The 114,799-nt window shown below is 65.7% G+C and carries 102 protein-coding genes and 14 pseudogenes (2 of these 116 running past the window's edge); 62 read left to right on the top strand and 54 right to left on the bottom strand.

The features are described 5' to 3' along the window. A pseudogene (locus QP181_RS18470) lies at window positions 1-686 on the top strand (UDP-glucose dehydrogenase family protein); it begins 615 nt to the left of the window's first position. 78 nt (window positions 687-764) lie between these two features. Here QP181_RS18470 and QP181_RS18465 read toward each other — a convergent pair. Next, window positions 765-2,672, bottom strand: coding sequence for a gamma-glutamyltransferase family protein (locus tag QP181_RS18465; protein ID WP_333929427.1), 1,908 nt, complete (start codon window positions 2,670-2,672; stop codon window positions 765-767). A gap of 143 nt (window positions 2,673-2,815) precedes the next feature. On the opposite strand from QP181_RS18465, the gene QP181_RS18460 reads away from it, so the two are divergent. From QP181_RS18460 to QP181_RS18440, 5 genes are all read left to right on the top strand, one after another. Then, window positions 2,816-3,430 carry a TetR/AcrR family transcriptional regulator gene (locus QP181_RS18460; protein WP_333929426.1) on the top strand — a complete coding sequence of 205 codons (615 nt, stop codon included), beginning with the start codon at window positions 2,816-2,818 and terminating at the stop codon, window positions 3,428-3,430. A 308-nt stretch (window positions 3,431-3,738) separates the two neighbouring features. Continuing rightward, the gene (locus tag QP181_RS18455) at window positions 3,739-4,137 is read left to right on the top strand and encodes a hypothetical protein (RefSeq protein ID WP_333929425.1); all 399 of its coding nucleotides are present in this window, start codon (window positions 3,739-3,741) and stop codon (window positions 4,135-4,137) included. After that, window positions 4,134-5,411, top strand: a complete 1,278-nt coding sequence (locus tag QP181_RS18450; protein ID WP_443027567.1) for an efflux RND transporter periplasmic adaptor subunit — start codon at window positions 4,134-4,136, stop codon at window positions 5,409-5,411. Before QP181_RS18455 ends, QP181_RS18450 begins: the two co-directional genes overlap by 4 nt. A 144-nt stretch (window positions 5,412-5,555) precedes the next feature. Further along, window positions 5,556-8,732, top strand: a complete 3,177-nt coding sequence (locus QP181_RS18445; protein ID WP_333929424.1) for an efflux RND transporter permease subunit — start codon at window positions 5,556-5,558, stop codon at window positions 8,730-8,732. Between the two features lie 10 nt (window positions 8,733-8,742). Then, window positions 8,743-10,143: an efflux transporter outer membrane subunit gene (locus QP181_RS18440; RefSeq protein WP_207901149.1), complete on the top strand. Its 1,401-nt coding sequence runs from the start codon at window positions 8,743-8,745 to the stop codon at window positions 10,141-10,143. Between the two features lie 110 nt (window positions 10,144-10,253). On the opposite strand, the gene QP181_RS18435 is transcribed toward QP181_RS18440, so the two are convergent. After that, the gene (locus QP181_RS18435; protein WP_333929423.1) at window positions 10,254-13,460 is read right to left on the bottom strand and encodes an autotransporter outer membrane beta-barrel domain-containing protein; all 3,207 of its coding nucleotides are present in this window, start codon (window positions 13,458-13,460) and stop codon (window positions 10,254-10,256) included. Window positions 13,461-13,596: 136 nt separating this feature from the next. Between QP181_RS18435 and QP181_RS18430 the strand changes: the two genes are divergently transcribed. After that, window positions 13,597-14,082: a hypothetical protein gene (locus tag QP181_RS18430; protein WP_333929422.1), complete on the top strand. Its 486-nt coding sequence runs from the start codon at window positions 13,597-13,599 to the stop codon at window positions 14,080-14,082. Between the two features lie 41 nt (window positions 14,083-14,123). Here QP181_RS18430 and QP181_RS18425 read toward each other — a convergent pair whose 3' ends face one another. The 5 genes from QP181_RS18425 to QP181_RS18405 form a co-directional block, all read right to left on the bottom strand. After that, window positions 14,124-14,912, bottom strand: a complete 789-nt coding sequence (locus QP181_RS18425; RefSeq protein WP_333929421.1) for a TonB-dependent receptor domain-containing protein — start codon at window positions 14,910-14,912, stop codon at window positions 14,124-14,126. A 49-nt stretch (window positions 14,913-14,961) separates the two neighbouring features. Then, window positions 14,962-16,554, bottom strand: a complete 1,593-nt coding sequence (locus tag QP181_RS18420; protein WP_333929420.1) for a TonB-dependent receptor plug domain-containing protein — start codon at window positions 16,552-16,554, stop codon at window positions 14,962-14,964. A gap of 2 nt (window positions 16,555-16,556) precedes the next feature. Beyond that, window positions 16,557-17,489 carry a FecR family protein gene (locus QP181_RS18415; protein WP_333929418.1) on the bottom strand — a complete coding sequence of 311 codons (933 nt, stop codon included), beginning with the start codon at window positions 17,487-17,489 and terminating at the stop codon, window positions 16,557-16,559. 51 nt (window positions 17,490-17,540) lie between these two features. Further along, window positions 17,541-18,053: a sigma-70 family RNA polymerase sigma factor gene (locus QP181_RS18410; protein WP_333929417.1), complete on the bottom strand. Its 513-nt coding sequence runs from the start codon at window positions 18,051-18,053 to the stop codon at window positions 17,541-17,543. Between the two features lie 150 nt (window positions 18,054-18,203). Then, window positions 18,204-19,010 carry a hypothetical protein gene (locus QP181_RS18405; protein ID WP_333929416.1) on the bottom strand — a complete coding sequence of 269 codons (807 nt, stop codon included), beginning with the start codon at window positions 19,008-19,010 and terminating at the stop codon, window positions 18,204-18,206. Between the two features lie 179 nt (window positions 19,011-19,189). Between QP181_RS18405 and QP181_RS18400 the strand changes: the two genes are divergently transcribed. From QP181_RS18400 to QP181_RS18385, 4 genes are all read left to right on the top strand, one after another. Then, entirely contained in the window at window positions 19,190-20,866 is a 1,677-nt protein-coding gene (locus tag QP181_RS18400) for an ATP-binding protein (RefSeq protein ID WP_333929415.1), read from the top strand. After that, window positions 20,863-21,453, top strand: a complete 591-nt coding sequence (locus QP181_RS18395) for a response regulator transcription factor (RefSeq protein WP_332755511.1) — start codon at window positions 20,863-20,865, stop codon at window positions 21,451-21,453. Before QP181_RS18400 ends, QP181_RS18395 begins: the two co-directional genes overlap by 4 nt. Window positions 21,454-21,652: 199 nt before the next feature. After that, window positions 21,653-22,510 carry a helix-turn-helix domain-containing protein gene (locus QP181_RS18390; protein ID WP_333929414.1) on the top strand — a complete coding sequence of 286 codons (858 nt, stop codon included), beginning with the start codon at window positions 21,653-21,655 and terminating at the stop codon, window positions 22,508-22,510. A gap of 54 nt (window positions 22,511-22,564) precedes the next feature. Further along, the gene (locus tag QP181_RS18385; RefSeq protein WP_132737707.1) at window positions 22,565-22,834 is read left to right on the top strand and encodes a hypothetical protein; all 270 of its coding nucleotides are present in this window, start codon (window positions 22,565-22,567) and stop codon (window positions 22,832-22,834) included. Here the strand turns inward: QP181_RS18385 and QP181_RS18380 are convergent. Further along, window positions 22,831-23,112, bottom strand: a complete 282-nt coding sequence (locus QP181_RS18380; protein WP_333929413.1) for a hypothetical protein — start codon at window positions 23,110-23,112, stop codon at window positions 22,831-22,833. The genes QP181_RS18385 and QP181_RS18380 overlap by 4 nt on opposite strands. A gap of 162 nt (window positions 23,113-23,274) precedes the next feature. Between QP181_RS18380 and trmB the strand changes: the two genes are divergently transcribed. Then, window positions 23,275-23,955 carry a tRNA (guanine(46)-N(7))-methyltransferase TrmB gene (trmB, locus tag QP181_RS18375; RefSeq protein ID WP_333929412.1) on the top strand — a complete coding sequence of 227 codons (681 nt, stop codon included), beginning with the start codon at window positions 23,275-23,277 and terminating at the stop codon, window positions 23,953-23,955. A gap of 134 nt (window positions 23,956-24,089) precedes the next feature. Continuing rightward, a pseudogene (locus tag QP181_RS18370) lies at window positions 24,090-25,873 on the top strand (AMP-dependent synthetase/ligase). A 157-nt stretch (window positions 25,874-26,030) separates the two neighbouring features. Here the strand turns inward: QP181_RS18370 and QP181_RS18365 are convergent. After that, on the bottom strand, window positions 26,031-28,937 hold the full coding sequence (locus QP181_RS18365; protein WP_333929411.1) for a M16 family metallopeptidase: 2,907 nt from the start codon (window positions 28,935-28,937) through the stop codon (window positions 26,031-26,033). 148 nt (window positions 28,938-29,085) lie between these two features. Between QP181_RS18365 and QP181_RS18360 the strand changes: the two genes are divergently transcribed. The 16 genes from QP181_RS18360 (at window position 29,086) to QP181_RS18285 (ending at window position 41,473) form a co-directional block, all read left to right on the top strand. Further along, window positions 29,086-29,973, top strand: coding sequence for an aspartyl/asparaginyl beta-hydroxylase domain-containing protein (locus tag QP181_RS18360; protein WP_333929410.1), 888 nt, complete (start codon window positions 29,086-29,088; stop codon window positions 29,971-29,973). 283 nt (window positions 29,974-30,256) lie between these two features. After that, a complete protein-coding gene (locus QP181_RS18355; RefSeq protein WP_056050182.1) occupies window positions 30,257-30,829 on the top strand; it encodes a NifU family protein in 573 nt (190 codons plus the stop codon). Then, on the top strand, window positions 30,829-31,422 hold the full coding sequence (locus QP181_RS18350) for a malonic semialdehyde reductase (RefSeq protein ID WP_333929409.1): 594 nt from the start codon (window positions 30,829-30,831) through the stop codon (window positions 31,420-31,422). Before QP181_RS18355 ends, QP181_RS18350 begins: the two co-directional genes overlap by 1 nt. Before the next feature lie 148 nt (window positions 31,423-31,570). Then, a complete protein-coding gene (gene tsaB, locus QP181_RS18345) occupies window positions 31,571-32,200 on the top strand; it encodes a tRNA (adenosine(37)-N6)-threonylcarbamoyltransferase complex dimerization subunit type 1 TsaB (RefSeq protein ID WP_333929407.1) in 630 nt (209 codons plus the stop codon). Beyond that, window positions 32,200-32,409, top strand: coding sequence for a hypothetical protein (locus tag QP181_RS18340; RefSeq protein ID WP_333929406.1), 210 nt, complete (start codon window positions 32,200-32,202; stop codon window positions 32,407-32,409). Before tsaB ends, QP181_RS18340 begins: the two co-directional genes overlap by 1 nt. Next, a complete protein-coding gene (locus tag QP181_RS18335) occupies window positions 32,406-32,687 on the top strand; it encodes a GNAT family N-acetyltransferase (RefSeq protein ID WP_333929405.1) in 282 nt (93 codons plus the stop codon). Before QP181_RS18340 ends, QP181_RS18335 begins: the two co-directional genes overlap by 4 nt. Before the next feature lie 74 nt (window positions 32,688-32,761). Beyond that, on the top strand, window positions 32,762-33,184 hold the full coding sequence (locus tag QP181_RS18330) for a Fur family transcriptional regulator (protein WP_055873135.1): 423 nt from the start codon (window positions 32,762-32,764) through the stop codon (window positions 33,182-33,184). A 43-nt stretch (window positions 33,185-33,227) separates the two neighbouring features. Continuing rightward, window positions 33,228-33,902 (top strand): lysophospholipid acyltransferase family protein, encoded by a 675-nt coding sequence (locus QP181_RS18325; protein ID WP_333929404.1) that lies wholly within the window; start codon window positions 33,228-33,230, stop codon window positions 33,900-33,902. 299 nt (window positions 33,903-34,201) lie between these two features. Further along, the gene (gene miaB, locus QP181_RS18320) at window positions 34,202-35,518 is read left to right on the top strand and encodes a tRNA (N6-isopentenyl adenosine(37)-C2)-methylthiotransferase MiaB (RefSeq protein WP_333929403.1); all 1,317 of its coding nucleotides are present in this window, start codon (window positions 34,202-34,204) and stop codon (window positions 35,516-35,518) included. Window positions 35,519-35,898: 380 nt separating this feature from the next. Continuing rightward, entirely contained in the window at window positions 35,899-36,903 is a 1,005-nt protein-coding gene (locus QP181_RS18315; protein ID WP_132737677.1) for a PhoH family protein, read from the top strand. A 50-nt stretch (window positions 36,904-36,953) separates the two neighbouring features. Continuing rightward, window positions 36,954-37,202, top strand: coding sequence for a type II toxin-antitoxin system VapB family antitoxin (locus QP181_RS18310; protein ID WP_333929402.1), 249 nt, complete (start codon window positions 36,954-36,956; stop codon window positions 37,200-37,202). A 3-nt stretch (window positions 37,203-37,205) separates the two neighbouring features. Beyond that, window positions 37,206-37,601 (top strand): type II toxin-antitoxin system VapC family toxin, encoded by a 396-nt coding sequence (locus QP181_RS18305; protein ID WP_333929401.1) that lies wholly within the window; start codon window positions 37,206-37,208, stop codon window positions 37,599-37,601. A gap of 19 nt (window positions 37,602-37,620) precedes the next feature. Next, entirely contained in the window at window positions 37,621-38,130 is a 510-nt protein-coding gene (gene ybeY / locus QP181_RS18300) for an rRNA maturation RNase YbeY (RefSeq protein WP_333929400.1), read from the top strand. An 8-nt stretch (window positions 38,131-38,138) separates the two neighbouring features. Beyond that, a complete protein-coding gene (locus QP181_RS18295) occupies window positions 38,139-39,035 on the top strand; it encodes a hemolysin family protein (RefSeq protein ID WP_132737665.1) in 897 nt (298 codons plus the stop codon). 75 nt (window positions 39,036-39,110) lie between these two features. Next, on the top strand, window positions 39,111-39,704 hold the full coding sequence (locus tag QP181_RS18290; protein ID WP_333929399.1) for an outer membrane protein: 594 nt from the start codon (window positions 39,111-39,113) through the stop codon (window positions 39,702-39,704). A 287-nt stretch (window positions 39,705-39,991) separates the two neighbouring features. Next, the gene (locus tag QP181_RS18285; protein ID WP_333929398.1) at window positions 39,992-41,473 is read left to right on the top strand and encodes a PQQ-dependent sugar dehydrogenase; all 1,482 of its coding nucleotides are present in this window, start codon (window positions 39,992-39,994) and stop codon (window positions 41,471-41,473) included. A gap of 49 nt (window positions 41,474-41,522) precedes the next feature. Here QP181_RS18285 and QP181_RS18280 read toward each other — a convergent pair whose 3' ends face one another. Together QP181_RS18280 and QP181_RS18275 are read right to left on the bottom strand one after the other, a co-directional pair. Further along, window positions 41,523-41,720 carry a putative signal transducing protein gene (locus QP181_RS18280; protein ID WP_333929397.1) on the bottom strand — a complete coding sequence of 66 codons (198 nt, stop codon included), beginning with the start codon at window positions 41,718-41,720 and terminating at the stop codon, window positions 41,523-41,525. Next, the gene (locus QP181_RS18275; RefSeq protein ID WP_333929396.1) at window positions 41,717-42,277 is read right to left on the bottom strand and encodes a pyridoxamine 5'-phosphate oxidase family protein; all 561 of its coding nucleotides are present in this window, start codon (window positions 42,275-42,277) and stop codon (window positions 41,717-41,719) included. The genes QP181_RS18280 and QP181_RS18275 overlap by 4 nt, the downstream gene beginning before the upstream one ends. 49 nt (window positions 42,278-42,326) lie before the next feature. Between QP181_RS18275 and QP181_RS18270 the strand changes: the two genes are divergently transcribed. Both QP181_RS18270 and QP181_RS18265 read left to right on the top strand, forming a co-directional pair. Continuing rightward, entirely contained in the window at window positions 42,327-42,572 is a 246-nt protein-coding gene (locus tag QP181_RS18270) for a type II toxin-antitoxin system CcdA family antitoxin (protein WP_333929395.1), read from the top strand. Beyond that, a complete protein-coding gene (locus QP181_RS18265; protein WP_333929393.1) occupies window positions 42,573-42,869 on the top strand; it encodes a CcdB family protein in 297 nt (98 codons plus the stop codon). It begins immediately after the preceding gene. Here QP181_RS18265 and tldD read toward each other — a convergent pair. Both tldD and QP181_RS18255 read right to left on the bottom strand, forming a co-directional pair. Then, window positions 42,866-44,293: a metalloprotease TldD gene (gene tldD / locus QP181_RS18260; RefSeq protein WP_120299871.1), complete on the bottom strand. Its 1,428-nt coding sequence runs from the start codon at window positions 44,291-44,293 to the stop codon at window positions 42,866-42,868. The two genes, QP181_RS18265 and tldD, sit on opposite strands and share 4 nt — an antisense overlap. 18 nt (window positions 44,294-44,311) lie before the next feature. After that, the gene (locus QP181_RS18255; RefSeq protein WP_031393477.1) at window positions 44,312-44,545 is read right to left on the bottom strand and encodes a zinc-finger domain-containing protein; all 234 of its coding nucleotides are present in this window, start codon (window positions 44,543-44,545) and stop codon (window positions 44,312-44,314) included. Between the two features lie 273 nt (window positions 44,546-44,818). Here QP181_RS18255 and QP181_RS18250 point away from each other — a divergent pair. The 3 genes and pseudogenes from QP181_RS18250 to QP181_RS18240 all read left to right on the top strand — a co-directional run bounded on the left by QP181_RS18250 (window position 44,819) and on the right by QP181_RS18240 (window position 48,559). Continuing rightward, window positions 44,819-45,756: pseudogene (locus QP181_RS18250) on the top strand (ABC transporter ATP-binding protein). Beyond that, a pseudogene (gene nadB, locus QP181_RS18245) lies at window positions 45,753-47,328 on the top strand (L-aspartate oxidase). Before QP181_RS18250 ends, nadB begins: the two co-directional pseudogenes overlap by 4 nt. 118 nt (window positions 47,329-47,446) lie before the next feature. Beyond that, a complete protein-coding gene (locus tag QP181_RS18240) occupies window positions 47,447-48,559 on the top strand; it encodes a serine hydrolase (RefSeq protein WP_243693217.1) in 1,113 nt (370 codons plus the stop codon). A 151-nt stretch (window positions 48,560-48,710) separates the two neighbouring features. On the opposite strand, the gene QP181_RS18235 is transcribed toward QP181_RS18240, so the two are convergent. The 5 genes and pseudogenes from QP181_RS18235 to hflK all read right to left on the bottom strand — a co-directional run. Further along, the gene (locus tag QP181_RS18235) at window positions 48,711-49,955 is read right to left on the bottom strand and encodes a M20 metallopeptidase family protein (RefSeq protein WP_333929392.1); all 1,245 of its coding nucleotides are present in this window, start codon (window positions 49,953-49,955) and stop codon (window positions 48,711-48,713) included. 172 nt (window positions 49,956-50,127) lie between these two features. Then, the gene (locus tag QP181_RS18230) at window positions 50,128-51,771 is read right to left on the bottom strand and encodes a helicase HerA-like domain-containing protein (protein ID WP_333929391.1); all 1,644 of its coding nucleotides are present in this window, start codon (window positions 51,769-51,771) and stop codon (window positions 50,128-50,130) included. Between the two features lie 110 nt (window positions 51,772-51,881). Further along, window positions 51,882-53,438: a Do family serine endopeptidase gene (locus tag QP181_RS18225; protein WP_132737640.1), complete on the bottom strand. Its 1,557-nt coding sequence runs from the start codon at window positions 53,436-53,438 to the stop codon at window positions 51,882-51,884. A gap of 102 nt (window positions 53,439-53,540) precedes the next feature. After that, complete coding sequence (gene hflC, locus QP181_RS18220) at window positions 53,541-54,407, bottom strand: protease modulator HflC (RefSeq protein ID WP_243693216.1); 867 nt, start codon at window positions 54,405-54,407, stop codon at window positions 53,541-53,543. Between the two features lie 25 nt (window positions 54,408-54,432). Then, window positions 54,433-55,539, bottom strand: a pseudogene (hflK, locus tag QP181_RS18215) (protease modulator HflK); the annotation flags it as partial. Window positions 55,540-55,609: 70 nt separating this feature from the next. Between hflK and QP181_RS18210 the strand changes: the two are divergent. From QP181_RS18210 to QP181_RS18185, 6 genes and pseudogenes are all read left to right on the top strand, one after another. Continuing rightward, window positions 55,610-56,558: pseudogene (locus QP181_RS18210) on the top strand (Mrp/NBP35 family ATP-binding protein). A 98-nt stretch (window positions 56,559-56,656) separates the two neighbouring features. After that, a complete protein-coding gene (locus QP181_RS18205) occupies window positions 56,657-57,088 on the top strand; it encodes a CoA-binding protein (protein ID WP_333929390.1) in 432 nt (143 codons plus the stop codon). Window positions 57,089-57,143: 55 nt separating this feature from the next. Continuing rightward, the gene (locus tag QP181_RS18200) at window positions 57,144-57,479 is read left to right on the top strand and encodes a hypothetical protein (RefSeq protein ID WP_333929389.1); all 336 of its coding nucleotides are present in this window, start codon (window positions 57,144-57,146) and stop codon (window positions 57,477-57,479) included. Window positions 57,480-57,507: 28 nt separating this feature from the next. Further along, window positions 57,508-57,927, top strand: a complete 420-nt coding sequence (locus QP181_RS18195) for a hypothetical protein (RefSeq protein WP_333924049.1) — start codon at window positions 57,508-57,510, stop codon at window positions 57,925-57,927. A 26-nt stretch (window positions 57,928-57,953) separates the two neighbouring features. After that, entirely contained in the window at window positions 57,954-58,199 is a 246-nt protein-coding gene (locus tag QP181_RS18190; protein ID WP_333929388.1) for a hypothetical protein, read from the top strand. 7 nt (window positions 58,200-58,206) lie between these two features. Further along, entirely contained in the window at window positions 58,207-58,422 is a 216-nt protein-coding gene (locus tag QP181_RS18185; RefSeq protein ID WP_333929387.1) for a hypothetical protein, read from the top strand. Window positions 58,423-58,632: 210 nt separating this feature from the next. Here QP181_RS18185 and QP181_RS18180 read toward each other — a convergent pair. Next, window positions 58,633-59,918 (bottom strand): annotated as a pseudogene (locus tag QP181_RS18180) (homoserine dehydrogenase). A 91-nt stretch (window positions 59,919-60,009) separates the two neighbouring features. Here QP181_RS18180 and QP181_RS18175 point away from each other — a divergent pair. Then, a pseudogene (locus QP181_RS18175) lies at window positions 60,010-62,755 on the top strand ([protein-PII] uridylyltransferase). 96 nt (window positions 62,756-62,851) lie between these two features. Here QP181_RS18175 and QP181_RS18170 read toward each other — a convergent pair. The 11 genes and pseudogenes from QP181_RS18170 to QP181_RS18120 all read right to left on the bottom strand — a co-directional run bounded on the left by QP181_RS18170 (window position 62,852) and on the right by QP181_RS18120 (window position 73,556). Continuing rightward, window positions 62,852-65,668, bottom strand: a complete 2,817-nt coding sequence (locus QP181_RS18170; RefSeq protein WP_333929386.1) for a TonB-dependent receptor — start codon at window positions 65,666-65,668, stop codon at window positions 62,852-62,854. Between the two features lie 440 nt (window positions 65,669-66,108). Continuing rightward, window positions 66,109-66,429, bottom strand: a complete 321-nt coding sequence (locus tag QP181_RS18165; protein WP_093399741.1) for a DMT family transporter — start codon at window positions 66,427-66,429, stop codon at window positions 66,109-66,111. 202 nt (window positions 66,430-66,631) lie between these two features. After that, a pseudogene (locus QP181_RS18160) lies at window positions 66,632-67,202 on the bottom strand (F0F1 ATP synthase subunit B family protein). Window positions 67,203-67,239: 37 nt separating this feature from the next. Then, entirely contained in the window at window positions 67,240-67,518 is a 279-nt protein-coding gene (locus QP181_RS18155; protein ID WP_333929696.1) for a hypothetical protein, read from the bottom strand. Window positions 67,519-67,651: 133 nt separating this feature from the next. After that, a pseudogene (locus tag QP181_RS18150) lies at window positions 67,652-67,735 on the bottom strand (F0F1 ATP synthase subunit B family protein); the annotation flags it as partial. 57 nt (window positions 67,736-67,792) lie between these two features. Further along, on the bottom strand, window positions 67,793-68,020 hold the full coding sequence (locus QP181_RS18145) for a F0F1 ATP synthase subunit C (protein WP_031394300.1): 228 nt from the start codon (window positions 68,018-68,020) through the stop codon (window positions 67,793-67,795). 39 nt (window positions 68,021-68,059) lie between these two features. Further along, entirely contained in the window at window positions 68,060-68,818 is a 759-nt protein-coding gene (locus tag QP181_RS18140) for a F0F1 ATP synthase subunit A (protein ID WP_056056028.1), read from the bottom strand. Between the two features lie 70 nt (window positions 68,819-68,888). Beyond that, window positions 68,889-69,209, bottom strand: a complete 321-nt coding sequence (locus QP181_RS18135) for an AtpZ/AtpI family protein (RefSeq protein ID WP_056488546.1) — start codon at window positions 69,207-69,209, stop codon at window positions 68,889-68,891. A gap of 573 nt (window positions 69,210-69,782) precedes the next feature. After that, complete coding sequence (locus QP181_RS18130) at window positions 69,783-70,163, bottom strand: YdbL family probable chaperone protein (RefSeq protein WP_333929385.1); 381 nt, start codon at window positions 70,161-70,163, stop codon at window positions 69,783-69,785. Between the two features lies 1 nt (window position 70,164). Further along, the gene (locus tag QP181_RS18125; RefSeq protein ID WP_431358313.1) at window positions 70,165-70,392 is read right to left on the bottom strand and encodes a YnbE family lipoprotein; all 228 of its coding nucleotides are present in this window, start codon (window positions 70,390-70,392) and stop codon (window positions 70,165-70,167) included. Continuing rightward, a complete protein-coding gene (locus tag QP181_RS18120; protein ID WP_333929384.1) occupies window positions 70,389-73,556 on the bottom strand; it encodes an intermembrane phospholipid transport YdbH family protein in 3,168 nt (1,055 codons plus the stop codon). The genes QP181_RS18125 and QP181_RS18120 overlap by 4 nt, the downstream gene beginning before the upstream one ends. Before the next feature lie 85 nt (window positions 73,557-73,641). On the opposite strand from QP181_RS18120, the gene radC reads away from it, so the two are divergent. The 3 genes from radC (at window position 73,642) to QP181_RS18105 (ending at window position 74,894) form a co-directional block, all read left to right on the top strand. Next, on the top strand, window positions 73,642-74,334 hold the full coding sequence (gene radC, locus QP181_RS18115) for a RadC family protein (protein ID WP_333929383.1): 693 nt from the start codon (window positions 73,642-73,644) through the stop codon (window positions 74,332-74,334). Between the two features lie 72 nt (window positions 74,335-74,406). Continuing rightward, window positions 74,407-74,619, top strand: coding sequence for a hypothetical protein (locus QP181_RS18110; protein WP_333929382.1), 213 nt, complete (start codon window positions 74,407-74,409; stop codon window positions 74,617-74,619). Window positions 74,620-74,768: 149 nt separating this feature from the next. Further along, entirely contained in the window at window positions 74,769-74,894 is a 126-nt protein-coding gene (locus QP181_RS18105; RefSeq protein WP_333929381.1) for a hypothetical protein, read from the top strand. Between the two features lie 65 nt (window positions 74,895-74,959). On the opposite strand, the gene QP181_RS18100 is transcribed toward QP181_RS18105, so the two are convergent. Continuing rightward, entirely contained in the window at window positions 74,960-75,400 is a 441-nt protein-coding gene (locus QP181_RS18100; protein WP_333929380.1) for an EF-hand domain-containing protein, read from the bottom strand. A gap of 219 nt (window positions 75,401-75,619) precedes the next feature. On the opposite strand from QP181_RS18100, the gene purB reads away from it, so the two are divergent. The 3 genes from purB to QP181_RS18085 all read left to right on the top strand — a co-directional run bounded on the left by purB (window position 75,620) and on the right by QP181_RS18085 (window position 77,745). Then, window positions 75,620-76,918, top strand: a complete 1,299-nt coding sequence (gene purB, locus QP181_RS18095; RefSeq protein WP_333929379.1) for an adenylosuccinate lyase — start codon at window positions 75,620-75,622, stop codon at window positions 76,916-76,918. 168 nt (window positions 76,919-77,086) lie between these two features. Next, on the top strand, window positions 77,087-77,254 hold the full coding sequence (locus QP181_RS18090) for a hypothetical protein (RefSeq protein ID WP_333929378.1): 168 nt from the start codon (window positions 77,087-77,089) through the stop codon (window positions 77,252-77,254). A 227-nt stretch (window positions 77,255-77,481) separates the two neighbouring features. Continuing rightward, a complete protein-coding gene (locus QP181_RS18085) occupies window positions 77,482-77,745 on the top strand; it encodes a hypothetical protein (RefSeq protein WP_333929377.1) in 264 nt (87 codons plus the stop codon). Between the two features lie 171 nt (window positions 77,746-77,916). On the opposite strand, the gene QP181_RS18080 is transcribed toward QP181_RS18085, so the two are convergent. The 3 genes and pseudogenes from QP181_RS18080 to dnaK all read right to left on the bottom strand — a co-directional run bounded on the left by QP181_RS18080 (window position 77,917) and on the right by dnaK (window position 81,842). Continuing rightward, the gene (locus tag QP181_RS18080; protein ID WP_333924041.1) at window positions 77,917-78,372 is read right to left on the bottom strand and encodes a TM2 domain-containing protein; all 456 of its coding nucleotides are present in this window, start codon (window positions 78,370-78,372) and stop codon (window positions 77,917-77,919) included. Window positions 78,373-78,704: 332 nt separating this feature from the next. After that, window positions 78,705-79,835, bottom strand: a pseudogene (gene dnaJ / locus QP181_RS18075) (molecular chaperone DnaJ). A gap of 155 nt (window positions 79,836-79,990) precedes the next feature. Next, window positions 79,991-81,842, bottom strand: a pseudogene (dnaK, locus tag QP181_RS18070) (molecular chaperone DnaK). Window positions 81,843-82,064: 222 nt separating this feature from the next. Between dnaK and QP181_RS18065 the strand changes: the two are divergent. Beyond that, window positions 82,065-82,388: pseudogene (locus QP181_RS18065) on the top strand (copper chaperone PCu(A)C); the annotation flags it as partial. Window positions 82,389-82,499: 111 nt separating this feature from the next. After that, window positions 82,500-83,003, top strand: coding sequence for a vgr related protein (locus tag QP181_RS18060; RefSeq protein WP_333929680.1), 504 nt, complete (start codon window positions 82,500-82,502; stop codon window positions 83,001-83,003). Between the two features lie 73 nt (window positions 83,004-83,076). Here the strand turns inward: QP181_RS18060 and QP181_RS18055 are convergent, their stop codons facing one another. From QP181_RS18055 to hrcA, 4 genes are all read right to left on the bottom strand, one after another. Further along, window positions 83,077-83,316 (bottom strand): hypothetical protein, encoded by a 240-nt coding sequence (locus QP181_RS18055; protein ID WP_333929376.1) that lies wholly within the window; start codon window positions 83,314-83,316, stop codon window positions 83,077-83,079. A 107-nt stretch (window positions 83,317-83,423) separates the two neighbouring features. Next, window positions 83,424-84,647, bottom strand: coding sequence for a threonine synthase (locus QP181_RS18050; protein ID WP_333929375.1), 1,224 nt, complete (start codon window positions 84,645-84,647; stop codon window positions 83,424-83,426). 174 nt (window positions 84,648-84,821) lie between these two features. Next, a complete protein-coding gene (gene grpE, locus QP181_RS18045) occupies window positions 84,822-85,361 on the bottom strand; it encodes a nucleotide exchange factor GrpE (protein ID WP_333929374.1) in 540 nt (179 codons plus the stop codon). 25 nt (window positions 85,362-85,386) lie between these two features. Further along, window positions 85,387-86,430, bottom strand: a complete 1,044-nt coding sequence (hrcA, locus tag QP181_RS18040; protein WP_333929373.1) for a heat-inducible transcriptional repressor HrcA — start codon at window positions 86,428-86,430, stop codon at window positions 85,387-85,389. Window positions 86,431-86,644: 214 nt separating this feature from the next. Between hrcA and rph the strand changes: the two genes are divergently transcribed. Together rph and rdgB are read left to right on the top strand one after the other, a co-directional pair. Further along, on the top strand, window positions 86,645-87,361 hold the full coding sequence (rph, locus tag QP181_RS18035; RefSeq protein WP_056055360.1) for a ribonuclease PH: 717 nt from the start codon (window positions 86,645-86,647) through the stop codon (window positions 87,359-87,361). After that, window positions 87,358-87,993, top strand: a complete 636-nt coding sequence (gene rdgB, locus QP181_RS18030) for an RdgB/HAM1 family non-canonical purine NTP pyrophosphatase (RefSeq protein ID WP_333929372.1) — start codon at window positions 87,358-87,360, stop codon at window positions 87,991-87,993. Before rph ends, rdgB begins: the two co-directional genes overlap by 4 nt. Before the next feature lie 129 nt (window positions 87,994-88,122). On the opposite strand, the gene QP181_RS18025 is transcribed toward rdgB, so the two are convergent. Beyond that, on the bottom strand, window positions 88,123-88,917 hold the full coding sequence (locus QP181_RS18025; RefSeq protein WP_443027566.1) for an EAL domain-containing protein: 795 nt from the start codon (window positions 88,915-88,917) through the stop codon (window positions 88,123-88,125). 66 nt (window positions 88,918-88,983) lie between these two features. Continuing rightward, complete coding sequence (locus tag QP181_RS18020; RefSeq protein WP_132737574.1) at window positions 88,984-89,541, bottom strand: CAP domain-containing protein; 558 nt, start codon at window positions 89,539-89,541, stop codon at window positions 88,984-88,986. A gap of 43 nt (window positions 89,542-89,584) precedes the next feature. Between QP181_RS18020 and hemW the strand changes: the two genes are divergently transcribed. From hemW to QP181_RS20160, 8 genes and pseudogenes are all read left to right on the top strand, one after another. Continuing rightward, window positions 89,585-90,757, top strand: a complete 1,173-nt coding sequence (gene hemW, locus QP181_RS18015; protein ID WP_333929371.1) for a radical SAM family heme chaperone HemW — start codon at window positions 89,585-89,587, stop codon at window positions 90,755-90,757. Window positions 90,758-90,902: 145 nt separating this feature from the next. Continuing rightward, a complete protein-coding gene (locus tag QP181_RS18010; RefSeq protein WP_132737569.1) occupies window positions 90,903-91,643 on the top strand; it encodes a peptidylprolyl isomerase in 741 nt (246 codons plus the stop codon). 7 nt (window positions 91,644-91,650) lie between these two features. After that, window positions 91,651-92,676: a tRNA preQ1(34) S-adenosylmethionine ribosyltransferase-isomerase QueA gene (gene queA / locus QP181_RS18005; RefSeq protein ID WP_333929370.1), complete on the top strand. Its 1,026-nt coding sequence runs from the start codon at window positions 91,651-91,653 to the stop codon at window positions 92,674-92,676. Between the two features lie 8 nt (window positions 92,677-92,684). Next, window positions 92,685-93,140 carry an EF-hand domain-containing protein gene (locus QP181_RS18000; protein WP_333929369.1) on the top strand — a complete coding sequence of 152 codons (456 nt, stop codon included), beginning with the start codon at window positions 92,685-92,687 and terminating at the stop codon, window positions 93,138-93,140. 4 nt (window positions 93,141-93,144) lie between these two features. Beyond that, a pseudogene (gene tgt, locus QP181_RS17995) lies at window positions 93,145-94,292 on the top strand (tRNA guanosine(34) transglycosylase Tgt). Further along, window positions 94,289-94,486, top strand: coding sequence for a hypothetical protein (locus QP181_RS17990; protein ID WP_197978314.1), 198 nt, complete (start codon window positions 94,289-94,291; stop codon window positions 94,484-94,486). The pseudogene tgt and the gene QP181_RS17990 overlap by 4 nt, the downstream one beginning before the upstream one ends. An 8-nt stretch (window positions 94,487-94,494) precedes the next feature. Next, on the top strand, window positions 94,495-97,326 hold the full coding sequence (locus QP181_RS17985) for a M16 family metallopeptidase (protein WP_333929368.1): 2,832 nt from the start codon (window positions 94,495-94,497) through the stop codon (window positions 97,324-97,326). 635 nt (window positions 97,327-97,961) lie between these two features. Beyond that, window positions 97,962-98,498 (top strand): cell wall hydrolase, encoded by a 537-nt coding sequence (locus tag QP181_RS20160; RefSeq protein WP_443027565.1) that lies wholly within the window; start codon window positions 97,962-97,964, stop codon window positions 98,496-98,498. A gap of 385 nt (window positions 98,499-98,883) precedes the next feature. On the opposite strand, the gene QP181_RS17975 is transcribed toward QP181_RS20160, so the two are convergent. From QP181_RS17975 to uvrA, 11 genes are all read right to left on the bottom strand, one after another. Beyond that, on the bottom strand, window positions 98,884-99,108 hold the full coding sequence (locus tag QP181_RS17975) for a hypothetical protein (protein ID WP_333929367.1): 225 nt from the start codon (window positions 99,106-99,108) through the stop codon (window positions 98,884-98,886). Between the two features lie 104 nt (window positions 99,109-99,212). Further along, window positions 99,213-99,425, bottom strand: coding sequence for a cold-shock protein (locus QP181_RS17970; protein ID WP_031394996.1), 213 nt, complete (start codon window positions 99,423-99,425; stop codon window positions 99,213-99,215). Window positions 99,426-99,704: 279 nt separating this feature from the next. Continuing rightward, window positions 99,705-100,118, bottom strand: a complete 414-nt coding sequence (locus QP181_RS17965; protein ID WP_333929366.1) for a glycine zipper 2TM domain-containing protein — start codon at window positions 100,116-100,118, stop codon at window positions 99,705-99,707. 77 nt (window positions 100,119-100,195) lie between these two features. Next, window positions 100,196-100,645, bottom strand: coding sequence for a DUF3597 domain-containing protein (locus QP181_RS17960; RefSeq protein WP_333929365.1), 450 nt, complete (start codon window positions 100,643-100,645; stop codon window positions 100,196-100,198). Beyond that, entirely contained in the window at window positions 100,642-101,217 is a 576-nt protein-coding gene (locus QP181_RS17955) for a hypothetical protein (protein WP_333929364.1), read from the bottom strand. Before QP181_RS17955 ends, QP181_RS17960 begins: the two co-directional genes overlap by 4 nt. Continuing rightward, window positions 101,199-102,104: a hypothetical protein gene (locus QP181_RS17950; protein WP_333929363.1), complete on the bottom strand. Its 906-nt coding sequence runs from the start codon at window positions 102,102-102,104 to the stop codon at window positions 101,199-101,201. The genes QP181_RS17955 and QP181_RS17950 overlap by 19 nt, the downstream gene beginning before the upstream one ends. Beyond that, window positions 102,101-102,307 (bottom strand): hypothetical protein, encoded by a 207-nt coding sequence (locus tag QP181_RS17945; RefSeq protein ID WP_333929362.1) that lies wholly within the window; start codon window positions 102,305-102,307, stop codon window positions 102,101-102,103. Before QP181_RS17945 ends, QP181_RS17950 begins: the two co-directional genes overlap by 4 nt. A gap of 571 nt (window positions 102,308-102,878) precedes the next feature. Next, entirely contained in the window at window positions 102,879-103,097 is a 219-nt protein-coding gene (locus tag QP181_RS17940) for a hypothetical protein (protein WP_333929361.1), read from the bottom strand. 443 nt (window positions 103,098-103,540) lie between these two features. Beyond that, window positions 103,541-104,218 (bottom strand): hypothetical protein, encoded by a 678-nt coding sequence (locus tag QP181_RS17935; protein WP_333929360.1) that lies wholly within the window; start codon window positions 104,216-104,218, stop codon window positions 103,541-103,543. Then, window positions 104,208-105,482: an AAA family ATPase gene (locus tag QP181_RS17930; protein WP_333929359.1), complete on the bottom strand. Its 1,275-nt coding sequence runs from the start codon at window positions 105,480-105,482 to the stop codon at window positions 104,208-104,210. The genes QP181_RS17935 and QP181_RS17930 overlap by 11 nt, the downstream gene beginning before the upstream one ends. Before the next feature lie 68 nt (window positions 105,483-105,550). Next, complete coding sequence (gene uvrA / locus QP181_RS17925) at window positions 105,551-108,463, bottom strand: excinuclease ABC subunit UvrA (protein WP_333929358.1); 2,913 nt, start codon at window positions 108,461-108,463, stop codon at window positions 105,551-105,553. A 281-nt stretch (window positions 108,464-108,744) separates the two neighbouring features. Here uvrA and QP181_RS17920 point away from each other — a divergent pair, with 281 nt between their 5' ends. The 3 genes from QP181_RS17920 to QP181_RS17910 are packed head-to-tail and all read left to right on the top strand — an operon-like array spanning window position 108,745 to window position 110,484. Then, window positions 108,745-109,035: a hypothetical protein gene (locus QP181_RS17920; RefSeq protein ID WP_132737531.1), complete on the top strand. Its 291-nt coding sequence runs from the start codon at window positions 108,745-108,747 to the stop codon at window positions 109,033-109,035. Continuing rightward, window positions 109,035-109,853 carry a hypothetical protein gene (locus QP181_RS17915; RefSeq protein ID WP_333929357.1) on the top strand — a complete coding sequence of 273 codons (819 nt, stop codon included), beginning with the start codon at window positions 109,035-109,037 and terminating at the stop codon, window positions 109,851-109,853. The genes QP181_RS17920 and QP181_RS17915 overlap by 1 nt, the downstream gene beginning before the upstream one ends. Then, window positions 109,828-110,484 carry a hypothetical protein gene (locus QP181_RS17910; RefSeq protein ID WP_333929356.1) on the top strand — a complete coding sequence of 219 codons (657 nt, stop codon included), beginning with the start codon at window positions 109,828-109,830 and terminating at the stop codon, window positions 110,482-110,484. The genes QP181_RS17915 and QP181_RS17910 overlap by 26 nt, the downstream gene beginning before the upstream one ends. An 853-nt stretch (window positions 110,485-111,337) precedes the next feature. On the opposite strand, the gene QP181_RS17905 is transcribed toward QP181_RS17910, so the two are convergent. From QP181_RS17905 to QP181_RS17895, 3 genes are all read right to left on the bottom strand, one after another. Then, window positions 111,338-112,483 carry a GGDEF domain-containing protein gene (locus QP181_RS17905; protein ID WP_333929355.1) on the bottom strand — a complete coding sequence of 382 codons (1,146 nt, stop codon included), beginning with the start codon at window positions 112,481-112,483 and terminating at the stop codon, window positions 111,338-111,340. Between the two features lie 763 nt (window positions 112,484-113,246). After that, entirely contained in the window at window positions 113,247-114,641 is a 1,395-nt protein-coding gene (gene lpdA, locus QP181_RS17900) for a dihydrolipoyl dehydrogenase (protein ID WP_333929354.1), read from the bottom strand. Window positions 114,642-114,736: 95 nt separating this feature from the next. Beyond that, window positions 114,737-114,799 carry the 3' end of a GIY-YIG nuclease family protein gene (locus QP181_RS17895; protein WP_333929353.1) on the bottom strand. Its footprint extends 225 nt past the window's final position, so the window shows 63 of its 288 coding nt (coding positions 226-288); its start codon lies beyond the right edge, outside the window; its stop codon occupies window positions 114,737-114,739.

Raw genomic sequence — 114,799 nt, 5'->3', positions numbered from 1 at the left:
ATCAAATATGCGGCCAACGCGTTTCTCGCGACCAAGATCACCTTCATCAACGAGATCGCGGACCTTTGCGAAGCGGTCGGCGCCGACGTCCAGGACGTCTCGCGCGGGATCGGGCTCGACAACCGGATCGGCAAGAAATTCCTGCATGCAGGACCAGGCTATGGCGGTTCGTGCTTCCCCAAGGACACGCTGGCGCTGCTCAAGACCGCGGAAGACTACCAGACTCCGGTGCACATCGTCGAAGCAGTGGTGAAGGTGAACGACAGCCGCAAGCGCGCGATGGGACGCAAAGTGCTGGCGACGCTCGGCGACAGCCCGCGCGGCAAGACGGTCGCGCTGCTGGGTCTGACCTTCAAGCCGAACACGGACGACATGCGCGACGCCCCGAGCCTGGCGATCGCGACCGCACTGGCAGATGCGGGCGTGACGGTACGTGCGCATGATCCCGAAGGCATGGAGCAGGCCAAGGCGATGCTGCCCGATCTGGTATACTGCACCGACGCCTATGATGCGGCCGACGGCGCCGACGCGGTGGTGATCGTGACCGAGTGGGACGCGTATCGCGCGCTCGATCTCCCCGGTTGAAGGGGCTGCTTGCAGCGCCGGTAATGGTCGATCTCCGCAACGTGTATCAGCGCACCGACGTCGAACAGGCCGGCTTCGCGTATACCGCCGTGGGGCGCTAAGTCGCTAAACCTGAATTGTTCTCCCGCGAAGGCGGGAGCCCAGTCTGTGTCCCCGCCTTCGCGGGGACACAAGCTGCCTCAATACGCCAGTGCACACCCATCCGCGCGCATCTCGCTCGCCGCCGCATAGACTCGCGTAGGTCCATCCATGCGGTGCTCGACGCATTCGTAGCGGCCGAACCCGCCATCGGCATCGCCGATCGTCCAGCCGATCTCTGCGAGCCGTTTCCGCGTCGCCAGCGGCACGCCGCTTTCCAGCCTGAGCAACCCGGTCGGCCCTAGCCCCGCGGCATCCTCGCCCATCGACTGCGACGATCCCTCGTGATGCCAGCGCGGCGAATCCCCCGCCGACTGGATCTCCAGCCCGTAATCGACGCGGTTGACGATGATCTGCGTCTGGCCCTGCGGCTGCATGTCGCCGCCCATCACGCCGAAGCTCATCCACGGATCGCCCCCGCGCGTCGCGAACCCCGGAATGATCGTCTGGAACGGCCGCTTGCCCGGCGCATAGATGTTGGGATGGCCGTCCTTCAGGCTGAACAGCTGCCCGCGATCCTGGAACATGAAGCCCAACGTCCGTCCATCCGGCCCGTCCGCCACCAGCCCCGATCCCATGCCGCGGAAATTCGACTGGATCATCGACACCATCAGTCCGTCCTTGTCGGCACAGCTGAAATAGGTGGTGTCACCACGGCTTGGTGCCTGCCCCGGATAGACCGGGGTCAGTATCCGGTCGGGCCGGATCAGCTTCGCGCGTTCGGCCGCATACTCCTTCGAGATCAGCCACTCGACCGGCTGCTTGGCGAAATGCGGGTCCGCGTAATAGCGAGCGCGGTCCTCGTACGCCAAACGCTTGGCCTCCGCCTGGAGGTGGATCGACAGCGCCGACTGGAACCCCGCCTTCTTCAGATCGAAGCGTTCGAGGATGTTGAGCATCTGCAACGTCGCCAGCCCCTGCGTGTTCGCGCCGAGCGCATGGACCGTCGTCCCGCGATAATCGGTCTGATTGGGCTCGATCCACTCCGAGCGATGCGCGGCAAGATCCTCATACCGCAGCCACCCGCCGATCCGCTTGAAATACCGGTCGGCCGCCCGCGCCAGATCGCCCTGATAGAACGCATCGCGGCCACCCGCGGCGATCGCGCGATAGGTGCGCGCAAGATCCGCGTTGCGGAACACCTGCCCCAGCGCCGGCCCCTTGCCGTCCGCCAGGCCATAGGTGCGCAGCGCGTTGGCGACCTCCTCGAGCCCGTTGCCGGGCCGCTGGAACGCAACCAGGCTGCGGCGGATATAATAAGCGATGATATCGGGAACCGGCGCGCCCGCCTCGGCATGCGCGATCGCCGGCTGGAACAGGTCGGCCCAGGGCAGCTTGCCGTAGCGCTGGTGCATCTGCCACCACGCATCGACCGCGCCCGGCACCGATACGCTGAGCGCACCCAGCGCCGGCAGCGCACCGTTCTTCGCCCGCGCGCGGACCGTCTCCAGGCTCAGGCCGCGCGGGCTCTTGCCCGAGCCCGCCAGCCCGACGACCTTCTTCAGCTTCGGATCCCAGATCATCGCATAGGCATCGCCGCCGATCCCGCTCGACGTCGGCTCGAGAAACCCGAGGCACGCATTGATCGCGATCGCCGCATCGACCGCCGAGCCGCCGCGCTTGAGGATGTCGATCCCCGCCTGCGTCGCCAGCGGATGCGCGGTCCCCGCCGCACCGTTCAGGCCGTAAGCCGCGGTCCGCGACGCGAAACTCGCGCCGACCGGGCGATCGCCGGCATGCACGTCCGGCCGGATAAAGCGGTCCTGCCCGGCCTCCCACACCGGCGGCAATGGGGCTTCAGCGGCAGTTGCGAATTGCGGCGCACCGCCCTGCCCCGGCCCTTGCGCACCCTGACTACCCGGCGTGCCTCGCGTGCCGGTCTGCGCTCCCGACATCGCCGGCAACAGCGCGGCGGCGGGCAAAGCCGCGATGAAAGTCCGACGTTGCATGATCTACTCCCCTGACAGGCGCGTATCCTCGCCTGCGGTGATCGGAACGGCAACCCCGTGCCTGCTCCCCCGCTGAGCAGAGCCGAGCCCAAAGCGTTCTACTCGCTGGACGTTTCGCCGTGCGTCCCTATATACCGACCGGTATGAATAGGCTTTGCACGCTCACCGCCCCCAAGGGCCGCCCCCGCGAGTTCGATCTCGACGAAGCGCTGGCGGGTGCGTTGCGCGTGTTCTGGCGCAATGGCTATGAGGGCGCGTCGATGGCCGAACTGACCGCGGAGATGGGCATTACCAAGCCCAGTCTCTATGCGGCGTTCGGCAACAAGGAGGCGCTGTTCCACAAGGCGCTCGACCTCTACGAGCGCGAGAAGCTGGCGTATATGACGTCTGCGCTGGCCGCACCGACCGCGCGTGCCGTAGCGGAAAACCTGCTTCGGGGCGCGCTGCAGATGCAGATGAGCACGTGCGACCCCAAGGGCTGCCTCAGCGTCATCAGCAGCGTCGCATGCAGCGCCGAAGCCGAGCCTATCAAGGCCGAAGTCGCGAAGCGCCGCGCGTCGTCCGAGTCCGCGCTTATGAAGCGGTTCGACGAAGCCAAGGCGGCGGGCGAGTTCCCTGAAGGCCTCGAGTCGCACGCGCTGATGCGCTACCTCTTCGCGATCATGCAGGGGCTCTCGATCCAGGCTGGATCGGGCGCGACCTGCGTCGAGCTGAAACAGCTCGTCGAGACCAGCATGCTGATGTGGCCGACCAAATAGACACGGTTTCTACCGCGCTGCGGGAAAAATACCGGCCGGTACAAAAGTCTGTTGACTAGATGAACGCCAGGTTTATATACCGACTGGTATCGAAGCTCTCTCCTACTTCGGATGGGGCAACCGGGGACACCAACCCATGACCACGGTTAAAACCTAGGCTTCGGCCGAACTTTCGAAAATTCCAAGCGGGCAAGCGCGGCACGGTGATGTGCCGGCAACGACCGCGCACGCCCTGCGACCAGCTGACGTCGGTGGACCGTCCACCGACGACGGCCAGCGCTTGCCCAAGATCAAAGGGGGACAATCCCATGGCTTATCTCGACCTCGACAACATGTTCGCTTCGCCCGTCACCAGCCGCACGCAGACGATCGCCGCCCCTGCCCCGACCGGCTTCTCCGCGCTGGAATGGAGCGTCATCGCCCTAGCCAAGCGCGATACGCTGCGCAGCCTGTCCGGCCCGAGCCGCATGTCGCGCGCAATGGGCAGCCTGTTCGGCCTGAGCACCGCGTCGCGGCTCGCCGACCCCCGGCTCGAGGCGCTGCGGCGGATGGCCGTGTACGCCTGGCGCCGCGGCTTCGCGCTGCCGATGGCCGAGATCCAGGGCTTCCTCGCCGCCGGCTTTGCCGAGGCACAGATCGAAACGCTCGTCGAGAGCGTGACCGGCATGCGCGTCGGCATCCAGCAGAAGCGGAGCATCGCAGCGTGAACCAACTTACCACGATCACGGCCGCGAACGACGCCGACGTCATCGCGTCGCCGCCCGCGGACCGTCACCGACGGCCGGCCTGGCAGCGCGGCGCGATGGTGCTCGTGCCGATCGCGTTGCTCGGGGCGGTCGGCGTGAAGATGTTCGATCATCCCGACGCGGCGATGGCGGCACCGCCGCCGGCGTCCGTTACGGTCGCATCGCCGCTGGTGCGGCAGGTCAGCGAATGGGACGATTATGTCGGCCGCTTCGCACCGAGCCGGACGGTCGAGATCCGTCCGCGCGTCGCGGGTGAAGTCACCGGCATCCATTTCCGCGACGGCGAGATCGTCAGCAAAGGGCAATTGCTCTTCACGATCGATTCCCGTCCGTTCGCCGCTGCTCTGGCTGAGGCGCATGCCAACGTTGCCAGTGCCAAGAGCGCTCTATCGCTGGCCCGCACCGATCTTGGTCGCGCACAACGTTTGGTCGCCGATGAGGCAGTCTCCGCTGGCGAGGTCGACGCCCTTCGCGGCAAGCTTGAAGCGGCCCAGGCCGCACTCGCCGCAGCCCAGGCCCGCGAACGCGCCCGCGCCCTCGATGTCGGTTTCACCCAGGTTCGCGCGCCGATCGGTGGTCGCATCTCCGATCGCCGCGTCGATGCGGGCAACCAGGTCGCGGGCGGCGAAGGCACCGGCGGCACGGTGCTGACGACGATCAACGCGCTCGACCCGATCTACTTCACGTTCGATGGCTCCGAGGCGCTGTACCTCAAGACACAGCGCGCGCGTCAGCCGGGTGCGACCCCGGCGCCGGTCGAGATCCAGTTGCAGGACGAGACCGAGCATCGCTGGAAGGGCAAGCTCGACTTCACCGACAACGGCCTCGACCAGCGCTCGGGCACGATCCGCGGCCGCGCGGTGCTCGCCAACCCGGGGTATTTCCTGACGCCGGGGATGTTCGGCAACATGCGCCTCGCCAGTGCGGGGACGCGGCAGGCTCTGCTGGTGCCCGACGATGCGGTGCAGACCGATCAGGCGCGCAAGGTTCTGCTGACGATCGATGCGAAGAACGTCGTGAGCCAGAAGCCGGTCGAACTCGGCCCGGTGGTCGATGGGCTGCGGATCGTGCGTTCGGGGATCGGGCCGAACGACCGGATCATTATCCAGGGTACGCAGATGGCGATGCCGGGTGCCACGGTTGCGCCGAAGGTCGGCCGGATCGTGGTAGCGTCGGGTACGACTGCGCCGGCATCGGTCCAGCCTATCTCGGGTGAAGCCACGCTCGCGAAGTAACGTCGTTACCCGACCAATTCCGTCATCCTGACGAAAGTCAGGACCCAGAGTTCGACACGTCCCGCTGAGTAATCCTGGGGCCTGACTTTCGTCAGGATGACGGGGCGTGCGCGGACGGATCGCCCCTCTACCGAGGAAATTCCCATGCGCTTCTCGCGCTTCTTCATCACCCGGCCGATCTTCGCGGGCGTGATCGCGGTGATCATCACGATCGTCGGTGCGATCGCCTACATGACGCTGCCGGTGTCGCAATATCCCGACATCGTCCCCCCCACCGTCACCGTCAGCGCGACCTATCCCGGCGCCTCCGCCGAGACGGTCGCCGAAACCGTCGCCGCGCCGATCGAGCAGGAGATCAACGGCGTCGACAACATGCTGTACCAGTCGTCGCAATCGACCGGGGACGGCAAGGTCACGATCACCGTCACCTTCAAGATCGGCACAAATTTGGACGCGGCGCAGGTGCTGGTCCAGAACCGTGTTGCGGTCGCCGTTCCGCGCCTGCCCGAAGACGTCCAGCGTCTCGGCGTGGTGACGCGCAAGACGTCGCCCGACTTCCTGATGGTGGTGAACCTCGTCTCGCCCGACAACTCGCTCGATCGCGGCTACATCTCCAACTACGCGCTGACGCAGGTCCGCGATCGCCTCAGCCGCATCGACGGCGTCGGCGACGTGCAGCTGTTCGGCGCACGCGACTATTCGATGCGCGTCTGGATCGACCCCGGCCGCGCCGCCGCGCTCGACCTCACCGCCGGCGAGATCGTCGCGGCGTTGCGCGCGCAGAACGTCCAGGTCGCCGCGGGCACGCTCGGCCAGCCGCCTTATGACAAGGGCAACAGCGCGTTCCAGCTCAACGTCGAGACGCAGGGCCGCCTGACCGATCCCAAACAGTTCGCCGACGTCGTCATCCGCACCGACGCGCAAGGCCGTCAGGTCCGCGTCTCGGACGTCGCCCGCGTCGAGCTCGGCGCACAGGATTACGGCGCCAACACCTATCTCAGCGGCAAGCCCACGGTCATCGCCGCAGTCTTCCAGCGTCCCGGCTCGAACGCGCTCGGCGCGGCACAAGCCGTTACCGCCGAGATGGAAAGCATGTCGAAGCGCTTCCCCAAGGGCCTCGAATACAAGGTCATCTACAACCCGACCGAATTCATCGCGCAGTCGATCGACGCGGTGAAGCACACGTTGTTCGAAGCCATGGTCCTCGTGGTCCTGGTGATTCTCGTCTTCCTGCAGAAGTGGCGTGCGGCGATCATCCCGATTGTGGCGATCCCGGTCTCGCTGATCGGTACCTTCGCGGTGCTCGCCGCCGCCGGGTACAGCCTCAACAACCTGTCGCTGTTCGGCCTCGTCCTCGCGATCGGCATCGTCGTCGATGATGCGATCGTTGTGGTCGAGAATGTCGAGCGCAACCTCGAACACGGGCTCTCCCCATTGGAGGCGGCGCGGACGTCGATGGACGAAGTGTCGGGCGCGCTTGTCGCGATCGTGCTCGTGCTGTGCGCGGTGTTCATCCCGACCGTGTTCCTCACCGGCCTCTCCGGCGCGTTCTACCGACAGTTCGCGGTGACGATCTCGACCGCGACGATCATCTCGCTGCTCATCTCGCTGACGCTGTCGCCGGCACTCGCCGCGATGCTGCTCAAGCCGACCGCCCCCGCCGATTCCGGCAACCGCCTGACCCGCACCGTTCGCCGCGCCGGCGATGCCTTCAACCGCGGGTTCGAGCGGATGAGCGAAAGCTATGCCCGCCTCACCGCGCGCCTAGTCACCGCACCGAAGCGCATGATGATCGCCTATGCCGCACTGATCGCGGTCACCGTAGGCGTGTTCACGATCACGCCGTCGGGCTTCGTTCCCGCACAGGATCAGGGCTACTTCCTGACCGTCATCCAGCTTCCGCCCGGCTCGTCCGTCGAGCGCACCGACGCAGTCATGCAGAAGGTCGCCAAGCGCATCCTGCCGCTCGCCGGCGTCAAGGGCGCGGTCATGCTCGCGGGCTTCGACGGCCCGTCGCAAACGCTCGCCCCCAACTCGGCCGCCGCCTACATCCCGCTCAAGAGCTTCGAGGAACGCAAGAAACTCGGCGTCACGCTCGCGAGCATCATGGCGGAATCGCAGAAGGCGACCGGCGACATCACCGAAGCGCGCCTGCTGATCGTCCCGCCGCCGCTCATCCAGGGCATCGGCTCCGCCGGCGGCTATCGCCTGATGGTGCAGGACCAGGGCGGCCACGGATACGCCGATCTCGGCAAGACGAGCTACGCGCTGATCGGCCAGGCGAACCAGACCAAGGGTCTCGCCCAGATCTACACGTTCTTCGACACCGCCACGCCGCGCATCTTCGCCGACGTCGATCGCGCCAAGGCCAACCTCCTCGGCGTCCCACCGGAGCGCGTGTTCGAGGCATTGCAGGTCTACCTCGGCTCGGCGTTCGTCAACGACTTCAACCTGTTGGGCCGTACCTACCGCGTTACCGCCCAGGCTGACGCACCGTTCCGCAACACCACCGCGGACATCGCCAACCTCAAGACACGCTCCAACTCGGGCCAGATGGTCCCGGTCGGTTCGGTCTCGACGTTCAAGGATAAGACCGGCCCGTACCGAGTGGTCCGCTACAACCTGTTCCCCGCGGTCGAGGTCGATGGCGACACCGCCAAGGGCTATTCGTCCGGCCAGTCGCTCGTCGCGATGGAGAAGCTCGCCGATGCGTCGCTCCCTGCCGGCTACGCGCACGAATGGACCGGCATCGCCTACCAGCAGAAGGCGGCAGGCAGCACCGCCGCGCTCGTCTTCGGTATGGCGGTGGTGTTCGTCTTCCTTGTGCTCGCCGCCCAGTACGAGAGCCTGACGTTGCCGCTCGCGATCATCCTGATCGTGCCGATGTGCCTGTTGGCTGCAATGACCGGCGTGAACCTGCGAGGTATGGACAACAACGTCCTCACGCAGATCGGCCTGGTCGTGCTGATTGCCTTGGCGGCGAAGAACGCGATCCTCGTGGTCGAGTTCGCCAAGCAGGCCGAGGAACAGGACGGGCTCACCCCGGTCGAGGCGGCGGTACGCGCAGCGAAGGACCGGTTGCGGCCGATCCTGATGACGAGCTTCGCGTTCATCCTCGGCGCGGTGCCGCTAGTGATTGCGACCGGTGCCGGTGCGGAACTCCGCCAAGCGCTCGGGACGGCGGTGTTCTTCGGGATGATCGGCGTGACCGGGTTCGGGCTGCTCTTCACCCCCACCTTCTATGTCGTCGCACGGGCGCTGGCGCTGCGGTTCGAACGCCGCCGTCCCGCCCCCGCCGCGACCCTTCAGCCAGCCGAATAGGACCAGCATCATGAAGTCCGTCCTCCTCGCGAGCCTCTCGGCGCTGACGCTCGCCGCCTGCGCCGCCGGCCCCGACTATGTCGCGCCGATCACCCCACCCAAGGCGGCGGCATCGTTCGTCACCGCGAATGCCGCCACCGTAACCACGGCGCCCGACAACGACTGGTGGCGGATGTACCGCGACCCGGTCCTCGACGGCCTCGTTGCGGATGCGCTCGCAGCGAACACCGACCTGCGTGTCGCCGTCGCCCGGCTCGACAGCGCCCGCGCATCCCTGCGCGGCGCGAAGACTGACCGCGAGCCACAGGTGAACGCGGGCGCGAGCGGCAATTACGCGCGCACCTCGCAACTCCAGAACCTGCCCGGTCTCGATCGTGAGCGCGCCACCTACGACGTAGGCCTGGACGTCAGCTACGAAGTCGATCTCGCCGGCCGAGTCCGCCGCAACGTCGAAGCAGCCCGCGGTGACGTCGGCGCCGCGCAGGCCGATGCGGACGCCGTGCGCGTCTCGATCGTCGCCGCCACCACCCGCGCCTATGTCGATGCAGCCTCGTCCGCCGAACGCCTGGCGGTCGCCCGGCGGATCGTCGACCTGCTCGACAAGTCGAATACGCTGACCGGCAAGCGCGTCGACGCCGGTCGCGCAGCTCGCCTGGACCAAGTCCGGATCGCAGCCTTGCGTGACCAGCGCGCCGCCAACATCCCGCAGATCGAGGCCGAGCGCCAGGCCGCTCTCTTCCGCCTCGCCACGCTCACCGGCCGCACCCCGCAGGACCTGCCCGCCACCGCCGGCGCCCGCACCACCACGCCGCGCCTCGACCAGCCGATCCCGATCGGCGACGGTGCCGCGTTGCTAGCCCGCCGCCCCGACGTCCACGCCGCCGAACGCCGTCTCGCGGCGGCGACCGCACGGATCGGCGTGCAGACCTCGCAGCTCTATCCGCAGATCTCGCTCGGCGGGTCGATCGGCTCGACCGCACTCAGTATCGGCGACATCTTCACCGGTGGCCCGATCCGCTGGCTGCTCGGCCCCCTGCTGAACTGGTCGCTCAACCAGTCCGCCGCCCGCGCGCGCATCGCCGGTGCCGAGGCGGACTCGCGCGGCGCGCTCGCCAATTTCGACGGCAGCGTGCTCACGGCACTCGAGGAAACCGAGACCGCGCTGTCGAACTACGCCCGCGAACTCGATCGCCGCACGCAGTTGCAATCCGCGCACGACAACGCCGCCACCGCCGCCCGCATCACCCGCGCCCGCCAGCGCGAAGGCCAGATCGACTTCCTCGACGTGCTCGATGCGGAACGGACGCTGGCGGATACCGATACGGACCTGGCTGCAGCGGATGCCCGGATCGCCGGCGCCCAAGTCGACCTGTTCCGTGCGCTAGGCGGTGGCTGGCAGACGCGCGCGTAAAACTCCCTCCCCTTCAGGGGAGGGTTGGGGTGGGGCGTCACCACGGGCGGCTCATGCGGGAAACTGCCCCACCCCCAACCCTCCCCTGAAGGGGAGGGGAGCAGAAACCCCTACAACCCGATCTGCAAGCTCGCCCGCAACGACAGCGCCACACGGCCCTGTTGCTGCTCGGCGCCGAACTCGCCGCCCATCCGGAACGCCGAGCTGCCGCCGACCGCGCGCAGCTTGCCGACCCAGCCGCTGGTCCGCTCTTCCGGCGTCAGCGTGAACGACTGCCCGCCCTCGAACGACGCCGTCGTCGCCCCGAGCCCGCCACCGACCAGTTCGCGCCGACCGCCCTCGGCCTCGACGCGGAACCATCCCTGGTCCGGGCTCAATCCGCCGAAGTTCAGCCCCAGCGCCGTGCTCGCCGTCACCGCCAGTTCGTCGCTCGTACGCGAGCGCACCACGAGGTCGATCGCCTTGCCGCCACCGGTCTCGCTGTAACCGTCCTCCTGGAGCTTGTAATAGTCGATCGCGAGCACCGGGCGGAACACGAAGATACCCTTGCCGCCGTCCCACGACATGCCACCCGACGCGGAGTATAGCGTGCCGTTCCAGTCGCCCTTGGACGTCCGATCGACCGCCTCGCTGCCGATCGCGCCGCTGAACTGGCGGGTGCCGTCGAACGCTATCCGTGCCCCGGAAACGCGCGCATTGGTCTGAAGATCGCCCCAGTGGCCGCGCCAATATCCGGCCAGCTCATATTGGTTCGACCGCACTTCATTGTCGGTGCCGTCATCGGCATCCTGGCCGTTGAGATACGCGAGCGAAGTACCGAAATTGCCCACCCCGGTCTTGTACTCCGCGCCTGCCGAAACGCCCCAGCCGGTGATGTCATAGCCCGCGGTGTCGGCGATGCTCTTCGACGTGCCCCACGCGACCTGCGTCACCCAATAGCCCCATTTGCCTTCGTCCTTGAACGGGCCGTGCGGGTCGGCAAGCACGCGGGCGGTCGCGCGCGAGCCCATCGTGACCGCCTCGAACGTGCCGCCGGCATGCTCGGGCAGCATCTGGCGGACCGAGCCCCGGAATGCGTCGCCATCGGTGATGGTGAGGAACGCGCCGCCGACCTTCGCGTCGTTGCCGAGCGCCTTGTAGACCGCATCATAGGCCGACGCCTGCGAGCGATTGAAACCGAGTTCGGTCGACGATTTGCGCAGCACGTCTACGGTCAGGTCGTTGCCCGTATTGGTCGCGATGCTGCCCTTGTAGAGGAACGGCAAGGCGGTCGTCGTCGCGGTCAGATTGGCCGCCCCCGTCAGCGTGCCGGCGCGCAGCACGACGTAACGCCCCTCCGCATCGACAACGCTTGTGAGCTTCAGCGCGAGCTTCGAGTCCTTGTCGAACGACGCGGTGCCGGCGACCTGGATCATCGTGCCGGTGCCCCCGGTCTTGTCGAGCGTTACCGCCAGCACGCCGCCGCCGGTCACCGCCAGCGAGGCGATCGACGCAGCCTTGGTGATGTCCAGCGTGCCACCATTGACCGCAACCGCAAGCCCTTGCGCATTGGCGAGCGTGCCGGCGAAGCGCGCGGTGCCGCCGAGCGTCAGCGTATCGCTACCCCCGCCAAAGTCCGCCGCGCCGCTGAAGACCGACGTACCGGCGAGCGTCAGCGCGTCGTTGCCCGCGCCGAACACCGCGGCGCCGGTGAAGGTCGCGTCGCCCGACAACGCCAGTCGGTCGTTCCCGGTGCCGAACCGTGCGGTGCCAGCGACGGTGCCGTCCGCAACGTCGAACAGGTCGTTGCCGCTGCCGAAGCGCACGTCGCTGACGATCGCGGGGGCAGCGATGCCGGTCGCGACCGCCGTCTGGCGGACGATCGTGCCGGTGGTGTTCGCCGAGAGATCGATCGCGACGTTGCGCTCGGATGTGGCGAGCGCACCCGACGCGCCGATCCCGCCGCTATTCTCCACCAGCGTCACCGTTCCCGACCGGTCGAGGATGCCGATCGCGGTACCGTCGGCGGCTTGCGCGGTGGCCTTGATCGTGCCGCTGTTGCGGATCGTCGCGACCGAGGCGCCGGTATCGACGAGGACCGCGGTCGAGCGCGATGCCGCCGTGCCGCCCCCCGCCGCCGAGATCGTGCCAGCGTTGCGGATCTCAGCGGTCGACGCACCGCTGCCGAGCTTCAACGCGGTCGCGCTCGCGCCGTTCGCCGCCGCCGCCACGGTCCCGTTGATGCCGATCCCGCCCGCGATCGTCACCGTGCCGCCGAGCCCGCCGATCGCGAGACCGGTGCCTTCGATGCCGCCATAGACACCGCTCCCCACGATCCCGCCGTCGATGATCAGCCCGAAACCGGTGCCAGAGCCCGCCACCGCACCGATCGCGACCGCACGCGTGGCCGAGCCGATCTGCACCGCGGGCGCCGCGCCATAGGAGGTGATCGCCGCCGAACCTTCGGCGCTGTCGAGCAGCCCGTCCTTGTCCTCGTCGGTATCGGTGGTGCTCGCATCCTTTGGCGGGACCGCGAAGATGATCCCGCCCGAGACGTTGCCGGCGACGATCAGGGCCGAGCCGCCCTGCAACAGGTCGTCGGCATCGAGCTTGCTGGTATCGGCGGGCGCGGTGACCGACCGATAGCCGGTCGACCCCAATGCGCCCTGAACGACGAGCGCGCCTGCAATGTCGCCATCGATACGCGCGGCGACCGCGCCCTGCCCGATCGCCGCGATCGTGCCGGCGAGCCGGACGTTGCCGGTGACGTCGGCGATCCGCACGCCGGTCGATCCGTCGCCGGTGACCGAGGTCTGGCCATCGTGCGTGAACGCACCGGTCAGCGGTCCGCCGAGCCAGATGCCGGCGGAGTTGTTGCCCTCGATCGTGATCGCGCCGCTGTTGACGATCGCGCCAGCATACGCGCCCGCGGTGCGGATCCCGGTGCGCCCGGTGCCTGCTGCGAACGGGCCGTCGAGATCGCCGTCCTTGTCGGTGTCGGTGGCCGTATAGCTTTCGTCGATGATGATCTTGCCGGCGGTCGCGTTGGTGATGCCGCCGCCAGTGCCTGCGTTGGCGACGATGCCGGTCGAGCCATCGGCGTTGGTGACCTGGATCGTGCCTTCGTTCACGACCGAATTGACGCTGTCGACGGTCACCGCGGTGCCGCTGGTCGGCGTGACCGACCCGGCCGCGACGATCTTGAGGTTGTCGGCTGCGCCTGCCTTGATCGTCGAGGTCCGCACCGCATCGGTCCGCTTGGTGTCGATGACGGTCTGCGCATGGAGCGGCGACGTGACCGCGAACAGGCAGGTGGTGGTCAGCAGGAGACGACGCATACGGAACCCTTTTCGATGTGTTTTCGAAGAGAGGACGGAGGCGTGACCCGCTAACCTTGAACTGCGGTGCATTATCGCGCGGCACCAGGATCGCGGCGGCGCGTTATCGGCTCGATAATTTCAGGGAATTGCCAGCATGATCACCACTATCGCCGAACTCGACCGCATCCGCGACGACAGCAAGCGTCTCGTCACGACGCGCTCGATGATGTCGGCGGGCGCGGCGGTCGTGCCGATCCCCGGCGCGGATATCGTCGCGGACATCGGCCTGCTCACCAAGCTGCTGCCCAAGATCAGCAAGCGCTTCGGCCTCGATCACGACCAGGTTAAGACAATGGAGCCGCAACTCGCGCAGCAGGCGCTGGTGATGGCGTCGAGTCTCGGCAACACGATGATCGGCCGGATGGTGACCAAGCGTATCGTCGCCGCCCTGCTGCGTCGCGTCGGCGCCCGCGTGGCGGTCGGATCGATGGCGAAGTTCATCCCGTTTGCGGGCTCGGCGGTGGCTGCGACGATCAGCTTCGGCGCGATGAAGCTGGTCGGCAACTCGCACGTCGAAGACTGCTACAAGACCGCGCTGGCGCTGCTCCCCGCCGACCAGCGCGCACTGGCGAACGTGTGAAAGCTGGATCCTCCCCGCCAGGGGGAGGATCGAACGGTTAGCTAGAACGCAGCGTCCAGCCCGATCCGCACCGTCCGCGGACGCTGTGGCGTAATCTGGCCACTCCCCACTTGGAACGGCGTCCCCAGCGCGAACCGGTTGCCGACGCTATCCGTTAAATTCGTCACTCCGAACGTCACCCCCAACGACGCGCGCCCGACCCGCGCGGTCAGCGCCGTGTCGAGATAATCCCCCTGCTCCTCACCGAGTACGGGGCCCACGCCCAGCCGCGATCGACCGACATAGCGCGCCCAACCATACACTCGCAGTTCCAGATCGCGGCCGACATCGCGCCGGTAATCCGCCCCCAGCCGCCCGGCATAGCGCGCGATGTTCGGCACCTGGCTCATCCGCGCGAGCGCCACGAACAGATTGGCGCTGGGTTCGGTCACGCGGCTGTCATTGTAGGTGAAGCCCGCGTCGAGCGTCAGCCCTGCGACCGGCTTCCACCCGCCGGTCGCGCTGAACGTCCAGATCCGCCCGTCACCGATATTGGCGGTACTCGGCAGGCCCGTCGCGTCGATGAAGTCCGCCTGGATATCCTGCCAGATCGTGTGCGACACACTCGCCGACAGATACGCGCTGTCGACCCCCGCCAGCCCATAGCGCACGCCGCTCTCCAGCGTCCGCACGCGATCATTCTCGAACCGCCGCACGAAATCGCTCTCGATCGCGAGACCTCCAGGACGGAAGCCCTGCTGATATCGTCCGTACAACGATAATTTCGGGAGTACCGCGGCGATCAGCGAGGCGGACGGCAGCACGCTCGTCTCGATCCGGTCCGCGGTCACGCGCGCACGGGCCAGCGCAACCGTCTCCAGCCGCGCCGGCGCGATGTCCTCACCAGTCCCGGCCAGCGATGCCCGCGTGACGCGCGCCCGCCGTCGCGGTCAGCCCGCGGACCAGTTGCACGCTACCCTCGCCGTACAGCGTCGCCTCGTCGATGCTGTTGGTCACGCCCGTCACCGGCGCAGGCGCATCGACCGGGCCGAGCGAGCGCGACAATCTCGTGCGATTATGCGTGAAGCTGCCGCCGACGACCCAGCCGAAGCCGTTCCGCATCGGCCGCCATACCCGCGTCTCGTTCGCGATCATGTCGGTCGCATTGCGCTGGGCGAACACACGCGGGCTGCCCGCAGCTGTCGTCAGGGGACTGCCGAATGCAGGCCCGTTGGTAACCGGTAGCGTCGGATCGACTACTGGCAGGGTCGCATCGTACCGTTCGGTCAGCGTCTGGCGGACGATCCCGGTCGAGGATCTGACCTTTAGCCCGCCGATCGCGCCCGATACGACGACCTGCCCCATCATGTAATCCGCGGAGAAGCCCTGCACGATCGCGCTCGACCGTGTCAGAGCAGGCGCATCGCGATCGGCATATTGGCTGTCGTCGCCCTTGGTCCATTGCCCGATCCCGCCGAGATCGACGGTCCAGCCGCTCCCCGCATCGAGCCGGAGCATCGCGCGTCCGCCACCGATCCGAGTCCGGTTGACGTCGCGCCGGTCGAGCACCGGATTGTCGATATAGCCGCCCTCGCTCACGCCGTAGCCGACGACGCGCAGTGCGACGCGCTCGCCGAGCGGCACGTTCAGCGTCGCCCCCAGATCTGTGCCCGGATCGCCGTGCCACGTCGCCGAGAGACCGCCCGAGATCGACGCGGAGACCGCGCCCAGCTCCGGCGCGTTCGGCACGGTGCGGATGATCCCGCCGAGCGAGCCCGCGCCGTATAGCGTGCCCTGCGGCCCTTCGAGCACCTCGACCGAGGCGATATCGTACAGCCGCAGATCAGGATCGGGCGCGTTATAGCTCAGCCGCAGGTCGCCAAAATATTGCCCCACCGTGGTCTGGGTCGGCCCGGTGAAGCTCGAATCGGCGATGCCGCGGATGAACAGCTTGTTGCGGCCGGCACCGAGATGCGTCGACGACACGCTCGCGAGCCGCGCCAGGATCGCCTCGGTCCCGCCCGCGCCGCCAAGTGCGAGGTCGACGCCATCGAGCAACGCCACTTGCCCCGCAAAATCGCGCAACCTGACGTCGCGCTTGCTGCCGGTCACGACGATATCCGCGCCTTCCGCCACAGGTGCGGCAACCGGAATGACTTTAGGCCTCTTCGCCCGGACCGACACGACACGCGGCGCGCGCGTCACGAGCCGCCACCCGACTGGACCCGCCGCGACGACATCCGCATTCACCGCAGACGCCAACCGGTCCAGTGCCTCGCGCGCGCTCATTCGCCCACGCACCGCCGGCACGCGCCGCCCCCACAGCGCCGGATCGCCGACGACGATGCTCGTCCCCGACTGCCGCCCAAGCGCCAGCACCGCGTCGCCGAGACGCCCCGCCGGCAAGTCGACCGCCGGCGCTCTGGTAGTCAGAGGACCCGCCTGCGCAGGAGCGGCGACGGCGAGCGCCGCGACGACCAGACATCCGCGCATCCTCACGAGCGCGTGGACATCACCCAGTGATCGCCGGTCTTGCGGATCGCGACACCCAGCAGCGGCGCGGCGAGCCGGGGATCGCCCGCCAGCTTGGCGGTCGCGATGCTGCCACTGAACGGCCGCTTCGCCACGGTCGGATCGGCGCGCAGGTCGACGTCCAGCGCACGCGACAGGTCGTCCGCCACCTCCGCCAGCGTCGCGCCCTCATAGGCCAGCACGCTGTCGCGCCATGATCCGACGCTGGCGACATCGACGGCCGTAACGGTCGCCGTGCCGTCGCGCACAAGCAGCCCCTGCCCCTTTACGAGCCGGATGCCTTCGCGCCCCGGATTATAATCGACCGCGCCCTCCGACACGGCGATGCGCGTCTCACCTAGCGCGAACTTCACGTCGAACGCGGTACCGACGTCGACCAGCCGCGCGCCGCCGACGCTTACCTCGAACGGATCGCTATCGTCGTGCCGGACCACGAACATCGCCTCGCCGCGCTCCAGCGTCGCGATCCGCGGGTCGTCGCGATCGAGCATCAGCCGCGTCGCACCGCCCATCGCGATGCTGCTGCCGTCGGCGAGGCGAACCGTCCGCATCGCCCCCGCCGCCGTCTCGACGGCATAGGGATGCGGCCTCGTCTGGGTCGCTTCATAGCCGACGAAGAGCGCCAAAGACGCCGCGATCGCCCCGCCGGCCCAGACCGGCCAGCGGCGGCGCGCGGCCGTCACGACGACCGGCGCTGCCTGCACGGGCGGTACGGCGGCCGCCATATCCTCAAGATCCGCCGATATCGCATGATACGCTGCCGCATGACGCGGGTCCGCCTCCAGCCACGCCTGGAACGCGGGCCAGTCGTCGAACGCATCGCCGCCGGTCCGGACGACCCAGTCCAGGGCCGCCAAGTCCAGCGCGCGTGCGTCGATATCGTCATGCTCCGCCATCATGGCCTCCTATAGCCGAAGACGGAGGCGATCGCGTACGCCCTTGAAGATTCACGTATCATAGCGGCGCTTTGCATCGATCATCGCGCGATACGCTTTCCGGAGGTCGCCCTCGACGGTGCTGAGGCTCACGCCGAACTCCGCGGCGACCGCGCGTTGCTCGACCCCGTCGATCCGGTGGCGCCTGAATATCTGTGCCGCGCGGATCCCGACCGATTGCAACGCCGCCTCCGCCAGCGCCGCCTGCTCGCGCGCAATCAGCACGCGTTCGGCGGACGGCTCCTCGGACCGATCGAGCGAAGGCCCGCCCGTCGCCTCCGCCCACGCCCGATCGCGCTTCTCCGCCTGCCGCGCCGCGCGGTGGCGATCGAGCATCAGATTGTTCGCCATCCGGTACAGATACGACAGCGGCGATGCGATCGGCCCGCTCGGCGCCGTCTGGATCCGCACCCACAGTTCGTGCAGCAGATCCTCGGCCGCATCGGCCGCGCCGAGCGAGCGGATAAACCGCAGCAGCGCATCGCGGTTTGCGAGAAAAACGGCCTCAAGGCCCGAGGAATCCATGTTTCGCCCGTGTCGTTAGGCCGCCGATCGGCGCTCGACGGCACCGTGTTCCCGGCGGGACGTACCGCGCTTGCCCCGGACGTACAATGAGCACGACCTATCGCACCTGCACGGCGAGGTACCGAGATCCGCCCAAATCCGGTTAAGCGGCTAGATCCTACGCGATCCGCGCGGCATCAACCGATATTCCGGATGATCGCTCTGCACCGCGGCCAGGTGCGCATCCATGACCTGTCGCATTGCCTCTGCGGTGTTGGCGATACCGGGGCCAGGCGCGCCGTCCTGATTTAGCGATCCACAATTGCACGGCGGATCGAGCAACGCGACGATCCCTCGCTCCATCGCGCGGAGGTGCGGATCGAGCGTGGCCTTGTCCATCCCCGCCAGCCGACCATGCAGCGATGGTCGCAAATACACGAAGGCGAACCGCGCCAGCATCGCTTCGTCGAGTAGCGCGAAGTCGTCCCAGTGCCGCGCCGCGAACCGAAACTTTTCATAGTGCATTTGCAGTGCGCCGGCCGTCTTCGATAGGCGCGCGCGATCCGCCGCCAACAGCAGGTCGCCGAGGCGGGACGGCGCGTCGTCGCCAATCTGGTTGAGCGCCCGTTCGCCGATCGTGACGCCGTGACCGCGAAAGCTCATTCCCGCGATATGCTTGGTCCAGCGTTCACGGGCGACGTTGCCATTGGTCGGCCGGCCGATACCCGCAAACGTGCCGATATAGAAAAGCTCCCGGTCCCAGAAACAGGCATAGATCCCCGGCCCGCTATGCCCGTCGCGCGCGATCGCCCGCTGGCCGGCGTCGGTGGGCCGGTAGTCGACGCGCAGGTTTGCCAGCGCATGCGTGCCGGGCGCGTTCACGGTCCGCAGTCCAAGCAGGTCGTCGCCGCGGATCGAGATCGTCGGCAGGACCATCGGGCTGATCTGTTCACCCTCGATATTATGATAATAGTTCATCGTGCGTGGGCCGACATCGCATTTCCCGGACACTGGATGGGACCCCGTCGGTAAGCGCGGCGACCCAGCGGCGTCAGTCCGGGAAATACCCCGGTACACAGCCTCCGGTCATGCCGGCGGCCTCCTGTCCGGGTATTTCCCTACTTCTGCCCGGCGTGGTTCGCGGTATCGAGGCGGGGATGGCTTCCGTTCCCCTTTCCGCCGCCGATCGTGACGCCGAGCGCGCCGCCGAACGTGCCGATGCTGCCGAGCTCGCAGCACTGGCGCCATCGCGCGACGGCCAGGCACGCTGGTTGCCGCGCGAGCGCGAATGGCTGGTGCTGGCAGGATACGGCGTCATCTTCGTCGCGCTGCACCGGCTGGCGGTCCTGTGGGGCGGGGTTGGCTATTATTCGCTCTGGTTTCCGGCTGCCGGGGTTCGCCTCGCCTTGTTCTGGCGGTTCGGCGCGCGTCTCGCACCGGCCGCGGCGATCACCGAGATCATCGTCCAGTGCCTGACCGGGGTCGTCGTGTTCACGCAACCCGAATGGCCACGCGGTATAATCGGTGTCGCCAGCCCCGTTCTCGCATACGGCATCGCGGTCGCGGTGGTGCGCCGGGTTGCCGATGGCGCCACCGGTAGCCTGGCGACCGCGCCGATGCCGCTCGGGCTCGCCTCCGTTCTGGCGCCGCTGGCCGCCGTCGCGTTCGCGCTGCCCTGGTCGATCATGCGGCCCGACATCACGAACGTCGCCAATGTCCGCGACGTGATCGCGTCGTTGACCGGATTTGCGGTCGGCGACATGCTCGGCGTCCTGCTGATCGCGCCGCCGCTGCTCTGGATCGCCGATCTGTCGAGCGGCAGGACCGCGATGCCCGCGATGTTTCCGTCGCACCGGCATATTGCGGAAGCCGTGCTGGTGCTCGGCGTGTCGCTCGGGCTGGTCGGAACGCTGGCGACGATCGGCCTCGGCATCCCGGCGACGCCGGTATTGCTGGCGATCGCCTGGATCGGGCTGCGGTTCGGCCGCGCCGCGGCGTGGGCCGCGATCGTCGTCACCGCGATTCTCGTCCTGCCCGAAACGACTGGCGCGATGGCCGTCGACCAACGGCTCGCGCTCCATATGAGCCTCGCCGCGGTAGCCGTGGTCGGGTATCTCGCAGGCAGCTTCGCCGATGCCGAAGCGCGTGCGCTTGCCGCGGTGGCTCGGCGCGACCGGATGCTGTTCCAGGCCGAACGACTCAAGACGCTGCGGGCGATGTCGGTCGCGGTCATCCACGAGATCAGCCAACCGCTGTCCACGCTCGCGATCGAGGCGCGTCATCTGGTCGAGATCAGCGGCAACGCCGATCCCGATATCGCCGAGACGGCGCGGCTCATCGAACGCAAGACCGCGACGCTGTCGACGTTGGTCCGCCGACTGCGCCGGTTCGGCGGTCGCGCGGTCGACGAGCCGTCGCTGTTGCCGATCGGGACCCTGCTCGACACCGTCACGGCGCTGACCCGTCCCGAGGCAAGCGTCGCCGGTGTCGCGATCCGGGTCGCACCCGTCGATCCCGAGTGGACCGTGCTGGCGCAGGAGATCGAAATTGCGCAGGCGCTCGTCAATCTGGTTCGCAACGCCGTGCAGGCTACCGACGACGGCGTGGTCGAGATCGCCGTGACCCGTCGTGACGAACGGATCGCGATCGCCGTGGTCAATCATTGTGCCGATCACCCCCTCGTCCATGAGGGCATGGGCGTCGGCTCGCTCGTGGCGAAGGCGATCGTCGAGGCGCATGGCGGCACGCTGTCTCGCGCCGATCGTGGACTGGCGCGGATCGCGCATGTCGTCACCCTCCCGCTGGTCGGCACGCTCGTCGGAGACGCCGCATGACCTCGATCGCTTCCAGACCGACGGCGGTGTACGTGCTCGACGATGACGCCGATCTGGGGGCCAGCGTCGCGCGGCTGCTCGCCCGGCATGGCCACGCCGCCCGCGCGTTCGTCGAGCCGATCGCGTTGCTGCACGATTATCCCCGCGACCCTGCCGCCTGCATCATCTCCGACGTGATGATGGGCGACATGGATGGTTTCACCTTTGCCGATGCGGTCCGCGAGCTCGATCCGGATGTCGCGTTGGTGTTCATGACGGCGTGGCCGACCACCGCCAACGCGGTCGACAGCGTCCGCCGCTATGGTGGGCTCGACTATCTCGAAAAGCCGATCGACGAGGATCGCCTGCTGACCGCGGTTGCCGAAGGCGTGGCATGGTCGAACAGCCGCCGCCTGCTGTCACGCCGTACCGCGTTGCTGACGGCGCGCGAACGCCAGGTCTTCGACATGCTCGTACGCGGCCATAGCAACAAGGCTATCGCGGGGGCGCTGGGCCTCAGCATCAAGACGATCGAGAACCACCGCGCTGCGATCGTCACCAAGACCGGCACCAACGGATTGGCGCAATTGATCGCGCTCGTTTCGTGAGCGCTGGGATGGCCCCGTTCGACAGCGGGTCGCTGCGCCAAACGCCCGAAAACTCTGGATTTACGATGACCCGATCATGTCTCCCCGTCTCACATTTGAGACCCGTGGACATTTCGCCATTGTACAATCTCGATCAAGTGTTGGCCTTGGCAGGGAGTGGTCGACGCTGGTCGTGCACACCCGAGAATGGGATGTGACGATGCTGGTTTTTCCGATGCGCTCGACGACGGCCGTCGACGGGGTGATGATGACAACACGCTCGGTGGAGGGCGAATTGCGGTCGCGGATCGATGCGCTCGGCAACGTGCGGCACCGCCCGACGGGTGCGTTCGATGTCTCGCGCCTGCCCGGAACCGCGCGGATCCTGGTGATCCCGGAAGGGACGCGGGTCTCGGCACGGATCCGCAACCGGTATTATGATCGGCTGCCCGATGTCGCCATCGTCGGTCCGTCGAGTCGTCCGGTCGCGTTGCAGATCGATGGCAAGGCGCCGGTCGAAATTCCGCTGAGCCCGCTCGACTGGTCGCGGCTGACGCCCGTTGTCGCCGCAACGGTGGCCGATCGGATCCTCGGCGCGGCCGACCTGGGGATCACGTGCCTCGACGACGTCGCCGATACGAACAAGGGCGATCTCGCTGGCAGGACGATTGCGCGGCTTGCCGATGCGGTGGTCGCACGCGGCATCGCGCCGCTCGATGGCACGACCGTCGCACTGATCGCGCAGCTGACGGCGTTGATCGACGCAGGGGACGTCGACGATGCAGCGACGGCCGCCGATCATCTGTCGACCTCGCCGCATAATCTTCGCCGGATTGCGCTGCGCTGGTTTGGCTTCCCCAAGACGCTGTTGATGCGGCGTCGCTTTATCGCCGCGCTGGAGCGGTTTCAGGAGGCCGGAATGGACTTCGCGACGATCACGAATTTTGGGTATTTCGATGCATCGCACTTCCTCCGGGATGCCAACCGGTTTTTGGGGACCACGCCGCGGCGCTATCTTCGCCGCATCGATGCCTCGGCTCATGGCAAGTCGGCATCCGACCGCCCGGATTACCGGTAGCGCGAAGGCTGGGATTGATGATCCAGATCAACGTCCAACGACGAGGACACGAGCATGACCAGTGAACGGTCGGACCCTCCGACCACGGCCGAAGCGTGGCAGGATCGGGTCGCCTACCACCGCGACCGCGCGGTTCAGGAGAAGCTGCTTGCGCAGCGCTCGAAGACCGAGGCGGCGCGCGCAGCACATCTCCTACTCGCCGATCAGCATCTCCAGATGATGGCGTCGGCAGAGTTTGTCGTGGCGATGACCGACCCGGAGATGCCCCAAAGCTCGTCGCTGCAGGTCACGGGGTGGCTCATGCGGCAAAGTTACAGCAATTAACTCGAAAGATGGTCCGACGTCGCGTCGGCATCGATCTTTCCGAGATTGATTCCGTCGTACAGCGCTAGCAACGCGGTCACTTCCTCGACCACGGCCTCCTGCTCGGCCCGCCATCGCGCCGTGGCATCGTGCTGCGGCATGCCGCCATGCCCATCGTGCAGAGTAAAACCCTGATCTATCAACCAGATCGCATCTGCCGCCCGCGCACGCTGGCGACGCAGATGATAGACCCATTGTTCGATGATTCCCGATGGAACCAGCCTATCCAGATCGCCCATCCGTCATCCGGTACGGCAAGCATCGCGGCAACGCCAGAGTCCGGTCGCGCAAATTCCGCAGCGTCGAAACCGCAACCTCGCGCAGGGCGGCAGGCGCTATCCGAGCGGAAACACGCGTACGGCGCTTTGCGCGCGGCACGCAGATCGCTAGAGCGCGCGGCGATGACCGATCCTTCCATTATCCGCCGCCTGTACGGGCGACGCCAAGGCCATAAGCTCCGCCTCGGCCAGGCCGCGCTCGTCGAGGAAACGCTCGCCGACCTGTCGGTGCCCGAAGAGGGCCCGATCACCGCTGCGATGTTGTTCGGCGAAGACCGTCCGCTGCATGTCGAAATCGGCTTCGGCGCAGGCGAGCATCTTGCCGGCCAAGCCGCGGCGGACCCTGGCGTTGGGTTCATCGGCTGCGAGCCGTTCCTCAATGGCGTGGTCGGTGCGCTCTCGCACATCCGCGATGGCGAATTGACCAATGTGCGGCTGTACATGGGCGATGCGCTCGAAGTGATCGAGCGGCTGCCCGATGCCAGCCTCGACCGGCTGTACCTGCTCCATCCCGATCCGTGGCGGAAGGCGCGCCACGCCAAGCGTCGCATGGTCAATCACGGTCCGCTCGACACGATCGCCGCCAAGCTGAAGCCGGGTGCCGAATTCCGGCTCGGCACCGATGATCCGACCTATTGCCGCTGGTCGATGATGATCATGAATGCGCGGCGCGATTTCGTCTGGCAGGCAGAGACGCCGCACGATTTCCTGACGCGTCCCGACGACTGGCCCGAGACGCGGTACGAGCGGAAGGCGCGGCGCCAGGGCCACGAGGTCTGGTATTTCCGGTACGTCCGGGTCTGACCGCGCACGGGGCCTAGCGGGACTCTGAAGCGCCGGACGGGATCGACGGTGTCGGTGATTGTCCGGCGCGAAGCTTCTCGCCTACAAGGGGCGCAACGAGGCGCGTCGGCTCCCGCTGCGCCCAGGGAGAGATCATGGCCCGTCAGCTCGAACGATTCCCGAACCTCGTCGCGATGTTCTTCGCGCGTGCTGCGGAGAAGGGCGATGCGCCGTTCCTGTGGACCAAGACGAGCGGCGCATGGGTCTCCACCAGTTGGGCCGACGCCGCGCGGCAGGTCGCTGCCCTTGCCACCGCACTCACCGAAATCGGCTTGAAGCGCGGCGACCGTGTCATGCTGGTCAGCGAGAACCGGCCGGAATGGTGCCTCAGCGACCTCGCGATCATGGCGGCAGGGTGCATTACCGTGCCGACCTACGTCACCAACACCGAGCGCGATCACCTTCACATCATCGAGAACGCCGGCGCCTGCGCGATCATCGTCTCGACCGCCAAGCTCGCGAAGACGCTCCTCCCCGCGGTCATCCGATCGAACCAAGCGCAGACCGTCATCGGCCTGGAGGACATGAAGGTCCCCGCCGGAATCGACTTCCATAACTGGCACGCACTGATCGCCGCGCATCAGACCGCCCCCGAGACCGCCGCCGCCCGCGCCGACTTCGAACGCGAAGACCTCGCCTGCATTATCTACACGAGCGGTACCGGCGGCGCGCCACGCGGCGTCATGCAGCACCACGGCGCGATCCTCCATAACTGCGCGGGTTGCGCGTCGGTCATTTCGGAGGATTTCGGCTGGGACGACGAGGTCTTCCTGTCGTTCCTGCCGCTCAGCCACGCCTACGAGCACACCGGCGGCCAGCATTTCCCGATCTCGCTTGGCGGCCAGATCTACTACGCCGAGGGTCTCGAAAAGCTCGCCGCGAACATCGAGGAAACGCGGCCGACGATCATGTTCGTCGTCCCCCGCCTGTTCGAAGTCCTCCGCACGCGCATCTCGAAGACGATCGAGAAACAGGGCGGCGCGTCGGCGTATCTCCTGCGCCAAGCGCTCGACATCGGCGGCAAGCGCTATGCCGGTCGTCTCCGTTTGATCGACCGGCCGATGCAGGCCGCGGTCGCGACGCTGTTCAAGCCGAAGATTTCGAAAAATTCGGTGGGCGGCTAAAGGCGATGATCTCGGGCGGCGCACCGCTCAATCCCGAAGTCGGCCTGTTCTTCGAAGCACTCGGCCTCACCTTCCTGCAAGGTTACGGCCAGACCGAAGCCGCCCCCGTCATCTCCTGCAACCGCCCCAAGGCCGGCGTCCGGATGGACTCGGTCGGACCGGCGTTGAAAGACACCGAAGTTCGGATCGCCGAGGACGGCGAGATCCTGGTGCGCGGCGAACTCGTCATGCACGGCTATTGGCGCAACGACGCCGAGACCGCCAAGGTGCTGAAGGACGGCTGGCTCCACACCGGCGACATCGGCGAGATCGACGACCGCGGCCGTATCCGCATTACCGATCGCAAGAAGGACCTGATCATCAACGACAAGGGCGAGAACGTCGCCCCGCAAAAGGTCGAGGGTATGCTGACGCTCCAGCCCGAAATCGCGCAGGCGATGATCGCCGGCGACAAGCGCCCGTACATGGTCGCACTGGTCGTGCCCGATCCGGAATGGACGCAGGAATGGTGCGCAGGGAACGGCGACGCGTGCAGCTTCGCACGTCTGGCGGAGAACAGCGAGTTCCGCACCGCGATCGGCCATGCGGTCGAGCGGGTGAACGCGGACCTGACCGTAACGGAGCGGGTGCGCAGGTTCGTACTGGCCGACGGCCCGTTCACGATCGAGAACGAGCAGCTCACGCCGAGTTTGAAGATCCGGCGGCATGTGTTGAAGCAGGCCTACGGCGAGAGGCTGGACGCGCTCTACAAATAACCCTCTCCCCCACGGGGAGAGGGAGGGGCCCGCGCGCCCTTGCGCGTGGGAGGGAGAGGGGCGTGAGGCTCGCAACGCCTCCGACCAAAGCCCCTCACACTTCCGTCGCCAAGTGGCTCCTCCCTCCCTCTCCCCGACGGGGAGAGGGATTAAGCGGTCACTTCTTCGCCGCAGCCGGCACCACGGCCATCGTCCAGTCCTTCTCCGGCCGCAGATACTTCGCCGCCGTCGCCTGCAACTCCACCGGCGTGGTCGCCACCAGATCGCTCGCGATCCGCTGCGTCGCCGCGATCCGCCGCGGGTCGAACGTCGCGCCGCCAAGCTGCTGCAACCAGAACTGGTTTCCGGTCGAGGCGCGCAGGATGTACTGCCCCATCGGCTTCTTGATCCGGTCCAGCTCGTCCGCCGCGATCGGCGTCGACACCAGTTCCGCCGCGATCTGGCGGGCGATCTGGAAGAAGAACGACACCTTGTCCGGCGCGACCTGCCCGATCGCGACCATCCGCCCGCCGCTGTTCATACCCACTGGCCACTGGCTCGACACGTTGGGGCTGTAGCTCGCCCCTGCCGCCTGCCGGAGACGCTCGAACAGCCGGTCGCTGAACACCTGCGCCAGCACATCGAGACGCCGCGCCTCGACGATGTTGTCGATCCCGCCACCCGTCGGCCACGCGATCACCGCCGCCGCCTGGTTCTCAGGCCCGGTATGCGCACGCATCACCGGCGTCGCGTTGTGCGCGGGGAAGCCGACCGGCGCGCCGACCGTCGACACCGCCGTCCGCGGCTTCATCGCCCCGAACGACTTCGCCACCGCCGCGATCGCATCCTCGGTCTTCACGTCGCCGAAGATCGAGACCTCGATCGGCCCGGTCTTGAGGATCGGCTCCCAGAATGCGCGGAAGTCTTTCGCATTCAGCGCCTCGACGGTCGGCTTCGACGGCGTCCCCCAACGCGGATCGCCCGCGCGCAGCAGGCCCTCAAGGTCACGCGACAACACGCCGTCGGGCGACGAATCATAGCCCGCAAACCCCGCCAGCGCCGCGACCCGCGCACGCGCTACAGGCGCCGGGTCCCACGCCGGGAACGCCAACTTGGCCGCCATCAGCCGCAACTGATCGGCATAATCCGTCGGCGACGTAATCGCGCTCAGCGTGAACGCATCGTCGTCGATTCCGAAGTCGAGCCCGATCCGCCGACCCGCAGTCAGCTGGTCGAGATCGCCCTGATCGAGCTTGCCGATACCGCCTGCAACCAGCGCAAGATCGCCCGCCCATGCCGGAGTCGGCCGGTTCGACGGGATCGCGGTATAGCCGCCACCGAACCGCACGCGGACATACACGCGCCCGGTCTCGCCCGCGTTCGGGAACAGCAGCACGCGCGTGCCGTTGGCGAAGTTCACCTGCTCCATGTCGAACGCGGCAATCTTCTCGCGGCTCGCAACGACGCCCGGCTTGCCGAGCGACGGCAGCTTCGAGAAATCGACCGCCGCTTGTGCGCGACGCTTGCCGGCGAGACCCGACACGTCAGCCTTCAACGCGGTCGCCAGCTTGGCCGCAGCGCCCGCATCAGGCGTCTGCGTATTGACAAGGGCGCGCGTTGCCGTGCCCTCGAAGATCGCCTTGCTCGACGCGAGCAGCGTGGCGGGCGTGAACATGCCCTTCGCCTTGGCGTCCTGCAAAATCTTGTACGAGGTTTCCGGCCCAGCCACCGTCTCGCGGATGTCGAGCGCGCCGACCATGTCGTCCGCCTGCTTCGAGCCCGCCTCGACCTTGGCCGTCTCGACGCTGGTCCGCATGATCGTGTCGAAATCGGCATACTCGCGGTCGACTTCGGCCTGGCTCGGCGCGTTGGTCTGCGCGTCGGCGATCACCGCGCGCACGTCCTTCAACGCCGCTTCCCAATCGGTCCCGATCGGCACGATGTTGACGCTGGTCAGGTTCGCCGAGCGCGAGACGTCGTCGATCGACACGCCCGCCTGAAGGAAGCTGCCGCCCGCCCGCGCCCGCGTTTCCAGACGACGACTGATGAGCCGCGTCGCGAGCACGTCGACCAGCCGCTTCTGGTTCATGATCGCGGTGTCGTCCTTATACTCCCACGGCCGCACCACGCCGAGCGTCACCACCGCCGGGATCGCCGGCTCGGCGATCGTCGCGGAGACCGGCGCCTTCGGGTCGGGCTTGCCGAAATCGGGCGCGGGCGTGACCGGGTCGGTGCGCTTCCAGTCGGCGAAGTTCTTGACGATCAACCGCCCGAACAGCGCCGGATCCATGTCGCCCGAGATGATGACGACGGTGTTCTCCGGCCGGTACCAGCGATCGTGGAACGCCTTGACCGTAGCGCCAGTGGCGGCCTCTAGCGTCTTGATGTTGCCGATCGGCGAGCGATCCGCGAGCGGCTGGCCCGCGAAGAACGTCGCGCGGATCGCATCGCCGAACCGCACCTGCGGCCCCGGCTGCTCGCGCTGTTCGGCGAGCACGATCGGGCGCTCGGCAGCGACCGACGCGTCGGTGATCGTCGGCTTCTCCATCATGCCGGACATGATCTTCAGGCTCTCGTCGAGCCCCGCCTCGGTTGCCGAGGGCAGGTCGAGCTTGAACGTGGTCGAGGTCGGCGTCGTCTGCGCGTTAGTGTCCGACCCGAAGGTCGCCCCGAACCGCTGCCACACGCGCTTCGCCTCACCGTCGGGGACGTACTCGGACCCGCGGAACGAGAGATGCTCGATGAAATGCGCAAAGCCCCGCTCGCTGTCCGTCTCGTTCAGCGACCCGGCATCGATCCGCACGCGCACCGACACCTGGCCCGGTGGCACGCCGTTCTTCCGCACCGCAAAGCGCATGCCGTTGGGCAGCGTGCCGAACTTCCACTCCGGATCCCGCGTGAGATCGCTGCCCTTGTAGAGCCACGCGGTCGTATCGATCCCCGGCAGCTCGGGAAGCGTCGGCGCTTCCCTAGTCGGGGTAGAGGCAGCCTGTTGCGTCGCCATCTGGCCGCTTGCCGGAATGGCCAGCCCGAGCACGAGGGGGAGCAGGACGGGAGCGCGATACAAGCGCGAGAAAGACACCATGGTGCATCTGTAGCGGTCGCAGGCGTCGCTCGCCAGTGCCCTGCCTCCGCACCCGGCGTGCGGATGCCATCATTTCGTCCAACACTGCCGGTATATCGTGTTCTAACAACGGGATCGGCCGCGCGACGCGCCGGGATACAGGGTAGAGATGACGGTCGAAGCCGAACTGAGCCACGAACTGGGCCATGAACTGAGACAGTCTTCATTGTGGCGGGAATCGGGCGGGCCGGCAGTACGCCGCGGCGCCCGAATGCCCGATCTGAACGTGATCTCGGGCGCACCCAAACCCGGCGCCCCCATGGTCGCCGAAGCCAACCGCCCGCTGATCATCCGCGTCGGCAAGCATTTGCGCGGCGTGTTCGACCGCATGATCGCCTCGTCCTCGCTGGTCGCCAACGATCCCGTCCTCGACGTCCGCGATTTCGCCTGGACCGCAGGCCTGCGCGAGAACTGGGCCGCAATCCGCGACGAAGCCGTCCACGTCGCGCTGCAAGGCGAAGCATCCCCCAGCCTCGCGACGATCTCGCCCGATCACCGCTCGATCGCGGAAGTCGACAAATGGCGCTCGTTCTTCCTCTACGGCTACGGCTATCCGATCGAGGAGAGCCTCGCGCGCTGCCCGCACACGGCGGCCGCCGTCGCGCGCATCCCCGGTCTCAACAGCGCGTTCTTCTCGATCCTCGCGCCGGGCACGCACATCCCCGAGCATCGCGGCGTGACCAAGGGCCTGATCACCTGCCACCTCGGCCTTATCGTCCCGCGCGACGGCGACGTCCGCATGCGCGTCCACGACCGCGTCGTGCGCTGGGCGGAAGGCGAGACGCTGGTGTTCGACGACACCTATCAGCACGAGGTCTGGAACGACACGACCGGCACCCGCGTCGTCTTGCTGATCCAGTTCGAACGCCCGTTGCGCAACCCCGGCAAGTGGATCGCCGACCTGTTCCTGGGCGTCGTCCGCCGCTCCGCCTTCGTCCAGGACGCGGTCCGCAACATCGGCAGCTGGAACGCCGCGGTGAAGGCGATGGACGTCTGAGTTCACCCCAGCCGCCAACCCGTCGCTAATACAAACTCTGTCGCCACTACAAACTCCGTCACCCCAGCGCAAGCTGGGGTATCTCGGTTCGAGCCACACGCTTCCCAACGGGGATACCCCAGCTTTCGCTGGGGGTGACGGACTTGAAAGATTACGAATTTGGGGGAGGCCCGGTCCGTCCAAAGCATGTTCTCCCGCGCAACGTCCCCCCTCCTCACCCCCGAAAGAAACCGTTTCCCGTTCCGCGCTTGATCCACCGCGCCCGTCGGGCCACATGCGGTGCATGCTCATCGAAACGGAATCCACCCCGAACCCCTCGACGCTGAAGTTCCTGCCGGGACGCACCGTAATGGACGCTGGCACGCGCGACTTCGCCACGCCGGAGGAGGCCGAGACCAGTCCGCTGGCCGAGGCGATCTTCAATCTCGGCGACGTGACCGGCGTGTTCTTCGGCCGCGATTTCGTGTCGGTGACCGCGGGCCCGGGCGTCGCCTGGTCGGACCTCAAGCCCGACGTGCTGGCGATCCTGCTCGATCACTTCTCCGCCGCGATGCCGCTGTTCAAGCCCGCGCGCGCCGGTTTCTCGGTGCCATCGGACGAGCCCGCGCTGTCAGACGATCCCGCCGACGCCGACATCGTCGCGCAGATCCGCGAACTCATAGACACCCGCGTCCGGCCCGCAGTGGCGAACGACGGCGGCGACATCGTCTATCGCGGCTTCGACAAGGGCAAGGTGTTCCTCCAGCTCCAGGGCGCCTGCGCCGGCTGCCCGTCGTCGAGCGCCACGCTCAAGAACGGCATCGAGCAACTGCTCAAATACTACGTCCCCGAAGTCACCGAAGTGCGAGCCGTCTGATGCGCGAGAAATTGGACGACGCCGTCCTCGATACGATCTTCCGCGAAGCGCGCAGCTACAACGGCTACACCGACCAGCCGGTCGCCGAGTCCGAACTGCACGCGATCTGGGACCTGATGAAGTGGGGCCCGACCTCCGCCAACCAGCTCCCCGCGCGGCTGATCTGGGTGGTCAGCGACGAGGCGAAGCAGAAGCTCGCCGACGCGTGCAGCGCGCAGAACCAGCCGAAAATCCTCAACGCGCCGGTCTCTGTGATCATCGGCATGGACACCAATTTCCACGAGCACCTCCCCGAGCTCTTCCCGCACGCAGACGCGAAGTCCTGGTTCGACGGCAACGCCGAACTGCGCGAGGCGTCCGCCTTCCGCAACTCGACGCTCCAGGGCGCCTATTTCATCATCGCCGCGCGGATGCTCGGGCTCGATACCGGGCCGATGTCTGGCTTCGACGCGGGCAAGGTCGATGCGGCGTTCTTCCACGACACGCCTGCGGTGCGGACCAACTTCATCTCGACGCTCGGCCACGGCGATCCCGCGACGATCTACGCCCGCTCGCCCCGCCCCGATTTCGCGAAGTTCAACACTATAGCCTGACCGCGCTAGCCAACGGCGCTAGCCAAAGGCCGTCACCCCAGCGAAAGCTGGGGTCTTCCCGTTAATGGCCACGGCTTCGCCAACCGGGAGACCCCAGCCTGCGCTGGGGTGACGGACGTTGGGACGTTGGGATGTGACGGAATAAACAATGCGCACGCTAGTAATCGAAACATCCACCACCGCCTGCTCGGTCGCGCTCATCGAGGACGGCGTTGTCCTCGCCCGTGCGCACGAAGTCGTCGGCCGCGGCCATGCCGAACGGCTCATCCCGATGATCGCCGAGCTCCCCAACGGCGGCCGCGCCGACCGCATCCTCGTCGATTGCGGCCCCGGCAGCTTTACCGGCGTCCGCGTCGGCATCGCCGCAGCCCGCGGGCTAGCACTCGGTTGGGATGCGGAAATCGCCGGCTTCTCCTCGCTCCCGCTCATCGCCGCCGCCGGTTTTGCCGACCGCTTAACCGACGATATTGCGGTCGTCATGGAAGGCGGGCATGGCGAGGTCTTCATGCAGGCCTTTGCCGCCGATCTGTCGCCGCGATCCGACATGGTATCGCTGAAGCCCGCCGCCGCGCTCGCCGCGCTGGCGGGGCGGCGTGCGGTCGGCAACGGCGTCCGCTGGCTTGCTGCACTAGATGCCCAGTTCGAAGGGAGCCTCGACCTCACCGAAGCGCTACCCGACGCAGCCTCCGCGATCCTGCTCCCAGCATCGCTGACCGCCCTTTCACCAAGCCCGATCTACGGCCGTGCCCCCGACGCCAAGCCGTCGGTTCCGAAATAATGGCCAGCCGCCAAGTCGCCACCCGCACCGTCACGCTCCGCACCGGCGACGCACGCGATCTTGCGATCGTCGACGCACTGATGACCGACGCGTTCGACCCGCGCTACGGCGAAGCGTGGACGCGCAGCCAGTGCCTCGGCGTGCTAGCGCTCACCGGCGTCCACCTCACGCTCGCGTTCGTCGACGACTTCCCGCAGGGTTCACGATGACCCGGTTGGTCGCCGACGAAGCCGAACTCCTGCTGATCGCAGTCGCCCCCGATTATCGTCGTCGCGGCGTCGGCACCGCCTTGATCCGCGCAGCCATCGCCGAATGCTCGGTCGGCAGCATCGCCAAACTCCATCTCGAAGTCCGCGCCGGTAACGACGCGGTCAAGATGTATGCTACACACGGCTTCGCGAAGGTCGGTGAGCGCCGCGCCTATTACCGCGGCAAGACCGGCGTCGCGTATGACGCACACACCTATTCGAAAGATATCAACAGCTAAGGCTTATTGCGAGTCACTATCCCTTTTCGCAACAGCGCGGACGTCCTACATGGGGTGCAACGAGGGAATGACACATGCCGCGCAAGATCGATCTGGAAGCACTCTGCAACGAGAAGGGCCTGCGCATCACCGAGCAGCGCCGCGTCATCGCACGCGTGCTGTCCGAGGCGGACGACCATCCCGACGTCGAGAAGGTCTATGAGCGCGCATCGCAGATCGACCCCGGCATCTCGATCGCGACGGTGTACCGCACCGTCCGGTTGTTCGAGGAAGCCGGCATCCTCGACCGCCACGATTTCGGCGACGGCCGCGCCCGGTACGAGCCTGCGCCCGAAGCGCATCACGATCACCTGATCGACGTCGAGAGCGGCAAGGTGATCGAATTCGTCGATCCCGAACTCGAGCAGTTGCAGAAGGCTATCGCCGAGAAGCTGGGCTTCCGGCTGGTCGATCACCGCATGGAACTCTACGGCGTCGCGCTCGCCCGCAAGGACTGAGCCGATCGGCCGGGTGCGATTTGGGGCGCGGCTGGCGGCGCTGTTGCTCGCGCTGATTCTGGCGCTTCCGTTACATGGCGCATGGCGACTGTTCGGTCGGAAGTCGCCTTGGCCGCCGCGGTTCCTGGGACTGGTCGCGCGGATCGTCGGCGCTCGGGTGCGAGTGGTCGGCACCCCGCTCCGCCACGACGTCGTGTTCGTCTCGAACCACCTGAGCTGGATCGATATCCTGCTGCTCTCCGGCGCAACCGGCAGCGCCTTCGTGGCGAAATCCGAACTGCGCGGCGCCCCGCTGGTCGGCTGGCTCTGCACGCTGAACCACACCATCTTCGTGTCGCGGGCCGACCGCATGGCGGTAACCGCCCAGATCGCCCAGGTCCGCGACGCGCTTGCGGCAGACTGGCCCGTAACCTTGTTCCCCGAAGGCACGACGGGAGACGGCACGACGCTCCTCCCTTTCAAGGCGGCATTGCTGGCGGCCCTGGACCCGCCCCCGCCGGGCGTCCGCGTGCAACCGGTCCGCATCGATTATGGCGCGGCGACCGATGAACTCGCGTGGGTCGGCGACGAGCCCGGCCAACACCACGCCGCCCGCGTTCTCAAGCGTAAGGGCACATTCGTGGCGACGCTGAACTTCGCAGAACCGTTCGATCCCGCGGAATATGGCGACCGAAAAGCCATAGCCGCCGAAGCAAGGCGCCGCATGGAAGCGCTGTAGCCCGAACAAAGAGTGTTCCCCCGCGAAGGCGGGGGCCCAGTCTGGACTCCCGCCTTCGCGGGAGAACAAGCGAGGGAAGCGCCCACCATCCCCAACACCGAAACACCACCCCGGCGAAGGCCGGGGCCCAATTGGGGGACATTGCTAACGGAAGACGGCGCTCCGTTACTGCAACCTTTCTAATTGGCCCCCGGCCTCCGCCGGGGCGGTGCTCCAGCGGGGCCTCCCTGACGGTGCTCGAAAAGACGCTCTAGCAACGCCCCCTCCCCCCACGCCCACAAATTTGGTACGCCCCCCGCATGTCCCCTCCCAAAACCTTCCACGTAAAATCCTTCGGCTGCCAAATGAACGTCTACGACGGCGAGCGGATGGCCGAACTAATGGCCGCCCAGGGCCTCACCCACGCCGACGCGGTCGACGCCGACGTCGTCGTCCTCAACACCTGCCACATCCGCGAACGCGCCACCGAAAAAGTCTATTCGGACATCGGCCGCCTCCGGAAGGATCAGCGCCGCAAGTCCGGCAAGACGCCAATGATTGCTGTCGCCGGCTGCGTCGCGCAGGCCGAAGGCGAGGAGATCTTCACGCGCGCCAAGGTCGACATCGTCGTCGGCCCGCAAGCCTATCACAACCTGCCCGAGCTGGTCGCGAAGGCCGCCGCCGGCACACCCTCGCTCGACACCGACATGCCGCTCCTGTCGAAGTTCGGCGCACTCCCCGCCCGCCGGAAGGTCGCGCCCTCGGCGTTCCTCACCGTGCAGGAAGGGTGCGACAAGTTCTGCACCTATTGCGTCGTCCCCTACACGCGGGGCGCGGAGATCAGCCGGCCGTTCGCGGCGATCGTCGACGAGGCAAAGGCGCTGGTCGATGCCGGTGCGCGCGAGATCACGCTGCTCGGTCAGAACGTCAACGCGTGGTCGGAAAACGAGCGCGGCCTCCACGACCTGATCCGCGACCTCGACCGCATTCCCGGCCTCGCGCGGATCCGCTACACCACGAGCCACCCCAACGACATGACTCAAGGCCTGATCGACGCGCACCGCGACATCGAGAGCCTGATGCCGTTCCTCCACCTTCCCGTGCAGGCCGGCAGCGACCGCGTCCTCAAGGCGATGAACCGCAGCCACACCCGCGACTCCTATCTCCGCCTGCTCGACCGCGTCCGCGCCGTCCGCCCTGACATCGCGCTGTCCGGCGACTTCATCGTCGGCTTCCCCGGCGAGACCGACGCCGAGTTCGAGGACACGCTAAGCCTCGTCGACGCGGTCGGCTATGCGCAGGCCTACAGCTTCAAATACAGCCCCCGCCCCGGCACACCGGCCGCGTCGATCGTCGAGCAGGTCCCCGAAGCCGTCATGGACGAGCGCCTCCAACGCCTCCAGGCCGCACTCAACCGCGACCAACACGCCTTCAATGCAGCCACGGTAGGCCGCACCTGCATGGTCCTGCTCGAACGCACGGGCAAACTCCCCGGACAGCTGATCGGCAAGTCCCCGTGGCTGCAATCGGTCCACTTGATCGGTAACCACGCGATCGGTGACCTGGTCGAGGTAACGCTAGCCGCCGCCGGCCCGAATTCCCTGACCGGCATCGAACGCGTGCGCGAAGCCGCCTGAAACCTATCCTCCCCTGATAGGGGAGGTGGCAGCCCGAAGGGCTGACGGAGGGGTGACCGCGCTATCGAGAGGGCGTCATCCCTCCGCCTGGCAAGCGCCAGACACCTCCCCTTACCGGGGAGGATCAGTGAGGACCTCTCGCTGCCGAGGCGCCAAGGCACCGATTTCGAGCCTTCGCGCGGACCTACACGATTCCCCTGTCCTCGACCCCAATCGCCTGTCACACTCCTCGGCGATGCAGTTGCGCCCGCGCGATCCGATGCTCTTCCGACCCGCCGTCATGGCGCGGGTTGAAGGTCGGCGCCCCGCTCCTCATCTTCCTTCCAGAGGTTACGGTTCGACGCTTCCAAGCGTAGCCTTTGACATCTCGAAAGGACCGTATGAGCCGTAAACCCGTTCCCGCCCAGTCCGGTGACCGCGCCCGTGTCGAGCTGCTGTTCGACAAGCCCCAATTGCTCGTCCGGCTGTTCGGCCAGTACGACCAGAATCTGGTAGCGCTCGAGAACCGCCTCGGCGTCTACATCACTGCACGCGGGAACAAGATCGGCTTGGAGGGCACCGCCGAACAGGTCGCAAAGGCGCGTGACGTGCTCCACGACCTCTACGCCCGCATCCAGCGCGGCGAGGACGTCGACACCGGCTTGGTCGACGCGTCGATCGCGATGGCGGACGAGCCCGTGCTCGAAGGCATCATCCGTGCCGATGCCGGTGGCGGCGGCGCGCCCCCGATCATGATCCGTACGCGCAAGAAGACGATCGTCCCGCGCACGCCCGCGCAGGCGCACTACATGCGCGAGCTCGCCAACAACGACATGATCTTCGCACTCGGGCCGGCAGGTACGGGCAAGACCTATGTTGCCGTCGCGCAGGCGGTGCAGCAACTCATCACTGGCAGCGTCCAGCGGCTGATCCTCTCGCGCCCCGCGGTCGAAGCCGGCGAACGCCTCGGCTTCCTCCCCGGCGACATGAAGGAGAAGGTCGATCCGTACCTTCGCCCGCTGTACGATGCGCTCTACGACTGCCTCCCCGCCGAGCAGGTCGAACGCCGCATCGCCAGCGGCGAGATCGAAGTCGCCCCGATCGCCTTCATGCGCGGCCGCACGCTGGCCGACGCGTTCGTGATCCTCGACGAGGCGCAGAACACCACGCCTGCGCAGATGAAGATGTTCCTCACCCGCTTCGGCCAGAACAGCCGCATGGTGATCTGCGGCGATCCCAAGCAGGTCGACATTCCCGGCGGCGTGGCGGCCTCGGGTTTGGCGGATGCCGTCACCCGGTTGGAGGGCGTGGAGAGCATCTCGATGTGCCGCTTCACCGTCGGCGACGTCGTCCGCCACCCGATCGTTGGTCGGGTCGTCGCGGCCTATGAAGGCACGGATGCTTGATGCCTGGGATATCCTGGAGTACATCTTCAGGATATCCCCGGAGTCGGACGATGGCATCGCTCTATATCAAGAACGCGGATACCGCCGATCTCGCACGTGAGGTGGCGGGCTTGCTCGGCACCAGCAAGACCGCAGCGGTCCACGACGCCCTCCTGCACCGCAAGCGTATGCTGGAAACGGAGAAGCATGGGAGTATCCATGACCGGTTCGCGGCTTGGCGAGCGGCTCATCCGCTAGGCGAACCGACGGGGTTGGAAGCGGACAAGGCCTTCTACGATCTCGCTCAACGACGAAGATGACGATTGATCGCATTCCTGGACGCATCCGCAATGGTTGCGATCATGACGGGCGAGCCCGAAGCCTTCTCCCTCGAGAAGCGATACGGTCAGGCTGACGCGGTGCTGTGCTCGGCAATGTCGCTATGGGAAACGGTCCGCGCCGTAGCACGCAAGCGCAAGGTTCCCGTCGCCGTCGCGCACGCCGAAGTCGAGACGTTCATGGTCGACTTTGCACTCCGCCTCGTACCGATCGGCGAGACCGAGACCCGGGAGGCCATCATGGCTCACGAACGCTACGGCAAAGGGAACCACCCCGCGAAGCTCAACATGGGCGATTGCTTCGCCTATGCCTGCGCGAAAACCCATGGTGCGGAACTTCTCTACAAGGGTAATGATTTCGCCCAAACCGATCTCGCCTGATCTCGCCTGAAGGACCTGCATGCTCGAAATCGCGCTCTCTTCCGACGCCCCCTGGCCGGACCACGACTGGGACGCGCTCGCCCTCCGCGCGGCGACGGCAGCGATCGAGCGAACTCCGCATGGCGAGTTGCTGACCAGCGCCGCGACGGTCGAGATTTCGGTCCGGCTCGCGTCGGACGACGAAGTGCATACGCTCAACAAGCAATATCGCCAGAAGGACAAGCCGACCAACGTCCTGTCCTTCCCGATGGTCCAGCCCGACCTGTTGGAGACGATCACGCAGAACTCCGACGACGGCGAGGTGCTGCTCGGCGACATCATCCTCGCGCACGGCGTCTGCGTCGCGGAAGCCGCCGAGCGCAATATCTCGGTCGAGGATCATGCGATGCATCTGATGGTGCACGGCACGCTGCATCTGCTAGGCTATGACCATATCGACGACGACGAGGCCGAGGGCATGGAGCAGATCGAGCGCGACGCGCTCGCCGCGCTCGGACTCCACGACCCCTATTTGATAACAGAGGACTGACGACCACGATGGCCGATGGCCCCAATGCCGGAAACGGCGATAGTAGCGACAGTATCTGGCGCGGGCTCAAGGGCCTGATCTTCGGTGCTCAAGACGAGTCTCTCCGCGATCAGCTCGAGGATGCGATCGACCGGCACGAGGGCGATCCCGCCCCCGATGCGAAGGGCGACCTCACCCCGCTCGAGCGCCAGATGGTCCGCAACCTGCTCCACTTCAGCGAGCGCGACGCCGGCGATGTCGGCGTGCCGCGCGCAGACATCATCGCGGTCGAGGAAGACACGCCGTTCGCCGATCTCGTCAAGCTGTTCGCCGAGGCCGGGCACAGCCGCCTGCCGGTGTACCGCGACAACCTCGATACGATCATCGGCATGGTCCACATCAAGGACGTCTTCAACATCCTCGCGACCGGTGCCGAGCATCCCACGTCGATCACGGGGCTGATCCGCGAGCCGCTGTACGCGCCGATGTCGCGCGGTGCGCTCGATCTGCTCGCCGACATGCGGCAGAAGCACGTCCACCTGACGATCGTGCTCGACGAATATTCGGGCACTGAAGGCCTCGTCACGTTCGAGGACCTGATCGAGGAGATCGTCGGCGAGGTCGAGGACGAGCATGACGAGGCGCCGCAGGTGCTGATGACGCCAATCGAGGGCGGTGCGTGGGATGCCGACGCACGCGCCGAACTCGAAGATGCAGCCGAGTTGATCGATCCGCGTCTGGCGGAAGTCGACGGCGATATCGACACGCTCGGCGGTCTGGCGGCGTTGCTTGCGGGCCACGTGCCCCAGATCGGCGAGTGCGTCGATCATCCAAGCGGGTGGAAGCTGGAGATCACCGATGCCGACGAGCGCCGCATCAACCGGCTGCGCCTGCATCCACCGGTGATCGAATTGGTCGAAGACTGATCAGTCTCGCTATCCTGTAAACGGCGGTTCATTGCGGCTGGCCAATGATCTCCTTCTCGAAAAAGGGGATCAGCGATGAAGTTTGCAGGCGTTATGGCAGCGATGATGGTAGCGAGCCCAGTGTCGGCCCAGGAAGTGGAGCTTCCCTTCACCGGTCCGTCGGTGGGTGTCGAGGCCGGACTACTCGAACACCATTTCGTGCTTCAGTTCGAAAACTACGAGAACGACACGCTCGTCGCCAGCTATGATCGTTATTACAGGGCCAGCAGCTTTGGTGGCGGCGTGTTCGCCGGCTATGACATCGCCGCATCCCGCAACTGGCGGCTCGGCCTCGAGATTGCCGGTACCACAGGAGGCCGGGACAACAGGGCGACGTTCGAGACGCTGGTCTACGAACAACGGCCCCAGTTCGGTGTTCGGGGCACGGCGCGTGCCGGCTACGTCCTGACACCGCGCGTCATGGCGTACGGATCGGTCGGCTATGGCGGCAACAGATACCGTATTCGCGACGCGCTCGGTATCGGCGACACGAATAAGTGGGGCAGCAGCTTCGTCGTCGGCGGTGGTGCGGAATACCGTCTCGGTCGCCGTTACGGGGTCCGCTTCGACGTCAAGCACGTCGACAACCAGACGTGGCAAGCGTTCGTGGGCATGCCGATCCGGTTCTGATCTCCGTCCTGTTCGAGATGCCGGCGGCCTTTTACTCCTCCCCGGCACGGGGAGGGGGACCGCGACGCACAGCGGCGGGGTGGAGGGGGCTCACTGTGAGCGCATCGTCAGTGGAAGCCCCCCTCACCCGTCATTCCAGCCAAAGCTGGGATCTCCCGGTTCAAGCCACCGTACCTCCCTCATGAATATCCCAGCTTTCGCCGGGATGACGGACGCGGCGAGCGTTGGGGCGACGGGGAGTTTGCCGTAACCATTGCCCCAACCCCCTCGCCCCCTAATCTCCCCGTATGCGCAAACACATCCTCATCGTCCTTGGCCTGATCCTGCTAGTGATCGCCGCGGGCGTCACCTATGTCGCCTGGCCTGACACAGCGGAACTGTCGGTCGACCAGGTCGCCGGCAAGCTGCCCAAGATCACCGATCCGCGCATCCAGACGATCCCGACCGTGAAGGTCGCCAAGGTCGTCGGCTGGCAGAACGGCGCGATGCCAACGCCCGCCGCGGGCCTGAAGGTCCAGCCGTTCGCGACCGGGCTCGATCACCCGCGCTGGATGTACCGCCTGCCCAATGGCGACGTGCTGGTAGCGGAAACCAACTCGCCGCCGCGCGAGGGCGGCGGGATCACCGGTTGGGTGATGAAGGTCCTGATGGGCCGCGCCGGCGCCGGCGTGCCGTCCGCGAACCGCATCACGTTGCTCCGCGACGCGAATGGCGACGGCGTGGCGGAAACGAAGTCGGTGTTCATGACCGGCCTCAACTCGCCGTTCGGCATGACGCTGCTCGATGGCCAGCTCTATATCGGCAATACCGACGCGCTGGTCCGCGTCCCCTACACCGACGGCGCCACCAAGATTACCGCCAAGCCCGAGCTCGTCATCAAGCTCAATCCCGGCGGCAATCACTGGGCGCGCAACGTCATCGCGGCCGCCGACGGCAAGACGCTGTACGTCGGCGTCGGCTCCTCCTCGAACATCGCCGAGAACGGCATGGACGCCGAGAAATACCGCGCGAACATCCTGCAGGTCTGGCCGAAGGACAAGAACTGGCGGATCTACGCCGCGGGCCTGCGCAACCCCAACGGCATGGCGATCAACCCCAAGTCGGGCGGGCTGTGGACCGTCGTCAACGAACGCGACATGCTCGGCTCCGATCTCGCGCCCGATTACCTGACGCAGGTCGAGTTCGGCGATCACTTCGGTTGGCCCTGGTATTATTGGGGCGGCTATCCCGACAGCCGCGTCGAGCCGAAGAACCCCGCGCTCCAGCAATATGCGAAGCGTCCCGACTACGCGCTCGGACCCCATGTCGCCGCGCTCGGCCTGACCTTCTCGGCGGATGCGAAGCTCGGCGATCGCTTCGCCAATGGCGCGTTCGTCGGCGAGCATGGCTCGTGGAACCGCAAGCCGGTGTCAGGCTACAAAGTGGTCTACGTGCCCTTCGGCGACACCGGCTTCCCGGCGGCGAATGCCAAGCCAACCGATGTGCTGGGCGGATTCCTTAACAAGGACGGCGACGCACAGGGCCGCCCGGTCGGCGTCATCACCGACAAGACTGGTGGCCTGCTGGTGGCGGACGATGTCGGCAATGCGATCTGGCGGGTCAGCGCGGGGGCTGATCTTGGCGGGGCGGGTGTTGGCCCTGCCCGTCCTGCTTTGCACGCCCGACACCCAATTCCCGTCATCCCCGCGGAGGCGGGGACCCATATACTCATGAGCTTTCGACGAAGTCGTAAGCTTTGCCCGTATGGGTCCCCGCCTGCGCGGGAATGACGGCAGGAGGTAACGGAGGCAATTTTCCACCAGCGCCCAATGCGCTCGCTCACCCAGCTAAAATGCCCCGCGCTTCTTCGTAATCATCCTCGTCGACCATGACGCGCACCGGGATCAGCAGCCAGCTCCCTTCCATGATCGACATCCCGCCATCGAACGCGATCGCCGGGATGCCTTCGCTCTCGAGCCGCCCGACGATGATATGAGCCTCGTTGCGGCCGTACCGCCCCAGTTCGACGAGGCTCATTCTCTGGCACAGTCCGGCAGGACGGTCGCAACGCGCACCGGCAGCCCGTCGATGCTTCTGGTCCGCCCAGCCCATTTCGCGAGCCGCTCGGTTCCCGCCTGCGCCGCGTGATATTTCGACAGGGTCTGGCGCTCGCGGTCCAGCGTCATGAACGGCACGCCCCAACCGCAACTCTCCTGCACCTCGTCGACGTCGATCACGAAGATCTGCCGCGTACCCGGCAATGGCGTGAACCGCGCGTAAAGCTCGGCCCAGCCGTCGTCCTGCGGCAACACCGCACGGCCTGTGCCATAGATGCGGAAGATCAGCGCAGGCTGGTCGAACGCGCAGAACATGATCGTGATGCGCCCGTCCGCCGCAAGATGCGCGTTCGTCTCATTGCCCGATCCGCCAACATCGAGATACGCGACCGTCTTCGCATCGAGTACGCGAAAACTGTCCATGCCCTTCGGACTGAGGTTGATCCGTGCGCCCTCGGCGGCCGTCGCGACAAAGAACACCGGTTGCCGGGCAACGAACGCGCGGTGCTCGTCGGTGAGTGCGGAGAAGAATTCCATCGTTCGGCTCCGAATTGACGCGCATGGATTATGCGCATAGCTTTACGTCATGAAACACGACGACATAGCTTCAAGCAAACGCCGCCCCGTCAACATGTCGATCGATACCGGCATCGTGGCCGCGGCGAAAGAAGCGGGTGTCAACATGTCGCGGGTGACGGAGGCCGCACTTCGCGCGGCGATCAAGACCGAGCGCGAGCGGCGATGGAAAGAAGAGAACCGAGAGTGGATCGAGGCGCATAATCGCTGGATCGACGAGAATGGAATTCCGCTGTCCGGTCTCGAGACGCTCTAAATGGCGCAGTTCGATGTTTATTCAATCGAAGGCCATGGTCTCGTCGTCGATTGCCAAAGCGATCTTTTGAGCGACTTGCGCTCGCGGGTCGTAGCTCCGCTACGCGAGCCCGACGAACCGTCTGTTTCCAAGTCCCGCCTCAACCCTCTCGTGACGATTGACCGAACAGAATACCGGGTAGCGATCCAGTTTCTGCGCGCGGTCGATGATCGACAACTGCGCGAAAAAGTAGGTTCGCTGCTAAACTATGAATATGATCTCAAGGCCGCGATCGACATGGTGGTCAGCGGACTTTAAGCCGCCGTCCCGCCGACCGTGAGCCCATCGACCAGCAACGTCGGCTGCCCGACGCCTGCCGGTACCGACTGCCCGCCCTTGCCGCAGATTCCGATGCCCTCGTCGAGCGCGAAGTCGTTGCCGATCCCGCGCACCTTGGTCAGCGAACTCGGGCCATCGCCGATCAGCGTCGCGCCCTTGATCGGCGCACCGAGCTTGCCGTCCTCGATCAGATACGCCTCGGTGCAGCTGAACACGAACTTGCCCGACACGATATCGACCTGCCCGCCACCGAACGCCTTTGCGAAGATGCCCTTCTTCACGCGCGACAAAAGCTCGGCCGGATCGTCGTTGCCGGCCTTCATGAAGGTGTTGGTCATCCGTGGCATCGGCGCGTGTGCATAACTCTCGCGCCGCCCGTTGCCGGTCGCCTCGACGCCCATCAGCCGCGCGTTGAGGCGGTCCTGCATATAGCCCTTGAGGATGCCGTCCTCGATCAGCACGGTCTCGCGCGTCGGCGTGCCCTCGTCGTCGATCGTCAGCGACCCGCGGCGATCCTGGAGCGAGCCGTCGTCGACCACCGTCACGCCCTCGGCCGCAACGCGCTCGCCGATGCGACCCGAGAACGCCGACGTGCCCTTGCGGTTGAAATCGCCTTCGAGCCCGTGACCGATCGCCTCGTGCAGCAGGATGCCGGGCCAGCCATTGCCGAGCAACACCGTCATCTCGCCGGCAGGAGCGGCGATCGAGTCGAGGTTCACCAACGCCTGCGACAACGCCTCATCGATCGCGCGGTTATACGTCGCCGGCTCGAACAGGTCGTTGTAGAGATAGCGGCCGCCGATCCCGTAGCTACCCGTCTCCCGCCGCCCATTCTGCTCGGCGACAATCGAAACGTTGAGGCGCACCAATGGCCGCACATCGGTCGCGACGAAGCCGTCCGCGCGGACGATCTCGACCACGGACCACGTCCCGGACAGGCTGACCGATACCTGCGCGACACGAGGATCGCGCGCCCGGGCGGCGGCGTCGATCGTCTGGCAAAGGTTCACCTTGTCGGCGAACGGCACGAGGTCGAGCGGATCGGCGGCGGTGTAGCGGCGCTGGTTGGTGCCCTGCGGCGGACCGGCCTTTGCGGCGACACCCGGTTCGATCAGCGCCATCGTCTCGGCGGCGCGACGGATCGCGGCGGGGGTCATCTCGTTCGAATGCGCGAACGCGGTCATCTCGCCCGATACCGCGCGGAGGCCGAAGCCCGAGCTTGTATCGTACGAGGCGGTCTTCAGCCGACCATCGTCGAACCCGAATGCCTCAGCCTTGCGGTATTGGAGATACAGCTCACCATCATCGGCCTTGCCGAGCGCCTTGGCGGTCAGCGCCTGCGCCTGTTCGGGATCGAGGGTATCGCGGTAGAGAAACGAACGGGGGTCTGCTGCTATCGTCATCCGATAGATATAAGAGGCTTAGCGCCCTGCGCCATCCCCGTGATCGCGCAAAGTCGACTGGTCCGCGCCATCGGCGGCGCCGCCGACCAGGATGAAGCGGCGGTCGCAATAGCCGCAATCGACATAGCCGGTCTCGTCGATCTGCAACCAGACGCGCGGATGGCCAAGTGCCGCACCGCCGGGGATGTCGGTGGCGCCGTCGCAGGCGACGCGGGCGTGGGTGACGCGGGTGGTTTCGAGCGGCGGATGCATGAGGGGGCGATAGCAAGGGTACGCGGGCCGGGCAATTGCTTCTTCCCGTGATCCAGAAGGAAGAATGGGTTCACGCGGAGGCGCGGAGACGCGGAGGTGTTGCGCTTGTCGCGAAGCGACCTTCCAATCATCTGACAGCGGAACAGATAGTTGCGTCTCCCGACCGACAGGCTGGGTGCAACACCTCCGCGTCTCCGCGTCTCCGCGTGAACAAATCTTCTTTGCAACGCCCGAGGGGATGACCAGCCCCGCCAGCGCCGCTATGCCGCTGGCATGACCGAAGCCGCGATCGCCATCAAGAATCTCTGCAAGACCTACGCCCCCGTCGGCACCGCGCCGCCGAAGCGGGCGCTCGACGACGTGACATTCGACGTTCCCCGCGGCCAGATCTTCGGCCTGCTCGGCCCCAACGGCGCGGGCAAGTCGACGCTGATCAATATCCTCGCCGGCCTCGTCAACAAGACCGACGGCAGCGCGGCGATCTGGGGTTTCGACATCGACGAGCACCCACGCAACGCCAAGGCGTCGATCGGGATCGTCAACCAGGAGATCCTGTTCGATCCGTTCTTCTCGCCCTTCGAGACGCTCGAAATCCAGGCCGGACTCTACGGCGTGCCCAAGGCGAAGCGCCGCACGATGGAACTGCTCCGCGCGGTGCATCTCGAGGACAAGGCGCACGCCTACGCCCGCACGCTGTCGGGCGGCATGAAACGCCGCCTGATGGTGGCCAAGGCCATGGTGCACTCGCCCCCGTCCTCGTCCTCGACGAGCCGACCGCGGGCGTCGACATCGAACTCCGCCAGCAGCTCTGGACCTATGTCCGCAGCCTCAACCAGGCCGGCGTCACCGTGGTCCTCACGACGCATTATCTCGAGGAAGCCGAGGAACTCTGCGACCGGATCGCGATCATCAACAACGGCCGCCTGATCGCGAACGAACCGACGCGCGAACTGGTCGGCAAGGCGCAGGAGAAGATCGTCGCCGTCACCGTCGACCGCGACGTGAACGAGATCCCCGCGAATGCCTGCTTCCAGAAGATCGCGCTAAAAGGCACCCGCACCCTCGAAATCACGTATTCGAAGGACCGCGTGAACGCCGGCGAAGTCCTCGCCGCGATCCAGTCGGGTGGCTTCGGCATCGTCGACGTCTCGACCAAGGAACCCGATCTCGAGGACGTCTTCCTCAGCCTGACCCGCGCCGCCAACGCATGACGAGCGACATCCTGATCGTCGGCTCGGGCGCCGCAGGTCTCACCGCCGCGCTCAATCTCGCCGACCGCTTCAAGGTCACGGTGTTAGCGAAGGGCGCGCTCAACGAAGGGTCGACCGCCTGGGCGCAAGGCGGGATCGCCGCGGTGCTCGAACCCGGCGACACGTTCGAGAACCATGTCGAGGACACCATGGTCGCCGGCGCCGGGCTTAACGACCGCGCGATCGTCGAGATGGTCGTCGAGGGTGCCCCCGCCGCGATCGAGCGCCTGACGCATCTCGGCGTGCCGTTCGAGACCGAAGGCAACGCGCTGCACCTGACGCGCGAGGGTGGGCACTCGCACCGCCGCATCGTCCACGTCGCCGACGCGACCGGCTGGGCGGTGCAGGAGGCGTTGCAGAAGGCCGCCGAAGCACATCCGAACATCACGCTGGTGCCCGACCAGATCGCGATCGACCTCGCAACCGGCCGTCACGAGCAACGCTATTCGGGCTCGGGCAACGTCTGGGGGGTCTACGCGGTTGACCGCAAGACCGAGCGTGTCGCGCTCTACACCGCGCGCGACGATCCTCGCGACCGGCGGCGCGGGCCGCACCTATTTGTTCTCGACCGCCCCACGCGGTGCGACCGGCGACGGCATCGCAATGGCATGGCGTGCAGGCGCGCGCGTCTCCAACATGGAGATGATGCAGTTCCACCCGACCTGCCTCTACAATCTGGAGGTCAAGAATTTCCTGATCACCGAGGCGGTCCGCGGCGAAGGCGGGCGGTTGATCAACCCGTCGACCGGCAAGCGCTTCATGACCTATTACGACCCTACGCGGATGGAACTCGCCCCCCGCGATATCGTCGCGCGCGCGATCGATGCCGAGATCAAGCGCTATGGCCTCGACTACGTTCATCTCGACATCAGCCACATGCCGGCCGAATTCATCCGGCATCACTTCCCGAACATCCACGAGAAACTGCTCGGGCTCGGCATCGATATGACGACGCAGCCGATCCCGGTCGTCCCCGCGCAGCACTATACGTGCGGCGGCATCGTCATCGACGAACACGGCAAGACCGATCTTCCGGGCCTGTATGCGGCAGGCGAGTGCACCGAATCCGGCCTGCACGGCGCCAACCGGCTCGCGTCCAATTCGCTGCTCGAATGCTTCGTGTTCGGCGAGGCGGCGGCGGACAGCATCGCAGCCGCGTGGGACTCGCTGCCCCCGCCCCCGCCGATCCGCCCGTGGGACGAAAGCCGCGTCACCGACTCCGATGAAGAGGTCGTGATCAAGCAGACTTGGACCGAAATCCGCCGCTTCATGTGGAATTACGTCGGCATCGTCCGCACGACGAAACGCCTCGAACGCGCGCAACACCGGATCAAGCTGCTCAACGAAGAGGTCGCCGAATATTACCAGCATTTCCGCGTCACGCCCGACCTGATCGAACTGCGCAACCTGCTCCAGACCGCCGAGTTGATCGTCCGGTCCGCGCTGCACCGGCACGAAAGCCGCGGGCTGCATTTCACGCTCGATTATCCCGAAACGCTGCCGGACGCGGTCGATACGGTTCTCGTTCCCTGATCGCCGCGCGATTGGGCGCACCGTCGGCGCGCTTCGTCGCAGCGCCGCTTGGCCGCTGTTTCGCGCGCCGGATCAACGGATAAGGGTCGATGCTTCAGTGCAGGGCGTTCCATCGATCATGACATCCGCGAGTGCGTTCAAGCGTCTTTTGACCACGACCCTGTTCGGCATGGCGCTCGCCGGATGCGGATCGGCGTCGCGGCCAAGCCCGCCCGCAGTCGGGCCGGTGCATCAGGCCGAGGGGTTCGTGTCGATCCCGGTACCGCCACCGCTGCCACGCGCGCTGCGACCCGCGCCGGCGAGCCTGGTCAACGCGATCTCCGAATTGCAGAGCGGCTTCCAGGGCAAGGCTGGCATCGCGGTGCGTGCGGTCGACGATGGCTGGACGGTCGAGGCCGGCGGGCGTCAGTTACTGCCGCAGCAATCGGTCAGCAAGCTTTGGGTCGCGATGACCGTGATGGACCTGCGCGACCAGGGCAAGCTGCGTCTCGACGAACCGATCGTCGTGCGGCCGCAGGATCTGACGCTGTTCCACCAGCCGATCGCGATGCTGGTGAAAGGCGACGGGTATCACACCACGATCAACGACCTGCTGACGCGTGCGCTGACGCACAGCGACAATACCGCGAACGACCGGTTGCTGGCGCGGGTCGGCGGGCCGTCGGCGGTGCGGTCGATGATCGCGCGGAAGCAGCTCGGCGCAATCCGGTTCGGGCCGGGCGAGCGGCTGTTGCAGAGCGGCACCGCTGGGCTCGTCTGGCAGCCGTCCTACGCCGTCAACGGCGGCTTCATGACCGCACGCAACCGATTGTCCCCGGCGGTGCGCGAGGCCGCGTTGAATGCGTATGTCCGCAATCCGCCCGACGGTGCGGCGCCGATCGCGATCGCCGATGCGATCGCGCGGCTGGCGAAGGGGGATATCTTGTCGGAGACCTCGACCAAAATCCTCCTCGACACGATGGGGCGGTCGGTAACCGGTCGTGCCCGGCTTCGCGCGGCCTTGCCTGGTGGTTGGGAGATCGCGCACAAGACCGGCACCGGGCAGGACCTGGGTCGCCGCAATGCGGGGTTCAACGACGTCGGGCTGCTCACTGCGCCAGATGGGCGACGGTATGCGATCGCGGTGATGATCGGGGATACGATCCGGCCGATGCCGGAGCGGCAGCGGCTGATCCAGGCAGCGGCTGCCGCGGTAGCGAAGTATGCGGGGACCACGCGGCCTTCGAACTGAGATCAGCGGTATCGAGGCGGATGAACTCCACCCTACCGTCATCCTGACGAAAGTCAGGACCCAGGGATTACGGGCGATACCGTATCCGGCTCTGGGTCCTGACTTTCGTCAGGATGACGTAAGACGAGCAGTCGTCCCTACAGGATCGCCCTCAGTCGAACCCGTTCGCCAGAAACCGCTCCGCCACCGTGCAATGCATCGCGATCCCGTGCGCCATGACGCGCTCGTCGATCGTCATCTTCGTGTTGTGAAGCGGCGGGTTGGTACGCGGATCGCTGCCCTCGGGCGCCGCGCCGATGAACGCCATCGCGCCGGGCAGCTTCTGAAGGACGTACGAGAAGTCCTCCGCGCCCATCATCGGCGGCATCACCTGATACGCACCCTCGCCACCGATAGCGGTCGCGCACGCCTTCATCAGATCGGTCGCCCGCTCGTCGTTGACAGTGACCGGATAGCCTTCCTCGATCGTCGGGGTGCCGACGGCGCCGTGCGCGGCGGCGATGCCCTCGACCATGCGGATGAACGCGGCGCGAACCTGCTCACGCGTGCGCTCAGACAGCGTCCGCATCGTGCCGAGCATCTCGACCGTCGAGGGGATGACGTTATGCGCGCTGCCGGCGTTGAGCTTGGTGATCGACAGGACGGCGGGGTCGGTGACCGCCACTTGGCGCGCGACGTAGGTCTGCAAGGCGGTGACGATCTCACAGGCGATCGGCAGCGGATCGAGGCAGTCGTGCGGCATAGCCGCGTGCCCACCACGCCCGGTGATCGTCGCGCGCAGCGTGTCGGTCGAGGCCATCAACGTGCCCGCGCGGCTGACGACATGGCCCATCGGCATGTTGGGGGAGATGTGAAGCGCGAAGCCCGCCTCGGGCAACGGCGAGTCGAGCAGACCGTCGGCGATCATATGACGGGCGCCGTGATGCCCTTCCTCGCCGGGCTGAAACATGAAGACGACCGTGCCGGGAAGGTCTTCGCGACGCGCGCACAGTGCCTTGGCCGCGCCAACGAGCATCGCGGTGTGCGAATCATGACCGCAGGCGTGCATCGCGCCGTCGATCTTGGAGGCGAACGGCAGGCCGGTTTCCTCCTGCATCGGCAGCGCATCCATATCGCCGCGGAGCAACACGGTGCGGCCGTTGCCGCCGGCATTGCCTGCGCGGCCGCCGCGGAGGATCGCGACGAAGCCGGTGGTCGAAGTGCCTTCGCGGATCTCGAGCGGCAGGCCGGCGAGCGCGGCCTTCACCTTGTCCGAGGTACGCGGGCAGTGGAGGCCAACTTCGGGGTCGGCGTGGATCGCGCGGCGGAGCGTGATTGCGTCGTCGAGGCTGTCTTCGCCGATCGCGGTCCAGTCGGTCGGGCTCCAGTCGGTAGTGGATTCGAAATCGAGGGACATGTCTGACTCCTTGAATGGCTTGACCACCACCCCGGCGGAGGCCGGGGCCCAATTGGAAAGGTCGATGTAACGGAGCGCCGCCCTACGTTACCTCCGTTCCCCAATTGGGCCCCGGCCTTCGCCGGGGTGGTGTTTGTTGGGGAGGCTGCCCGCCCCAGATCATCAATGCAGTCTACCCCCGGAAGAGGCCGCCTAACACCCCGCGCAACACGGTGCCGACCAGACCACCGCTCGACGACGACCGGCGCGACTTGGTGCCGAAGACCTGCTTGCCGATCTCGTTGGCGACCTGACGGCCGATCGACGAGCTGGCGGCGCGCGTCGCCGACGATGCCATCTTGGTCCAGGGCGAGTTGGCCGTCTCGCGGTCGGCTTCACGCTGCTGGCGATCCGCCTCGCGCTGGTCCGCGATGCGCGCGCGTTCCGCCTCTTTCGCCGCCTTCGCATCGAGCTTTGCCTGCGCCGCCGCAGCCTTCTCCGCCTCGGTCGTCGCCTTTGCCTCGGCGGCAGCAGCGCTCGCCTCCTGCGTCTTAGCGGCCAGCAATTCCTCCGCCGACTCCCGATCGACCAGCGTGTCGTATTTCGCACCGATCGCATCGGTCTCGATCATCACCTTCCGCTCGGCCGCCGTGATCGGGCCGACGCGCGAGGCAGGCGGCTTGATCAGCGTGCGCTCGACCGGCGTCGGCGCGCCATCCGCCTGGAGCAGCGACACCAGCGCCTCGCCGACCTTCAGCTCGGTGATGATCGTCGCGACGTCGACGCCGGGGTTCGCCCGGAACGTCTCCGCCGCCGAGCGCACCGCCGCCTGATCGCGCGGCGTGAACGCGCGCAAAGCATGCTGGACGCGGTTGCCGAGCTGACCCGCCACCGTGTCGGGAATGTCGATCGGGTTCTGCGTGATGAAATACACGCCGACGCCCTTCGAGCGGATCAAGCGGACGACCTGTTCGATCTTCTCCAGCAGCGCTTTCGGGGCTTCGTCGAACAGCAGATGGGCCTCGTCGAAGAAGAAGCACAGCACCGGCTTGTCGGGATCGCCGACCTCGGGGAGATGCTCGAACAGCTCGCTCATCAGCCACAGCAGGAACGTCGCGTAGAGCTTCGGCGAGGCCATCAGCTTGTCGACGGCGAGGATGTTGACGATGCCCCTGCCCCGGTCATCCACGCCGATGAAATCGTTCATCTCCAGCGCAGGCTCACCGAAGAAATTCTCCGCACCCTGCGTGCGCAACTGGAGCAGCGACCGCTGGATCGCGCCGATCGACTGCTTCGAGACGTTGCCGTACGTGACCGTCAACTCGTCCGCGCGGCCGGCGCATTCGGTCAGCATCGCCTGGAGATCGTCGAGGTCGATCAGCAGCAGCCCCTCCTTGTCGGCGACGTGGAAGGCGATCGTCAGCACGCCTTCCTGCACTTCGTTGAGGTCCATCAGCCGCGCCAGCAACAGCGGCCCCATCTCGCTGATCGTGGTGCGGATCGGATGGCCCTGTTCGCCGAACAGGTCCCAGAACTGCACCGGGTTGTCGGCATAGGCCCAGCTATCGTCGCCGATCGCCTTGGCGCGTTCGGCAAAGGTCGCGTGCGTCTTCGCGGTCGGCGAGCCGGCCATCGCGAGCCCCGAAAGATCACCCTTTACGTCGGCGACGAAGCACGGCACGCCGTTCGCGGAAAAGCCCTCGATGATCCCCTGCAACGTCACCGTCTTGCCGGTGCCGGTCGCGCCTGCGATCAGGCCGTGGCGGTTCGCGCGCTTCAGTTCCAGCGTCTGCGGCTTGCCGTCCACGCTGGCGCCGATAAAGATGCCGTCGGTCATGGGTCTCGTCCTCTGTATCCGGCGCCGACCCTAACCCCGCGCGCCGCAAAGAAAAGGACCGCCGCTCAGCCGAGCGACGGTCCTTTGAGGTCAGTCGTGTCGGTCGTGGATTACTTGATCTTGACCGGCAGAAACTGCGCCGGGCTGCGGCCACGCTTGACCTGCAACAGGACCTGCGGGCGACCGGCGGCCTTGGCGACGTTGACCGCGTTCTGGACGTCGACCGCAGTGCGGACGGGCGTGCCGTTGACCGAGATGATGACGTCGCCGCGCTTGAGCTTGCCGAACGCATCGCTGGTCGGTGCGACCACGGCGATCACGACGCCCTGCGTGTTCGTCTCGACACCGACCGCCTGCGCGATCGCCGGGGTCAGCGGCTGGACGCCGATCCCGAGCGCTGCGCCTGCCGTCGGTGCGGCGGGGGTAGCGGAATCATCGCCATCATCGCCGTCGTCGGTGCCAAAGCCCTGCGCGTCGCCACCCAGTGTCGCGGCCAGCTTGTCGGCGCTCGGACGTGGCACGACGACCACGTTGGCGACCACCGGCTTGCCGTTGCGGAGGATATCGAGACGCGCGGTCTGGCCGGGCTTCACGTTCGAGACGAGGTAGGACAGCGACTGGTCGACGGTAACGACCTGGCCGTTGACCTTGGTCACGACGTCGCCTGCGCGCACGCCGGCCTTCGCCGCCGGGCCGCCTGCGGTGACGTCGTTGATCAGCTCGCCCTGGTTCTTGGCGATGCCGAGGGCCGCGGCGGTATCTTCATTGATCGTGCCACCCGGCTGGAGCTGGACACCGATATAGCCGCGCTCAATCGTACCGCCCTTCATGAAGGTCGCGATGATCGGCTTGGCGACGGCGGCGGGGATCGCGAAGCCGATGCCGATATTGCCGCCCGACTGGCTGAAGATCTGCGAGTTCACGCCGATCACGTTGCCGTTGAGGTCGAACATCGGGCCGCCCGAGTTGCCCTGGTTGATCGACGCATCGGTCTGGATGAACCGGTCATACGCGCCGCCCTGGCCGGTGACGCGGTTGATCGCCGAGACGATACCCGCGGTCACGGTGCCGCCGAGGCCGAACGGCTCGCCGATCGCGACGACCCAGTCGCCGACGCGCGCGCCGTTCGAATCGCCGAACTTCACGAACGGCAGGTTGGCCGCATCGATCTTCAGCAGCGCGAGATCCGATTCCTGATCCTTGCCGATGACCTTGGCGACATATTCCTTCTTGTCGCTGAGCGTCACGGTGATCGAATCGACCGTCGCGCCCTGCGCGCCTGGCGAGATCACGTGGTTGTTGGTGACGACATAGCCGTCCGGCGAGATCAGGAAGCCCGAGCCGAGCGAGGCGCCTTCGCGCTTCACCGGCGCGCCACCCTGGCCGCCGCCGCCCATGCCGCCGAACAGGTCGCCGAACGGCGTGCCCGCGAACGGATTGGCCTGCTGCTTCTGGACGATCGTCTGCTTGGTCGAAATGTTGACGACCGCGGGCTGGAGCCGCGCGACCATGTCGGCGAAGCTCATCGGCGCGCCGGGTTTCGGCGAGACCGCCTGGATCGCACCGGGTTCGTTCTGCGCGACCTGCGCACCGCTCGGCTGGAGCGCGAGCGTCGCGGTCGCGCCGCCGAGGAGAAGAGCACTGGTAATGGCGTAGGCGTAACGCACTAGATGTTGTCCTCTCGTTTCATCAATCGAAACAGGTGGCGCTTAGCCACACCGTCCTGAATGATGCTTGAATATGAACAGGGGTTCAAAGGTTCCGCAGGCTCAACGCCCGCGGCCCTCGAATTCCCGTAGATAGCTGTTGTTCGGCGAAAGAATGATCGACGTCGAACCGGTCGGTGCCGTACCGCCATCCGCACCGAACGTGTGCCGATACGACTGCATCGCGCGGTAGAAGTCGTAGAAGTCGGCATCCTTGCCGAAGCTCTCGGCATAGATCTTCGCCGAATCCGCATCGGCCTGCGCACGGACGATCTGCGCCTGCTTCTGGCCTTCGGCGCGGATCGTTATCGCCTCCTGCTGGCGTGCGCTCGACATGCGCTTGAGCGCGCTTTCGAGCGGCAGACCAACGGGGAGGTTCGCCTGCTTGATGCGAACGTCGACGATCTCGACGCCGTACTGGCTGGCGACGCGCTGGAGACCCTTCTGGATGTTGTCCATCAGCTCGGACCGCTCAGGGCTGAGCAGTTCGACGAAGCGCCGCTTGCCGAGTTCGTTGCGCAAGGCCGAACCAAGGATCGGGCGCAGCTGATCGGGGATCCGATCCTCGCTGCCGACCGCGTTGCGCATCTTCCGCGGATCGACGATTCGGTAACGCGCATAGGCATCGACCTCGAGCCGAAGCTGGTCGGTCGACAGCACCAGCGTGTTGTCGAGTTCGAGATCCTGCACGCGCTTGTCGATCCAGACGATCCGGTCCACGAACGGGATGCGCGCGATCAGGCCCGCGCCGGTCTGGCCGAACGCGGTGTTGGGCTGCCACGCGTTGACCGTGCGGATCGGCTGGCCGAAGCGCAGGATCACCGCCTGCTTGGTTTCGGGGACGATCGCGAAGGTCGACGCGGCGAGGATTACCAGCAGCAGCGCGACGATGCCGGCGACGATCGGATTGCGGAAACTCACGGCGTTCACTGATCGGCTCCAGACTGGGGGCAGCCGCCGCCGCGGCAGGCGCTGGCGTCGACTGGACAGCCTCCGGGTTCGGCAAGCGCTTGGCGTTCGACAGCGGCAGATACGGCACCACCCCGCCCGGCGTCTCGACGATCGTCTTGTCGCTCTTGGCGAGCACCGCCTCCATCGTCTCGTAATACATGCGGCGACGCGTCACTTCGGGCGCGAGCTTGTACTGCTCATACACCTTGTCGAACGACGCGGCTTCGCCCTGCGCGCGCGCCACGACCTGTTGCGCATACGAGCGCGACTGGTTGAGGTTGGCGATCGCCTCCTGCTGCGCGGCGGTGACCGCGTTGAAGTCCTCGACGATCCGCGCAGGTGCTGCGGCCTGCTTGATCGCGACGCCCTGGATGCGGACGCCCGACTTATAGTCGTTGAGGATCTGCTGAGTCAGTTCGGCGACGCGCTGCTCGATCGTGGTACGGCCGGTGCCGATCGCCTGATCGAGCGTCGTCGTCGCGACTACCGCGCGCATCGCGCTCTCGGCAGCGGCACGGACCGTGTCGTTAGGCTCGGCAAGCTGGAACACGTAATCGCGCGGGTCCGCGATGTCCCAGCGGACCGAATACGCCAGATCGATGATGTTCTGGTCGCCGGTCAGTGTCAGGTTGTCGCCGTCGCCGACGGGGAAGTTGTCAGTGCGGATTTTCTGCACGTCGACCACCGTCACATCGGCGATCGGCGCAGGCATCGTCAATCGGATGCCCGGATCGAGCGTGCCGGCATATTTGCCGAAATAGGTGACGACGCCGCGTTGCTGCGGGCCGATCTGGTGGACCGAGGTGAACAGGATCCAGACGACCGCGATGATCGCGACGCCGATCGCCCAGAGCGCGCGGGCGTTGGCGCCCGACGGCAAGCCGCCGAAGCCGCCATTGCCGCCGCTACCGCCGCCGCCCGATCCGCGTGCTTTGCGCAGAAACTCGTCGAGCGCGGTCGGTTTGGCAGCAGGCTTGCGGCCACCCGGAGGTTGCGCCCAGGGATTGCGAGGGCCGCTATTACCGTCGTCGCCCGAGCCGCCCCAGGGGCCTTTCGGTGTTTCGGTGGCGAGGATATCGGGGCGCCGGAACCAGCGCGAGAAGATCGTCATACCAACCTTTATAGGTGTGCGGCGGCGGAAAAACAGTGCCAAGCGGCCTTAGCGGCCCTATCTGGCCCGCATGATCGACATCGAAGGCGTAAAGGCGGCGGTTGCCGCAGTGGCAGGCAAGCGGGCAACCGTCCGGATGGAAGGCGCGCGAGCCGGCATCATCATCGATGCGACCGGGCTCGACCCGCAGGCGCGCGATGCGCTGGAGGCGACCGTGCGGATGGCGGCGACGCAACCCGGTGTGTCCGAAGTGCGGATCGCGGTGACCGCGGAACGCTCGACGCGCCGGCTGATCGCGGTCGCCAGCGGCAAGGGCGGCGTCGGCAAATCGACGCTCGCCGCCAACCTCGCGATCGCGATGTCGCGCGGGTCGTCGCGTCGGGCTGGTCGATGCCGATATCTACGGGCCATCGCAGCCGCGGCTGATGAACGTCGAGGGCACGCGCCCAACCGCAAAGGACAAGGTCCTCGACCCGGTCCCGACCCCGTACGGCGTACCGTTGCTGTCGATGGGCCAGCTCGTCGAGCCGGGCAAGGCGATCGCGTGGCGCGGGCAGATGGCGGCGGGCGCACTCGGCCAGCTGGTCGAGGCCGACTGGGGCGTGACCGATACGCTGGTGCTTGATCTCCCGCCCGGCACCGGCGACGTCCAGCTGACGATGGTCCAGAAATACCGGCCGGCGGGGGCAGTGATCGTCTCGACCCCGCAGGATCTCGCGCTGATCGACGCACGCCGCGCGATCGACCTGTTCGAGAAGGCTGGCATCCCGATCATCGGTCTAGTCGAGAACATGGCCGGCTATATCTGCCCGCATTGCGGCGAAGCGTCGGACCCGTTCGGCAATGGCGGCGCCGAGGCGGCGGCGCGCGAACTGGGCATCCCGTTCCTCGGCCGCGTGCCGCTGACGATCTCGATCCGCACGGCGTCTGACGCGGGCACGCCGCCGGCTTCGAATCCCGACGATACGGTGTTCATGCCGATTGCGGCTCAGGTCGTCGCATGGCTCGGAAAACTGTGAAACTCGCGGGCCTGATCTACGTTGTCTTATTACCGGTCGTACCGAGTGGCCTTCTGCCACGGTACGAGCGGACCAGGTTTCCCTCATAGGAGGCATCGATGCCGTTGATCGCCGATGCCGATATCAAGGCCTTGCTCGAAGGTGCTAGGACGATCGCGATGATCGGCGCCTCCGACCGCCCCGATCGCCCGTCCTACGGCGTCATGGCCAAGCTTCAGGCGCACGGCTACCGCGTAATCCCAGTCAATCCGCAGATCACCGGCGAGCATGTCCACGGCGAATTCGTCTTCCGCGACCTGTCGCAGCTGGGCGACCCGATCGACATCGTCGACATCTTCCGTAACTCGGCCGCGGCCGGCGAAGCGGTCGATCAGGCGATTGCGGCGGGTGCAAAGGCCGTGTGGATGCAACTCGGCGTCATCAACGAAGAAGCGGCAGCGCGCGCCGAAGCTGCAGGGCTGCAAGTTGTGATGGACCGCTGCCCGGCAATCGACATTCCCCGACTCGGAGTCGCCAAGATCGAGCAATGACGCTTGCTCCTTCGGACGATCGCGGCCAGTCTGCGTGTCAGTCCGGGAGATGCCGATGCTGGTCATGCTGCTATCGATACTGATCGAAGACCCGCTGATGGCGACCGCGAAGGCGCGTATGGCCGCCGAGCGCTCCTGCCCGACCAGTGTCGATGCGACAGACATCACGGTTTGCGGCATGCGAACCGCCGATCGGTTTCGCGTGCCGTTCGTCGTCCATGACGCCGGTGATCCCAAGCATGAAAGCCTCAGGGACGAACGCACTCGCCTGCTCCACCGCACCTCGCCGCTCGCCGATCTCAGCCCCTTCCAGGTCGGCGGCGGGATGGCAGGCGTCACCATGACGGTCGGCGGCGAAGGCGGCACATCGTTCCGCAAGCCCGCGCCGTAAGGCCCGCGCCGCGCCATAGGAATCCAGTATGATCGCCGTACTTCTATCTGCCCTGCTTCAGGTGGCCGCGGCCCCGGTTGCGCCGCCCGTGCCCGAGCGTTTCTCGATCCTCGTCGATCCGTGCGCCACGCAGACGCAGGACGGCAATGAAGTGGTCGTCTGCGGCAAATCCGCGACGACGACCCCTCGCCTGCCGATGCGCGATGATCGCGGCCCGCCCGACCACGCGGTTGCCTCCAACCCCAACCTCACCGCCGTCCGCGCGCTGGAGTTGTCGGAGACACCGTGCGCCGCCCGACAGGGAGGATGCCAGGTCGGCTTTGGTCCACCGATCGCCCCGATCGCGAAGGCTGCGGTAGGATTGATCAAGAGCGCGCTGGCGAAAAAGCCCGACAAGAGCGGCCGGGTGCCGATCGATCTCGACGGCCCCGTCGGCACCGTGAACTAGGTGAAGCGACGTAACGGGGGCGCACAATGATCCTGCTGTCGGTACTGCTGCAAGTCGCCGCATCGGCACCCCCGGCGAGACCGATCGTGGCGCCGCCGCCGCAGAGCTGGTCGATCCTAAATCCGCCCGCCTGCCCCGGTTCGAGTCCGACCGAGGTGATCGTCTGCGGCGGCAAGGGCGCATCCGAACAGCGCCTGCCACTGCCCGGCGAACGCCCACCACAGGATCGCCCACGCCAACCGACCGGCGATCCGCGCGGCGCTCGACAATAGTGGGCCGGTGTGTCCGCCGGGCGGATGCACGGGCGTCGACCTGTTCACGGTCCCGGTCGTGCTGATCCGCGGCATCGGCGCGCTGATCGATCCACATAGCTGTTGCGAGAATAACGAGGGCAAGGACGCCATGGCGCTGGTGCGCGACGTCGGGCGGAAGTTTCGGAAGAAGCCGGACAAGTCGAACCGGGTGCCGATCGTGCTCGATGACCCGGTAAATTAAGGTAGCGCAGCGCATCACGTCGGCACGACCGCCTTCGCGGGAGAACAAGGAGGAGGTTGCTTGCTATCCACCACCCCGGCGAAGGCCGGGGCCCAATTGGAAAGGTTGCAGTGACGGCGCTCAGTCCGCCGTTACAACCGTTTCCTAATTGGGCCCCGGCCTTCGCCGGGGTGGTCGCTTTAGACGGGAGTGGCAGTCATTACCGCCCCCTCAATCCAGAATATGCATCCACATCGGCTGCCCCACCAAACTCTGCGACCCCCGCAGCTTCTCTAGCGCCTGCGCGATCGACCGCTCCGGGCTTTCATGCGTAACGATCGCCACCAGCACGCTGCCATCGGCAATCGCCCCGCGCTGGATCAGGCTCTCGATCGAGACCCCCGCATCGCGCATCGCCGCCGCGATCTCCGCCAGCACCCCGACCCGGTCCGCGACGGTGAACCGCAAATACGCTCGCCCCCGCCGCTCGCCACTATCCGCTTTCGGTGCCGCGGTAAGCGACACCACCGGCATCGCGAACGGCGGGCCGAACTCCCCGCGCGATGTCGATCAAGTCGGCGACCACTGCGCTCGCGGTCGGACCGTCACCCGCACCAGCGCCCTGAAACAGCAACCGGCCGACGAAATTGCCTTCCGCCACGACAGCATTAAGCGATCCGGTAACGTGCGCCAGCGGATGATCGATCGGTACCAGATGCGGATGGACGCGCTGGAACAGCCCGTCCGCGCCTGCTTCCGCGAGGCCCAGCAGTCGCACGCGATACCCGAGCGCCGCCGCCTCGGCGATATCCGCGCCTAACAAATGCCGGATGCCGCTGATCGCGACGTCGTCGAACGCCGGCTGCGTCCCGAACGCGACCGCAGCCAGGATCGACAGCTTGTGCGCAGCGTCGACGCCGTCGATGTCGAAGCTCGGATCGGACTCTGCGAACCCCAGCGCCTGCGCCTCGGCAAGCACCTCGGCAAAGTCGCGACCTTCCGATTCCATCTTCGACAAGATGAAATTGCACGTCCCGTTGAGGATCCCATAAACGCGCGATCTCATTCGCCGCGGCGCCTTCGCGAAGCCCCTTGATAACCGGGATGCCCCCCGCAACCGCCGCCTCGAACTTCAGCGCGACCCCGGCCGTCTCCGCAGCCTGCGCGAGTTCGAGCCCGTGATGCGCGATCATCGCCTTGTTCGCGGTGACGAAACTCCGCCCCGCCCCGAGCGTGCTACGTGCGAGCGTCAGCGCAGGTCCGTCCGATCCACCGATCAGCTCGACCACGACATCCGCCCCCGGCTGCTTCGCCAGCGCAGTCGTGTCGTCGACCCAGGCAAACCGCGACAGATCGACGCCGCGATCCTTGCCGCGATCACGTGCGGACACCGCCACGATCTCGATCTCGCGCCCGGCGCGCCGCGCAATCAACTCGCGGTTGGCATCCAGCAATCGGATCACACCGCCGCCAACGGTTCCCAGACCCGCAAGGGCCACGCGCAATGGTTCGCTCATTTTCGTCCTCCACTCGCGCGTCCGGTTACGTTTCACAGACGTTTTGCGCAATCCTGATGACGCATCGGCGTTGCGCCCCTATCTGGGCGTCATGTCCGGCCGCTTTGATCACCTCCCCAACCGTCGCACGATCATCGATCGCCGCGCCGTCGCCGAAACCATCGCTGCGCTGGAGGGCGTCGACGCAACTGCGCTCCGCCGCGACGCGACGACGCTGCTGAAGGCCGCACTCGAGAAAGGCCGGGTCGAGGTCGAACGCCGCCTCGTCGAACATCCGTCGCGCGGGTTGGAAGCGTCGAGCGCGCAGGCTTATCTGATAGACGCGCTGCTCCGCATCCTGTTCGATTTCACGACGCAGCGACTCTACCCCCTGCCCAACCCGACGATCGGCGAGCGCCTGACGCTGATCGCGGTCGGTGGCTATGGCCGCGCCGAAATGGCGCCGCATTCGGACGTCGATATCGGCTTCCTTACCCCCGGCAAGCAGACGCCCTGGGCTGAGCGCGTGATCGAGTCGATGCTGTACGCGCTATGGGATCTTGGGCTGAAGCTTGGCCAGTCGAGCCGCTCGCTCGACGAGATGGTCCGCCAGGCGAAGGCCGACGTCACCGTCCGCACCGCCTTGCTCGAGGCGCGCTACGTCTGCGGCGACACCGAGCTGTACGAACAGGCGTCGCACCGGTTCAAGACCGAAGTCCAGGCCGACACCGCGCGCACCTTCATCGCCGACAAGCTCGCCGAGCGCGACGCGCGCCACCGCAAGATGGGCGACACCCGCTATGTCGTTGAACCCAATGTCAAAGAGGGCAAGGGCGGCCTTCGCGATCTTCACGCTTTGTTTTGGATCGGCAAATACATCTACGACGTCCAACGCGCCGCGGAACTGGTCGAGGTCGGGCTGTTCACCAAGGCCGAATACCGCCTGTTCCACCGCGCCGACAATTTCTTTCAGGCGGTCCGATGCCACTTGCATAGCATCACTGGCCGCGCCGAGGACCGGCTGACGTTCGACCTGCAACGCGAGATCGCCGACCGGATGCGGTTCTCCGACCGGCCGGGCAAATCGAAGGTAGAGCGGTTCATGCAGTTTTACTTCCTGCAGGCGAAGACCGTCGGCACGCTCAGCGGCGTGTTCCTCGCGCATCTCGACGAAAAGTTCGCTGCCCGCGGACGGCGTTTCGGCCTGCCGACGATCCGCCGCTCACCGCGCAAGCTCAACGGCTTTGTGCTCGATCGCGGTCGATTGGCGCTGCCGAGCGACGACTTCTTCCAGGCCGATCCGGAACGCCTGATCGAGATCTTCCAGCTCGCCGACAAGCACGGCGTCGAGATCCATCCGCTGGCGATGCGCGCCGCGGCGCGGGACGCGAAGCTGGTCGACGACGTGCGCACCAGCCCAACCGCGAACGCGCTGTTCCTCGAGGTGCTAACCTCGCCCCGCGATCCCGAACTGGTGCTGCGCTGGATGAACGAGGCGGGCGTGTTCGGCCGGTTCGTGCCCGATTTTGCGCGCGTGGTCGCGCAGATGCAGTTCGACATGTACCATCACTACACCGTCGACGAGCACACCATCCGCGCGATCGGCCTGCTCGCGCGGATCGAGAGCGGTGCGCTCAAAGAAGAGCATCCGCTCGCCAGCGCGATTTTCGAACAGATCGTGTCGCGGCGCGCCTTGTATGTCGCGGTCCTGCTCCACGACATCGCCAAGGGACGTGGCGGCGATCACTCGATCTTGGGCGCGGAGGTGGCGCAGCGTCTCTGTCCACGGTTCGGGCTCACGCCCGCCGAGACGGAGACCGTCGCCTGGCTGGTCCGTTGGCACCTGCTGATGTCGGCGACCGCGTTCAAGCGCGACCTCAGCGACTTCAAGACGATCCTCGATTTCTGCGACGTGGTGCAGAGCCCCGAGCGCCTCCGCCTGCTGCTCACGCTAACGATTGTCGACATCCGCGCCGTCGGGCCGGGCGTGTGGAACGGCTGGAAGCGCCAGTTGCTCGGCGATCTGTACGAAGCGGCGGAAGAGGTCCTTCGCCTCGGCCACAAGCAAAAGGGGCGTGCCGAGCGAATCGCGGCCAAGCAGGAGCATCTGCGCGATGCGCTCGGCTGGGACGAAGCGACGTTTGCAACGCTCGTCCACCGTCTCCCCGAAGCGTACTGGATCGCCGAACCCGAGGACGTGCTCGCGCACAATGCGCGTTTCCTCGCCAACACCGGCGAAGCGCAACTCGCGATCGACGCGCACGTCTATCCAGGGCGCGGTGCGACGCTGGTGACGATCTACGCCGCCGATCATCCCGGCCTCTTCTACCGCATCGCCGGGGCGATCCACGTTGCTGGCGGCAACATCATCGACGCGAGAATCCACACCACGCGTGACGGGATGGCGGTCGATAATTTCCTGGTGCAGGATCCGTTCGGGCGGCCGTTCGACGAAACCGGCCAGTTGTCGCGGCTGAAGACCGCGATCGAGGACGCGCTCGCCAACCGCGGCAAGCTTGCCGACCGGCTGGTGGCGAAACCCCTGCCCCGGACGCGCGGAGGCGTTCGACATCGTCCCCAACGCGCTGGTCGACAACAAGGCGTCGAACCGGTTCACGGTGGTCGAGGTCAATGCACGGGATCGGCCGGCGCTGCTCAACCAGCTCGCCAATGCGCTGTTCCAGTCGAAGGTGACGATCCACTCCGCACATGTCGCGACCTATGGCGAGCGCGCGGTCGATACGTTCTATATCACCGACCTGACGGGGGACCGGATCACCCAGCCTGCTCGGTTGAAGACCTTGGAGCGCCGGTTGCTAGCGGCGGCGGCGGGGGAAGAGATCGACCTGGCAGCGTAGGGCATTTCCGTTCCTCCCCTGTAAGGGAGGAAACAGACATGAGAAAGCCGGCCCGCACCTCAGTGCGGACCGGCTTTTCTTACCCAAAGCTTGCGATCAGAAGCGCGAGCGGAGCGTCAGGCCGTAGGTGCGGGGTTCGGCCAGATACGAGGTGAAGATCTGGTTTGCGGTGGTGCCGAACGCCTGGGTCTGCGCCTGGCTGCCCGCCCCCTGGAACGGTGCGTTGAACGCAACCTGCTGGTAGTTGGTGTCGAGCAGGTTCTGCGCCCAGACCTCGAGTGCCCACTTCTGCTGCGGCCCACGGATGCCGACGCGGGCGTTCATCAGGAAAAAGCCGTCCTGTGCCTTTTCCGGGAACAGGTCCGACCCCGTGTTGTAGTCGCTGGTCATACGGCCATCGACGTAGAACAACGCGGTCAGCCCGGTATGGCCGATATCCGGTGTCCATGCGGTCGACGCGGTCACGGTGTGCTTCGGCGCATTGGACAGGTTGCTGCCCGAGAGCAGGAACAGTGCGGCGTCGAGCGGCTGGCCGCTTTCGGTACCAACCAGATTGTTGCGGAAGCGCGTGTTCGTGTAGGTGTAGCCGAGGTTCACCGAGTAGTTCGGCGCCGGGAACAGCCCGGCTTCAAGCTCGAAACCTTGCGAGATCACGCCGTAATTCGTCTTCCCCGTGCAAGCACCGGTCGTCGAGCTCGCATCCTGATCCGCACCGTTCAGGCTCGTATCGCAGGTGCTGATGTTCTGGACGATGAAGTTGGTGCCGTTGAAGGTGTTCAGCTGGAAGTTCTTGAACTCCTGACGGAAGCCCGCGACGTTGAAGGTGAAATCCTTCGACGTGAACTTCAGGCCGACCTCGTACGCGTTCACGGTCTCGGGATCGAACCGCAGATTGGCGGCGCTGGCGTTGGTCGGCGACGAGAATACGTTGGCCGTCAGATCCGAACGATCGAGATTATAGCCGCCCGCCTTGTAGCCGCGCGAGTAGGACGCATACAGCAACGTGTCGGTCCGCGGCTTGTACGAGATCACGCCGGTGCCGGTGAACTCACCTTCCTTGAAGCCATTATTGAGATCGAGGCCATTGAGCGCAGTCGTCGAGTTGCCTGTGCAGGTAAGCGTGACGATGCCGCCGACGAGCGTCTTGACCGCCGCCGGGACCGCCGCACTGGCGAGCAGCGGGCTGAGATTGGCTTGCTGAACCGGGCAGACTGCATTGTTGTTGTTGAAGTCGCCGTGGAAATCCTTCGCCTCATGCGTGTAGCGCAGGCCACCGGTGATCGACAGCTTGTCGGTTAGCTTGAAGATATTATGCGTGAAGAACGCGTAGTTCTCGCTGTCCTGATAATAGGTCGAACGGACGTCGCCGACATTGTTGACGGTACTGAGGCGATCGATACCGGCTAGCACCGTGTTGGTCAGCGCACCGAAGGCTGGCGTCGTGCCGGGCACCTGGCCTGACAACACCGCGCGACCAGCTGCGCTGAGGCAACCCGGGTTGGCCGGGTTACGCAGTGCCGCAGCAGGATTGATCGTCGCGACGATGCGGCAAGCGGCGAACGCGCCATATTGCGTGCCGAACTTCAGATTGTCGGCAACGACAAGGTCTTCCTTCGAGTAATAGCCACCGACCAGCCAGTCGAGCTTGTCGTTGAACAGCGAGCCGTTCAGGCGGACTTCCTGGCTGAAGGTGTGGAACTGGCGGAAGCTGTTGCCGTCATCGGGGCGATAGGCAATGTCGAGATTGCCGTAGTCGATATCGCCCGCGCCACCCGATTTGTATTCGCGGTATGCCGTGATCGAGGTGAGCGAGGCACCACCGAGGTTGATGTCGATCTGGCCCGAGCCGCCGTAATCGGTCGTGACGTTCGAATAGGCGCGGCCGGGCGAGTTGGCGATGCGGCGGTTATACGGATCGCCCGCGCTCGGGAAAACCGCACCCATGCTCTGCATGACCTGGACGATGCGGTTGCCCGCGGGATTGATCGCGAAATCGCCGGGGACGCCCGGGGTCGGATCGATCTTTTCCTGCGTGTTGATGTAAACCGCGCCGCAGCACTTTTCGTCGCGGTGCGTGTAGTCGCCGATCAGGCGGACGGTGACGTCGGACGAGGGCTCGAACAGCAGCTGCCCGCGGACGAAATAGCGATTGCGATCATTGTAATCGGTCTTGTTGACGACGTCGTAATAATAGCCGTCGCGCTTGCCGAATACGCCATCGAGGCGGAACGCGAGCTTGTCTGCGATGATTGGGCCGGTCAGTCCGCCGGCTATACGAACGTTGTTGTAGTTGCCGTAGGTCGCCTCGGCGTAGCCACCGAATTTGTACGACGGTAGCTTCGTCAGAATGTTGATCGAACCTGCCGTGGCGTTGCGGCCCGACAACGTACCCTGCGGACCGCGCAGAACCTCGATACGATCGACTTCGCCGAGGTCGTTGAGACCCGAGCCGGTGCGGCTGCGATAGACGCCGTCGATGAATACCGCGACCGAGCTCTCAAGGCCCGGGTTGTCGCCGACGGTGCCGATACCGCGAACGCGGGCGGACGCGTTGGCCTCGCTGCCAGTCGAGGAAATCAGCAGAGAGGGGACAAGCTGGGTGGCCTGACGAATGTCATTTGCGCCGGTATTCTCCAGCGCTGCCGAACCGACCGCGGAAACCGCGATCGGCACGTTCGACAGCCGCTCGGAACGACGGGTGGCGGTGATGACGATGTCGCTGGCGTTACCCGAATAGAGTGGCGCCGCGGCGACCGGGGTTTGCCCCGCATCGACCGACCCAGCCGCCGTGCCCGACGTCGTCGTCGCGGTCGCCTGCGCTTCGGGCTGCGAGGTCGGGACGTCCTGCGCGAATGCCGGGGCGACGATCGCCGTGGTTGCTGCGGCGGACAACAGATATGCGATCATACGCATCGGCATTCTCTCCTGAGTGTTCGAATGTTTTCGAACTTATGGTTTGGACGTTAGGTAGAGGCCTTGCGCGGTTCGCGTCTAGCAATTTCCGCATACGGAAACCGATTTTTGAACATTGTGTCTCCAAACCGCCACATAGTGGCAGACAGCAAACCCTAGTTTCAAATCGCAACTGTTCAGGTGGATGAGTCGGCATGCGCTGATGGGAAGACCAGGACGTTGATCGCTCTCGAACGGCCGCCCCCGACGAATCTTAGGCAGGCCCAGCGCCGAGTCTTGCAGGCAGCATTATCCGACCGCCGCCCCGCCGTCGTTCGGCGGGCGCACCTTGTCGAGTCGTGTGGGATGCCGCAAGGCCGCCTTGCGTGCCGCTGTAGTCGGCCAAACAGATGACGGGCAGACGGCCGCAAGAAGCCCCTCCTGGGCGCCCCAGCGGTGTGTCAGGCTTGTGCGAAGACCTTGGTGCCGACGATGCCGACCACCGTCAGCGCCATGAAGCAGGCCTGGATGCCGCTGACCTTGTCGCCGAACAGGATGACGCCGCCAATGATGACGCCGATCGCGCCCGCGCCAGTCCAGATCGCATAGGCGGTGCCGGCGGGTAGGCCGCGCATCGCAAGCGCGAGCAGGCCCATGTTGACGAAGCTGAGGACGATCGGGACGCTGGAAGCCTGCCAGGTGGCGATGGTGGCGGCCCATTTGAGGCTGAGTGCCCAGCAGATTTCGGTGACGACGGCGACCGCGAGGATGAGCCAGGACATGAGTGTTCTCCAACGGGCTCAGATTGGAGACTCGGCCGCCGGAAACCCGGGAAGAGACGGCCGTCTGTGAGAAACGAAAAAAGCGCCAAGCGAACTACCGTTCCCCCGCGGAGGCGGGGTCCAGGGTTGCAGGCGCTCTACTGTGAGATCCTGGCCCGCCGCCTTCGCGAGGGAACGGCAGCGCCTAAAGCACTGCCCCGGATTAGTTCAGGCGGGCGATACCCGAGATGGAGCGGTCGACCATCATGCGGTCGGCGGCGGCGTCGTGATGCTCGGCGATTAGGATACCGGCAGCCTTCGCCGCCGCATCTGCCGCCCGCGCGGACTTCGGCGATCGCGGCGCGTTCGGCGGCGGCGATCTTGTCCTCGGCCATCTTCGCGCGGCGCGTCATCAGGTCTTCGGCGCCGGCCTTCGCCTTGGCGATGATCGCCGCGGCTTCGTGGTGCGCGTGGGCCTTCATGGCTTCGGCCTCGACGTGCGCGGTCTTGGCCTTCGCCTCATACTCGGTGCGGATCGCTTCGGCTTCGGCACGGAGCGCCTTGGCTTCGTCGAGCTGCGTGCGGATGCCGGCGATGCGCGTGTCGAGCATCTTGCCGATCATGCCCGGAACCTTCTTCCAGATCATCAGCAGGATCACGACGATCATCGCCACCGCGACCCAGCCGGTCGAGGTCAGGCCGAGCGCGGTCGGATCGGCGACATGCTCGACGCCGCCGGGCGCGGTCGTGTGACCCTGGATTCCCTGGTTGTCGATCGCACCTTCGGGCGCCATGCCCTCTTCGTGGATGACCTTTGCGGCCGAATCTGGATTAGCCATGCGCCGTCGTCCTGCGTACCGCGTCGGTCGCCGCATCCAGGCTGACCTGGAGGCCGGCGACCTTGGCGGCCAATTGCTGTGCTGCTTCGGCGGCGACACCCTGCAAGTTCGAGAGCGCCTCGGCCTTCGCGTTCGCGACCGCCAGATCGTGATGACCCAGGCGCTCGGCGAGTTCGGCGTCGGCCGCATGGACCTGCTGCTCGAACGCGGTCGCCGCGCGCTTGGCTGCTGCCGCGGTCTCGGCCTGCGCCGCGACGCGGGCCGCGTCCATTTCGGCCTGCCAGTTCGCCTGGACCGTATCGGCCTGCGCACGGGCAGCGACCGCCGCCGCCAGATCGCCCGCGATCTCGGCCTTCGCGCGAGTCCACGTTGGACACGATCTTTGGCACCATTCCCTTGCCGATCCCGAAATACAGGATGCCGAAGGTGAGGAGCAGCCAGAAGATCTGCGAGGCGTAGGTAGCGGCTATCTGGGCAATCTGAGGCATTGGTCTGTCCTGCGTTAATCCGGCCGGGCGCGGTTGCCCGGCCAAATCAGCGAGTGGTTAGGCGACGAACACCAGGATGATCATGGTGACGAAGGCGAGCAGACCGAGAAGCTCGGCTGCTGCGAAACCGATGAACAGACGGCCCTGCTGGCTGTCGGCTGCGCCCGGGTTGCGCAGAGCACCGGCGAGGAACTGTGCGAACACGTTGCCCACGCCGAGTGCCGCGAGGCCCATGCCGATCGCTGCGAGGCCGGCACCGATCATCTTTGCTGCGTTGACGTCCATGATAAATTCCCTTTGAAAATCAGTTGGTAAATAGAAAACTTAGTGAAGGTTGACGGCGTCGTTCAGATAGACCGACGTCAGCAACGCGAACACGTATGCCTGGATCGCGGCGACCAGCAGCTCGAGCAGCGTAATGCCGATCATCAGCAGCATGCTCGGCGCGCTCACCAGACCGATATACATCCCGCCGAGGTTCAGTCCGTTGATCACGAACGCGGCCAGCACCTTGAGCAGGATATGCCCCGCGGTCATCGCCACGAACAGTCGCAGACCGAGCGAGAACGGACGCACCAGGAACGACATCAGCTCGACCACGAAGATCAGCGGGATCATCAGTGCGGGCGTGCCGCTCGGCACGAACAGCGAGAAGAAGTGGAAGCCGTGCTTGCCGAAGCCGACGAGCAGCACGATCGCAAAGCTGATCAGCGCCAGCACGCCGGTGACGGTCATGTGGCTGGTCACGGTGAACGGATGCACGCCGGGCACGATGCCGAATGGCAGGAGCCCGATGATGTTCGCGAACAGGATGAACATGAACAGCGAGAAGACATAGGGCACGAAGCGCTTGCCGCCGGGGCCGACATTCTGCTCGAGCATGCCCGAGATGAAGCCGGTAAAGCCCTCGACCGCCATCTGCCAACGACCGGGCACGAGCTCGCGCTTCATGCCACCGATCATGAACGCCCAAAGTGCGACCAGCGTCACCACCATCCACAATGCGGAATTGGTGAACGACAGGTCATAGCCACCAACGATCCAGTGCGAGCCGAACGCCGGCTCGATCAGGAACTGGTGCATCGGATCGATCTTGCCGCCCTGTTCTGCCGCCACGTGGAATCCCTGCCGTCTTGATACGACAAACGCCCGGTTACTCCGGGCGTTCGCCTGAAATTCGAATGATCTGCCTGAACGCGACCGCTATCCCGAGGAACAGCAGCACGATCAGCCCCCAAGGGCCAGTGCCGAACCAATGGTCTATCAACCAGCCGATCAGCGCACTGCCGACGAGACTCCCGATCAGAGCGGAAATGACGCGATTGCCTTGCGAGTAACCCCGCTCGGCATCCGCCCCCTTCTGCCCCTTTGCGAGCGTTTCCCGATGCTGCGCCTCTCGCAATCGCTCATCGAGCGCGGAAAGTCGCGGATCTTCAACACCCTGGGGGTCCTGTCCGGGTTCGATCTCCGCCACGCACGTTCCTCCACCTGATTTCGCATCGGGGAGGAAGCAAGCAGCGACGAGCGATCCCGCCAAGGCGCGGTCCGTTTAGAAAAGGGGGGTGCAAGTCAACCGGTGTGACAGGCGCGTCATTTAATGGGGGTGTTCAATCCTCCCCGCCAGGGGGAGGTGGCACCGCAGGTGACGGAGGGGGAGGACACGGAGCAGAGGTTTCGCCTGCCTCCCCCTCCGTCTGGCAAGGGCCAGCCACCTCCCCCTAGCGGAGGAGGATTATAGAGCTGAACCTCGATACGGCCACGTTCTTCGTCATCCCGGCGAAAGTCGGGACCCCGCGCTGCGAGGGGACGCCTGCTATTCATATCCCCACCCAATCCCGTCACCCCAGCGAAAGCTGGGGTATCCCCGTAATGGAGCACCCCCTTGGCGCACGAGACCCCAGCTTTCGCTGGGGTGACGGTGAAAGGCGGAGGACGCTCCCGTCTTCGTCACCCCGGGCTTGTTCCGGGGTCCACGGTTCCGCGCTCTCACGACTATCGAATCCGCGGAACGGTGGATGCCGGAACGAGCCCGGCATGACGGACTATCTCAAACGCAGCGCGAATCGCGTTCCGGGGCGCCGGCAGTGCGCGTCTTCCATACGCCGTTGGGCGTCTTGTACTTCTCGCCAGGGTTCGTCGCGGCGATCAGGTTGCACCCGCTGGTGAACGCAAGCTGCTCGACCGTCGCACCACTCGCCTGCGCTTTCTGGGTATACGCCGACTTGCGCTGGATATTGATGTTGTTGACCAGCGCGCGCAGATCGCCGCTCGCCGCACCGACGAGGCCGAGATACCCGTCCGGCTGCTCGCCGACCTCGCCACCGGCGCGCGCCGCGGCATAGGCCGGATCGCGCTGCGCGGTTGCCGCGACAGACAGGCCACCGAGAGCCGCCGCTGCGGCAACCATCATAAGGACCTTGGTCTTCATCTTAGAATATCCCTGGATTCTGCTGGATCAACGATTTCGCCTCGCCATCGAGACGATAGACCACTTCCTGCGTGACGTTGATGTTGAGGTTGATCTCGATCGGCTTGTCGGGCGCCGACACGTTGATGCAGCCCGGCAGGGCGGCCAACAGTCCGATAATCGCGATCGTCCTCGTCATCATGCGCAAGATCGGCCTTTGCTCCAGCTTCTTCAATCCTGTTTCGGTCATGGCACGATCCTGCTTGCGGGAGGCTGAATGGTCGGGGGTTTCGGAGGAGGCGGCGCGGCCTGCTGCTGGAGCAAGGCCGGCAGGTTGCGCTGGATCAGCCGCTTCGGGTCGTAGAAGCTCTGCGCCGAATCGAGCAGCCCGCGGAACGGCGCCTTGATCCGGATATTGAACACGAACGGGAGTTTCTGGAGCCGCCGGACGATGAAGTTCGACTTCGCGCCCTCGCCCTGGCTGATCCCGGCAAAGCGCACGTCGGTGACCATCTCGCCCGCGAGCGGCCCGTTCATGCCGACCCGCAACGACTGGTAGCGCAGCGACTTCAGCGCCTGGAACGCGATGTTCGCCCAGATGCCGAGATCCTTCTGACTGAGATCGCCGACATAGGCGAGCGTGCCGCCGCCCGGCCGGACGCGCAGGTCGCCACCCTCGATCCGGCCGCCGGTCTCGTCGAAGATCATCGGCAGCACGCCGTCGAAGATCCCGGTCGCGTCGAGATTTTTGAAATCGAACTGCTGGAGGAACTGGTCGGCGGCCATGTTGGCGACGTGGAACGTCATCCGCCGTTCCTTCGGCGCGGAGAAATCGAGCAGGGTCGGGTCGAGAGTCAGCGATCCACCCGCGAACGGCCACGACCCACCCTCGACCTGTACGCGCGCGCCGGGCAGCGTCTGGTAGCGGATCGTGCCGTCGGTGACCGGGATGCCGGGGTTGAGCGTGCGGATCGTCGCCACCTGACCCGGCGCGCTCTGGAGATTGAGCAGGTCGGTGAAGCGAATCTCGGTGGCGATTCCCGTGACCGGGCCGAACGCAGCGGCGAGATCGGTGCCGGCGGTGCGGAACACGCCGGTACTCGTGACGCCGTCGGGGTTCCAGGCGATATGCCCCTCGCCGCTGACCGATCCGTTGACGTCGGCGATCACGCCGAAGGTCAGCGGGGTGAGCGCGTCGGGTTGCAACTTGTCCTTGGCGAAGGCGATCGCAGGCACGTTCAGGTCGGCTTTGCCTACGCCGACGCCGAGTGCATGAGTCAGCGTGACGTCGGCGACCTTGGTGTTGGTGGTCGGTTCGAACAACGTGCCCGCCGCGATGATCGTGCCGTTGACCAGTTGAAGCGTCACGGTGCGCGCGGTGAGCGGCTTGAACCGCGGAGTAGGCGCGGCATCGGTTACCCCCATCGCGCCGGTGAGGTTGAGCGCGCCGCCAGCCAGCGTCCACTCGCCCGCCGCCTCGCCGAGCAGCAGCGGGACATTGGCGATCTGCCCCGAGCCGTCGGCGAAGGCGCCAGCCAAGCCCTGCCCCGTCATGCGACCGGTAACGGTGCCGAAATCGAGTCGCGTGACACGTTCGGGCACGCCGATGCTGGTCTGTACGCCCTTGATCCGGAAGCCGCGATCGGCCAGCCGCACGGTCGCCCCGGCGGTCGCCAGCGTGATCGGCGTGGTGCCGAGTCGTCCACCCAGCTTCGCCGCCGCGATCTTTGCGCCACCGCCGATCCGCGCGCCGTTGACCTGCACTAGCGCCCCATCGACCGGACACAGGGTGAGTCTGGACGGGTCGAGCACCAGCCCGGATATCGCGAGGCGCTGCACCGCCAGCGGTGCGCAACCGGTGTTGACGATCAGCCGCCCGCGACCGTTCCACAACGCAGACACCGGCATCGACAGGCCATCGACTCGGTTGCCAGGTCCTCCCGCACCGATCGGTCCCCCGAGCGTGACTCGCGTCGCGATCGAGGTCGCCCCGCCCGGCGTCGCGCTGAAAGTGACGGGGGTGAGCGCCAGACTTGCGCCACCCGCCGCATAAGGCGCGATGGTGGCGACGCCACGGATCGCCGAGCCGGGTTTCGCCTGCGCGAGCGAGATACGCGCCTCGGGCAGGCCGCCGCCGCGCATCGCGAGAACTGTGTCGAGCCGTACGCCGTCATTCGGCCAGCCGAACGCGACCCCGCTCCCGCCGCTGAGCGCCACGCGCGCACCGCTGGCAGACGCAAGTGCGAGACGGGACAGCACTGCCTTGCCGCGTCCACCATCGATCTGCACGTGCAGGTCGGTGTCCGCAGCAAATCCGCGGCCGGCCTTCTGGACCGCCTGCGTGATCGCCGTTGCCAACGGTGCTACGGGGGTCCCAGCGGCCGCACCGCCGATCCCAGCCAGTCCCGCGAGTCGCTTCTGCGCCACCGTGGCGCCGCTCGCCTGAACACGTCCGTCGAACGCGATCTTCTTGCCGATCCGGTAGGTGCCGGCGAGCGCAATTCGGCGCGCGCCGCCTTCGGTGGTGCGAACCTTATCGGCGGCGATGTTCGCCTTGCCGCCGGTCGCCGCCGCGGTTCCGGCGAAGTCGATCGTGCCTCCGGCACCGGCCAAAGTCGCACCCGGCGTCCGTGCCGCGCCCGTCTTGAGAGTCGACTTGCCCTGCCAGCGATCGAGCGCGGCGGAGAGTCCGACGTCAAGATCGGCCACGATCCGGTCCGCCTGCGTCGTCCCGCACGCAAGCCGCGACACGCGCACCGGCCCCGTGATCGTCGGCTTTGCCGCATCGATCCGCAGCTTCACCGTCGCCGCCAGCCGATCGATCGCACACCCGCCGACCTCCAGCCGCTCGCTGATCGCCGCCAGCGTGCCGCGGAACCCGTCGTCAAGTTTGCCAGAGCCTGCCAGCTTCAAGCCGACGACACCTTGCGGAGTCTCCAGCCGCATCCGCCCGTCGGCCACCGACACGTCGAGCGCGGGCAGCGACAACGGCTTCCCCGACGAGGCCGGCAGCAACTTGTCGATCGCACCGAGCGAGACCTTACCGTCGATCAGCCGACCGCGCAGCCGCACCTTCCCCGCGCGCACGCCCTCCAGATACGGCCCAGACAACCCAACGCCGGTCCGCGTCTCGACCCAGTCGGCGACAAGATCGGGATGTGCCAGATCGCCGATCACGACATTGGTCAATCGCTGGCCACCCAGCGCGAGGTCGGCGATGTCATAGCGCGCGGGCACGCCGGCCTTGGCGAGTTCACGGTCGATGAACCCTTCGGCGATCGGTTTCCGCACCAGCCAGAGCACCACCAGCCCAGCGAGCACAATCAGCGCGATCACCAGCGCAACGCGGCGGGCCGTCGCGGGACGGCGAGGGTCGGCCCCGGGGTCGGCCCCCGTCTCGCTCGTCTCGCTCACTTACTCACTCCGCCACGCTCAGGCCCCTGCATAGGCGGGTGCGGGGGCGTCATGCAATTGCGCGCGGATGTGCTAGCTTCACGATATGGCCGAACCGGACGACGAGATCGACGATCTGAAGGGCCATCGGGGCCGCCTCCGCAAACGCCTGTTCGAAGGCGGTAGCGACGCATTGCTCGACCACGAACTCATCGAATATCTCCTCGCGATCGCGATTCCGCGCGGCGACACCAAGGCGCTCGCCAAGGCGCTGATGCGCGAGTTCGGCGGGATCGGCGGCGTGCTGACCGCGGATGCCGAGGCGCTCGGCCGGGTTAAGGGCATGGGGGAAATCTCGACCGCCGCGATCAAGATTGCGCACGCCGCTGCGATCCGCCTGCTCCAGTCGCACGTCAGCGATCGCCCGGTACTCGCCAACTGGCAGGCGCTGCTCGATTATCTACGCGCCGACATGGCGCACCACGCGATCGAGCGCTTCCGCGTGCTGCATCTGAACACGAAGAACATGCTGATTCGCGACGAGGTGATGAGCAAGGGCTCGATCGATCAGGCCGCGGTCTATGTCCGCGAGGTGATCCGCCGCGCGATCGATCTGGGCTCGGCGTCGATCATCCTCGTCCACAACCATCCGAGCGGAGACCCCTCCCCCAGCCGCGCCGACATCGAGATCACGCGCACCATCGCCGAGGCGGGCAAGCGGCTCAGCATCACCGTGCACGATCATATCGTGATGGGCACCGGCGGCCATGTCAGCCTGCGCGCCCAAGGATTAATCTGACGCAACTAGATAGTTTCGGGAAAGGCGGGACGTTTCCCCCGCGCCTTCGTTGTCCGACCGAAGGAATTTCATGTGGACAACAAGTTACACGACGAACCCTCGACCGTGACCGCGGAACACGGCCAGGTCCTGGTCGATGGGCCGGACGGCGTTGCGGTATCGCTGACACCCGATGCTGCAGTCGAGACATCCGACCGGCTTCTTGAAGCGGCCGTCGAAGCGCAGGGCCAGATTGTGACGATGACGCTCGCCGACAAGGAACATGCAGCGCGCAAGGCTGGCTGACTGTCGCGTTATCTCCGGGCCAGCGGTCCTATGTCGTACTGAATTACGACATCCAATCCGCTCTGCCATCCTCGTCCAAGGCCAAACAAGGGCCATATCAGTCGGCGTGCGTGGGGATTTTTGTCCAATCAGCCCATTCCCGCTGGTCGATGGCGCATCGGCGCACGATCGATGCCGTCGATGTCTACGATATCCAGATGCAGCGTCTGATGTCGCGCGCCTTGGATCAGGTCCGCGTGCGGCTCCTGGCGATCACGCGGACCCGCGCGAACTGAGCCCAATCAGCGAAACGCCGCCGGGCGAACCCGGCGGCTATTGGCGTAGATCCGCAAGCGGACGATCAGCCCTGCGACAGGAAGCTGGTCAGTTCCGGCTTCGACAGCGACTTGTTCTTGTCGGTATCGGCCTGTGCGAACGCGGCAGCGACCCATTTCTTGGTTTCGGGCGCGGTCGCTTTGGTGGTCGGATCGGTCTTGGTCTTCAGCGCGATCATCCATGCGGCGAACTCAACCGTGCTGAGCTTGCCGTCTTTATTCGTGTCGTAGGTCGGGAATTCCGTGTCGACGACCTGCGCGACCTGAGTGCCGCTCGCAGGCTGCGTCGCCTCAGCGGTTTGTGCAGGTGCGGAGGCTTGGCTCGGCGCGGTCTGGGCGGGCGACATTGAAGGATCGGCGGAGCCTGGCATGGCGGTGGGCGCAGTCTGCGGCGATGTCGCGGTGGTTTGCGCGAGAGCCGGTGCAGCAATCGTCATCGTCGCTGCGAGCAGAGCATATTTAAGCATTGCTATTCTCCATCCATACTTCGAAATCTTTACTAGATCATCACCGCCACATCCTTATCGATACTGACCGGATGCTGCAGAATGACGCTCGCCGGCAACGGATATAGGCCGAACGCATTGCCGTTTGTACCCCCGACGATGGCCTGCTAGGCGCTCCGCAGGCGTCTCCCGAGGGGAGCACGCGACGAACCGTGCCATTCACCAGCCCCGAGGAAACCCATGGTCCCCCGCTATTCCCGCCCCGACATGGTCGCGATCTGGACGCCCGAAGCGCGCTTCAAGATCTGGTTCGAGATCGAGGCGCACGCCACCGACGCACTCGCCGAGCTGGGCGTCGTACCCAAGGAAGCCGCCGCCGCGATCTGGGCGAAGGGCGCATTCGAGGTCGACCGGATCGACGAGATCGAGCGCGAGACCAAGCACGACGTTATCGCCTTCCTGACCAACGTCGCCGAGCATGTCGGCCCCGAAGCGCGCTTCATGCACCAGGGCATGACCTCGTCGGACGTGCTCGACACCTGCCTCGCGGTACAGCTGGCCAAGGCGAGCGACATCCTGATCGCCGATCTCGACGCGCTGCTGGTGGTGCTCGAACGCCGCGCGCGCGAACACAAGATGACGCCGACGATCGGTCGCAGCCACGGCATCCACGCCGAGCCGGTGACGTTCGGGCTGAAGCTGGCGCAGGCGCATGCCGAGTTCGCGCGCAACCGCGCGCGGTTGGTGGCGGCGCGCGAGGACGTCGCGACCTGCGCGATCTCGGGCGCGGTCGGCACGTTCGCGAACATCGATCCGTTCGTGGAAGAGTATGTTGCAGGCAAGCTCGGCCTGTCGGTCGAGCCGGTCTCGACGCAGGTCATCCCGCGTGATCGCCACGCGATGTTCTTCGCGACGCTGGGCGTGATCGCCAGCTCGATCGAGCGGCTCGCGACCGAAGTGCGCCATCTGCAGCGCACCGAAGTGCTTGAGGCGGAGGAGTTCTTCTCGCCCGGCCAGAAGGGCTCGTCGGCAATGCCGCACAAGCGCAACCCGGTGCTGACCGAGAACCTCACCGGGCTCGCCCGCATGGTCCGCGGCTACGTCACGCCCGCGATGGAGAACGTTGCGCTGTGGCATGAGCGCGACATCTCGCACTCGTCGGTCGAGCGGTACATCGGGCCGGACGCGACGATCACGCTCGACTTCGCGCTCGCACGGCTGACCGGGGTGATGGACAAACTGGTCGTCTATCCCGAGCGGATGTTGAAGAATCTCAACAAGATGGGCGGCCTCGTCCATTCGCAGCGTGTGCTGCTGGCGTTGACGCAGGCAGGCGTAAGCCGCGAGGACGCGTATCGCCTCGTGCAGCGCAACGCGATGAAGGTGTGGGACTCGGATGGCGCGCTGTCGCTGCTCGAGTTGCTGAAGGCGGATCCCGAAGTGACGCTGTCGGATGCCGAACTCGAGGACAAGTTCGACCTCGGCTATCATCTGAAGCACGTCGACACAATCTTCGCGCGAGTGTTCGGCGCGGCCTGAGGAACACCGGCCTGACCCTAGGCCGTCATCCTGACGAAAGTCAGGATCCAGAGTAATGCAACGTTGTCCTGCTTGGCTCTGGATCCTGACGTTCGTCAGGATGACGAATGAGCTGGACGGTGGGCGACTCCGAGACTGCGCCAACATGCACGCAACGCAATTGCGATTATGTGTTACAAAATTGCGACAACGCGCAACTATAGCCATATCGCTCTTGCCGGATATGTTTCCGGCATCGGAGACCTACCCATGCGCATGTTCGAAACCGTGACCAGCACCATGCTGGCGATCGCGGCTCAGGCGCTGGTGGTTGGGGTGGTCATCACCGCCCTCTGATCCATCGGCCCGCCCGCCCCCTTCCGAGGGGGCGCGGCTAGGCCGGAGGAGCAGCGCGAGATCCGCCAATATCTGGTGGCCTACCCTGCATTTTGGCTCGCTAGCCTTGTCAGAAATCTGACTATACCCATTAAATAACGCGATCCCAGACGCTCAGGTGTTTGGCATCATAATGCAGTGACACAGACATGGCGCAGTTCGGCGTCATTCTCTGTGAAAGGCATTCCATGTTCCAGTCCCTCTCGTTCCGCCCTGCCGCTCTTCTGGTAGCGAGCATCGTCGTGCTCGGTGGCGCCTCCGTTCCCGCATTCGCAGCCGGCGACAAGCCGATTTCCGTCACCATGCCCGCGAGCGTCTTCAAGGACGACACCAGCCGCGTCTGCATGCTGCGCACCATTCTCGGTCGCAAGGCGGACAAGACGCTACCCGAGACGATCTGCGAGACCCGGTCCGAGTGGAGCGCACGCGGCGTCGTCATCGTCACCAAGTGACGGCGGCTCTATCGATCCTCCCCCGCACGGGGGAGGTGTCGCCGAAGGTGACGGAGGGAGAGGACACGGAGCCGAGGTTATCGCTTACCTCCCCTCCGTCCGGCAAGAGCTGGCCACCTCCCCCTTGCGGGTGAGGATCAGACGGCGTCTGATTCACCAGATCGACGGCGGCTACCGCGTGCGCGGATACCGCGCGGCGAATTCCTCGTCGGACATCATCAGATACCGGATCATGTCGATCAGCGCCCAGGGTGCGCTGATCACGAGGCCGACCACGGTGATGGTCAGTACCAGCATGATGATCCCCGAGCCCGTCCTGCCAAGGTAGAAGCGGTGGATGCCTAGAGTACCGATCACGAACGCCATCACCGCAGCGACATATTTGTTGCGGTCGTTTGCCGGGACGACAGCGGCTGGCGGCACCGCGCGACGCGGGCCAGGCGCGGTCGGCATCGGGAAGACGCTGAGCGCACGATCGTTGGCGGCTTCGAAATCGACTTCGATGCCGATCGCCGGTTCGCCGCGATGCGCCCAATCCTCCGGCGCAAACCTGTAGCGTTGCCCGTCCTGCCCCGCAACGAGCCCTTCGCCCGTACGGGGATCGACGCCTAAAACCTGTCCGCGCATGTCATTCCTCGATGTTCGCTTTTCATTCTGGCGGATGCCGCGGATCAGGCAAGCTCGAACTTACGCGTGTCACCCGGCATGAGCCTCAGGGACAATCGAGAATCGAAGATTGTCGCCTCATGCTGGTGACAGTCAGCCATAATATTGCTCGACCCGGGATAACTCCCAACGCCCCGTCGCCCCAGCGAAAGCTGGGGTATTCCTGTTGGTACGCAGTGCGACACAAGCAGGGAGATCCCAGCTTTCGCTGGGATGACGACAGTGCGGGGTAAAGGCGCTAGGCATGCGGCTCGGTAACGTACGGGCCGGCATAAGGCCGGCCCGTTGTCGTATCATTCGCCCGCGAACACGCCCTTAAGCTTGGCGAAGAAGCCCTGGCTCGCCGGGCATTCGTCACCCGTTTCCGTCTCGCGGAACATCTCGAGCAATTCCTTCTGGCGATTGCTGAGACGCGTGGGGGTTTCGACGTCGATCTGGACGACGAGATCGCCGTGGCCGCGGCCTTGCAGGACGGGCATGCCGGCGCCGCGCTGGCGGAGCTGCTTGCCCGACTGGATGCCGGCCGGGATCTTCACTTCGTGCGTGCGGCCGTCGAGGCCGGGGATCGACAGCGCCCCGCCGAGCGACGCGACCGTGAAGCTGATCGGCGCGCGCGAACAAGGTCGTGCCTTCGCGTTCGAACAGATTGTGCTTGGTCACGTGGAGGAAGATGTAGAGATCGCCGGACGGCGCGCCGCGGGCACCCGCCTCGCCCTCGCCCGACATGCGGATGCGCGTGCCCTCGTCGACGCCGGGGGGACGTTGATCGAGAGCGTTTTGGTCTTCTCGACACGGCCTTCGCCGCGGCAGTCCGGGCACGGATCGGCGATGACTTCGCCAGCGCCGTTGCAGACCGGGCAGGCGCGCTCGACCACGAAGAAACCCTGTTGCGCCCGGACTTTCCCGTGACCGCCGCAATGCTGGCAGGTCTTCGCGCGCGTCCCGGCCTTCGCGCCCGAGCCGTCGCAGGTGTCGCAGAGCGCGGAGACGTCGATCGTGATCTCGGTCGTCTTGCCGTGGAAGGCTTCCTCCAGGCTGACTTCCATGTCGTAGCGGAGGTCTGCGCCGCGTCGTGCCGCCGAGCGACCGCCGCCGCGCTGTGCGCCGCCCATGAATTCGCCGAAGACGCTTTCGAAGATATCGCTGAAGCCGCCGAAATCCTGCGCGCCGCCGCCATGACCGCCGCCGCCGCCATTCTGGAACGCGGCATGGCCGAAGCGATCATAGGCCGCGCGCTTCTGCGGGTCCTTGAGGCACTCGTAGGCTTCGCTGACCGCCTTGAACTGCGCTTCGGAATCCTTGCAGCCCGCGTTCTTATCCGGGTGATACTTCATCGCGAGCTTGCGGTAGGACGACTTGATCGTCCCCGCATCCGCGGTCCGCTCGCATTCGAGCAGTTCGTAATAATCTGTCTGGGTACTCATACTTCGCCCCTCCGGCCCCGCCCGTCATGCCAGCGAAAGCTGGCATCTCGTTCCACAGGAGCGAACCCCTGCGGAAGGAGACCCCAGCTTCCGGGCACCCATCGAAATAATACTTCGATGGGACCCTCGCCGGGGTGACGGAGGGCGGTCATGGTTTACGCCTTCGGGTTGTCGTCGACTTCCGAGAACTCGGCGTCGACGACGTCGTCGTCCTTCTTCGCCGCGTCACCGTCAGCCGACGGCGATGCGTCCGCCTGGGCCTGCTTCTCGTAGATCGCCTGGCCGAGCTTCATCGCGACCTGGGCGAGCGCGGTGCTCTTCTCGGTCATCGCGTCCGCATCGCCGCTCTCGACCGCAGCCTTGGTCGCGTCGATCGCAGCCTGGATCTCGGTCTTCAGCGACTCGTCGACCTTGTCGCCATTATCGGCAAGCTGACGCTCGGTGGTGTGAACCAGCGACTCGGCATTGTTCTTCGCCTCGGCTCCCGCACGACGCTTCTTATCCTCTTCGGCGAAGGTCTCGGCATCGCGGACCATCTGGTCGATATCGTTGTCCGAAAGACCACCCGACGCCTGGATGCGGATCTGCTGCTCCTTGCCGGTGCCCTTGTCCTTGGCCGAAACGCTGACGAGACCGTTGGCATCGATGTCGAACGTGACCTCGATCTGCGGCACGCCGCGAGGTGCGGGGGATGCCGACGAGATCGAAATTGCCGAGCATCTTGTTGTCGGCCGCCATCTCGCGCTCGCCCTGGAACACGCGGATCGTCACCGCGCCCTGGTTGTCGTCGGCGGTCGAGTAGGTCTGCGACTTCTTGGTCGGGATCGTCGTGTTGCGATCGATCATCCGGGTGAACACGCCACCCAGCGTCTCGATGCCCAGCGACAGCGGCGTCACGTCGAGCAACAGCACGTCCTTGACGTCGCCCTGCAGCACGCCGGCCTGGATCGCGGCGCCCATCGCGACGACCTCGTCCGGGTTGACGCCGGTGTGCGGCTCCTTGCCGAAGAACTGCTTCACGACTTCACGGACGCGCGGCATGCGCGTCATGCCGCCGACCAGCACGACTTCCGAGATGTCCTCGGGCTTCAGGCCGCCATCTGCGAGCGCCTTGCGGCAAGGCTCGAGCGTGCGCTTGACCAGGTCCTCGACCATCCGCTCCAGGTCGGCGCGGGTGATCGACTTCACCAGATGCTTCGGGCCGTTCTGGTCCGCGGTGATGAAGGGCAGGTTGACCTCGGTCGACTGTGCCGAGCTGAGCTCGATCTTCGCCTTCTCGGCGGCTTCCTTCAGACGCTGCAACGCCAGCTTGTCCTTGGCGAGGTCGATGCCCTCGGCCTTCTTGAACTCGTCGGCAAGGTACTGGACGATCTTGTTGTCGAAATCCTCACCGCCGAGGAACGTGTCGCCATTGGTGGCCTTCACCTCGAACACGCCGTCACCGATCTCGAGCACCGAGATGTCGAACGTGCCGCCGCCGAGATCGTAGACCGCGATCGTCTTGCCGTCCTGCTTGTCGAGGCCGTAGGCCAGCGCCGCCGCGGTCGGCTCGTTGATGATGCGCAGCACTTCGAGGCCAGCGATCTGGCCGGCGTCCTTGGTCGCCTGGCGCTGGGCGTCGTTGAAGTAGGCCGGCACGGTGATGACCGCCTGCGTGACCGTCTCGCCGAGATACGACTCGGCGGTTTCCTTCATCTTCTGCAGCGTGAACGCCGAGATCTGCGACGGCGAGTAATCCTTGCCGCCCGCCGAGACCCATGCGTCGCCGTTCGGGCCGCGCGAGATCTTGTACGGGACCAGTTCGGTGTCCTTCTTGGTGATCGGATCGTCGAAGCGACGGCCGATCAGGCGCTTCACCGCGAAGATGGTATTGTCGCCGTTCGTCACTGCCTGGCGCTTGGCCGGCTGGCCGACCAGTCGCTCGCCATCCTTGGCGAACGCGACGATCGACGGCGTGGTGCGCGCGCCCTCGGAATTCTCGATGACCTTGGGCTTGCCGCCTTCCATGACGGAAACGCAGCTGTTGGTCGTGCCGAGATCGATACCGATTACTTTAGCCATGAGTTCTGATTAGCCCCTCACTTGAAACGAAAATACGAAACCGGTTCCACCCCGTTACGGCAGTGGAACCTTTCTGATGATGGGCGCGATATAGGTGGCCTCGCGCTTGCCGCAAGATTGTATGGGTCATAGGATGCGCAAGAGGCAGCGCCCGGAGAAAAGTAACCTATGCGTATCGTTTTCGGACTGGGTGTTGCCGCGATGGCACTGGCGTCCTGCTCGCAGCCTAAGGAGTTGTCGGTCGACGGCGCCTGGGTGCGGCTCGGCGCGGTCACCGGGCGGCCCGCGGCGGCGTATTTCACGGTGCATGGGGGGCCCACACCTGCGACGCTGATCTCGGCCACGACCGACGTCGCGATCAAGTCGGAGATGCACGAGACGATGGACAAGGGCGGCATGTCGACGATGACGCCGCTGACCCGCGTGGAGATTCCGGCGAACACGGATGTGGCGTTCGCGCCGGGCGGGCGGCACGTGATGCTGTTCGACATGAATTCGGGGATCAAGCCCGCCGATCGCGTGACGCTGACGTTCGCGTTTGCCGATGGGACGCGAGATCATAAACAACGCGACCGTGGTCGCGGCGGGGACTCCGGTCGGGAAGTGAAGCGCACGCTGACCGAGGGGGAGACGGCGCTCGCGGCATCGGTGTTCGGGGGTGCGATCGATTACTCTTCGGTAAGTTTAGCGCGCAGCAAATGGGCGTTCTTCCAGCCGCGCGATACGGTGATGGCGCCACGCGGGTGCATCCACTTTCACCCCAAGGGCGATCTGTGGTGCGACGACTTCGCGCACGCGAACCTGACATTGCAGGGGCTGTTTATCCACGAGATGACGCACATCTGGCAACACCAGCGCGGCGTGTTCCTACCCTTGGCGCGGCATCCCTGGTGTCGGTACGACTATGCGTTCCGGCCCGGCGTGGCGCTGCACCGCTACGGGATCGAGCAGCAGGGCGAGATCGTGCGGCATGCCTTCCTGCTGCGTGCGGGCGCGAAGGTGGCGGGCGCACCGCCGCTTGAGCAATACGAGACAGTGTTGCCGTTTACGCCCGCTCGTCCCGCCAACACACCTCGTCATCCTGACGAAAGTCAGGATCCAGGGTAACTCAGCGGAACGATCGGGGCTCTGGATCCTGACTTTCGTCAGGATGACGGATTATGCGATGACGAGTCTGGCGTTACAGCCAGCTGCGCCCATCCGGCCCGGCACAGCCGTAAGGCGGCAACTGGCCCGGGAACCGCGCCTGCATCTTGTGACAGCCCCAAGCCCGCATGGGCCCCGGTGCATAGCCGTTCAGCGCGATGCCGACCTCGTCATACGGGCTAGAGCCCTGCGCGACGTACATGTACCAACGCCCGCCGAACATCACCGCCGCGGCGATGAGCACGACACAAACGACCTGGACGATTTTCTGCATTGAAGACCCCTTTTGTAAAGAAGGGCGCCCCGTTGCAGCCAACATGGATCAATTTCAACCACCGATCTGGTAGATCGCGATCCATCCAATCGGCAGAAATCCGCCGATTACAGCGCGTCGAAATCGATAGGTCGTGTTCTATCAAGCGCTTGCGGTGCTTCCGGCATCGGATATTTCAAACCGGTCGCACAGTTGAAAAGTACGACCTTGTCGTCCTCGTCGACCAGCCCGGTATTCAGTGCCTGATGATACGCCGCCAGCGTCGCGCCGCCCTCGGGGCATAGCAGCAGGCCGTCCTGCTTCGCCGCGGCGTCGACCGCCTTCAGGATCGCCGGATCGCCGACCGCCAGCGCCTGCCCGCCCGACTCCCGCACTGCGCGGAGGATCAGGAAGTCGCCGACCGCCTTCGGCACGCGAATGCCGGCCGCGACCGTGCTAGCATCTTCCCAACGCTCGGCATGCTCCTCGCCTGCCTCGAACGCGCGGACGATCGGCGCACACCCGCTCGCCTGCACCGCGAACATCTTCGGCCGCTCCGAGCCGATCCAGCCGAGCTTTTCGAGTTCGTCGAACGCCTTCCACATCCCGATCAGCCCGGTGCCGCCGCCGGTCGGGTAGAAGATCGCTTGCGGAAGTTTCCACCCGAACTGCGCGGCGAGTTCCAGCCCCATCGTCTTCTTGCCCTCGATTCTGTATGGCTCCTTCAACGTCGAGAAATCGAACCAGCGGCCCTCGGCAGCGCCCTTGCCGACGATCGCGCCGCAATCGTCGATCAGCCCGTTGACCCGCCAGACGCGCGCGCCCTGCATCGCGATCTCGCGCACGTTGATCTCGGGGGTGTCGTCCGGGCAGAACACGATCGTCTCGATCCCGCACCGCGTGGCGTAGGCCGCCAGCGCCGCGCCCGCATTGCCGTTGGTCGGCATCGCGATCTTGGTGACGCCAAGCTCCTTCGCCATCGCGACCGCCATGACGAGGCCGCGTGCCTTGAACGAACCGGTCGGGAGGCGGCCTTCGTCCTTCACGAGCACGTTGGGGCCGCCGGACTTGGTCAGCGGCACGAGTGGCGTCTCGATCTCGCCGAGGCTGACGATGTTGGATGTGTGGCGGACGGGGAGCAGCTCGCGCCACCGCCACAGATCGGTCGGCCGCGCCTCGATCGCGTCACGCGAGATCGCGGAGCGCACAGCATCGAGGTCGTAGCGCACTAGCAACGGCCGCCCCGCACGCGACAGCCCATGAAGCTGATCCGCCTCATACCGCTCGCCGGTGATCGAGCATTCGAGATGCGTGACGAAGGTCTGGCGATCGGTCGTGAGGTTCTGGTTCATGGACTGACTTTCAAATCCTCCCCTGCAAGGGGAGGGGGACCAGCGCAGCTGGTGGAGGGGCGTGCCGCGTTCGTAACGCTCGACGTAAGCCCCCGGCCGCAGATGGTACGCGGGAGGTGAGCCCCTCCACCACCACGCAAGCGCGTGGCGGTCCCCTCCCCGTTCCGGGGAGGATTACCCAGCCTTGGCGACGCCGACCATCGCCGGACGCAGCAGGCGGTCCTTGATCATGTAGCCCGCCTGCATTTCCTGGACGATCGTCCCGGCCGGCTGGTCGCTCGGGACCTCGAGCATCGCCTGGTGCTTGTTCGGATCGAGCATCTGGCCCTCCGCGGCGATCTTGGTGATCCCGTGGCGCTGGAACACGCTCTCCAGCTCGCGACCGGTCGCTTCGAGCCCGGTGACGAGCCCCTTCATCTTGTCGTCCGCACGCAGGTCGGCGGGAATCGCCGACAGCCCTCGCGAGAGGTTGTCCGCAACCGACAGCACGTCGCGCGCGAACGCGGTGGCGGCATAGGCGCGGGCATCCTGTGCTTCCTTCTCGGCGCGGCGGCGGACGTTCTGGATCTCCGCCTGTGCGTAGAGGACGTTCTGCTTGGCTTCCGCCAGCTGGTTCTCAAGCTCGGCGACGCGGTCGTTCGCAGCCACTTCCGGCGCATCTTCGGCGGTCTCTTCGCGCAGGTCGGCAGGAGCGTTCTGATCGGTATCGGACATGATGTTCCCTATGTTTGAGGCCGGCTCAACCCATCAACCGGGCGAGCGTTGCAGCCGTGAAATCCACCATGGGCACGACGCGCGCATAGTTCAACCGCGTCGGGCCTATGACGCCGACCACGCCAACCACCCGGCCGTCCAATCCGCGGAACGGTCGAGCGATCACCGAAGACCCCGACAACGCGAACAATTTGGTCTCCGCGCCGATGAAAATCCGCGTCGAATCACCGGCCCGCGCACTGTCCAGAAGCGATGCGACTTCCTGCTTTCCCTCGAGATCGTCGAGCAGGTCGCGGACCCGGTCGAGATCGGCGGCGGCAGCGGCGTCGATCAGCCGCCCCTGCCCGCGCACGATCAGCACTGGGCGGCGATCCGCATCCTCGCTCCACACCGCGATGCCGCGCTCGACCAGCGTCCGCGCCGCACCGTCGAGCGCCGCCTGCCCGTCCGCCAGCTCGCGCTCGATCCGGGTCCGCGCATCCGCCAGCGTCAGGCCCCCGAGCGTTGCCGACATGTAATTGCCCGCCTCGATCAGCGCGGACGGCGACATGCCCTTCGGCAGCGCGATCACGCGGTTCTCGACCGAGCCATCCTCACTTACCAGCACCGCCAGCGCCTGTTCCGGCGACAGCGCGACGAAGGCGATCTGGCGGAGCTTCAGTTCGCGCTTGGGCACCATCACCAGCCCCGCGCACGCCGACAGCCCCGAGAGCGCGAGCGTGGTCGCGGCGAGCGCCTCCTCCACCGGACCACCGACGCCGGCGCGGGCCTCGATCGTCTGGCGCTCCTCGAACGACGGCTCCATCGCCTGCATCATGCCGTCGACGAACAGTCGCAAGCCGCGGTCGGTCGGCATCCGGCCGGCGCTAATATGCGGGCTGGCGAGCAGACCGAGACCTTCGAGTTCGCCCATCACGCCGCGAATCGAGGCGGGGGAGAGGCTGAGGCCGGTCAGTTGCGCGATCGTCTTCGACCCGACCGGCGAGCCGCTCGCCAGGTAGCTGTCGACGACGGCACGAAAAATGTCGCGCGCGCGATCGGTCAGTTCGGTGACGGGGGGCGTGGCCATCGCTTTGATCTAGGGCGGATCCGGCGTCGTACAAAGGGGGAATGCGCACCCCGACCACTCCGTCATCCTGACGAAAGTCAGGATCCAGAGCCACGGAGGACGGAACTCGGTTACTCTGGATCCTGACTTTCGTCAGGATGACGGGGAAGGCTGGCGAGCACGGAAACGAAAGGCTAGGCAGCGGGCAACCACTCACTCCCGTTAGGATAAGACTATGCGCCCATCCGGCCGCGCCCCAGACCAGATGCGTGCGATCACGATCGAGCCGCGCTTCACCAAGCATGCCGAGGGCTCCGTCCTGATCGGCTTCGGCGACACCAAGGTGCTCGTCACCGCCAGCGTCGAGGAGAAAGTGCCGCCGTTCATGCGCGGCAAGGGCGAAGGCTGGGTGACCGCCGAATACGGCATGCTCCCGCGCGCTACCAACACGCGCAACAACCGCGAGGCCGCCAAGGGCAAGCAGTCGGGGCGCACGCAGGAAATCCAGCGACTGATCGGCCGTTCGCTTCGCGCCGTCGTCGACCTCAAGTTGCTCGGCGAGCGCCAGATCGTGATCGACTGCGACGTGATCCAGGCCGACGGCGGCACGCGCACCGCGTCGATCTCGGGCGGCTGGGTCGCGCTGCGGCTCGCGATCGACGGTCTGCTCGCGAGCGGCAAGCTGACCGCCGACCCGCTGACGCAGAAGGTCGCGGCGATCAGCTGCGGCATCTACCAGGGCAATCCGGTGCTCGACCTCGACTATATCGAGGATTCGGGCGCGGATGCGGACGCGAACTTCGTGCTGCTTGAGAACGGCAACATCGCCGAGGCGCAGGCGACCGCCGAGGGCGCGACGTACGACGAAGAGGCGCTGCTCCGCCTGCTCCGTCTCGCACGCATCGGCTGCACCGACATCTTCGCAGCCCAGGCGAAAGCCGTCGCCAAGTGAGCGGCGAGGGCAAGGAACCGCAGGCGATCCGCAAGCTTGCACCCGGCAAGCTGGTGATCGCCAGCCACAACAAGGGCAAGGTTCGCGAGATCGCCGCGCTTTTGGAAGGACGGGGGCTCGAAGTCGTCTCCGCCGCCGAGCTCGATCTGCCCGAGCCGATCGAGACGGGCACGACCTTCTTCGCGAATGCCGAACTGAAGGCGCGCTCGGCCGCCGACCTGTCGGGCTATCCAGCGCTCGCGGACGATAGCGGGCTGTGCGTCGATGCGCTGGGCGGCGATCCGGGCGTCTACACGGCCGACTGGGCGGAAACGCCGACCGGTCGCGACTGGATGATGGCGATGCAGAAGGTCGAGGACGCGGTCGCCGCAAAGGGCCCGGACGCGACGCGCGGCGCGCATTTCGTCAGCGTGCTCGCGCTCGCGTGGCCCGATGGTCACGTCGAATGGTTCGAAGGCCGTGCCGAAGGGACGCTGACCTGGCCGCCACGCGGCAATGTCGGGTTCGGCTACGACCCGGTGTTCGTGCCGCTCGGCTACGACCAGACTTATGCCGAGCTGCCACACGAAACGAAGAACGCCATCAGCCACCGCAACGAAGCGTTCAAACTGCTCGAAGCCGCGGTGTTCTGAAAATCTGGCGGCGGGGAACCTGCCGCCAGATTCTCGTCAATCTGACGAAAGTCAGGATCCAGGACAACGGGCGGTGCCCTTGATGGCTCTGGATCCTGACTTTCGTCAGGATGACGGAGCAGGTGTAGTTCAGACTGCGATCGCCTGCTTCACCGGCCACGTCACGGTAGGCAAAGCCTCGAACGCCGGTTTCGCCAGCAGATACCCTTGGATGTACCGCACGCCCAATGCCCGCAGTGCCTCGAACTCGCCAAGCGTCTCGACCCCCTCGGCAATCACCGCAATCCCCAACCCCGCGCACATCCGCAGCATCCCCTCGACGATCATCCGCCGCGGCAGGCTCGTGTCGATGTCGCGGATCAGCTCCATGTCGAGCTTGATGATGTCCGGCTGGAACCGCGCGAGCAGGTTCAGCCCCGCATGCCCCGCACCGAAATCGTCGAGCGCGGTGCCGAACCCCATCTTCTGATACGTCGCGATGATGTTCGCAACGTGCGCGGGATCGAGCATCTCCTCGTTCTCGGTGAACTCGAAGATCAGCCGATCGGTCGGCATCCCGACCGCGCCCGCGGTCTTGAGCGTCAACTGGATACACGCCGCCGGCGAATAGACCGCGTTCGGCAGGAAGTTGATCGACAGCCGTGCAGGCGTGTCGAGCAGCCCGGCCTTCACCGAGGCCTCGATAGCGCGCACCCGGCATTGCTGGTCGAACGCGTACAGGTTCTGCCCGTCGACCTGGCCCAGGACGCTCGCCGCCGACTGCCCCTCGGGCCCGCGCACCAGCGCCTCGTAGGCGAAGACCGTCTCCGTCTCGACATCGACGATCGGTTGGAACGCCATCGAGAAGGCGAACGACAGGCCAGCGCCATCACGACATCCGACGCAACCGATACGGGGAACATCGGGTTGGGGTAGTGGTTTCATTAAAGCAGGTTAGCCGAAACCACTTAATAAAATACCACCGCTCCAGAACTACCAGCTTGCTTCAGATCAATAAGCGCGCTCGCCGAACACGTTGCCGGGCGGGGAGTAACGGCACACCAGATAGTCGTCGGTCTTGTTGCTCGCCATCGCGCAGCCGACCTGGGTCGAGCCACGCCACACGATCTGCGTATAGTGCGCGACGTCCTCGAATTTGCCGGTGCGGCTGAATCCGGGCGTAGGCATGTTGATGAAATCACGCTTCTCGGCGACCCAGTGTCCCATCATCTCGGTGTACGCATAGGCGTAGCGCGTGCCGGTCCACAAATTCTCGCCCTCGCGCGTCATGCCCTGCGGTTGCGGGGCGTGCGCGAATTTCCGCGTGCGCGCCATCTCCTCGGCATAGGCGCGCGCGGTGGTCGCCAGCGTGTCGCTCCAGGTCAGCGGCGCCACGCCGACGGCGGCGCGGGCAGCGTTGTGGCCGTCCATCATCGCGGTCTTGAGCAGGCTCGCCCCGCGCGATGCCGGCGCCATCGATTCGCGCGGCTCGACGACTCGCTCGGGCCCCTGCGCACAGCCTGCCAGCAACAACGCCCCGACGATCGCCAAACCCATCCGTGCCGTCATTGCGCTTCCTTCGACCGCTCCGTGCGACCATATGCGCGAGATAATGCCCGTCTTCGAAACACCAAGCCCCCGCTCTGATTCCCCGGGCGACCTCGCGCTCTACGTCCACTGGCCGTTCTGCGTGTCGAAATGCCCGTATTGCGACTTCAACAGCCATGTTCGCGAAGAGGTGGACCAGGCGGCGTGGCGGGATGCGCTGCTCACCGACCTCGCGCATGAAGCGCGGGTGTTGCCGGGGCGCAAGTTGCAGTCGATCTTCTTCGGCGGTGGCACGCCCTCGCTGATGCCGCCCTCGACCGTGGCTGCCGTGCTGAATGCAGCAGAGAAGGCTTGGGGATTCGCCGACGGGATCGAGATCACCCTGGAGGCAAACCCATCTTCGGTCGAGGCAGCGCGATTTGCGGACCTGGCGCACGCTGGCGTGAACCGAGTGTCTCTCGGGCTACAATCACTCGATGACCAAGCGTTGAAATTCCTCGGCCGCGCGCATGACGTGAACGAGGGACAGGCCGCGCTCGCCACCGCGCAGAGCGTCTTTCCCCGCGTGAGTTTCGACCTGATCTATGCGCTCCCCGGCCAGCGGCTCGACGATTGGCGCGCGGAACTCGCGCACGCGCTTAGTCTGGGGACGGAGCATCTCTCGCTGTACCAGTTGACGATCGAAGCCGGCACGCGATTCGCCACCGAGGCGCTCGCGGGACGGATCGTGATCCCGGACGGCGACTCGGCGGCGGATCTGTTCGAGGCAACGCGTGCCGATACCGCAGCGGCAGGCTTGCCCGCGTACGAGACGTCGAACCATGCGCGACCGGGAGCGGAGAGCCGGCATAACCTCGCTTACTGGCGCTATCAGGATTATGCCGGGATCGGGCCGGGTGCGCATGGCCGACGCGGCGGGCTGGCGACGGTGCGGCGCAAGAAGCCGGAGAACTGGCTGGCCGCGATCGAGCGGAACGGCCACGGCATGGAAGTCGAGGATCCGCTGACGCCATCGACGCGCGCTACCGAGGCGCTGCTGATGGGATTGCGGCTCGCGGAAGGCGTCGATCTCGACCGCATCACCGCGCTCAACGATGGCATCGTGCCGGTGGATATCGCCGCAGTGGCACGGCTCGAGGCTCTTGGCTTGATCGTGCACACCCCCGGTCGACTGCGCGTCACCGACGGGGGTGCGTTGCTGCTCGACGCGATCCTGCCCGAGATCGTCACCGCCTGACCCGTCGCCCTCAAACCTGACCCGTCACCTTCGAACCTGACTCTTCGGCGTCAGAGACGCGGTCACGTTCAGATTGGCGCAAGCGGGGATTTGCTCTAGGTGGCGGCAGCCCGGTTGCGCCGGGCCTCTTGCGAGTGGGAATTTGATGCGCTTTTTCGTCGGAATGTTCGCGTTGCTCGGGTGCCTGGTCACGGTGCCGGTCGCGGCGCAGAAGAAGGAAGTCGTGGCGCCTGCCGTTCGCGCGACCCCGCCGCTGACCACGGATACGCAGAATCTGCTGCTGCTCGATCTGTCGACGGGTGGCCGCGTGACGATCTGGCTGCGGCCCGACGTCGCGCCGCTGATGGTCGAGCGGATCAAGACGCTCACCCGCCAGCATTTCTATGACGGCCTCGCGTTTCACCGCGTGATCGACGGCTTCATGGCGCAGGGCGGCGATCCCAAGGGCGACGGCACCGGTGGCTCGACGCTCCCCGATCTCAAGGCCGAGTTCAACTACCTGCCGCATGTCCGCGGCGCAGTGTCGGCGGCACGGTCGGACAAGGAGGACAGTGCGAACAGCCAGTTCTTCATCGTCTTCCAGCCGCGCCTCAGCCTCGACAAGAAGTACACCGTGTTCGGTCGCGTGATCGACGGGATGCAGTATGTCGACGCTATCCAGCGCGGCGAGCCGCCGGCGAACCCGTCGCGGATCGTCCATGCGTATATCGCGGCGGACAATCCTCCGGCGTATGTCGCCGGCCCACCTGCCCCTGCGCTGGGTGCGCCGGTGACGTTGCCGGGAACGGCGTCTGGTCCGAACGCGGCAGCGCCCAAGCTCGCGCCAGCTGCTCGCAAGGCGCCCACTGCCAAGCCTGCGGCCAAGAAGGCCCCCGCCAAGAAGTGAGACTCCGTTGAACGTCGACCTTTTCGACTTCGACCTGCCGACCGACAACATCGCGCTACGCCCCGCGGCGCCGCGCGATGCTGCGCGGATGCTGGTGCTCGAAGGTGATCGCACCACGGATGCAGGCGTGTCCGACCTGCCGTCGCTGTTGCGGCGCGGCGATCTGCTCGTGTTCAACGATACGCGCGTGATCCCGGCGCAGTTGGACGGGCGGCGCGGCGACGCGAAGATCGGCGCGACCTTGCACAAGCGCGAGGGGCCGCGGCGATGGCGCGCGTTCATCCGCAATGCGCGGCGCCTGCGCGACGGCGACGTGATCGACTTCGGCAACGGCGTCAGCGCGGCGGCGGTCGATCGCGAGGACGATGGGAGCTACGCGCTGGTGTTCGCGGGCGACGAACCGGTCGAACTGCTCCTGGAGCGCGCGGGCCACATGCCCCTGCCCCCGTACATCGCCGGCAAGCGTGCTACAGACGAACGCGATGCGGACGATTACCAGACGATGTTCGCATCCGAGCCGGGGGCGGTCGCAGCGCCGACGGCTGCGTTGCACTTCACGCCGAAGTTGATGGCGGCGCTCAAGGCGGCGGGGATCGAGCATGCGACGCTGACGCTGCATGTCGGCGCGGGGACGTTCCTTCCCGTGAAGGCGACCCACACGACCGAGCATCGGATGCACGCCGAGTGGGGCCGGATCGATGCCGCCACCGCCGATCGGCTCAACGCGGTCCGCGCGAACAAGGGTCGCGTGATCGCGGTCGGGACGACGTCGTTGCGGTTGATCGAGAGCGCGACCGGCGAGGACGACGTGATCCGTCCGTTCGACGGCGACACCGCGATCTTCATCACGCCGGGATACCGGTTCCGCGGGATCGACGGCTTGATGACCAATTTCCACCTCCCGCGCTCGACGTTGTTCATGCTCGTGTCGGCGCTGATGGGGCGCGAGCGGATGCAGGCGGCGTATGCGCATGCGATCGCCGGGAAGTATCGCTTCTACAGCTATGGCGACGCCTCGCTTCTGCTGCCATGACGGGCGGCATGCTGCTTGCTCTTGTCTTGCTCCAGGCTATCGTTGCTGCACCGCCGCCCGCGGGTACGCCGCAACCGCCCGCGACGATATTCGCCGAGCCTGCCGCGCTGTTCATCGCCGCATGTGATGCGAATGGCGATGGCCGCGTGACGCAGGCCGAGCTGACCGCGTGCGTCGCGCGCAGCTACGCCACTGCCGAGGGCGCTTCGACAGGCTCTATTGGGTACATCGCCTACGCGGATTGGGCACAAGCCTGGCTAGGCGATCGCAACGCGTTACCGAGCCCGTTCGAAGTCGATCGCGACGGCGACAACAGGATCACGCTGCCCGAGCTCCAGGCGCGGTTCGCGCAATTCTTCGCGCGGTTCGACCGCGACAAGGATGGTGTACTGACACGCGCCGAACTCATCACCATCCGCGGCGCGCCGGTCGGCGATCGCTACGGCATCCGCAAGAAACGCTGATACCATGACCCGTCCCCGCTTCGACTTCACCATCTCCGCCACCGACGGCAAGGCGCGCACCGGCGTCATCGCGATGCAGCGCGGCGATATTCGCACGCCGGCGTTCATGCCGGTCGGCACCGCGGCCACCGTCAAGGGGATGAAACCCGCCGACGTCGTCGGTGCGGGTGCGGACATCATCCTCGGCAACACCTATCATTTGATGTTGCGGCCGGGTGCCGAGCGGGTTGCGCGGCTGGGTGGTCTGCACGCGTTTTCTGGCTGGTCAAAGCCGATCCTGACCGATTCCGGCGGGTATCAGGTGATGAGCCTTGCCGACCTGACGAAGCGCTCCGAGGAAGGCGTATCGTTCAAGTCGCACCTCGACGGCACGCGGCATCTCCTAAGCCCCGAGCGGTCGATCGAGATCCAGCGGTTGCTCGGCTCGAACATCGTCATGGCGTTCGACGAACTGGTGCCGACGACGTCGACGCGAGAAGTGCAGGCCGCGGCGATGGAGCGATCGATGCGTTGGGCGAAGCGGTCGCGCGCGGCGTTCGACGCGGGTGAAGATCATGCCGAGAACAATGCGATCTTCGGCATCCAGCAGGGAGCGCTGAACGAGGGCTTCCGCAAGTCATCGGCGGATGCGCTGATCGATATCGGCTTCGACGGCTACGCGGTCGGCGGGCTGGCGGTCGGGGAAGGCCAAGAGGCGATGTTCGGATGTCTCGACTTCGCGCCGGACCAGTTGCCTGCCGAAAAGCCGCGCTATCTGATGGGCGTCGGCAAGCCCGACGACATCGTCGGCGCGGTCGAGCGCGGGATCGACATGTTCGATTGCGTGATGCCCACGCGGTCCGGGCGGACCGGCCAGGCGTTCACGAGGACCGGGCCGATCAACATCCGCAATGCGAAGTTCGCCGAGGACATGGGGCCGCTCGATCCGGCCTGTCCCTGCCCGGTCTGCGCGACCTGGGGCGGGCGTATCTGCATCATCTGGTACGGTCGGGCGAAATGCTTGGCGCAATGCTGATGACGGAGCATAACATCTGGTTCTACGAAACGCTGATGGCGGATCTGCGGGCGGCGATCGCCTCGGGCACGCTGACGCAGTTCGCGAATGATTTCCGTGGCGTGTATGCCCGGAAGAGTGAAGGAGAGCCCAAGTGACCATCAAGATCGACAGCGACACCCCGAACGAGATCCTCGCCGCCGCGAAGGAGGCGAAGCTGCAGGCCGAAGCCGCCGCGCACAACGCCGCCGAGAAGGCGAAGAGCTGGCCGCTCGCGAAGATCGGACTGGGCGTCGGCATTGGCTCGGCGGCGATCGCAGGCGCTGTGCTGTTCGCGAACCGCAACAAGTAAGGATTCCGATGCGCCTCCTCCGCTCCGCGTTGCTGTTGACCGCAGCATGTCTTCCCGTAGCGGTGGTGGCGCAGACCGCACCTGCCCCGACCCAGGTGTTGGTCAAGCCGATCGCCTATACCGAGCGCACCCTGCCGAACGGCCTGCGCGTCTATGCGATCCGTGACACGGGCACGCCGAACGTGTCGGTGCAGGTCTGGTACGATGTCGGCTCGAAGGACGATCCCAAGGGCAAGTCCGGCTTTGCGCACATGTTCGAACACCTCATGTTCAAGTCGACGCGCAACCTCGTGTCGGAACAGATGGACCGGCTGACCGAGGACGTCGGCGGCTACAACAACGCCTCGACCAACGACGACTATACAAATTACTACGAGGTCATTCCGGCCAACCACCTCCAGCGGCTGCTGTTCGCAGAAGCCGACCGGATGGCGAGCCTCGTCGTCGAGCCCAAAAGCTTCGGCTCGGAGCGCGACGTGGTGAAGGAGGAACTGCGCCAGCGGACGCTCGCCCAGCCTTACGGCAAGCTGTTCTCGATTTATTATCCCGAGCTCGCCTATCAGGTTCATCCCTATGCGAGGCCTGGGATCGGCAGCCTGGAGAATTTGGAAGCCGCCGGGATCGACGACGTCCGCGCGTTCCATGCGACCTATTATCGACCCGACAATGCGATCCTCGTCGTGTCCGGCAATTTCGATCCGGCGCAGCTTAACGGCTGGGTCGACCAGTATTTCGCGGGCATCAAGAAGCCGACCGCGGCGATCCCGCGCGTGACGGTAGCGGAGCCCGCGCGGACCAAGGCCGTCACGCGGACGGTGTACGAGCCGAACACGCCGTTGCCCGCGGTGCTGGTCAGCTATCACCTGCCCCCGGATCGCGACGCCGACATTCCCGCGCTGATGGTCCTGAAGGCGGTGCTGGCGACGGGCGAGAGTTCGCGGCTGTACGAGAGCGTCGTGTACCGTGACCAGCTCGCGCAGTCGGCCGAGGCGTTCCTCGATACCAAGCAGGCGACTGGCAACATGGTCGTCTACGCCATCCTTGCGGGCGGCAAGACGGTCGAGGCGGGCGAGACCGCGTTGAAGCGCGAGATAGCCCGGTTCCGCGATGCGCCGGTGACCGCCGCCGAACTGGCCGAGGCGAAGGACGAGATCCTGACTCAGTCGATCCAGTCACGCGAGACCGCCGAGGGGAAAGCGAGCACGCTGGCCTCCGCCGTGCTGGTCGACGGTGATCCGCAAGCAGCGGACAAGCAACTTGCAGCGATTGCGCGGGTAACGGCGGCGGATATCCAGCGCGTGGCGCGGAAGTATCTGGGCGAGAACCAGTCGGCGACGATCCGGTACATGCCGCTTGCCGCCAAGCCCCCGGCCGGCGTTACCGATACGATCGCGATAGCGCCGACCGTGCAGGTTGCCGACCTGAAGGCGCCTGCGAATATCGAGATCGTGACGCCTGCGTCCGAAGGCCAGCGCGTCCGGCCGCCCGCACCGAGCGCGTCGGTTTCCCCGACGATCCCGCAGCCGGTGGAGACGCGGCTTAGGAACGGCATGCGGCTGGTGACGGTCGAGCGGCACGACCTGCCGATCGTCACCGCCTATCTGGTGACCGCGGGCGGCGCGGCGACCGATCCGGCGAACCGCGCAGGTGTGAGCAGTCTGTCGGCGGAGTTGCTCACCAAGGGCACGAAGACACGCTCGGCAACGCAGATCGCGCGGGCGGTCGAGGGGCTTGGCGGAGCGATCGGCAGTTCGGCGGGAAGCGATGGCGCAGCGGTCGACGTGACCGTGAAGTCGGACCAGCTCGCACCGGCGATGGCAATCCTCGCAGATGTCGCGATCAACCCGGCGTTTGCGTCCGAGGAGATCGAGCGTGCGCGGACGCAGCAGATCGACGCGGTAACGCTGGCGTTGAAGGATCCGGCGCAGGTCGCAGGGCTCGTTGCGGATCGGGCCGTCCTCGGCGCGTCGCCTTATGGCGCACCGAACGGAGGCACGCCATTGTCGCTCAAGGCGATTACGCGAAACGACATTACCGCGGCGTATGCGCGGAGTTTCCAGCCGGGTCAGGCGACGCTGATCATGGTCGGCGACGTCACCGCGGCGCAGGCGAAGACGCTTGCTGAGGCACAGTTCGGCGGGTGGACATCGGGCAACACCGTGGCAGCCGCGGCGCCCCAGGTCACCTACCCTAAGCCTCGGGTGATCGTCGTCGACATGCCCGAAGCGGGTCAGGCGGGCGTCGTGGTGGCGCGGCCGGCAATCGCGCGGAACGATCCGCGCTATTATCCTCTGGCGGTCGGCAACACGGTGCTGGGCGGCGGCTTCTCGTCGCGGTTGAACCAGGAAATCCGGATCAAGCGCGGGCTGGCCTATGGCGCGGGCAGCGGGCTCGATGCGGGGAAGACGCAGGGCACGGTCGCGGCGCGGACGCAGACCAAGAACCCGACCGCCGCCGAAGTGGTGACGCTGATCGCCGCGGAGATGACGCGGATGGGGTCAGCCCCCGTCCCTGCCACTGAACTCGACACGCGCAAGGCGGTGCTCGTCGGCAATTTCGGACGCGGGATCGAGACGACGTCAGGCGTTGCCGGTATCCTCGGCGCCTATGTCCAGAACGGCGTGCCGCTGGACGAACTGCAACGCTATACCGGTGCGGTCGGCGCGGTCGATCCGGCATTGGTGCAGGCCGCTGCGGTCGCGTTGCTAGACCCGAAAGCGGCCAGTATCGTCGTCGTCGGCGATGCCAAACAGTTCATCGAGCCCTTGCGCAAGGCCTATCCGAACGTCGAGGTGATCCCCGAGGCTGCCTTGAAACTCGATACCGCAACCTTGCGCTGACGATCTTCGCCTGAACGCACCGCCTCGTGTAGCATTCCGCTGCCGATTGGGACGATCGTCCCGCGGTGGGACGGACGGAATCGGCGGGCGATCCTGCGCGCGATATCGGTTACACGGAATCTTCATGCTCGTCGGGGCATTCCCCCGTGGACAGATTTCGAGGTGGCAGGGTGCGCGTTCGGGTGCAGACGGTTCGGGCGATGCATCGCATCTGGTTGGCGATGGTCGCCACGGTGCTGGTGATCGGCGCCGGCATGTCTGCCCACGCCGCGCTGCGCGGAATCTCTGCCCGGAATGCCGCGCGGGACCGGGCTATGGTCGCCACGGCGACGCCCGTATCGGTCTCGGCCCCCTCCCCGATCAGGAAATCGCGGCACCTGCGAGCGGTGTCACCGGCACGATCGACCTGCCCGCCTTGCCGATTCCAGCCGGGGCGGCGCTCGATGCCGGCGTGGTCCCGGCGCGGCCCTTCTCGATGGTGGGCGCGTCGGCGATCGACCGCGACCGCGCGATCCAGTGCCTGACCGCCGCAATCTACTACGAAGCCGCCTCCGAACCCGATTCAGGGCAGCAGGCGGTGGCGCAGGTCATCCTCAACCGCGCGCCATCCTGCCTTTCCAGGGACGGTATGCGGCGTGGTGTACCAAGGCTCCGAGCATGCCGGCTGCCAGTTCAGCTTCGCCTGCGACGGGGCGATGGCGCGTATCCCGGCGCGGGCGGCGTGGCTACGCGCGGCGCGCGCTGCGGGCATGGCTCTCGCGGGCTATGTCTACGCGCCGGTCGGGCTCGCAACGCATTACCATACCTATGCGGTGACGCCGGCATGGAACCGCAGCATGGTGATGACCGACGTGGTCGGCGCGCATTTCTTCCATCGCTGGAAGGGGTATTGGGGCACTTCGGCGGCGTTCACCCAACGCTATGCCGGTGGCGAACCGCTCCCGGGACCGCACATGATGGTGCAGCCAATCACTCCCTCGACGCCGACGCCGCAGATGATTGCCGCGGCAACGGCGGCGGCGGTTACGGTCTCCGCACCGTCTGCACCAGTGGTGGTTGCGGACGCCAAGCACGCCTACGCCAAGACGACTGCCGCCGTTGCCGCTGACATGCTGCCACCTGAATCGCAAATCCTCGACCGGTGGAAAGACTCCGGTAAGCCGCTGAAATAGCGGCGGCGTCGATCTTCACCTGATCAGAGCGTTCTAAACGCCCCTCAACCTTGCTACCGAACTTCGCGGCGGACTCTCCCCTATGTTGAGATCGAGAGAATGCTTGTTCAGCTTCCGGTGGTCACCGCAGTGCCGCTCAGTCTGACAGAAGATTGGTTCGCGCAGAGGCGCAGAGGACGCTGAGGAGGTTCGCTCGGGGTGATGGAGCTGGCGTTACCAGAGTTTTGGGGAACCTCCGGTTCGGCTGGGAACCTCCGCGCTCTCTGCGCCTCTGCGCGAACCCATTCTGCCTTCAGCTTTTTACTTCTGTGCTATCAAAGCAAAACCCGAGCGCATCGCTGCACCCGGGTTCAATCTAGCTCAACCGAGATCCGTACGCGCTTACTCAGCGGGGACCATCGATGGCGTGCCGATCATCATGCGCTCGCCACCGGGAGGGGCAGCTTCGCGCGGCGCGGAGGATTTGGGTGCGTTCGGCGCGCGAGGCCATGTCGTCCCAGGCCTTTTCGGCGCGGCGGCAGCGATCGCGGACGTTGTCGAGGAGGGCGGCATCGCCGTTGCGACGCTCTTCATCAGCGCGGGCCCGGTAAAATTCTGGATTATCGGCCATGCTGGTGCGCTCCTGCGGGAAATTTCAAAGGGTGATGCGGCGACCATGATGGCCGCCGCATCGCAACCGAGATCAGGTTGGCGGACCGTAACCCGCCAGCGAGATCAATCGGCTGGCTGGAGGTTCACAGCCGACTGCTTGCCACGCTTGTCGGGCTCGAGCTCGTAGGTGACCCGCTGGTTCTGGTTCAGCGTCGGCATACCGGCGCGCTCAACCGCTGTGATGTGCACGAATGCATCGTTGCCGCCGCCATCCGGCGCGATGAAGCCATAGCCCTTGTCGGCGTTGAAAAACTTGACGGTTCCGGTGATAGCCATGAAGTGGCTCCTTCTTAGTAGAGAGTAACCCGACGTTCGGGCGACCCGTGCCGCGGAGCAGGGAAAGAAGGAGAAAGGTGCCGCAAAGCGCCAAGAACCGTCGATATGCGACTGTAGCTGAGCGCTATATGGGCCAAGATCGCCGGAATTGCAAATCTTGCCGGTAAAATGGGTCAAGAACTACGTCGATTACCGCACATAAATATTTTCGCGCGCAACACCGTCGGTGGCAGGAATTCAGCAGGACCGGCGCCGATATTTCGGCGCCGGTCGAGCAATTTAACGGCAGCGCGTGTTGTTGCTGGAGCGGTCGACCGCGCGGCCCGCGAGCGCGCCGCCGGCGGCACCGAGGACGGTCCCGAGCAGACCCGAACCACCGGGGGCGATGACGTTGCCGAGCACGCCGCCCGCGACTCCGCCGACGATCAGGCCGGTGGTGCCGTCGTTACGGCGGCAATAGTAGCGACCATCATTGCCACGATAGACGCGGTCGTTGCGCGACAGGCGGCGCTCGCGATAGCGCGCATCGTCACGGTAATAGCGACCGGCATCGTAGCCGCCGTAGGCGGGGTCGACGCGGTTATAGTCGTAGGAGCGATAGCGCGGGTCGACGCCGTAGCGGCTGCCTCCATCGCCGACGCAGCCGGCAACAAGGGTGGAGGCGGCCAGCAGGCCCAGCATCGCAACGCGCATGTCGTGTCCTTTCAGGAGGTTGATACTGAAGGCGTAATGATCGGCGCCGGGGTTTGGTTGCCGGCGCCGAAATGGCTTCAGTCCTTGAGATTGGCGGGCACGGTGCCGCCGTTCTTTTCCAGCTCGCGCATCACGGCCTTGATCAGCCACATGTTCATCTCCGCGCTGCCGTCCTTCGCACCGGTATAGCCGAGCTCGGTGGCGAGCTCCTTGCGGTTGTCGAGGCTCGAATCGAGATCGAGCAGCTTCATCAGGTCGACGATCGAGGTGCGCCAGTTGAGGTCCGAACCCTTCTTCGAGGCGATGCCCGAGAGGACGGCCTCGACGTCAACCGCCTGGGCGGGCGCGGCGGGGGCAGCCTGCGGAGTCGGTGCGGCGGGCGTTGGCGTCGGGGCGGGCTGGGCTACAGTGGTCTGCGGCGCAGGCGCTGGTGCGGGTGCGTCGGCCTTGGGCGTGCCGAAATGGCCGCTGCCGAGCGGGCCCTTCTCACCGAAGATGGCGGACTTGATCTTGCTGAAGATGCTCATGGGGGTCCCTGTCGTATAAGAGTCTGACGGCGGGAGAACGCCCGATCGGGGATTTGGGTGCAGGCGCCGCGACCGGGGGCGACGGAACGTCCGGGCGCTGCGGCTGGACGGGATCGAGACCCGCGCGCGCCGGGCGCCGGTGCGACCGGTTCGTCGCAGCCGAGAGGATCGAAACTCGCCGCCAACGTGGTGATGCGATCCGCATCGGTGGCGCCGGCCGCCTCGGCGCCCGCTTCGTCGACGAGACCGCCGTCGATCGCATAGGCGACGAACCACGTATCGCGGTCGACGCCCTCGGTGATGGTCCGCTCGGCGATCTCGCGGTCGCGGGGCGCGTCGAGGATGATCGCCTCCTCGTCCGAACACTCGCGGCTGTACGCGTCTTCGCCGAACAGGCCCTCTTCGGCGTTGAAATACGGATCCGGCGGCGGAAAACAGGTCCGCCAGCCCTGCGAAATCGAGTCGAACCAGACCGGATGATCACCGTCGCGACCATCCTGGTCAAAGTGAAGTACAGGAAGTGCAGACGCTGGCGCGCTTTCGACAGCGGGCCTCAGGTCCGGATCGAGCACCGGATCGGGTGCCGGTTCGGGCGCGGGTTCCGGCGCCAGTTGCAGCAGTCCGGCGGCTTCGGCGCGCGACCATTGCGCGGCGGTCCAGCCGGCGCGCGGCGGGATCGAGATCGGTGACGTCGATTCCGGCAGCGACGCCGGCGGCGCTGCGCAACCAGCGGTCCGCGCGGGCCAGCGCGAGGATCGGCGCCATCGCCGCTTCGGCTGCGCTCGGGGCTGATCCCGTTCCTGGCCCCGCCCCCGCCTGTATGGCGTCGGCGTCGAGACGTTCGCCGAGGAACAGGCCGGCGCGCGGGGCCGGCGTCGCGCGCGATGATGTCGAGGAATGCGTCGAATTCGGCGGCGACCATGCGGGTGGCGGCGTTGGCGGTCTCGGTGGCGTCGGCGTGGCGATCGAGGCGGTTGAGCAAGGACATGGCGAGGCGGTTGTCGTAGCGGTGGCGCTCGATCACGTCGCCGTCGGGCCTGGTGACGCGCTCGGTCTGGCCGGCGATCGCGCGGAGGAACAGCGTCTCGGCGACGATCGGCCGCGCGACCAGCTTGGCGGCGTCCCAGCCTAGCGCGAACGCTGCGCCTGCCGCGCGGCGACGCAGCGTGTAGGCGGCACCGGGCGAGAGGCCGACGCTGGCGCTCGCCTCGTCGACGGTGGCGCCCTCGGCGATGCGTTCGAGGAAGCCGCGCTGGCGATCCGGGGTCCAGCCGTCGCTGCGCTGGGTGTAGCGGGTCGGGGTGGCTGGGATGTACGCGCGCGGGGCGTTGGCGGTTTGCGGAGCGGGGTCGGCTTGCAGGGGTGCGGGGTGATCGGGGGCGGTTTGCGAGGGGGTTTCGGGTTCGCCGGCTTGCTCGGTGCCCTGGTCGATGCCGTGTTGCTGGAGAGCGGCGGTCACTTGCGCATGCTCCGGGCGAGCGCGGTCCAGCGGTCGCGGTTGGCGGCGATCTCGGGCGATACGGGGATGCGGGTGCCGATCCGGCCGGCGTCGACATGCGCTTGCCAGGCCATGACGTGGCGGACCGCGTCGGGGAGATGGTCGGGGATCGGGGGTTCGTAGCGTGGCCGGGGGCGGGCGTGGCGCGCGTTGCGATGTAGCATGGGGGCGGGTCGGCCGGGGTGGGTGCGTTCGCCATGATCGATCCTCGTTGCGAGAGGACCGATCAGGTATGCCGGATCGGGGTGTGTAGGACAGCGGTTTCGGGGGCCTCGTCCTGACGTCCCACCCTCGTCATCCTGACGAAAGTCAGGACCCAGGGTTACGGGGTATGGCGCTTTTAGCTCTGGGTCCTGACTTTCGTCAGGATGACGGAAGGGGGATGAGGGCGTGGCGTCGGCAACGTGGGCGTGGCAACGGGGGCGTGACCGACTGGCGTGGCGCCCCCCTCCCCGCGTCATACCGGACTTGTTCCGGTATCCACCGTTCCGCACGGCCGCCGCTATCGAGTCCGGGGAACCGTGGACCCCGGAACCAGTCCGGGGTGACGGAGCGCGGGCGGTGGTTTCAGGAAAAGTTTCAACCGTCGGGCTTTCCGATCCTCCCCCGCCAGGGGGAGGTGGCACCACAGGTGACGGAGGGGGAGGACACGCAACAGGGGTAGTCGCCCCCTCCCCCTCCGCCTGGCAAGCGCCAGCCACCGCCCCCTAGCGGGGGGAGGATCAGGAAGGCGTCTCAGCCGAGCGTCGAACCGCGATCCGCGGCGAACGACGGGGCCGGGCCGGTGGCGGGGCGGAGCGACTCGCGCTCGGCCTTGGTGGGGACCGCGGTGGGATCGGGGCGGAAGGCGTCCGGCGCGCGATCGGTCGCACCCGGGCGGGGCTTGTCGAGCGCGAGATCGGGCGCGGCATGCTCGGCGGGGTTGGCCTTCGAGCGCAGGAACACCGCCAGCAACGCACCCCCGAGACCGATCGCCGCGGCCCCGATCGACAGCGCGTTGATGCCGAACGTCTTGGGCTTGGGGGCGTGTGTGGGTGGCGGGGCTTGGTCATGCGCGTATCCTTGTGCTGTGCACCGGGAACGGGCGGGCGGGTGACAGGGTTCCGCCGCGTCACTGCAGACGAGGTAAGTCCGTTGCCGATGCGATCGCCGTTACGCCGCGGGGTGCCGCGCGATGCTCGATTGACCGCGGATGCACGACAGGATCAGGCAGCAGGCAAAACTGCTGCTAAACCCAGGCGTACTGAGAACTAATCCAAGGCTGCTAGAGGTACAGGGCGTGGATCAATCCCTTCTTTGAGGCTGACGACAACGACGAGACTGTCGGCCCTGTAGTCATTCGATGTTGATATTGGAGTTTTCACAGGCCATCGCGCTCGCAAAGCAAACCCAAGGGTTTACAAAAATGCTGACTCAACCCTGACTGCAAAATGATCAAGACTTTGATATTTGGTCCGAAGGGTATCGAGGTTTTCACCCAACAGGTTAGCTGCCTTGTTAGCTGCTGCATTTATCTCCGAACCAAATTTCCTTTGCAGAAAGCGCTGTCCGACCTTTTTAATTTTGAGGTTTTCGATATTCCGCCGGAACGGACGCTCTGAGGACGCTGCTACTAACCAGCACTCCGTATGCAAAACTGGTACGGCATATATTATATAGTCATCCATTTCATCCGGCGGCTGAAGTGTGGCCTCGATAAATTTTTCCATCGTTGCAACTATTAGCCCAGGATTACCGAAACAACTGGCCCTGGTATTTGAGCTAAATTCCTTCGCAAGCCAAATTACGTCACCATCCATGTGTATCAATAATATGTCATAAGGAGTTGAGGCAGAAAACAGGTTTGACGCCAGTATCTTTCGAAGATCGGCGCCACGGTTGTCTTCAAGCCAAACTTTGACACGATGCCACCCCCCACCACTAACTTGAACCGAAGATGTTGCGTCGACCCTCGGTTGAACCGAGTCAAAAGCTGTTATGACAACTCCTTTTTTCGGGCCAAACTGCCGAAAATTGCCTTCAAGGCGAGAAAGTCGTGCAATCCCTCGCAAACAACTCCGATCCTCATAGCGCACATCGCGGGATCAATGCGCCAGGGATCTTATCATCCAGCCAAAGCCTTGAGAGGGAATGTCCTCGACTTTCTTCGATCCACTCCTCCTTCGTCATTCCCGCCGGGGGAACGATGGGAATGAATTCTGTCGAGCCGTTACGGTCTTCATTCCTTTTGGCAGTATAAACTCGATGCATATCGTTAAATATGTCGAAACTATCGATTGATGACGGATGGTGAGAAGTCATGAAGCTTTGATGAGTCAGATTTCCCACCCCAGTTCCCGAGGAACTTACGTTAACGACGGCTTCCGTTAGTTGCCGAACGAGGTCAGGGTTGAGAGTTCCATCGACATTATCTAGCGCAAAAATGCGAGGAGCCTCTTTGTGCAACAAAAGCGTTGCAATGAATGTGAGATATAAAGTGCCTTCACTTGCATCGTAGGCGCTTAAATGGCGCCTCTTTTCAGTCATAAATCGATCTTGAAAATACAATAGCAAACCATCACTCGTAACTTCAGACGGAACAATTGATGGATCAAATCCACCTACGATAATTTTGCTCACCCAGCCCGGACTCTTGATAAGACCAAGAATTGCATCGTACTGCTTTTTGATTTCCGACGACTCTATTGCCCTTTTTCGCAACACATCTCTAAAAGCGCCAGCCAGGCCTGAACCTGCGAGGCCCAGTGGATGCACGATCCTACTTTCCGTCGCGAGTCCGCGCATGACCGCAGTCTGCGGCGCAAATATTGCGAACCGGGAGAATTCCTCGAGTTCAGCTCTTAAGCCTTCAGATATTTTTGCAAATGGAGAAACGGTGTCCCAGACACTACGCACCGAACTTAATCGCCCGAAGTCTCCGCTCTCCAAGTCAACAAAACGCTTACTGATAGTAACACCGTTCGGCCCCCTGCCAAATACCTTAACGTTGCCATCCGACAGCATTTCGGAATGAAACTCTAAATGCTTACTAGATAAGCCAGCTCGAATTGAACACTCATAATGCCCGTTCTCAAATTGAGCTTCTAGTCGAAGATGAGGGGAGAGGGCCTTTCCCTTAAAAGCCGATTTAAAAAGCCTTGGCAAGGAGAGCCGAACACCTCGGTCTGCAAGAACTCCCGGATCAAATCCCCTTGACAGCGCTGACGAGAGGACGCCGAGTGCTTCCAAGATATTCGATTTTCCAGAGCCATTTGGGCCGATGAAAATATTCGAGCGACAAAATTTAAGTTCTGCCGAACGAATTGATTTAAAACCAACTATTTTTAGGGATTTTAGCATTTTAGCTGCTTGGCACCCATGAATTAAGAATTCGGATTTTTATCCATTAGCCTGTCACCTAGCCCAACTCAACCGGCAAGCTGCTCCGGCACCGCCACCACCCGCTTCTCCAGCAACGGCGCCAGATACTTCCCCGTGAAGCTGCCGTTGGCCTTCGCGACCTTCTCCGGCGTGCCTTCGGCGACGATCTCGCCGCCCTTGACGCCGCCTTCGGGGCCTAGATCCAGCACCCAGTCGGCGGTTTTGATGACGTCGAGATTGTGTTCGATCACGACGACCGTGTTGCCTTGCTCGACCAGCGCGTGGAGGACTTCCAACAATTTCCGCACGTCCTCGAAATGGAGGCCGGTGGTGGGCTCGTCGAGGATATACAACGTGTTGCCGGTGGCGCGGCGCGAGAGTTCCTTGGCGAGCTTGACGCGTTGCGCTTCGCCGCCCGAGAGCGTCGTCGCCTGCTGGCCGACCTTGACGTAGCCGAGGCCGACCTCGACCAGCATCGCCATCTTGTCGCGGATCGGGGGGACCGCCTTGAAGAACTCGGCGGCGTCCTCGACCGTCATGTCGAGCACGTCGGCGATCGAATGGCCCTTGAACTTCACCTCGAGCGTCTCGCGATTGTAGCGCGCGCCGTGGCAGACGTCGCAGGTGACGTAGACGTCGGGGAGGAAGTGCATCTCGATCTTGAGCACGCCGTCGCCCTGGCACGCCTCGCAGCGGCCGCCCTTGACGTTGAAGCTGAAGCGGCCGGGCTTGTAGCCGCGCGCCTGCGATTCCGGCAGGCCGGCGAACCAGTCGCGGATCTGCGTGAAGCTGCCGGTGTAGGTGGCGGGGTTGCTGCGCGGGGTGCGGCCGATCGGCGACTGATCGATGTCGATGACCTTGTCGAGATACTGGAGGCCGGTGATCTTGTCGTGCTTGCCCTGGACGATGCGCGCGCCGTTCAGCTCGCGGGCGGCGGCGGCGTAGAGCGTGTCGATCGTGAAGCTCGACTTGCCCGAGCCGGAAACGCCGGTGATGCAGGTGAAGGTGCCGAGCGGCAGGCTGGCGGTGACCCCGCGCAGGTTGTTGGCGACCGCGTTGTGGACGGTGAGCTTCTTGCCGTTGCCCTTGCGCCGCGTGGCGGGGACGGGGACTTCGCGCGTGCCGTTGAGGTAGTCGGCGGTGATGCTGCCCTTCGACTTGAGGATCTGCTTCAGCGTGCCCTGCGCGACGACCTGGCCGCCGCGGACGCCGGCGCCGGGGCCCATGTCGATGATGTAGTCGGCGGTGCGGATCGCGTCTTCGTCATGCTCGACGACGAGCACGGTGTTGCCGAGATCGCGCAGACGGCGGAGCGTCTTGAGGAGCATGTCGTTGTCGCGCTGGTGCAGGCCGATCGAGGGCTCGTCGAGGACGTAGAGCACGCCGGACAGGCCGCTGCCGATCTGCGACGCGAGGCGGATGCGCTGGCTTTCGCCGCCGCTGAGCGTGCCGGAGGTGCGGTCTAGGTTGAGGTAATCAAGGCCGACATTGTTGAGGAAGCCGAGCCGTTCGACGATCTCCTTGAGGATGCGTTCGGCGATCGCGTTCTGCTGGTCGCCGAGGTGCTCCGGCATGTCGGTGAAGAACTGGAGCGCGTCGACCACCGAGAGATGCGTGGCGTAGGAGATGTCCTTCATCGCGATCTTGACCGCGAGCGCCTCAGGTTTCAGGCGCGCGCCGCCGCAGACTTCGCAGGGGGCGGCGGACTGGTACTTGCTCAGCTCCTCGCGCATCCAGGCGGAGTCGGTCTGGAGCATGCGGCGGTTGAGGTTGCCGATGACGCCTTCGAACGGCTTGCTGACGTCGTATTTCTTCTTGCCGTCGATGAAGGTGAGCGTGACGGGCTTGCCCTTCGAGCCGTGCAGGATGGTGCTCTGGACCTCGGGCGGGAGATCGGACCAGGGGGTCTCGATGTCGAACTTGAACTCGCGCGCGAGGCTGCCGAGGACCTGCATGTAATAGGGCGACGGCGGATTGGATTTCGCCCAGGGGACGACCGCGCCCTTCTTGATGCTGAGCATGTGGTTGGGGACGACGAGATCTTCGTCGAACAGCAGTTTCTCGCCGAGGCCGTCGCAGGCCGGGCATGCGCCTTGCGGGGCGTTGAACGAGAACAGGCGTGGCTCGATCTCGGAGATGGTGAAGCCGCTGACCGGGCAGGCGAATTTCTCGCTGAAGACGATGCGGCCGTCTGGGGCGTTGTTGCCGAGAATTTCCGATTTCGGGGTGTGCGGCTCGACCGGGTCGGCGGGATCGACATAGGCGAGGCCGTCGGCGAGTTTCAGTGCGGTTTCGAACGACTCCGCGAGGCGCGTGGCGATTTCGCCGCCCACGACGAGGCGGTCGACGACGACTTCGATGTCGTGCTTATACTTCTTGTCGAGCGCGGGAGCTTCGTCGATGTCGTGGATCTCGCCGTCGATCCGGACGCGCGCGAAGCCCGCCTTCTGCCACTCGGCGAGTTCCTTGCGGTACTCGCCTTTCCGGCCGCGGACGACGGGGGCGAGCAGGTACAGGCGCGTGCCCTCGGGGAGCGCCATGACGCGGTCGACCATCTGGCTGACGGTCTGCGCGGCGATGGGCTCGCCGGTGGCGGGCGAGTACGGGATGCCGACTCGCGCCCAGAGCAGGCGCATATAGTCGTAGATCTCGGTGACGGTGGCGACGGTCGAGCGCGGGTTGCGCGACGTCGTCTTCTGCTCGATCGAGATCGCGGGCGACAGGCCTTCGATGTGGTCGACGTCGGGCTTCTGCATCAGTTCGAGAAACTGGCGGGCATAGGCGGAAAGGCTCTCGACGTAACGGCGCTGGCCCTCGGCGTAGATCGTGTCGAACGCGAGTGACGACTTGCCCGAGCCGGACAGCCCGGTGATCACCGTCAGCGTGTCGCGGGGGATGTCGATGTCGACGTCCTTGAGGTTGTGCTCGCGCGCGCCGCGTACGGAAATCTTGGTCAGCATAAGGTGAGTTCTACTTCTGTTCTTGGCCGGATGCCAGTGCGGGAGATAGGAACGGCAACGGGATTCCGCCAGCGCACCACGCCCGTTACGCGTTCGATGCCAAATCCCCGAAACGGACCTATCTCGCCGCTGTGATTGGCGGTGGATAGGGTATTCACAGGTCAACGCTCCACAGGGCGTCCAGTTCGTAGCGTGCCGCGTGTATTTTACCGGCCGACCCTCGACCCACCGCACACTCGACGCGGTCCTCGCCCGTTCGGCCCTACAGGGGCAGTATTTTCATGGCTGATCTGCGCATAGTCCTCGAGATCGTAGTGTCGCATCTGAACGGCATCGCCGATTATGGCTTTGCCTTCGACGGGCAACCCGTCGCGACGAGCGGCGGTAAAGGTATCTTTAAGGCCGTACCTGACCGCAAGAAATTGCTCGAATGGGTGATGATCGGTGATCCCGGTGCCACCATGAAGGTCGAAATCCTGCGCAACGGCGCGGCGATCTATACCCGCGATGCATCGACGATCCCGCCCCCACTCGGGAAGGCCTATGATGCTTTCCTGATCGACGTGCGCTGATGCTGCCGGTCCGGATGCGTGCGATCAATGCTCTCGCTTTCGCCATTGGCCTGGCGGGACATGGCGATGCCTGGGCACAGTCTTCGCCTCCCACACCCGCGACGTTACCCGCTGAGGCCGGCGCTATATCGGGCGGGCCTGTTACGGCGCCGACGATGGCAGATTACCACCGCGCACTCGCCGCAGTTGAGCGCGCGGCGCAGGCGGCGACGCGAGCCGCCGGGGCTGCCGAGGCGGCGGCGCGGGACCTGCGCCTGATCGCCAGCGGCATGACGGCCGATGCATCGTCGGTAACGTCTGGGGCCGTGGGTAAGGTCGTGCCGGGGGCCGATGCGCCCGTCGTCACGGGAGCCAATGCGCAGGGCAAGCGATCGACAATTGGAAACATGATCGTCGATCATATCGCGGACAACAGGCTTCTGGCTGTGGAAGCGGTCGAATCCGGCTCCGCAAACGGGCCCAATGACCGTTTCCTGAAATCCAGCCCGACGCCCGATCTGCAATTCATCGCATCGAGCGAGGACAAGATCGCGAGCCTGTCCTGGACGCTCGACATCAGCGGTGTGCAGACCGGGAAGCGGCTGGCAGCCGATCATCTGACGATCACCGCCGCGAGCGATCTCGATTCGAGCCATGAAGCGAAGATATTAGGTTTGGACGGGTTTTCGGGCGGCACCGAGATCGCCCTATCCTATATCCATTATTCAACCGAGGCGGACTTGAATGGTACGGAAAAGCCAGAGGTCGAGCGCGCGGGAGAGTTGCCTGAACGCGAATGGCGACAAGGACGACGTGGCCCAGCTGTGCGATCCCTATAGCTTTCCGACCGGCGTATCGATGTTCGTCTTACGCTATTATCCGCAAGGGCTGCGCTCGATGATCAAGGCCGCGTTGCCCGGAAACGTCGATTTTTATGGTGTGCGAGTGGCGGCGAGCCAGATCGATTTTACCTATCTCGATCGCGCCGCATTCACGACCCGCGACCAGTCGAGGCTGGGTTTCAAGGCCACCGCGTTCGGCGGTGTCCTACTCGGACTGGGCCAATCGGCGCTGACCGGGTCCTTCACCTATGGCTGCCGCTATGCCGAAAACGATCCGGTGACGCTCTGCCAACCGATCACGACACCACAGACGCAGTGCATGACGAACGCGGACGGCGCCCCGGTGCGGAAGGACAAGGCGATCGTCGCAGTCGAAGCGCGGCATGGCTTTGGCGCGGCGGTCGGACAGTTCGCCACGCTGGCGATCGCGCCGCAGGTCAGCGTCGACCTGAAGTCCAAGGCCTTTTCGCTGGACGTGCCCGTGTATTTCGTCGGCGACGGCACCGGCAAGCTGCGCGGCGGCGTACGCGGTGTCTATCTGAACCGTCGCGACGGCACCGGCGGCCGCGACGACGATTTCACGCTTGGCCTGTTCGTCGGCGTCCCGTTCAGCGTGTTCGGATCGTAACGCTCGATCGAGATCTGCGAGTGGACGTTCTGCGATCACAATCGCGGGAGCCTCGACGGAGCCGATCCGCTGGGCGCATGTGTTGCACTCTAGGTCCGGTGTCTTATCTATATCAGACACAGCGCGAGAGACTGATATGGCAAAGACGAAGACAGCCAGAATTCCCAAGCGGATCGGCGGCGTGAAGATCCCGAAGGACCTTCGAAAGACGGGAAATACGCTGATCGAAAGCATGGCTAGCCCGGTAGGACGGGACATCGTTCTGGGCGTGCTGGCAAAGGGCGCCGGGCGTCAGGTCCTCGCCGCTGGGCTCATGGCGGCGGCCGCGGCGATCGCCAGCAAGGGTACGCGATCGACGGGAGAGCGGCCTGCTTCGCCAGGGTCGGACCAGGCGTGCGGAGGCGGATCGCCGTCCCGGGCTGGATCGTCGCCCCCGGCCCCGCTCCCGCCGCACACGCAACTGGTGCGACCGACGACGTCGTTGCACCCCATGCTGACAAGTCTTCTCCCGGGCAGGGATCGGGCCATGCTGATACCGTCAAGCAAGGTTCGCCGGACCCGGAGCCTGCAGTAGCCGAACCAAATACGGGATCCGGTCCGTTCGCGGGAGATACGCCAGAACCGCCCCGCAGCGACGCACCTGCGATGTCGCCCGAGATGGCAAAGGTCCTCGACAGCGTCGCTGGTGGACTCGAACGGCTATTTGCCGGGTTCGCAAGCCGGGCAGGCACCAAGCCGGACAAGGAAACGCGCACTTCCGGCTGACCAGAGCCCATCCTGCGGCCCAATATTGCGGCCCAATATTGCCGGCGTCGTCCCGATCAGACTGCGGCTTAGTCAAGCCGCAGTATTGTCAGGCGGCCTTCTCGTACCTGATCGATGTGCGAGGATGCGCGCGTTTGGCACGATACATTGCCGCGTCGGCGCGTGAGATCAGATCGGCAATCTGGCCAGCCCAGACGCCGTCGACGGTGCCGATGCTGACACCGATCGCACCCGCCGCCGGTGCGTCGCGTTGCATGGCCAAGGCAAACTCCGCGGCGATGGCATCGCCCAGTGTGATGGCCTGATCGACAGCGGTATCGGGCAGCAGGCAGACGAACTCGTCGCCACCCCATCGAACCAGATGACCGTTCCGACCGAGCGCCGCCCTCGCAATGTCCGCCAACGTGCACAACGCCGCGTCGCCTGCGGCATGGCCCAGCGTATCGTTCAATGCTTTGAACCGATCGATATCCAACATCATGACTGCGAGCGGCGTCTGCGGGTCAAATGTCCGGCTGACGCGGTCGAGGCCCGCGCGATTGAGTGCACCGGTAAGCTGATCGCGCTCCATCTGGTCGCGCAGGGCGGTCTGGCCGCGTTCCGCCTGGAGGATCAGCAGCGAGAAGGTGCGGAATATGATAAAGGCGATCTGGCCTGCGGCGAGCCAGGCGCCAAGACCGTCGTGCAGGCCGGTCAGTTGCGTGCCGATCCGGTCGTGATAGGCGAGCCAGGCGCGGCCGAGGAAGAGCGGCACGGTGATCGCGAACAACGTCGCCACGATCCAGCCGGTCTGGAGTGATTCACGCCGGGCAAGGCGGAGTGCAGCAATGACGACGACGACATCGAAGCTCGCGCGAACGACGCTGAGATAGGCGACGCGAAGGTGAAAATGTGTGGGATCGTCACTGAACACCAATGGTACGGCCAAAATGGCGGCAATTCCCAAAAGCGGCGTCAGGCGAGCCTCGGGCCGAGCGAACCGGAGCACGGCGCCGGCGATCAGCGCATACCCGATCACCGCGGCGGGATTGCCAGTATTCGGCGCCCAGGCGATGCCGATACTGTCGTTCAGGACCGCCATCATCGTGCCGAACCCGACGACGAGATGGCCTGCGCCCCATAGCAGCGCCCATGTGCCGAACCGCCCCGTCGCCACCGGCACGAGGTGAACGAACCCCGCCACCAGCATGCCAAGCGCGGCAACCACGTAAAGGGTAGTGAGATCGAGCGCCACGGACACCTGCTTGTTCGTTCGTTAGGCGGCTAATAGGCTGGCTTTGCTAAGGATTCGTTTGGGTTGGGTAGAGCGGCGGACGTTTGCGTTCGGGGGTTGGGGTGTTCGGGGCGCGCGGTATGGCTTGAGCGAGAGGTCGTTAGCGCGACGCGCCTCGTCAGGCATACGCCCTCCGCTTTCGCCGCGCTTTCCTCCCCGTCATCCCGGCGAACGCCGGGACCCATGGTCGCGGACCAGGTCATGGCAGCACGGTATCGCCGGGTCCGCCGCAACCGTGGGTCCCGGCGTTCGCCGGGATGACGGATGGGGGCGCGCAACGGGGGACACTGGGCGTCGTGATAGGCCAGGCCCGTCATTATTCACCGGAGTTCGCGTCCCTTTAATGGGGCTTCACCATTCATCAGTCTCCCCCGTCATCCCGGCGGACGCCGGGACCCATGGTCGCGAACAGGGTCATGGCAGCACGTATCGCCGGGTCCGCCGTAACCGTGGGTCCCGGCGTTCGCCGGAATGACGGATTGGGGGTGCGTGTCGGATGGGTTTTGAGGAACGTACGGGGTTTCGGGCAAACTGCGGTTCAATCCGGTGCCGACCTTTCCCCTGTGCTCTGTAGACGCAGAAAGGGCGTCGGTGGATTACCACCGACGCCCTTTCTAAATTCAGTTTAGGCCTGGCTTGGCCGGACAGGGGCAAAGCCCCTGTCGTCGGACGGCGCTGGAGCGCCGCCGGCCGGGCAAGCCCTTTAGATCATATCTAGCACTTGCTAGATATGAATGGGCTTGCCCTGCACCGCCATCGCAGCCTCCTTGATCGCCTCGGCATGCGTCGGATGCGCATGACACGTATAGGCGATGTCCTCGCTGGTCGCGCCGAATTCCATCGCGATGGCGGCTTCGGCGATCAGCGTGCCGGCGAGGCTCGAGACGATCCAGACGCCGAGGACGCGGTCGGTCTTGGCGTCGGCGATGATCTTCACGAAGCCATCGGTGTCGCGGTTGGTCTTGGCGCGGCTGTTGGCGGCGAACGGGAACTTGCCGACCTTGATCTCCGTCTTGTCGCGCGCCGCTTCCTCGGTCAGGCCGACGCCGGCGATCTCGGGCATCGTGTAGACGACGCTCGGGATGACGTCCTCGTTGACGATGCCGGTCTGGCCGGCGATGTTTTCCGCGACCGCGACGCCTTCGTCCTCGGCCTTGTGCGCGAGCATCAGGCCGGGGATGCAGTCGCCGATCGCCCAGACGCCGTCGACCTTGGTGCGGAACGAGTGGTCGGTCTCGATCTGGCCGCGCTTGTTGAGTTCGAGGCCGATGGCTTCGAGATTGAGGCCGTCGACGTTCGCTTTCCGCCCGATCGAGACGAGCACCGCGTCGGCGGTCAGCGTCTCGGACGCGCCACCCGCGGCGGGCTCGACGGTGACGGTCGCGACGCCGTCGGCGACGGTCACGCCGGTGACCTTGGTCGAGAGCTTCAGCTCCATGCCCTGCTTCTTGAAAAGCTTGGCGGTCTCGCGGCGGACTTCACCGTCGAAGCCAGGGAGGATCTGGTCGACGAACTCGACGACCGTGACCTTCGCGCCGAGACGACGCCAGACCGACCCCAGTTCGAGGCCGATCACGCCGCCGCCGATGACGACCATGTGCTCGGGGACCTTGGGGATCTCGAGCGCGCCGGTGCTGTCGACGACGGTCTTCTGGTCGACCGTGACGCCGGGGAGCGGCATGACCGACGAACCGGTGGCGATGACGATGTTCTTGGCGGTGACCTTCTGCCCCGCCACGTCGACGGTGTGCGCGTCCTGGAACGCGGCCTTGCCCTTGAGCCAGGTGACCTTGTTCTTCTTGAACAGGAATTCGACGCCGCCGGTCAGTTCCTTGACGGCCTTGGCCTTCTCCGCGTGCATCTGGTCGAGGTTCAGCGTGACGCCCTGGAAGTCGATGCCGAACTTCGTCATGTGGCCGCCCTTGGCCTCCTCGTAGATCTCGGAGGCGTGGAGCAGCGCCTTGGACGGGATGCAGCCGACGTTGAGGCAGGTGCCGCCGAGTGTCTCGCGGCTTTCGGCGCAGGCGGTGCGCAGGCCGAGCTGCGCTGCACGGATCGCCGCGACGTAACCGCCGGGGCCCGCACCGATCACGAGGACGTCATAGTCGTAGTCAGCCATTCTTCATCTCCGTCGTTCTCCTGCGAACGCAGGAGCCCAGGGTTACGGGAGGCGCCGTTCGTGGCCCTGGACTCCTGCGTTCGCAGGAGAACGGGTCAGAAGAGCGTCTCGTACAAATCCTTCCAGTGCGGGTTGGTCTGTTCGATCAGGTCGATCTT

This window comes from Sphingomonas sp. LR55, from assembly GCF_036856015.1.
GTDB lineage: Bacteria > Pseudomonadota > Alphaproteobacteria > Sphingomonadales > Sphingomonadaceae > Sphingomonas.
This window is presented reverse-complemented; position numbering and strand designations above follow the sequence as displayed.

What these genes read in the sequence shown, in the direction of transcription:
- QP181_RS18465 (WP_333929427.1), bottom strand. Translation starts at nt 2,672, where the DNA reads ATGCAACGTCGGACTTTCATCGCGGCTTTGCCCGCCGCCGCGCTGTTG.
- QP181_RS18460 (WP_333929426.1), top strand. Translation starts at nt 2,816, where the DNA reads ATGAATAGGCTTTGCACGCTCACCGCCCCCAAGGGCCGCCCCCGCGAG.
- QP181_RS18455 (WP_333929425.1), top strand. Translation starts at nt 3,739, where the DNA reads ATGGCTTATCTCGACCTCGACAACATGTTCGCTTCGCCCGTCACCAGC.
- QP181_RS18445 (WP_333929424.1), top strand. Translation starts at nt 5,556, where the DNA reads ATGCGCTTCTCGCGCTTCTTCATCACCCGGCCGATCTTCGCGGGCGTG.
- QP181_RS18440 (WP_207901149.1), top strand. Translation starts at nt 8,743, where the DNA reads ATGAAGTCCGTCCTCCTCGCGAGCCTCTCGGCGCTGACGCTCGCCGCC.
- QP181_RS18435 (WP_333929423.1), bottom strand. Translation starts at nt 13,460, where the DNA reads ATGCGTCGTCTCCTGCTGACCACCACCTGCCTGTTCGCGGTCACGTCG.
- QP181_RS18430 (WP_333929422.1), top strand. Translation starts at nt 13,597, where the DNA reads ATGATCACCACTATCGCCGAACTCGACCGCATCCGCGACGACAGCAAG.
- QP181_RS18420 (WP_333929420.1), bottom strand. Translation starts at nt 16,554, where the DNA reads ATGCGCGGATGTCTGGTCGTCGCGGCGCTCGCCGTCGCCGCTCCTGCG.
- QP181_RS18415 (WP_333929418.1), bottom strand. Translation starts at nt 17,489, where the DNA reads ATGGCGGAGCATGACGATATCGACGCACGCGCGCTGGACTTGGCGGCC.
- QP181_RS18410 (WP_333929417.1), bottom strand. Translation starts at nt 18,053, where the DNA reads ATGGATTCCTCGGGCCTTGAGGCCGTTTTTCTCGCAAACCGCGATGCG.
- QP181_RS18405 (WP_333929416.1), bottom strand. Translation starts at nt 19,010, where the DNA reads ATGAACTATTATCATAATATCGAGGGTGAACAGATCAGCCCGATGGTC.
- QP181_RS18400 (WP_333929415.1), top strand. Translation starts at nt 19,190, where the DNA reads ATGGCTTCCGTTCCCCTTTCCGCCGCCGATCGTGACGCCGAGCGCGCC.
- QP181_RS18395 (WP_332755511.1), top strand. Translation starts at nt 20,863, where the DNA reads ATGACCTCGATCGCTTCCAGACCGACGGCGGTGTACGTGCTCGACGAT.
- QP181_RS18390 (WP_333929414.1), top strand. Translation starts at nt 21,653, where the DNA reads ATGCTGGTTTTTCCGATGCGCTCGACGACGGCCGTCGACGGGGTGATG.
- QP181_RS18385 (WP_132737707.1), top strand. Translation starts at nt 22,565, where the DNA reads ATGACCAGTGAACGGTCGGACCCTCCGACCACGGCCGAAGCGTGGCAG.
- QP181_RS18380 (WP_333929413.1), bottom strand. Translation starts at nt 23,112, where the DNA reads ATGGGCGATCTGGATAGGCTGGTTCCATCGGGAATCATCGAACAATGG.
- trmB (WP_333929412.1), top strand. Translation starts at nt 23,275, where the DNA reads ATGACCGATCCTTCCATTATCCGCCGCCTGTACGGGCGACGCCAAGGC.
- QP181_RS18365 (WP_333929411.1), bottom strand. Translation starts at nt 28,937, where the DNA reads ATGGTGTCTTTCTCGCGCTTGTATCGCGCTCCCGTCCTGCTCCCCCTC.
- QP181_RS18360 (WP_333929410.1), top strand. Translation starts at nt 29,086, where the DNA reads ATGACGGTCGAAGCCGAACTGAGCCACGAACTGGGCCATGAACTGAGA.
- QP181_RS18355 (WP_056050182.1), top strand. Translation starts at nt 30,257, where the DNA reads ATGCTCATCGAAACGGAATCCACCCCGAACCCCTCGACGCTGAAGTTC.
- QP181_RS18350 (WP_333929409.1), top strand. Translation starts at nt 30,829, where the DNA reads ATGCGCGAGAAATTGGACGACGCCGTCCTCGATACGATCTTCCGCGAA.
- tsaB (WP_333929407.1), top strand. Translation starts at nt 31,571, where the DNA reads ATGCGCACGCTAGTAATCGAAACATCCACCACCGCCTGCTCGGTCGCG.
- QP181_RS18340 (WP_333929406.1), top strand. Translation starts at nt 32,200, where the DNA reads ATGGCCAGCCGCCAAGTCGCCACCCGCACCGTCACGCTCCGCACCGGC.
- QP181_RS18335 (WP_333929405.1), top strand. Translation starts at nt 32,406, where the DNA reads ATGACCCGGTTGGTCGCCGACGAAGCCGAACTCCTGCTGATCGCAGTC.
- QP181_RS18330 (WP_055873135.1), top strand. Translation starts at nt 32,762, where the DNA reads ATGCCGCGCAAGATCGATCTGGAAGCACTCTGCAACGAGAAGGGCCTG.
- miaB (WP_333929403.1), top strand. Translation starts at nt 34,202, where the DNA reads ATGTCCCCTCCCAAAACCTTCCACGTAAAATCCTTCGGCTGCCAAATG.
- QP181_RS18315 (WP_132737677.1), top strand. Translation starts at nt 35,899, where the DNA reads ATGAGCCGTAAACCCGTTCCCGCCCAGTCCGGTGACCGCGCCCGTGTC.
- QP181_RS18310 (WP_333929402.1), top strand. Translation starts at nt 36,954, where the DNA reads ATGGCATCGCTCTATATCAAGAACGCGGATACCGCCGATCTCGCACGT.
- ybeY (WP_333929400.1), top strand. Translation starts at nt 37,621, where the DNA reads ATGCTCGAAATCGCGCTCTCTTCCGACGCCCCCTGGCCGGACCACGAC.
- QP181_RS18295 (WP_132737665.1), top strand. Translation starts at nt 38,139, where the DNA reads ATGGCCGATGGCCCCAATGCCGGAAACGGCGATAGTAGCGACAGTATC.
- QP181_RS18290 (WP_333929399.1), top strand. Translation starts at nt 39,111, where the DNA reads ATGAAGTTTGCAGGCGTTATGGCAGCGATGATGGTAGCGAGCCCAGTG.
- QP181_RS18285 (WP_333929398.1), top strand. Translation starts at nt 39,992, where the DNA reads ATGCGCAAACACATCCTCATCGTCCTTGGCCTGATCCTGCTAGTGATC.
- QP181_RS18280 (WP_333929397.1), bottom strand. Translation starts at nt 41,720, where the DNA reads ATGAGCCTCGTCGAACTGGGGCGGTACGGCCGCAACGAGGCTCATATC.
- QP181_RS18275 (WP_333929396.1), bottom strand. Translation starts at nt 42,277, where the DNA reads ATGGAATTCTTCTCCGCACTCACCGACGAGCACCGCGCGTTCGTTGCC.
- QP181_RS18270 (WP_333929395.1), top strand. Translation starts at nt 42,327, where the DNA reads ATGAAACACGACGACATAGCTTCAAGCAAACGCCGCCCCGTCAACATG.
- QP181_RS18265 (WP_333929393.1), top strand. Translation starts at nt 42,573, where the DNA reads ATGGCGCAGTTCGATGTTTATTCAATCGAAGGCCATGGTCTCGTCGTC.
- tldD (WP_120299871.1), bottom strand. Translation starts at nt 44,293, where the DNA reads ATGACGATAGCAGCAGACCCCCGTTCGTTTCTCTACCGCGATACCCTC.
- QP181_RS18255 (WP_031393477.1), bottom strand. Translation starts at nt 44,545, where the DNA reads ATGCATCCGCCGCTCGAAACCACCCGCGTCACCCACGCCCGCGTCGCC.
- QP181_RS18240 (WP_243693217.1), top strand. Translation starts at nt 47,447, where the DNA reads ATGACATCCGCGAGTGCGTTCAAGCGTCTTTTGACCACGACCCTGTTC.
- QP181_RS18235 (WP_333929392.1), bottom strand. Translation starts at nt 49,955, where the DNA reads ATGTCCCTCGATTTCGAATCCACTACCGACTGGAGCCCGACCGACTGG.
- QP181_RS18230 (WP_333929391.1), bottom strand. Translation starts at nt 51,771, where the DNA reads ATGACCGACGGCATCTTTATCGGCGCCAGCGTGGACGGCAAGCCGCAG.
- QP181_RS18205 (WP_333929390.1), top strand. Translation starts at nt 56,657, where the DNA reads ATGCCGTTGATCGCCGATGCCGATATCAAGGCCTTGCTCGAAGGTGCT.
- QP181_RS18200 (WP_333929389.1), top strand. Translation starts at nt 57,144, where the DNA reads ATGCTGGTCATGCTGCTATCGATACTGATCGAAGACCCGCTGATGGCG.
- QP181_RS18195 (WP_333924049.1), top strand. Translation starts at nt 57,508, where the DNA reads ATGATCGCCGTACTTCTATCTGCCCTGCTTCAGGTGGCCGCGGCCCCG.
- QP181_RS18190 (WP_333929388.1), top strand. Translation starts at nt 57,954, where the DNA reads ATGATCCTGCTGTCGGTACTGCTGCAAGTCGCCGCATCGGCACCCCCG.
- QP181_RS18170 (WP_333929386.1), bottom strand. Translation starts at nt 65,668, where the DNA reads ATGCGTATGATCGCATATCTGTTGTCCGCCGCAGCAACCACGGCGATC.
- QP181_RS18165 (WP_093399741.1), bottom strand. Translation starts at nt 66,429, where the DNA reads ATGTCCTGGCTCATCCTCGCGGTCGCCGTCGTCACCGAAATCTGCTGG.
- QP181_RS18155 (WP_333929696.1), bottom strand. Translation starts at nt 67,518, where the DNA reads ATGGACGCGGCCCGCGTCGCGGCGCAGGCCGAGACCGCGGCAGCAGCC.
- QP181_RS18145 (WP_031394300.1), bottom strand. Translation starts at nt 68,020, where the DNA reads ATGGACGTCAACGCAGCAAAGATGATCGGTGCCGGCCTCGCAGCGATC.
- QP181_RS18140 (WP_056056028.1), bottom strand. Translation starts at nt 68,818, where the DNA reads ATGCACCAGTTCCTGATCGAGCCGGCGTTCGGCTCGCACTGGATCGTT.
- QP181_RS18130 (WP_333929385.1), bottom strand. Translation starts at nt 70,163, where the DNA reads ATGAAGACCAAGGTCCTTATGATGGTTGCCGCAGCGGCGGCTCTCGGT.
- QP181_RS18125 (WP_431358313.1), bottom strand. Translation starts at nt 70,392, where the DNA reads ATGACCGAAACAGGATTGAAGAAGCTGGAGCAAAGGCCGATCTTGCGC.
- radC (WP_333929383.1), top strand. Translation starts at nt 73,642, where the DNA reads ATGGCCGAACCGGACGACGAGATCGACGATCTGAAGGGCCATCGGGGC.
- QP181_RS18105 (WP_333929381.1), top strand. Translation starts at nt 74,769, where the DNA reads ATGGCGCATCGGCGCACGATCGATGCCGTCGATGTCTACGATATCCAG.
- QP181_RS18100 (WP_333929380.1), bottom strand. Translation starts at nt 75,400, where the DNA reads ATGCTTAAATATGCTCTGCTCGCAGCGACGATGACGATTGCTGCACCG.
- purB (WP_333929379.1), top strand. Translation starts at nt 75,620, where the DNA reads ATGGTCCCCCGCTATTCCCGCCCCGACATGGTCGCGATCTGGACGCCC.
- QP181_RS18090 (WP_333929378.1), top strand. Translation starts at nt 77,087, where the DNA reads ATGTGTTACAAAATTGCGACAACGCGCAACTATAGCCATATCGCTCTT.
- QP181_RS18085 (WP_333929377.1), top strand. Translation starts at nt 77,482, where the DNA reads ATGTTCCAGTCCCTCTCGTTCCGCCCTGCCGCTCTTCTGGTAGCGAGC.
- QP181_RS18080 (WP_333924041.1), bottom strand. Translation starts at nt 78,372, where the DNA reads ATGCGCGGACAGGTTTTAGGCGTCGATCCCCGTACGGGCGAAGGGCTC.
- QP181_RS18055 (WP_333929376.1), bottom strand. Translation starts at nt 83,316, where the DNA reads ATGCAGAAAATCGTCCAGGTCGTTTGTGTCGTGCTCATCGCCGCGGCG.
- QP181_RS18050 (WP_333929375.1), bottom strand. Translation starts at nt 84,647, where the DNA reads ATGAACCAGAACCTCACGACCGATCGCCAGACCTTCGTCACGCATCTC.
- grpE (WP_333929374.1), bottom strand. Translation starts at nt 85,361, where the DNA reads ATGTCCGATACCGATCAGAACGCTCCTGCCGACCTGCGCGAAGAGACC.
- hrcA (WP_333929373.1), bottom strand. Translation starts at nt 86,430, where the DNA reads ATGGCCACGCCCCCCGTCACCGAACTGACCGATCGCGCGCGCGACATT.
- rph (WP_056055360.1), top strand. Translation starts at nt 86,645, where the DNA reads ATGCGCCCATCCGGCCGCGCCCCAGACCAGATGCGTGCGATCACGATC.
- QP181_RS18025 (WP_443027566.1), bottom strand. Translation starts at nt 88,917, where the DNA reads ATGAAACCACTACCCCAACCCGATGTTCCCCGTATCGGTTGCGTCGGA.
- QP181_RS18020 (WP_132737574.1), bottom strand. Translation starts at nt 89,541, where the DNA reads ATGACGGCACGGATGGGTTTGGCGATCGTCGGGGCGTTGTTGCTGGCA.
- hemW (WP_333929371.1), top strand. Translation starts at nt 89,585, where the DNA reads ATGCCCGTCTTCGAAACACCAAGCCCCCGCTCTGATTCCCCGGGCGAC.
- QP181_RS18010 (WP_132737569.1), top strand. Translation starts at nt 90,903, where the DNA reads ATGCGCTTTTTCGTCGGAATGTTCGCGTTGCTCGGGTGCCTGGTCACG.
- QP181_RS18000 (WP_333929369.1), top strand. Translation starts at nt 92,685, where the DNA reads ATGCTGCTTGCTCTTGTCTTGCTCCAGGCTATCGTTGCTGCACCGCCG.
- QP181_RS17985 (WP_333929368.1), top strand. Translation starts at nt 94,495, where the DNA reads ATGCGCCTCCTCCGCTCCGCGTTGCTGTTGACCGCAGCATGTCTTCCC.
- QP181_RS17975 (WP_333929367.1), bottom strand. Translation starts at nt 99,108, where the DNA reads ATGGCCGATAATCCAGAATTTTACCGGGCCCGCGCTGATGAAGAGCGT.
- QP181_RS17970 (WP_031394996.1), bottom strand. Translation starts at nt 99,425, where the DNA reads ATGGCTATCACCGGAACCGTCAAGTTTTTCAACGCCGACAAGGGCTAT.
- QP181_RS17965 (WP_333929366.1), bottom strand. Translation starts at nt 100,118, where the DNA reads ATGCGCGTTGCGATGCTGGGCCTGCTGGCCGCCTCCACCCTTGTTGCC.
- QP181_RS17960 (WP_333929365.1), bottom strand. Translation starts at nt 100,645, where the DNA reads ATGAGCATCTTCAGCAAGATCAAGTCCGCCATCTTCGGTGAGAAGGGC.
- QP181_RS17945 (WP_333929362.1), bottom strand. Translation starts at nt 102,307, where the DNA reads ATGCTACATCGCAACGCGCGCCACGCCCGCCCCCGGCCACGCTACGAA.
- QP181_RS17930 (WP_333929359.1), bottom strand. Translation starts at nt 105,482, where the DNA reads ATGCTAAAATCCCTAAAAATAGTTGGTTTTAAATCAATTCGTTCGGCA.
- uvrA (WP_333929358.1), bottom strand. Translation starts at nt 108,463, where the DNA reads ATGCTGACCAAGATTTCCGTACGCGGCGCGCGCGAGCACAACCTCAAG.
- QP181_RS17920 (WP_132737531.1), top strand. Translation starts at nt 108,745, where the DNA reads ATGGCTGATCTGCGCATAGTCCTCGAGATCGTAGTGTCGCATCTGAAC.
- QP181_RS17915 (WP_333929357.1), top strand. Translation starts at nt 109,035, where the DNA reads ATGCTGCCGGTCCGGATGCGTGCGATCAATGCTCTCGCTTTCGCCATT.
- lpdA (WP_333929354.1), bottom strand. Translation starts at nt 114,641, where the DNA reads ATGGCTGACTACGACTATGACGTCCTCGTGATCGGTGCGGGCCCCGGC.